The organism is Rhizobium sp. 768_B6_N1_8 (assembly GCF_051811225.1).
Classification (GTDB): Bacteria; Pseudomonadota; Alphaproteobacteria; order Rhizobiales; family Rhizobiaceae; genus Rhizobium.
This window is the reverse complement of the sequence record NZ_JBPWPV010000003.1, coordinates 1-115,343: the sequence shown is the minus strand read 5'-3', so window position 1 is coordinate 115,343 and position 115,343 is coordinate 1. Positions and strand designations below refer to the sequence as shown.

The window sequence follows — 115,343 nt, the reverse complement described above, 5'->3', positions numbered from 1 at the left end:
TGGTTTCCGCATATGCGAGCCTTAAAGAAAGACCGTCTAGACCGCGAAAACTACCTAGCCTCGGAGAATACAAGACGGTCCTATTGATTCCACTCCGGCCTTCCGTGCGAGACACAGCTAGCGCGCTAACGTCAATCAATCAGCTTGTGGTACGCGAGTGCGATGCCAAAGTGTGGTCTAAGGATCAAGGCTAAGCGAGAATGGGAGCTTATGCCTCCGCTGTAGTTCGATTTCAGATCAATGCCAGATGACAATTTGGTGATGACTGGCTCTCCGATATCCGCCCCATAAACCAAGGGCAGACCGCTTGCGAGGTCTGCCCTTTAGAAGGTCTTCTACAATGACAAATTCGTATCGGTGTAGTCGACTGGACTGCAATGCCAACCTTCACTTCGAGCGCCCCAATAGGCACCATGCAGCGTCGCGGTTACAGTGCCGACGTTTCCATTTCCGACTTGCCTGCCGTCGATAGAAGTAACCGGGAGAACACCACCCGCCGTCGTCGTAAGAAGAACCTCCTGGACAGAGTTCATCTCCCCTGCTGGGATAGCTCGTTGTTCAACGGGAATGCCATTCTTCTGTGCGAGTTCAATGATCGTTCGTCGTGTCATCCCGTCGAGCATACCCGTCGCAGGAGTGACGAGCGTACCATTGCTGACAGCGAAAATATTAAAACCTGGGCCTTCCGTAATGTTTCCGTCAAGATCAATGAGCACCACAGTGTCGGTATCATGCTCATAGGCATCGAAGAGTCCCATCTGGAAATCAAGCCAATGATAATGTTTGACCATAGGATCAACAGATTGGCTGGGAACCCGAACGCGTTCGCTAATATGCAGTCGCATCCCTTTTTGCTGAACTTCGGGGCTAGCAATCCAGACGTAAGGAATGCAGAACGCCTGAAACCGGTTACCTGCTAGCCGAATATCCCGGCTACCGATCGGAGGCTTGCCGCGGGTCATGATGATTTGAACGTAGGCATTTTCAAAGCCGCAGACTGCCACGAGCTTATGCGCAATACGACGGATCTCGTCGGTCGAAACCGGGGCCGAAGTCATCCGGAGCCGCTCGGTGGAGCGAGCGAAGCGAGCTAGGTGATCTTCCAGACGAAAAAAATTCCCGTTCCACGTCGAAATCGTTTCCTGACAGGCATCTGACCTGAGAAAACCCCAGTCTAACAGTGGTACGGAAGCGGTCTCAATTGGCACAATCTGACCGTTGATATACGCAGATCCTTTTGCGAAAGCCTCATCAACGGGCTCGTGGCACTGAGTATTTACTGCAGGCCAAGTGAGTTGACTCAATGATGTGTCGCTCATTTTCATTTCCTAAGGTTGGGAGCCTCCACATCAGCTCCAGATCTCCGGTCGGCAAAAGCCCTATTTAGGGCAGGGTGGTTGCTCGACATGCGCCACAAGACTATCTGTGCGGTCGTTGGAATCAAGAAAAATTTTCGATATCGAAAATTTGAGTGAGTTTGATGGCAAGGCTGCGAGTTGGAACACATAGGGCTCCCGAAGGGAGCAGCGGTTTCCCTTTGTTACGTCGATAGGCGGGCTCCATGGCCGCTGCTCGCAAAAAGCGGGGATGGACGTTACATGATCTCGCAGACGCCTCGGGAGTTGCCGTTGGCACGTTGTCAAAGGTCGAAAACGGCAAGGGTGGTGCGTCATTTGATACTGTTGCAAGGGTTTCGATAGCTCTGGAAGCTGGCTTCTACGATCTGCTTGCCCCCAATAGCCCTAAATTTCCCGGCGGCCGCAGGTCGATCGCCTGGGCGGGTGAAGGCAAGAAGTTCGGCCTTCAAGCTACGATTATGAGATTACTCGCAATGACTTAGTCAAAGCCACGGTTCCGCTGACCATGGACATAAAGGCGAGGCAGGTGTTGCCTCGCAATAATTGGGCATCACCTCCCGGTGAGGAATTCATCTATGTATTATCCAGCACTGTGGAGATGCACACGGAGTTCTACGGGCCGGTTTTGAAACCAGTGACGGTGCTTACATCGACTTGATGATAGCACATGCGTTCGTGACGGCCGGAGAAGGAGCAGCAAAAATGCTATCTCTCTGCCTTTCAAGTTCGCTTAAGAAGCTTTCCAACGGGCAAAAGGAATCAACGCCTACTGGCGCACCGAGAATTTTCCACGACAACAACTATTGACACAAATCGAAAAACCAGCTTCCTAACGCTGTAGTGCAGGTTGCGCAGAGTGGCTGTATCGCGCGGACGGCCGAACAGAAAATCAAGGAACGATGAGATGGAGTGTCAGTAAATTTGTCAAACACTCGCGTTTCCACGCGCGTTGACTGAGTTTCGAAGAAACAATCTCGGTGCAGTCACGATTAACCTCAACACGGCTTGCGGGCTTGACCGCCTCCCGAACAGCATTGGCGAGTGGTCGCACCTATGAGGCGGCATACGAGCCGGTCACGGACAGTACAGTATGGATCTTTCATCGGCGAACTAGCCGGTGAAATGAATCGGGCTTTTGGAGTGTGATAATGATTTTGGGTGCAATCGCAGATGATCTGACCGGCGCTACCGATCTAGCGCTAATGCTGTCCAGGGGCGGCATGCGAACCGTGCAGCTGAACGGTCTTCCATCCGGCTCAATTAACATCGCTAACGCTGACGCCGTCATCGTCGCGCTCAAATCGCGGACCATCCCAGCGGAAGAGGCGGTGCGTCTTTCAGTCGAAGCTGCTAAGTGGCTGTTAGAGCAAGGTGCAGATCGCCTATTCTTCAAGTATTGCTCTACTTTCGATTCCACGGACAGGGGGAACATCGGTCAGGTGATTGATGCGTTGATGGACCTTTTGGAGCTGGACAGTACGATTGCCTGTCCCGCCTTTCCAAAGAATGGTCGAACGGTTTATCAAGGTCATCTGTTTGTCGAGCAGCAACTCCTGTCTGACAGTCCGATGAAGGACCATCCACTAACACCGATGCGCGATTCCAATTTGGTGCGGGTGCTTCAGGCACAAAGTCGACGCAAGGTGCAGCTTCTTCCCCACAAGATTGTTGCTACCGGAGCGTCCGATATTAGAAGCATGCTAGTGTCGGCAAAAGACGGTGCCGTCTTCATCGCTGATGCCATCTCCGACGATGATCTCATCAACCTTGGCAGTGCGCTCGGCGATTCTAGGCTGGTCACTGGTGGTTCTGGAATTGCTCTCGGCCTCCCGGATGTGTACCGAAAGCTCGGGTTGCTTAGTCGATTGGTCCCTGGCGACGAGTTTTCAGCTCCACAAGGTAAGGCGGTCATACTTGCTGGTTCTTGCTCTGCAGCCACGCGCCGCCAGGTTTTGGCTGCGATAAATGCGGGTATGCCTACGTTCAAACTTGACCCCATCGCGATCGATGAGGGTCAGATCACGCCTCAAGAGGTCGCCGCTTGGGTTCAGGCGCAGAATGTCGCCGTCACTGTCGTCTATTCGAGCAGTGACCCAGCAGAGGTGGAAGTCGCACAACAAAAACTTGGAGTCGCCCGAGTTGGACACGTAGTGGAGCGAATGCTGGGCGCTATCGCGCAGATATTGCGCGAGGGTGAGTATCGGCGCTTCATTGTGGCTGGCGGCGAAACTTCCGGGGCGGTGATCAAGGCCCTCCAAATTGATGCAGTGTCGATTGGTCCAGAGATAGATCCGGGTGTGCCGTGGACGCGCAGCATTGACGACGAAAGGCCTGTCGTGCTCGCCCTAAAATCGGGAAATTTCGGTTCAGATGACTTCTTCGTAAAAGCATGGGAGCTGCTTAGATGACCGCAACTCTTTCCGAAGAAACCAAAGTCAGAGACCAGGTCGTAGCCGTCGGCAAGTCGTTGTTCGATCGGTCGTTGACGCCCGGTTCCTCGGGCAACATCAGCGTGCGACTTTCGTCCGGCAGTATGATTATGACGCCGACTAACGCTTCCCTTGGTGACCTTGATCCAGAGAGGCTCTCTTTAGTCTCGGAGGCGGGTGAACACCTATCTGGCGACAAGCCCACCAAGGAAGGCTTCCTTCATCGCTGCATGTATTGCCACAAGGAGCGCGGTGCGGTTGTGCATCTCCACTCTACACACTGTGTTGCCGTTAGCATCATGGAGGACATTGACCCAGAGGATGTGCTTCCCCCCCTAACTGCCTACTATGTGATGAGGGTCGGCAAACTACCATTGGTACCCTATTTTCCTCCGGGTGATCCCGCGCTTGCGAAGGCTGTCGGCGATTTAGCGTCGAAGAGCCATGCGGTTCTTCTTGCGAACCATGGTCCGGTTGTCGCTGGAAGGACATTGTTTGACGCCCAATATGCAGCCGAAGAACTGGAAGAAACTGCTCGCTTATTTCTTCTCACTGACGGGAGACGGCGACGACCTCTGACTAACGAACAACGCCTTGCTCTGCTCAAGAAGAACTGACGACCGAGGAAAACCAGATGCCAAAATTCGCAGCCAATCTCACTATGATGTATCGTGAGTATGATTTTCTCGACCGCTTTACCGCTGCGGCAACTGCCGGTTTCGAAGCGGTCGAATATCTCTTCCCCTATGACTACGACGCGTTTCAGATCGCAGACATTTTGGACAGTGAGAACCTGCGTCAAGCGTTGTTCAACATGCCTCCGGGAGATTGGGCGAGAGGCGAGCGAGGACTAGCTGCGCTCCCGGAACGACGAGATGAGTTCAAGTCCGCCGTGCAAAGATCTATCGAATATGCCAGGGTTATAAAAGCTCCAAAGCTCCATATGATGGCCGGCATTGCTGATCGTTCAGATACAACCTCTAAATCCTGCTATCTCTACTCTCTGGCATATGCGGCCGATCTTGCGGGACAAGAAGATATCGAGGTGGTTATCGAACCAATCAACAGTCGGGATATGCCAGGCTATTTCCTCAACAACTTCGACTTCGCAGCTGACGTGATCGACGAGGTAGGCAGAAAAAATGTCAGGCTTCAATTCGATATCTATCATCGTCAAGTCATGCGTGGTGACGTGCTAACGGCGCTAAGGGATATGCTGCCCATCATCGGCCATATGCAAATCGCTTCCGTTCCTACTCGCGCCGAGCCAGGAACCGGCGAACTTGACGACTTCAGGATTTTTTCCGTCATTGATGAGTTAGAATATACTGGCTTTGTCGGTTGTGAGTATAACCCAACCGGAGATACAAACGCTAGTCTAACCTGGCTCTCGCGAGCTTTGACTTCCCAAGTGCGCTCGTCCACGGAGATCCGCATGCGCAAAAGCGACGTCGCGGTTCTCCACATTGAAACGCCCACTCGTGGTGCGTGCGATCCACAACACCAACGGCAAAGCTAACTGGTTTGCTATCGCGAACGGCTAGGCGGCCTGCCCCGCGGCGTTTGGAGCCTGTGGCGCGTTCTATTCCGATAGAGTGCCTTTGCCGAACGTCTTCTTTCGCTTTAGCGTTGCGCTAATGGATTGGAACGAAAGCGGCAACTTGATATCGTCGCCTGCAACGCACAAAAAAGCTTATCGAGATCCTACGGGTCTCGGTTACTGCTACCAGCGCTAATGTCGCTGAGAGCCTCTGCATTTTGAGGAGAATATGAGAATCATTGTTCTTGGCGCGGGCATCATCGGGCTGACGTCAGCGTACCAGCTTGCGAAAACCGGCCACGAAGTCATTGTCGTGGATCGTCAGCCGGGCCCTGCGCTGGAGACCAGCTTTGCGAATGCCGGTGAAGTCTCATTCGGATATTGCTCCCCTTGGGCGGCGCCCGGCATTCCCATGAAAGCAATGAAGTGGCTATTCATGCAGCATGCGCCTCTGATCTTGCGCCCGAAGATCGACTTTGCAATGATCTCCTGGATGGCGAAGATGCTGTCCAACTGCACAGCGAAGCGCTATGCGATCAACAAGAGCCGTATGCTGCGGCTCGCTGAGTATAGCCGTCTATTGCTTTCTACTATGCGCGACGAGACTGGTATCGCCTATGATGAGCGCATGCAGGGCACGCTCCAGCTATTCCGAACCCAAGCGCAGCTCGATGCTTCCGCGAAAGACGTCAAAGCTCTTGCGAGCGACGGGATCCCATATGAGGTACTCGATACTGAGGGCTGTATTCGGGTGGAGCCAGGCCTGAAGCATGCGCGCGAGAAGATCGTCGGCGGCCTTCTTACTCCGAAGGATGAGACTGGCGACTGCTTCAAGTTCTCAAACGCGTTGGCAGCAAAAATCGCCGCGCTCGGCGTGCAATTCCAGTATGGTAGCATCATCCGCGGAATCGACGTGGATGGCGGGCGTTTCTGCGGGGTAATTACTGCGCACGGAAGAATAGAGGCCGACGCAGTCGTCGTCGCACTCGGTAGTTTCTCTCCGCTCCTGGTGCGGCCACTTGGTATCAATCTGCCAGTCTATCCCGTGAAGGGCTATTCGCTTACCATCCCGATCACTGATGCTGGGCGGGCACCGGAATCGACCGTTATGGACGAGACATACAAAATCGCAATCACCCGTCTCGGCGACCGCATCCGCGTCGGCGGAATGGCGGAGATTTCTGGCTATACAAACGATCTCGGAGAACCGCGTCGGCTGACGCTCGAACATTCCGTCACCGACCTTTTCCCCGGGGGAGACATCTCGAAGGCGAGCTTTTGGTCGGGGCTTCGGCCGATGACCCCGGACGGTACACCGGTCATAGGTCCCACGAAGATTGCCGGGCTCTATCTGAATACTGGTCACGGCACCCTTGGCTGGACAATGAGTGCCGGTTCTGCCCGGGTCATTGCTGACATTGTCTCCGGCCGAGTCCCAGATATTGACGCGAGCGATCTGTCAATTGCCCGATACACCTGAGCAGACAAGCTACGGCTAAGATGTGACCTGCATCCTCATCGTTGTCTCTAGTGCATCGACGGCATTATGGCCCCCCAGAGCGACGCAAGGCTCATAGCGCCGTCGTCATGGTGATGCAGGTCTCTTTCGAAAGAGAGTGCCGATCAATGATAAGCGGGAATGAACGAGCTCCAATACTTCTCATGGACGGCTATTGAGCTGGCACCTGTTGTCATTCTCCATTCGGAGGCACGCAAGCAAGATTAATGGAACAAACGATGATTGAATCTCATATCGCAGCGAACCAAGCCATCCTCCTTAATGCTCTCGGCAATGAGAAAAGACTGCAGATCATGTCGGCCCTCGTAAAAGGCGAAGTAACGGTGGGACACCTCGCGGATCTCGTTGGCATGAGCCAATCGGCGACATCCCAACATCTTTCGAAATTGCGGCAGCTCAACTTCGTCGTTACCCGACGTGAATCCCAGACGATCTGGTACACGACAAAGGACCCGGCCGTGATCCGGATCATCGCCGTCCTTAAGGAAATTGTTGCCCGATGATCGATCGTCGCTAGAGCAAATGGTCATTTTCGCGGTGGCTTCTATGTCGGCTCCGGCAAGCGAAATTTGGATCATTCGCCCCGGCGAGTGGGAAAGGATTGCGGTCGGTAAGTCTGACGCCGACTCCAAGTTCGGTCATTGGGAAGGCGACCTCTTGATCTTCGAGCGCGAACTCGGTCATGCCAATGTCACCTCACTGGTGGAACGCAAGAGCCGCTACACGGTGATGATCAAGAACCAAAGCCGGCACTCCCGTCCGATCGTGGACAAGATCATCAAAACATTCTCTCCGTTGCCTGCCTTCGCACGCCAGAGCTTTACATTCGCATTTATGTCGGTTCGAGACGATGTAATGGCTGATAGTGACGGCCATTGGAGCAGGCAGGAAATAGATGCGGGGTCTTTCAAGGATGCTCGCCTTGGCCGACGCTGTACAGAACTTTTACGACAGCTTGGAGAGCGTATGGGCGGCTCCATTCCTTTCGCCTGCCAGGACTGGGCCAACACAAAAGCCGCTTATCGGTTTTTCTCCAACCCGAATGTTGACGAAGGCGATATCCTCAGCGGCCATTTCGCTGCGACCGCTCAACGCTACGATGCTTCTAATGGTCCGATCTTGGTGCTGCAGGACACGACCGAGTTTACCTACCAGCGCGGCAATCCGCATGCCGTTGGCTTTACCAAGAGCGTGACAGTGGCCGTGACAAACAGGAGCGACTGCGCCACCATACGGTCTGCGGGATATTGATGCATTCGAGCCTTGCGGTGACCTTGGATGGACTGCCCTTAGGGTTGGCGGCCGTCAAGTTCTGGAGCCGCGACAAGTTCAAGGGTACGGCTCAGCTCAAACGCAAGATCAATCCGACACGTGTTCCGATCGAAACCAAGGAAAGGATCCGTTGGCTTGAAAATCTGCGCCAATCCGTCGGGCTTCTTGGTCAGCCAGACCGATGCATTTATGTAGGCGATCGTGAAAGTGATATCTACGAGCTCTACTGCCTGACTAAGGAGCTTGGCACGCATTTCGTCGTGCGCACCATCGTCGACCGGCTGGCTGGCAACGGGGATCATACGATATCCGCTGAAATGCGCGATGTTGAAACCGTCGGCCGGCATCTCATCGAAGTTCGCGCCGACACCGATGAGGTTACAAAAGTCCACTTGGATATCCGATTCAAACGGACCCGGGTGCTGCCGCCCATCGGCAAGAAGAAGCGATATCCGGCTTTGGACCCTTCCGTCATTCACGCGGTGGAGCCCAACCCTCCGGCCGGCCGCAAGCGCATCGAGTGGAAGCTACTGACCGATCTTGAGGTGCACAGCTGCGAAGAGGCAGTCGAAAAAATCAAATGGTACGCGATGCGCTGGAAGATTGAGGTCTTCCATAAAATCCTCAAGTCCGGTTGCCGGGCTGAAGACGCAAGATTGCGAACGGCCGATCGACTGGCAAATCTCGTCGCCGTGTTCTGCATTATGAGCTGGAGAGTGCTCTGGTTGACAATGCTCGCGCGCACTGCGCCCCAAACCCCGCCAACCACGGCTCTCACCGAACAGGAGATTGAAATCCTCGATCAAATGATCAGTAACGCAGGCAACCGACAGGCGACGCCAGTCTATCTCACCAAACTCGCTCGTTTGGGTGGTTACCTTGCAAGAACATCAGATCCGCCACCGGGGAATACGGTCGTCTGGCGCGGCCTGAGCCGGCTGACAGACATTCGCCTAGGAACCAAAATGGTATCGGCACTCAGATGTGGGTAATTGCAAGCCGGCGAAGGCCGCGGCCTCATGCGTCGCCTGCAGCAGGCCACGTCGAGAAACAGTACTCAACCGTTGCGCTTGCTGTCTCTTCCTAGTTGATACAAATAGCTCCGTACACTCTCTCCAAGGGATAAAACGATATTCGAGATATCCGTCATGTAGATCAGCGTGCTCATCATGGCTCTCCACCTTCGATGTATCTGCAAGCAGGTTGAAAGGATCGCGATGTCGAAGCAATGGACAGAAACACGGAAGTTTTGGATTATTTTGGTGATCGGTTGGCTATTCCCTGCAGAAGCTGGTGCTCTTGAATGGCTTTCGGACGCTGCGAAGTAGTTGCTGCATTCGTGGCCCCGATAATTGCGAAGAGGCGTCCGTCGCGACGCCTCGCATTTTCGACTGGCAACACTCCCATCGAGGTTTGCCGCTTTGCCTTCGGCAGAAAGGCAGTCTCAATAAGTACGTGCTTCAGTGGGTCAGTGGAAATTTTTACATCAGCAAATCTGCCAGGAAAGTCCGCGCAGCACCTCACATATTCGGATAGACTGGCCCCTCGCCACCCTGCGGCGGCACCCAGTTGATGTTCTGGTTGGGATCCTTGATGTCGCAGGTCTTGCAGTGGACGCAGTTCTGGGCGTTGATGACGAAGGTCTCTTCGCCGTCCTTCTCCACCCATTCATAGACGCCGGCCGGACAGTAGCGGGTCGACGGGCCGGCATAGATATCGTGCTCGGACGACTTCTGCAGGGCCATGTCCTTCACCTGGAGATGGACCGGCTGGTCCTCTTCATGGTTGGTGTTCGATAGGAAGACGGAGGACAGGCGGTCGAAGGTCAGCACACCATCCGGCTTCGGATAGTCGATCTTCTTGTGCTGTGAAGCCGGCTCCAGCGAGGCTGCGTCGGTCTTGCCGTGACCAAGCGTGCCGAAGAAGGAGAAGCCGAAGAGCTGGTTGGTCCACATGTCGAGACCGCCAAGGGCGACGCCCAAGGCCGTGCCGAATTTCGACCAGAGCGGCTTGACGTTCCTGACCCGCTTCAGGTCCCTGCCGATATCGCTCTTGCGCCAGTCGGTCTCGATCTCGGCTACTTCGTCATTGGCGCGGCCGGCAGCAATCGCCTCGGCGAGGCGGTCGGCGGCCATCATGCCCGAGAGCACGGCATTGTGGCTGCCCTTGATGCGCGGCACGTTGACGAAGCCCGCCGAACAGCCGATCAGCGCGCCGCCCGGGAAGGAGAGCTTCGGCACCGACTGATAGCCGCCCTCGGTGATGGCACGCGCGCCATAGGAGAGGCGCTTGCCGCCCTCGAAAGTGCCGCGGATTGCCGGATGCGTCTTGAAGCGCTGGAATTCCTCGAAGGGATAGAGATAGGGGTTCTTGTAGTTCAGGTGGATGACGAAACCGACGGCGACGAGATTGTCTTCCAGGTGATAGAGGAAGGAACCGCCGCCGGTGGACATGCCGAGCGGCCAGCCGAAAGAGTGCTGCACCAGGCCGCGGCGGTGGTTTTCCGGCTTGACCTCCCAGAGTTCCTTGATGCCGATGCCGAATTTCTGGGGCTGGCGGCCGCTCGAGAGATCGAACTTGGCAATCAGCTGCTTGGCGAGCGAACCGCGCACGCCCTCTCCAACAAGCACATATTTGCCCATGAGAGCCATGCCACGCGCATAGTTCGGGCCGGGCTCGCCGTTCTTCTCGATACCCATGTCGCCGGTCGCGACACCGATGACGGAGCCCTCATCATTGTAGAGCACTTCGGTCGCGGCAAAGCCTGGATAGATCTCGACGCCGAGTTCTTCGGCCTTGGTCGCCAGCCAGCGACAGACATTTCCGAGCGAGACGATGTAGTTGCCGTGATTGCTCATCAGCGGCGGCATCATGATGTTCGGCAGGCGGATGGAGCCGGCGGGGCCGAGCAGCAGGAAGTGATCGGCATTGACCTCGGTCTTGAAGGGGTGGTCGGCCTCCGTGCGCCAGCCGGGAAGCAGGCGATCGATGCCGATGGGGTCGACAACGGCGCCGGAGAGGATATGGGCGCCGACTTCGGAACCCTTCTCCAATACCACGACCGACAGTTCCGGATTGACCTGTTTCAGGCGGATGGCGGCTGAAAGGCCGGCCGGTCCACCGCCGACGATTACCACGTCGAATTCCATGCTTTCGCGCACTGCTTTACTCAACGTTCATTATGGAGCACAGGTGATACCGGTTTAAGCCGGGCAAGCCGCTTCAGTCATAGTGATCATTTAACCACTCTATAGATCGGGCCGCGCTCTATGACTGGATCGAGAATTCCATTTGAGAGTTCGTCTGCGGCATCAAATAAACCTGGTGGATTGCGATGAGGAACCGGATAATTCAGTTCTGCCTTCATTTCATCGGAATAGATGTACGCACCGACGATCAAGGTGGAGAGAATATAAAATCGATCTCCGTCCTCGTCCGCCAGCCTTCTCAGCCTGGCCCACATCTCTGTCGCAGGCGTGAAGCCCAACACCTCTAGAAGAGCTGTCAGCATTTCGAAGTGTTTGTCGAGTATCGCAGCGGCCTTCGTCACGAGTTCGTTGAATTCGGCAACGGAACTGCCAGAGCGAAAATCACCTTCTTGTGGAATTAAGGTATCCGCGATGATGCGCAACGTCTGCAGTTCCCGTTGCGTGAACGCTCGTGGCGGAGCGGAGGCGGGCCTGGAAACAGACAGGCGCCTGTCGCTGTTCAACTTACTGCTGTTCGTCATTGTGAAGCACCACCTTTGAGGTTGCGAACGAGTTCTTTGGCATTCCGGAGTGCAAGCGCGGCTATTGTACTGGTTGGGTTCGCGGCTCCGCCGGTGACAAAAATGCTCCCGTCGGAAATGACCAAGTTCGGAACGTCGTGGCTGCGACCGTATTCGTCTACAACAGACGATTTTGGGTCTTTTCCCATTCTGGCTGTTCCAAGCAGGTGCCCCGGCTCGCCTTGGAGATCGGCGATCTCGATTGTCTTCTTCGCGCCAGCTGCCGCATGGATTTCACTGAGCCTTTTAACCGTGAAGTCCCTGATCTTCAGGGTATTCTCACTGTAGCGATAACTGATCTTCGGTGCCGGGATGCCATCGCCATCTGCCAAAATAGGATCAAGCGTCACGCTGTTCGTTTCTTCGGGCAGGTCGTCAATGTTGGCTGCCCAGAATATCGCGTTGCGTGCATCCCTGATGACGCGATGGAAACTCATGCCCCAGAGCTCATCAAACGCTAACAACCTGTGTGGGTCTACGCCGTTGAATAGTAGGCCCGGCGTGGGACAGGCGTGCAATTTCGAACCGCGAACAAACCCCCGCGAGAGATCGGTTTCGTAAAACTGCATCGAACTTGCCGCAGATCCGGCCGGACCGCGCCAGGACTCCAGTTCATCGTCATAATAGCCGATGACCGCGCAATTGGGGTGCAGCATCAGGTTCTTACCCACTAAACCAGAGGAATTGGCCAGCCCCAAGGGATGTCTGTCGCTTGGCGAAAGCAGAAGAAGCCGGGGGGTGCCAATACCATTCGCGCAAACAACGACTGTTTTCGCTGATGTGTGATAGCTAGTGCCATTCGAGAGCCAGCTTGCACCCGTGGCCCGGCCGTTCTCGTCCGTCGTTATTTTCGACACCCTTGCGCCGGTAATCAATTTCGCTCCGGCTTTAATCGCCGCCGGCCAATAGGCTATGTCAAAAGAAGCTTTGGCTCCCTCTGGACAGCCCTGCGTACATGTGGCCCATCGTGCGCATGCTGCAAGGGACCCTATCTTCTGGCTTGGTATCGCATTTGAATGGGGCCACCAGTGCCAGCCAAGAGCGTTCATCGATTGCGCGGCCTTCATGCCATGTTTGCCAAGGGGCATCGGCGGCATTTTTGGAGCATAACCCTCGGGATAGGCAGGATCTCCCTCAAGCCCGGAAACTCCGATGAAGTCGTCGACTTCATCATAGAAGGGGGCCAATTCGGCGTAGCTGATAGGCCAATCGTCAGCCACGCCATCTGTTGTGCGTACACGGAAGTCGGAAGGTGCTAGGCGAGACCACAAAGCGCTGAAGTGGATGGTCGATCCTCCAACCGCGCTGTACATCGAAGGCGCCAAGTCTGTGTCGGAAATATCCAAGGGATAATCTGCGGGATTGCGCCGACGATTGGGTTCTGCTTGCCAATGCCCCCGGGCCACGAGCTCCCACATATCGAAGTTCGCGGCATAATCGGAAGGGAGCGCGTAGTCGCCCTGTTCCAAACATACGACACGGAGTCCTGCAAGCGCGAGGGTGTGAGCGGTTATGGCCCCCGATGGTCCTGAGCCGATAATTACGGCATCGTAGATATCTTCTTGCCCTGTCATTTCATTCATATCCGTCATCCATCCCTCTGTATATCGCTATCGTTTCCCGCCGCTTCGATAAGGATCTGAATCCCAATTCCCGGCGCGTAAAAATTCGGCTATCGCGTTAGATGGCCTTTTGTAGCTCAGGCAGCACCTCGAAGAGATCTGCCACGAGGCCATAGTCGGCGACCTGGAAGATCGGCGCTTCCTGGTCCTTGTTGATGGCGACGATGACCTTCGAGTCTTTCATGCCGGCGAGATGCTGGATCGCACCCGAAATGCCGCAGGCGATGTAGAGCTGCGGAGCGACGACCTTGCCGGTCTGTCCGACCTGCCAGTCGTTCGGAGCGTAACCTGCATCGACGGCCGCGCGCGAGGCACCGACGGCAGCACCGAGCTTATCGGCGACCGGCAGGATGACTTCCTTAAACTTTTCGGCTGAACCGAGCGCACGGCCACCGGAGATGATGATCTTGGCGGATGTCAGTTCCGGACGGTCGGAGGTCGACAGCGCATCCTTGACGAAGGTCGACAGACCCGGATCGGACACGGCGGGGATCGCCTCGACCGAAGCCGAACCGCCTTCTGCGGCAGAACCGAAGGATGCAGTGCGCACTGTGATCACCTTCTTGGCGTCGGTCGACTGCACCGTCTGAATGGCGTTGCCGGCATAGATCGGGCGCTTGAAGGTGTCGGCCGAGACGACTTCGATGATTTCCGAGATCTGGGCGACGTCGAGAAGGGCTGCGACGCGCGGCAGGACGTTCTTGCCGACCGAGGTGGCGGCCGAGATGATGGTGTCGTAGCTCGCTGCCAGCGAGACAATCAGGTCGGCCAGCGGCTCTGCCAGATTGTTGGCGAGCTCGTCGCTTTCGGCGAGCAGCACCTTGGAGACGCCGGAAAGCTTGGCAGCCGCGTCGGCGGCTGCCTTTGCGCCCTTACCGGCGACGAGGATGTGAACATCTCCGCCGATCTGAGACGCAGCCGTCAGGGCCTTGGCAGTCTGGTCGGAAAGGCTCGCGTTGTCGTGGTCAGCCAGAAGAAGAATGGCCATTATCGTGTTCTCCCTTTCCAGATCTCAGAGTACGCCGGCTTCGTTCTTGAGCTTGTCGATAAGCTCGGCGACCGATTTCACCTTCACGCCTGCCTTGCGGCCGGATGGTTCTTCCGTCTTCAGCACCTTGAGGCGCGGCGCGGTGGAAACGCCGAAATCAGCCGGGCTCTTCTTGTCGAGCGGCTTCTTTTTCGCCTTCATGATGTTCGGTAGCGTAGCATAGCGCGGCTCGTTCAAGCGCAGGTCGGTCGTCACGACGGCCGGAAGCTTGACCTTGATGGTCTGCAGGCCGCCATCGATCTCACGGGTGACCGTCGCCGTTGCAGATTCTCCGGCGCCGGCGATCTCGACCTTGGAGGCGAAGGTCGCCTGGGCGGAGCCGAGAAGGGCTGCAAGCATCTGGCCGGTCTGGTTGGAATCATCGTCGATTGCCTGCTTGCCGACAATGATGAGGCCTGGCTTTTCAGCGTCTGCAACACCCTTGAGGATCTTTGCGACTGCGAGCGGCTCGACAGCGTCATCGGTTTCAACGAGGATGGCGCGGTCGGCGCCCATGGCGAGCGCGGTTCGCAAAGTTTCCTCGGCCTTGGCCGGGCCGATCGAGACGACGACCACTTCCTCGGCCTTGCCGGCTTCCTTCAGGCGAAGGGCCTCCTCAACCGAAATCTCGTCGAACGGGTTCATCGACATCTTGACGTTGGCAAGGTCGACGCCCGATCCATCCGGCTTGACACGGATCTTCACGTTGTAATCGACAACGCGCTTGACTGGGACGAGAATTTTCATGCGCTCTTACCTACACCTATGTATTCAAACCTGCCGATTGGACGCGGTCCAAGCCGAACTAACGCGCACTTTCAAACGACGACGGAGCTGAAGTGCCGTACAATCGCCTCTTGGATACTCAAAGCGGCCAACCAAGATGTTTTCGGGTTGTCCGGTAAAGGTTGGTTCTGTAGCTCGATTGAAAAACTGCCAAAGGCTCCCGTCGCCTCCACGCGATGTCCGTTCGTCGCTGTCCCGGGGTCTGCCAAAAGTGCTACGCTGGTTGCGTCAAACCCGACACCTGCGAGCGCCACCGCGGCGGTTACATTTGCGTTTTTTGGATAAAGCTGCGCGGCTTGTCGTGCGTTGCCTTCGAAGATGACCGTCGGCTCAAGAAGCGACGCCAAGTCCATCCTATCCGCAGCCGGAGTGCCCGCCCAAGCGATTGGTGGCTTGATGCCAGTATAGGCTACTTTACTCAAGCCTGCGCTTCTTGCCGATCTCAAAACATCAAGTCCTCCAATAGCGCCTGACACGACCGTTAGACGGCAGCGTCCGACTTTTGCGGCAACCTCAAGATCATCGAATAACGATTTGTCAGCCAAGCTCCCGGTTGAGACAATGATTGTGTCGATCCCGTTCCGCAGCAAAGTCGGAACAAAATCGCGCACAGCATCGTGGCTTGCGCACTCAACGACCAGTGAAGGACGCCAGGCGACAAGATCCGCAACATCGTGAAATAGCTCTAAACCAGCAATTTCACTCGCCGGCGGCGCGAACTCAGCTGGTACGAGTACCGCTGCCACGGCCACACCGGCTTCGGACCGAAGAAGCGAAGCCTGCAAGCTGCGGGCCATCGCACCATATCCAATCAACGCAATGCGCTTGCTCTCGTCTGCCAAAGCAAACTCCCTTCCTTTGATTTAGCTGATTGTATGAGCAAGAATCGGCTGACGGGCACCCAACTTCACGTAGGTCTGCTTGGTATCCAGATACTCATTAAGTGCATCCAAACCGTTTTCACGACCAAAGCCACTTTTCTTGACACCACCTTGGGGAAGCTGCGGCGCCGCCTCCAGAAACGTGTTCGCAAATACGGTTCCAGACTTCAACTGGCGGGCAACCGTAAAGATTTTGTCGATGTCTTTGCTCCACACCCCGTTTGCAAGACCGAAATCGGTACTATTAGCCAAATGTATTGCTTCTTCCTGTGTTTTGAATTTTGTCACACAAAGAACAGGCCCGAATATTTCCTCCCGGAAAACGCGCATGCTAGAGGTAACTTCAGTAAGGATCGTCGGACCCACGAAAAAGCCATTATCGTAAGCTTGGCCCTGGAGACGCTCTCCGCCACACGTGAGGATGGCACCTTCTTTCTGTCCGTCGGCGACGTACCCGAGGACCTTGTTCATGTGCCCCTCATGGATCAGCGCACTCATGTCCGCATTTTTGTCCATGGGGTGGCCAACAACGATCCGCTTTGCGCGTTCGGCAAGTTTTGACACAAATGCGTCGGCAACACTCTCTTCGATCAGCAGGCGCGATCCGGCCGCGCAAACTTCGCCCTGATTGAAAACGAACCCAAAGAGAACGCCATCCAATGCGGCATCAAGGTCCGCGTCGGCAAAAACGATGTTGGCGCCTTTACCTCCGAGTTCCAATGCTACGCGCTTAACGGCCTCCCCACATTTTCCAGCGATGTGCCGACCAACACCAGTGGAGCCCGTGAAGGATATCAGTGATACATCGGGGTGACTGGTCAGAGCCTCGCCCACGGCAGTCCCTGTGCCAGTCACGACATTAATAACACCTTGAGGAAAGCCCGCTTTGCTCGCCAACCTCGCAATCTCAAGGGCGGTACTGGACGTTAGCTCGGAGGGTTTGATCACCACCGTGCATCCAGCCGCGAGCGCATACGGGAGCTTCTGAAAAAGGCAGATCAAAGGGAAATTCCACGGCACGATCATGCCGACGACCCCACATGGTTCTTTCGTTACAAGCCCCAGCGACAGAGGCCCGAGCTGTGTATGGGTTTCTCCTCTTTCGGTCACCGCAAGTGATGCTGCAAAGCGCGTCATTTCGACAACCATTGCAAGCTCGTATATAGACATCTTCGTCGCTTTGGCGGATTCCTCCGCTTCAAGTCGAACAAGATAGTCCGCGTTGTTTGCAATCAAGTCAGCAAATCTATTAAGCAGCCCAGCGCGGGCCGAGCCGCTCAGATCCCGCCAATTTTCCTGGTTAAATGCCTTTAACGCCGCCGCTACAGCAGCATCGACGTCTTCCGACGTACCTGCTGAAAAGCGCGCGAGTAACGTGCCGTCGGCGGGTGAGTGGCGGTCGATCAACGTGACCGAAGGATCACACAAGACCCCGTCGATAAAATGGCCGTAAATACGGTGCGAGAGAGCGGGGTGCGCTTGCAACAAGTGAGCCTCCATCAACAAAAATTTTACTAGGGGTCAAAATGCCGGTACGTGTGTCGACGACGCCGCTCTCTTTAGCGGGGACGTCGAAACGGTCTCAATTTGCAACGACACGCACACTCTCCGGGGGCGCGTACACCCCAACGACATCACCTACTTGGCTGGCGCATCGATCGGTAACCGCAATCAGCCGCGTGTCCCCGATTGCGAGATAGACATTGGTGGTCTGGCCCAATGGTTCGACGAAGTCGACAACTGCACGCGCCGATCCAGGCGAACCAGGTTGGACGAGCTTCAGGTGTTCAGGCCGAATACCGAGTGTAAATTGGTGTGCTGGATCCAGTCTCGCGGCAATCAACTCGCGCTCGGTAATTGGAAGCGTATCAACGAACTCCTGGATCTGACAGGTCGGCTGACCCGCCGTCTTCATGACAGCCGGGAACAGGTTCATGGGCGGTGATCCCATGAAATCAGCGACAAAGCGCGTCAGGGGCCGGTCATAGATTTCCATGGGCGACCCGATCTGAACCATGTCGCCCCGACGCATGACGGCAATTCGGTCTGCCATAGACATAGCCTCGATCTGGTCGTGCGTGACATAAATCGTGGTGATTCCCAGTTCGGACACGAGCTTTTTGATTTCGGTCCTCATGACGGCACGAAGCTTCGCATCAAGGTTCGAAAGCGGTTCGTCCATCAGGAAGACTTTAGGGTTTCGTACTAAGGCGCGCGCTAGCGAAACTCGCTGCCGCTGACCGCCGGACAGTTGAAACGGCTTACGGCCAAGATAGTCCGCGATACCGAGCTTGCCGGCTGTTTCCTCAACCTTCCTCTTGCGATCCGACTGAGGCACCTTTCTGATCTTGAGCGGAAAGGCAATGTTTTCAAAGACTGTCATGTTGGGATAGAGCCCATAGTCTTGGAACGCCATGGCGATATCGCGATGGCGCGGCTCTGCGAAGGTCACGTCCCTGCCGTTGATGTGCACGGATCCCGAGGTTGGTAATTCGAGCCCTGCGACCATACGGAGTGTTGTCGTCTTTCCGCAGCCAGATTCCCCCAGCATGACGAAAAACTCGCCTTCGGCTATGTCAACCGACACACCGTTAACAACAGTTATCTCGCCAAAACGCTTTTGCACGTTTCTGATTTGAATGCCCACGATAGCCTCCTTAGCCTTTTACTGCGCCCAATGTCAGGCCGCGAACAAGATAGCGTTGCATAAGTAGAACGAGGATGACGACAGGCAGCGACATGACGACACCTGCGGCTGAAGCCAGACCCCAGGCAATTGACTTTGCGCTCAGAGTATTTGCAGCGATCACCGGTAGCGTTTTCGCAGCGTTCGACGTCAACATGGAAGCCAGGAGAAATTCGTTCCAGGCAAACATGAACACGATGACCATTGTTGCTGCCAGGCCGGGCAACAAGAGCGGGAGCGTCACCCGCCAAAAAGTTTCAAGCCGTGAACATCCGTCAATCAGTGCGGCTTCCTCAATCGACTGCGGGATATCCTGAATAAAGACGCGCATTACCCAGACAACAAATGGTAGACCGGAAAGAGCGTACGCCGCGGTCAGCAACCAGTAGGTATCGAAGATACCCAGCCACCTCGCGAGGATAAACATTGGAACGACACTGACGATCGGTGGCAGCATACGGATTGATAAAATCTCGAAGGCAATCATCTGCTTGCCTTTTATATCGAACCGAGCCAGCGCGTAGGCGCCCAAAGTTCCGCAAACCATCGCCAGGCTCGTGGACAATCCGACGATGACGACACTGTTGATAAACATCTTGGCGATGCCAATGTCCGTGATGAGCTTGGCGTAGTTTTGCAAGCTCGGGGTGAAAACCCATACAGGTGGGAAGGCTGTAATTGCCTGGTCGCTCTTCAAAGATGCTGTGACCATCCAAAATATTGGAAAGGCGAAAAACGCTGTCGCAAACAGTGCAAAAAAGTACGCCAGCAAGATTTGAGAATATCGGCGAATAGCGGGCCTTTTCATAGACATGCTGGGCTCCTATCGGCTTTCTTTTTCAGAAATAATTCGCGTAAAGCCAGAGAGCTTGGTGAATATCAAAATTATAGCCGTCACGATTAGTAGGGTAATCCACGACAATGCCGATCCGTAGCCGAGATCAAAAAAGCGGAAATTTATCCTCTGCAGGTAGACGCTGACGAGATCAGTGGAAAAATCTGGCCCACCTCGCGTCATGATGAACGCCGTGTCATAGGTTCGGAAGGCATCTACGATGCGCAGTAGCGTGGCGATAACGATGACCGGCCGAAGTAGCGGCAAAGTGACGGAGAAAAACACACGTATCGGCCCGGCCCCGTCAATGGCAGCGGCTTCGAATGGGCTGCGTGGGAGCGATGAAATGCCCGCGAAGACAATAAGAAACATGAAGGGAGTCCACTGCCAAATGTCGACAAGTACAATCGATAGCAGCGCGGTGCTTGCCGATGATGTCCAGAGCTGGGGTTGAAAGCCTAACACGGTCAGGAGGTAATTGAGGACGCCGAGGTCGGGCATCATCATGACCCGCCACACGATGCCAACAGCGATCGGCGTAATCAACATTGGCACCAGGATGATCGTCCGCAGCAGGAAAAATCCAGGGTACCGCAAATTGAACAGAAGCGACAAAAGTACTGCAAGAACCAATGACGACGTCACACTTAAGGTTACAAAAACACAGGTGAGGCCAATGGCATGCCAAAATTGTGGATCCAAAAGCGCGTTGGCATAGTTTTTCAAACCGATGAATTGAGAGGCTCCGCCATGCGTCGGGTTGTAGTTCGTCAACGATATGTAAAGAGAATAGATCATCGGAAAAAAGCCGACGAGGTTCATAAGGACAAACGCCGGGGTGAGGAGAAGCGCGCCTGTCCGGCGCTCTCCCGCCCGTTCCGCTTTATGGGTGCCGGTGACAACTGGCGTAGAGATTGAACGCGTCATAGCCATAGTAATTTCCCATTGCATGATAGGAACGGCCGCCGGCCGTTCCTTCACGTCAGTTCAAGCTGCCTTAACGAATGATGGCTTTGACGCGCGTTTCGGCGTCTTTCATCGCTAGGTCAGGCGATTTTCTGCCGAGAACGGCGGCCAGAATTTCCTCATACAGGACCCGTTGCACTTCCACCGAGTTCGGAACGCGGTAAGGGGGTAGTGCGATCGTGGTGGTTCCGCGCTTCTTGAAATCCTGATAGACGGCCAGCGAGGGGATTCTTGCTTGCACCGCCGGATCTTCTAGCTGCGATTTGAACACCAGATTCATTTCGCCGTTATCGAGAAACAGCTTGTACCCCTCTCCCTTAAGCATCCAATCGAGGAATTTATAGCTTTCGATCGACTTTTGTGAAAAAGCGCTGATGCCGATTGAAAAGCCACCGGTCATTTGCTGCTGATATTTTTCGCTTGGAACGGCTGCATAGCCGAACTTGCCCTTCAGTGGTCCATTCTCCAGGCCCGAAAACACATCCGACCAACTGATAAACATCGCGGCTTTTCCTTGGGAGAAAAGGGACAGACCGTCTGGATAGTCGAGACCTTCAGCCCCCTTGGGTGCAAAAGGAAGCACCTCCTTGATCCGTTCAATCGCCTTCACACCCTGTCCTTCAGTGTTGAAGGCAGGCTGATTTGCGCTATCCAGCACGCCATCGTCGGTGGGCCCCAACTTTGTCATGCTCATCAACCGGGTCGCCCAGTCGCCTGACATGTGAGCATCCTGACCACCTAGTAGCAGGATGTTGCCAGCCACCTCATTTGTATGAAGCGCTTCGGCACACTTCCGGTAATCGTCCCAGTTCGTGGGCACCGAAAGACCCTTTGCTTCGAACAGATCCTTTCGGTAAACAAAAATAGGAGTGGCGAGCGTCAGCGGTATTCCGTAATGCTTCCCGTCGCGCTGCACAAATTTCAGGGATTCCGGAATCACGTTCTGATATTGCAAAGGCTGCAGCGATGCATCCTCAGCCTGGATATCCTCTACGGCCTTCACCCATTGATTGCCTAAAACCTGATTGATGAACAATGCGTCCAAGGTCAAAAGGTCATAAGTGGAAGATCCTTGAGACATTTCTACAAGGAGCTTTTCGTAATGCTCATTTTGCGGAACGGGGTCAGCGCTGATTTCGGCAGCGGTATAGGATTTTGAAATTTGGTTACCCAGCGTTTCGCCGAATAGGAGGTTCATATTCAGAATGTTAAGACTTTCACCGGCGGCAAGTGCACGCGTTGAACGAAGGTTGTAGGCAGCAAGCAACGCCGCTGCTGCTTTCAATGCCGTTCTGCGGCTCATTTCACGATGATTTTTTACTATGGTCATGTAGGCCTCCACCATTGTTCCCGTATGGTTTACGACTTGGCAACGTTGCGTTGTCAGCTAAGAGGGTCCGTCTTCCGCGGCTTCCACTTGAACTTCGGAGCCGCTGATACGGCGTTTCCCGTGCTCCTGTTATGGCGAACCTGAAAGGTCGCCGAAGCTTGGAGTCCAGTAACCATGTGGCGGCTTCAGGGACAATGGTAAAGTACCCCAAAATATTGGACAAATTGCTCAATTCCACGATGACTGCCCTGCATGTTCGGCATCTTATAGCCGGCCGAGGTCTGTAGGTACCGCATCAAGTCGAGGCGGTAACGACGAGCGCGACCCGTGTAACCCAGCCGAGACTAGCACCGGACGGTCCCCTACACGCAGGAGCCGTCGCTCCTCGGTTTCGCAGGTTCAGATCTTCTTTGTCCGCAGCTCACGAAGACGGACTGGGAGCTACGCCCCAAGCTGTTCCCCGCAGCGGGGTCCTATCTCACTATGGCCGAGAATTCTTGATGCTCTACACACCGAGCCAATTTGACTGGTAATGAAATAAGGACTTCGTTCGTGGGTTGATCAGGATCAATCCCGGACTGCCTGCGTGGCCGCATTATACCTTAGCACCGATGATGAAGCAGAGCTCTCAAGCCGACGGCCAACGCCCATGCTCGAGTGTCAATGATCCTAGACGATCGCACCTGCCGACAGCAAGATTTATGAAACGGGGCAGCGTGGCAATTCCCGCGACTTTGGCGCTGTCGCCTGGAGGGATTGTAGGAACTTGCTGACGTGGAACCTTGCTTCTAACCGTCGCGTCAAGCCGATCCATCGCACTCACGTCTACGATGTCTGATCCCAAGCTCACTCAGCTCGGTCGGATTTGGATTGGACATAGTACTTTTCCTTCCGAGCGTCCTTCGTGGCAGCGCCAGCAGATGGCACAACAGTCTGCCCGGCTGCGGTCAATTGTTCGTACATACTTCGCAATGCGCGCCGTGTCACGGCCATGTCGCTCTCGCTGAGGCCAGCCAGCATAAATGTATCGAGTTCGATCGCCTCCGGAATCAAGGCGTCCACCAACCCCTTGCCTTCAGATTGCAACGATACAACGATCTCTCTCTTGCTCTTTGTCGAGCGGACTTTCCGGATAAGTTTGCGTTCATGCATCCCCTCGGTGAGCCGCGACAGCGTTGAAGCATCGATTGATGTCAGCGAGGAGAGATCAACCAGTTTTGACTCTCCCAAATCATGAAGCACAACGAGAACGCGCCACATCGGTATCGTTAACGAGTGGATCTGCAGCTTCAAAACGAACCGCTCGTTTATTGCAGAGGCAACCCGGTTCGTGAGAAAAGAGAGACGGTCCTCGAGCTTGTAGTTTTCTTCACCCATGCGTCTCTTCATTTTTGTCGAAGTTCATCGTGCAGCGAGGTCGAATACCACAAACCTGTTTGGAATCCGATCCGAAAAAAGATCGAGATAACCGAGATTGAGGCGCGCCTCGGTCAAAAGTGGATAATTATGATTTCGGAGCAGCGGCCTACTGGCCGCCGCCCGCTACAGTAAAAGGGTCAGCTGCGTTCCTCGCGCAGGAGGCCCAACTTTTCATGCACCGGCCGATCGGAAAATGAGAAGAGAATGGAATCCGAACTGGAGCTTTCAAATCGATGGCGCAACCAACCGGGAACAGCAAACACGTCGTTCGGGCCCAATACGACTGGCGCCGATCCCTCCACAATCACGGTCGGCTCCCCTTCGATGACCACGAATACAGCGCTTTCGGTCGACCGGTAGAATGTCGAGTTAAAACCTTTAGGGAGCAGTCGGATCGTCGTGCCAAGCGTTGGGATTGCCCAATCCCCGTTCACAGGGTTCACATAACGCATGCAAATGCCGAGGTGCTTGTCGATGTCAGTGGACCGCTGTAAAACGTCAAGCGCCTCACGGGTTCTGGCGTAGGGATAGTTAAACACCGGCGACGTGCCGGACATGCTGGGCATGACCACCGGAAGCAGGCCGCTTCCGAAGCGAGCGAGAGAGTCGCCCTCCGGTTTGCTCAACACCTGCCGGTTGGCTTGATGTTCTTCGCGAAACCCTGCCTTTAGAAAATTGACCAATGGCACGTCGAGCCCGTCCAACCATATGACCGGCTCGTCGCCGTCATGCCCGTGATCATGCCAAGTCCAGTAAGGCGTGAGGACCAGGTCTCCACGATGCATCGTTGTCTTCTCACCCGATACTGCAGTAAAGCCGCCCACGCCTTCGAGCATGAACCTCAACGCCGATTGAGTATGCCGGTGAGCTGGGGCGACCTCACCCGGCATGATCAACTGCAGTCCAGCGTAAAGCGTATCGGTGATCTGAGATTTCCCCTCAAGCCCTGGGTTCTCCAGAACCAGAACACGACGTTCCGCCTCCTCTGCGGTAATCGCGCGACCTGCGGTCAATAACTGAGGGCGAACCAAATTCCATGCCCAGTGATAGGGGACCGCGTTCGGGCGAGGGTCGGTTGGGACAAGCCCCTTCAGGCGTTCCCATAGAGGCGCCAGCTGAAGAGCGCTGAGCTCAGCGTAGTAGGCCGATCGCTCGATAGTGTTTGGCGTGTTGGATTCCGTAGTCATCTAACAGTTCTCCTTGCACTGGATGGTGATCATCGTTGACAGACAAGGCATAGCGATATACTGCATATGCAATAAATGCAAATGCAGCAATTTAGCCGGAGGGAGATGCCATGAAGATTTGCAGGTTCAATCACAACCGGATCGGCGTGGTAGAGGGGGATGCGGTCATAGACATCACTTCGGCCTTTGACCTGAATCCAGCATGGCCCTTGCCACCCGGCGACTGGCTTGCCCGGCAGCTGCTGGATCTCCCCAAGACGCGCGCGGCTGTTTCCAAAAGTTCGTCGCGACTGGCGCTACACGAAGTCTCCTTGGCAACGCCCATCGCAAATCCCGGCAAGATAATTGGCGCGCCAATCAATTATCGCGCTCACATTGATGAAGCGAATGCCGACAGTGAGATCAACAACGGCACGACCTATACAAATATCGACGAGTTCGGCCTGTTCTTGAAGGCGGGAAGTTCGTTGATAGGACCTTCCGAAACTGTCATGCCCCGCTTCAGCGAGCGCCGGACAGATCACGAAGTAGAACTCGCGGTCATTATCGGCAAAGAGGCTAGCTTTGTGAAAAAGGATCGGGCTTTCGAGCATATCCTAGGCTTCACAATCGGTCTGGACATGACCGTTAGAGGAAAGGAATTTCCATCGTTTCGAAAGTCCCCAGACACCTACAGCGTCCTCGGGCCATGGCTTGTGACCCTCGACGAAATCCCCTCTCCCGATGCTCTGGAGCTTCGTCTCAGCGTGAACGGAATTGAGAAGCAGAAAGCGAACACGTCGCAACTCATCTTTGGCGTGGCGCGCCTCATCGAGTATGCCTCGAGCTTCTACACCCTCTTTCCAGGAGACATCATAATGACTGGAACCCCTCAGGGAGTGGGACCTGTTCAGCCGGGCGATACTATCGACGTGCAGATAGAAGCCATCGGGGAATTCTCGATTTCAGTAGGGCGTGCCGCCTCCTGACGATGACGCTGAATGGCACCAATTGACGAGCTCGTTCCAACACACAAACAAGGTAATTATATCAGATGACCAAAGTTCTCGTTCTCTACCATTCTGCTTATGGCCATATTGAAACGATGGCCAAGGCGGTTGCAGATGGCGCGCGTTCCACTGGCGCCGAAGTTGTTATCAAGCGGGTCCCCGAGTTGGTGCCCGACGAGGTTGCCAGAGCTTCGTTCTTTAAGACGGACCAGGAAGCTCCAATCGCCGACCCGAACGAACTGGATCAATATGACGCGATCATCGTGGGCGCAGGAACGCGATTTGGCACCGTGGCATCGCAGATGCGCAATTTCTGGGATCAAACAGGGGGACTTTGGGCCGCTTCGAAGCTCGCCGGTAAAATAGGCGCGGTGTTTACAGCCTCCGCGACGCAGCATGGCGGTCAGGAATCAACCATCCTGGGCTTCCTCCCGACCCTGCTTCATCACGGAATGATCGTGGCCGGTCTTCCCTATTCCTTCCAGGGACAGCTCGGGTTGGAAGAGGTTAAAGGTGGAACGCCGTATGGTGCGACAACAATCACCGGGGCTGACGGTTCGCGTCAGCCTTCATCCGTAGAACTGGAGGGTGCGCGTTATCAGGGCGCTCACGTCGCCAAGATCGCGGGCAAGCAGGTCGCCTAACCATCAGCAAGCCTTCGGAAAAGCGGGAGTTTAAAGCGCGGCCTTCCTTTGCGCGCGTGGCTTCATTAAGCCACGAGTGTTGAGCGACAATCGGGATGAGATCACGTCTCATGTTGGTTGTCGCCATACGCACGGCATCGTAACTATAGCTCGCTTGCGACCACGCTGCACAAGCGGCCAACCGACGGTGCACCACCGGGACGGCGGCGGCCCGCTTCGACGTCACGCGCTTTTCGAAGCACTGTCGGCGCACATGGTCCAAAGCGGCTTTTCGGCTGGCTGGCACTCTTGGCCAAAGCGTTTCAGGATCCGGATGCGTCAGCGGTTGTCTCATACTCTGGCTTCAATGGGTAACACATCGCCAACATCGTCACCGGCAGCTTCAGCGCCTAACCCCGATAGAGGTCGCAGTAGCGACTGTAACGATATCCCTCTGGATGAAGACCGATGTATTCGTCCCACAGGATCTGCAGCGTCATATGCTTGCGCTTCAGCTCGCGATGGACCTGCGGCCAATCCGGTTCCGGAGCGCGACGGTGCCCAATCTTCGTCCCGGCCGCCTGTAAAGCGCCGCCTCCAGGACGGCATCGTTGACGTCGTCACCCAGAGGCCACGATAGCCCCGCGGCCGCCGCACGCCGTAGCGTCTCGCGCACCGTCGAGGGCGCAGTCCCAACCCGCACCGCAATCGACTTGTGCCCAAGTCCTTGCTCAAAGCGATATCTCAGTATCTCGCGGACACGCCGCATCTCCAATCTCTCCGCTGGCATCCCGTTCCTTCCTCGCCACCGCAAAGGAAGAAACCTCACACCTGCAGACCACCCTTGCCAGATGCCTCAAAGGGGGCGGCATCATCTCGGAACAAGGGGCGACTATTTCTCGGAACTGGGGGGCGACATCATCTCGGAATCAGGGGGCGGATTGCCTCGGAATTTGCAGTTCGACGACGACCAGCACCGCGATCTCGGCCAGCCATCGCGACAGTTTCGACACGCCGGTCTACCGGTCACGAGCCAAGCAACCCCCGATTGACAGCAAACGGGATGAAGCGTCTGCGTTCAGTTCCGAATGAGGGCCATAATGAACTCGCAATCGCTTGCCGGCTTCATTTACAAGTCCGTCGCCAGAGGCATGAGTTTGCGAGCAGATGCTCTTTGTGGGCGGAACGTCGTCGCTGATCTAACCGTTCGAGTGGTCGGCTTATTGTGTGAGCCTTGCCCTTCCGTCTCGCGCCTGGCGCTCGAGCACGGCGTGAACACCGAACTCGTGCAGATCGGCGTTTTACGATCGCCTATCGTCCCGTGAACACAGGAGGACGTTTTTCGGTAAAAGCAAGCATGCCTTCCTTTGCGTCTTCAGTCATTGCAAGGCAAGTAACGCTAAAGCGTTCGAACGCTAAGCCATTTTCTAACGTGGCACCGACAGCATTGCGCACGCAAGCTTTCGCGGACCTTACTGCGGCCGGGGCCCGCTCCGCTATTGTGCGGGCGATCTCGATAGTGCGTGTCACGGTAGCAGGTGGATCACAAACCTCGACGGCGAACCCGAACTGAAGCGCTCGCTCCGCACCGATGGCTTCTCCAGTCATCAGCATATAGTTCGCCAGGTTCGGCGAAAGTTTGCGCGGCAATCGCTGCGTTCCACCGTCGCCTGGGACGCCGCCCAGACGGATCTCCGGTTGGCCAAACTGGGCATTCGAGCCTGCGACGACGAAATCGCATACCAGGGCGAGTTCACAGCCTGCCCCGAAGGCGAGGCCGTTGACGGCACCAATCAACGGCTTTTCAAAGGACTCGATCGCCGCCCAAGCGGCGACACGGGATGGGCTGTTTGACACTTCAACAGGACCTAAGGCCACCATTTCCTTGATGTCCGCCCCGGCTGCGAAAAACGCCTCCGTCCCCGCGAGAATTACGCAACGCACGCCATTGTCTTCATCAAGCTCGCTAAGCAAGCGTCCCAGCTCAATGATCATCGAGCTGTGCAACGCATTTTTTTTATCCGGGCGGTCGAAGCGAATAAGGGCAACGCCATCTGCCGGTCGTTCCAGGACGACTTTGTCGGCGTAATTCTCGGTCGGGTTCATGTTATCTCCAGTTGCTACGCATGCAGCCACCTGCTGCCCCAAGGGTCGCGTCTTTTCGTGCCAATCAAGCAATGAGCGCCGTGCCGCGAGGCTAGAGGCGGTTGTCCTTCAAAATTGAACGAGCGCAAATGTAACCCCATGTCATATATGGCCCGATTGTTGTACCAACCTGGCTTGGCGTACGTGCTCCCGTGGGGCTGGCCATGACATTGCCGGCGCAATAAAGGCCGGGAATTATGCTGCCGTCCGCCCGAAGCGCCTGACCATACTCATTGGTTCTCACTCCGCCTTTGGTTCCGAGAAGGGACGGACGGAACCGATAGGCGACATACGGCGGCTTTTTGATCTCCGCCATAAGACCAACGCTCGATGCTACGCTCTTTTCATAGAAGCAGGAGGATCCTCGCTGATAGTCCTCGTCGATCCCGGTTCGAGCGAAGGCGTTGAAGCGTTCGACTGTCTTGCGCAGAGCGCCGGATGGAAGGCCCGTCTTTGCCGCCAGCTCTTCCAGGGAATCTGCTTTGAGTAACCAGCCGGGTTGGTACCGACGGTACCACCAGATCAGTGGAGTACGTTTGATCATCGGCCAATGGCTGATCACCCAAGCGGGTTGATGAATGAGACCTCCGTCGTCATCCCGATCCATGATGCGATCGTAAACCCAAAACTCATACTCGCTGGCGAACCGGTTACCAGACTTGTCGACAATGATCGCGTCCGGCTCAGCATGGATCCTGAGCGGCAAGCCGTGCAGTTTGCCCTCGTATTTTGTGGGCGGCTGGATGACGATATTACCCTGGTCCATATGTGCGAAGGTGGCGCCAATAGCCTGTGCCATCTTGTGGCCGTCACCCTCATTGCTGCTCGGAGAGCTCTTGAAGTCGATCTCGCTTGGAAAATACGTGGCCAGCATTTTGCTATCCCACTCGAAGCCCCCCGTAGCAAGAACGACACCGCTCCGCGCTTTGTAGGTGTGGCGCCGTCCATCGCGCTCCACCTCTACCCCTTTGACCACACCCGCGGCATCGACCTTCAAGGCGATCGCCCTTGTTGATAGTTCAAACATGCACCCGGCGTCGATACAGCCCTTCAGAAGACCGGTGATAAGGCCGTTGCCCTGTGCCATTGAATCCGTGAGCCAGCGCCGGATTAGAGTAGGAAGGAATTTCAATGTACCCCTTATCGGCTGACGATCAAGCTTAGCAGCGACCGTTTCATGATACGTCAGCCTTTGCGGTATCGTCGAACGCCTGACCTTTTTACGCAAAGGCCCGAGAATCTTCTTGCTCAGTGGCTCGACGGAGAGAATTCGGGTTGACTTTGCGCCCACGCATTCTTGGAACGGATCTGGAACCGGCGTGAGGCGAAAACGAAGGGGGCTAAGTGCCTCCACCAACTTGAGCATTTCTGGCCCGTTCCTAAGCTGGCTCTTCCATAGCTCGTCTTCTGTCTCCTGCCACCCTATTGGAGACGCTGCTCGCATATAGGCTAACGCCTCTTCGAATGAATCTTCAACGCCAGCTGCCTGCGCATAGTGATTGCCAGGCAGCCAGGTCATTCCGCCTGACATGGCGCTGGTTCCACCCAATTTGTCGGTTTTCTCGATGACCCGAACGGACTTGCCAGCCGATGCGGCTGTTAGCGCTGCCGTGAGCGCCGCAGCTCCCGATCCAACGACAATGATGTCTGTTGTGCCCTCCATCTGCCCCGGAGGAGTCGTCCTGACTGATCTACTGAACATCGTGTGCTCTAACTTTCGGCATAGCGGCGGCAAGCGACAACCCAAGTTATCGCCCTCCACGAAATAGGCGCTAAAGGGCGTCTGTGGACTGAAGGAAGGAGCCAATCAGTTCACGATAGCGGGCAGCGCGAGTATTGGGAAAGAAATGCCCTCCGTCGATTATTTCAATCTGAGAACCTCTCACCAGACTGGCAATTTCCCTGGATTGATATTCCGCTGCCAACATGTCATCGGAAGCTCCCACAACCAGGCTTGGCAAACCTTCAATTGCCCGAAGCTCATCGCGGCGATCGAAGTTGAAGGGTGCTTTCATCCGTGCCGCGAGTACATCGTCGGCCATGGTCTGGCGGATCGTCTTGATTCGGCTCATAAGGTCATAGCTCGGATCGAGCACGTTCCCACCTGGCATTGCGAGGATGGCCGAAAGCTGACCGCAGGTTTCCGTCCCCGCCGTATCAAGGACGCGCTGGCGTAGATTGTTGATGAATTCCATATAGCGATCAAATGCGCAAAACGTCCCGCTGAACACTGCTGCCTCGACCCTTTGCCGATGGTCGAGAACCAAGCACTGGGTAATGACGCCTCCCATGGAATGACCGATCACGGTAGCCTTTGTCACTTGAGCATCGTCAAGGATGCCGACCGCATCGGACACAATTTCACGCAGGGTGTGAACTCCCTCCACATCGCGGTTGGCGCCACACCCTCTTTGATCGAAGCTTATGACGGTGTATTTTTCCGCGAGATAGGAACGATGAGCATCCCAGAAGTTTGCATGCCCACCAAGCCCGGTCACAAGGAGAACAGTGCGCGCACCGCTCCCCTGAATGTTGTAGTGTAAGGTCATTGAGTTGACGCCTTTTCATCTATGTCAAGTTTGCTGAGCCGTATTCGGTCGTCTAACGAGCAATGACGTCGCTATCGAAAAGCTTGGCAATTTGGTCTTGGGAGAAGCCGTACTCGGTCAGGATTTCCTCGGAGTGTTGACCCAGCAATGGAGGGGCTTTGAGTGCAATGTTGGGAAAGGCCGAAGACTTTATCGCATTCCCGACGGTACGGAAATTTCCGTGTTTTGGGTGGTTGATCTCGACGATAATCTTGTTCTCGTCGATCTGCGGGTGCTGCAGGACCTCTCCCAAGGGGAGTACCGGGCAACACAAGATGTCTGCCTTGTCCAGCCGCCTCACACATTCTTCCGTGGTGAACTTGCTAAAGCCGGCACTCATCCGCCGGCGATATTCACCGCGTTTGGACATTTGCTGGGAAAGCGTAGAAAACTCGGGATCCTTGGTAAGATCGGGGATCTCAAGCGCGTTACAGATATCGGACACTGGATTTGGCCTCAAAACCGCAATTACAGCGACGCTGCCATCTGAAGTCGTGAAGATGTCCATTGGGTCTTGCTCAAGAGGATTGAAGTCGTGACCGGTCCGAAGCTTTTGCGTGACTTCCTGTTGCTGCATCACCAAAAAAACGTCGAGAAGATTGATCTCAAGCTTCTGTCCCTGACCGGTGCGCTCGCGGTGGTAAAGCGCCATGAGCACCCCTTGAGCCAAGATCATGCCCGCCGAAAAATCCGCTGTCGAGATCGGGAACAATTGGGGTTTACCATCCGGATCCTTATTCCCAAAGGCAACGCCCGCCATCGCCTGTGCCACGAAGTCCATGCCGGCTTTGTGCGCGAGTGGACCCGTCACCCCAAAGCCCGATCCCTCGACATAAATGACCTTTTCGTTTATGGCTTTGATATCTTCGTAGCCGAGGCCGAGACGCTCGACCACGCCCGGCCGGAAGTTGTGCACAAACACGTCGGCGTTCTTGGCAATTTTCTGGACAATATCACGGCCTTCCTGGGATTTGATATCCAACGCCAGACTCCGCTTGTTACGGTTCATGGCCATGAAGTTCGCGCTTTCGTCGCCTTTGTTAGGGCGGTGGCGGTCAATCGCCCGACTGATGTCTCCGATGCCGGGCTTTTCGATCTTGATGATATCCGCGCCATAGTCACCCAGAACCTGAGTACCGCACGGGCCGAACATGATCTGCGACAGATCACAGATCCGAATTCCTTCCAGTGGAAGTGTCATTGAAGCTCCCTCTTAGACGTTTGTTAGACGCCTACAGTACGTTGATCCGAAATGCCGGGAATGATGAAACCGTATTTATCCACGAGGAGCCTTTCCGTCGTCGGATTGCGTGGAATTGACGCCGGACGGGGTTCGCCGGGAAGTTTCCTAACGCCCGTCTCACGTAAGGCGCCTTCCACGCTAGGTGGAAGGAATACGCCGCCGTATTTGAGAGGCTCAGTTCCGTTATTGATGAAATGATGCATTAGCGTCGGCGGAAGGACGATGACGTCGCCTTCTGCAATCGGAAACTGCTCATCACCCAGAACCACGATACCTTTTCCGTGGGTAACGATAACTATCTCTTCGGACGCCACGTGGCCGTGATGGCGCACGTTGGCCCCCGGTTCAAGCAGCTGTGACGCTGCACAGAAGTAGGTTACCGGCAAAACAGGCGCTGCGATCATGATGCTCACGTAGCCCAGGCTAGGCGCAGCCTGCCAGTACTCCTCGCCTTCATCATCTTGGACGATAATGAAATGGCCGTTATCACGCTCTACGAGATTGTTCCCCGCACGAACTCCAACCGAGGCGCCACCATCGGCAGGGGTACCGCCGCCGAGTGGAAACAGATCGAAGCGCGAGTCAGGTGCCGGCGGAAAAGAGATAACCGACAGGCGAAGAGGCTCGTCACCATCCTGCGCGACTTCAACGCCAACACCCCGCCCCCAGAACATGAAGGTTCCCTTGGACACCGGATGCTTTTGTCCGTCTACGATGACATGACCTCGACCTCCGAAGCACAGAACCATCCGCTCGTTAAGTTCATAGGCATGTGGGCGAAGGTAAGCTCCTTTGGGAAGGTCGATGCCCACGACGGCAAAGTGCGAGAATTGATGGCTCACGGGCGACACTTTGACCAGGGCGATCCCGCCGCCTTCTGAACCAAGGCTTACGGGTGATCCCTCATCCGCTCGGACCACAACTGCCTCGAGTGGAATTTCAGTCGATGTCTTCTTTGTTAGCATGTGCATAATACTGCGTCCCTCGCATTGATATTATCTGCACCGGCCGACGTACGATGGCTGCCACCGCACGATCCATTTCCGGCGCCTCGCCCAAGCGAAATTTCGTGGGATAATTGCCAGTTCCCGACCGCGGCACATCTAAAAACGAGAGCGGCCGGACTACAAAATCCGTCAAGTCTGATTTCAAAAAACCATTTTCTCACAAAGGGAACAATGGTAAAAACTGACAAATAGCTGGACGTTTTGCTCAACACTTCGTCCCGCGGTGAAGGGATACTGGATGCCGAACGCGAGTCGAATAAACGTCGCCCAACCCACTTATGGCGGCGCTGCCACGCCTGCTTATTCACTCTATGGCGAAGGCCCGGAACTGGGGCAGTCAATCTACTCGAATGCGGAGTCGATCTTCGTCAGAAGTAAAAATCTGACCAACAATATCGAAATGCATCTGCATCGCGACCTTTACCAGTTCGTGTATATTTCAATAGGAAAATCTACCCTTGTAACACCTGCGGGTAGGAAAGACTTTGGGGATCGGACACTGTTGTTGGTCCCTCCGAATTTCGAGCATGGCTTCAATTCATATCCCGAGATCGAAACCCGCGGCCACGTCATCACGATCAGCGATTTTTTCTTTGGGCGCATGGCACAAAGGGGGCTGCTCGTCGCCGACGTGCTCGATAATATCATGATCTTCGAAGGCATAGATCCAATCAAGAACGCCCCGCTGATCGAGTCAATTGAGAAAGTCATTCAAGAACATCATGAATTCCGCTACCCCCATGTCTTGGCAAGGGAAGCTTCCGTGCAGGCGTTCATCGTTGAATTTCTTCGCCTTCTGCATGAACGGAACGCCTTCAAAGAAGGACTGGATGCTGGAAAATACAGAGATCTGTCCGACGGAGGTAGGATCAAGCAGCTTTCATGGCTGATTGATAAATATTACAAATCCCACAAAAACGTCAATTTTTACGCCAAGCAGCTCGGCGTTTCCGCTTCCAACCTTAACAAATTGGCGGTCATAGCAACGGGCGGAAGCGTTCATGCCAACCTCAGGGCTCGCATAATGGAAGAGGCCAGGGCTTACCTTGCAAACACAGGCTTGAGCGTTAAAGAAATTGCATACCGGCTGGGTTACGAAGACGCTGCCTACTTCACTCGCTTTTTCACCAAAAATGCTGAGATGTCACCAATCGAGTTTCGCCGTATTGCAACCCAAGCACCGGGATAGTTGTAAGGCCCCCTTGATTTTTTTGGAGGCGGCTTGGGCGGGGCTGTAAGGGCGAACGAAATTCTATTCGAATCTCGTCACATGGAATGCGTAAGGCTCCATGCCTGGCGTTTTAGAGCGGCTTGCGCGCGCTTCCTTGATGGCCCTTTCAGCAATTTTCGTAGCCCTGTCGGTAATGACTGCGACAAAATGCATGCGCGCGGGCAAAATGTCCATTGTTCTCCTCTCTTGATGCCTTAGGCTCCCTGTATATGGAGCAAGCGAATCTGGGCAGCCCTGCCAGCTCAAGTGTGCCCGTTCACGGGGGATTCTCATAACAGCGTCTGCCTGCAAGGCGCTCGGATCAGCGCATCGGATTACTCAACAAAAGCGATGCCCTGGACGCAAGAAACAGCGGATTGAAACACCAAAACCGAGATTAGAACAATGACATTTTTTTCCGGCGTGATCCCTTACCTAGTAAGTCCAGTAAACTCCAACGGGGGTATCAAGGAGCGAGTATTGGGTGATCTCTGCTCTGACCTTATACGAAAAGGTGTGAGCGGCTTAACACCGCTTGGAAGCAGTGGAGAATACGCCTATTTATCCGAGACGCAAAAGATGCGCATCGTTGAGGTAGTGGTTGAGGCCGCGAGTCATCGGGTGCCGGTACTGCCGGGCGTCGCAAGCGTTTCCACTCAATCGGCAATTGATCAAGCCAAAGCTTATCGCAGCGTAGGAGTAGACGGAATTGTTGTAGTGCTCGATTCATATTTCCCTCTAAGGGAACATGAAGCGAGAAAGTATTTTTTGGACGTAGCAGATAGCGTTGATCTCCCTATGATTGTTTATACAAATCCGAATTTCCAACGCACGGATTTGTCAATCGAGACAATCTGCGCGATTGCAAAGCACCCAAACATCGTTGGTCTGAAGGACGCTTCGACGAACACCGGTCGATTGCTATCCATCCTCAACCGATGCGATAGCGATTTTGCTATTTACTCGGCTTCGTCCCATATCGCGACTACAGTGCTCATGATGGGAGGCAGAGGTTGGTTCGCTGGGCCGGCTTGTGTACTGCCCAAGCAAAGCATCGAGTTGTACGATGCTTGTATGCGCGGAGATTGGAACGACGCGATGACAATGCAAAAGCGCCTCTGGCCTTTCAACGAAGTTTTCGCACAATATCGGTTGGCAAGCTGCTTGAAGGCAGCGCTCAGCGCACAGCGCTACGACGTCGGAGATCCGATACCGCCGCAGGCACCCCTAGACGCTTCCGCAGTCAAAGTAGTTCTAGATGCGCTGACCAAGGTCCAGGGTTTTTGACTACAGGTGACCGTCATCGCGAAGGCATTCAAGATGCTCGGTCATTGACGAGGGATACAACCGATTTTGGGATGGAGATGTGTCCCGGCGATCAAGCAAGCTCCTTTGCGCGCGACGACGTTGAACTCTATCGCGACGGTCTTATACGACTAGCCCTTGTCTCCCAAGAACGCCGTTAGCAAGAGAATGGGCAGGCTCATGAAGCGTTGTTGATTACATTCTTTCTCCGTGGGCCGATATCAAGGAACGCAAACCACGACTGCTTGTGCCCGTTGAACAGCTGCAGGTACTCGTGCAACTATTTCGATTTGCCGTAAAAAACGATCTTACTTGGAGAAGCTCGAAGCAGTCATGGCACATAGCTTAAACGAAATGGCCTCCGGCAAACCCGTGCGTTCGCAACGCTAAGCTTACGGGACGGTCGACGCCGTCGAGGTGGTGCCGAATTGCTAATATGGAATTGTCTCACCCAGGTAGTTGCAGAAGGTGAAGGAAGAATCTGCGGGTGAACCGATCAACGCACTCAACCCTCCCGCGGAGACCTCGACCTCAATATCGGCCTCTTCTCCACCCATATCTGTCTTCACCCAACCTGGATGAGCAACGGTAACTTTCACGCTCGGGTTTTGAACGGACAGGCTGCGCGCGGCCGAGGTCAATGCTGCTTTGCTCGCCCGGTAGAGCCAATGATCGCCAACCAAGTTTAGCTCGACCGATCCCATGACCGACCCCAAAAACATGAGATGCTTGAGTGAATATTGATGCGCACTAGCCAGCTCCTGCCCCAAGGCAACAGGCGAAACACTATTAGTTAGAAACAAATCAACAATCGCCTTCTTATTGAGCGTCTCGTCGACATCTTTAGGCATCACACCGGCGGATACAACGACAATTTCCACGCCAGCTAAGTGGGCGCTCGATACGAGTGATTGGCGCGACTGAGGATCATTGAGCTCGAGCGGAAGCCACAAGGCATCGCTGCTACGTTGGGAACCATCGCGGCTAGTTGCTATGACGTTGTAACCCTGCGTCGCGAGTGCGTGAACCAGCGCTAAGCCAATACCTCTGGACGCCCCGACAACCAAAACTGTCGAAGATGATAGACTATTCATGAATTATTTTCCGGGCTATGCAGGCTCTGGCGACATCGTCAGAGCCTGCCGGTTCAGTTTTCTAACGATAGGCTGCAGCGCCTTTTTCTGTGACCCAACCAGCGGCAATATCTTTTGCCAGTGCTTGGCGGTCGCGCTTGCGCGCATCACCGTAGCCCCCCCCACCTGGGGCGACGACGATAACTTGGTCCCCTTCATAAACTACCGCATTCGAAAATTTCGATGCTGAGACCTTACCGCTGTCTTCTTGAAAATCCTTCCAGGCCTCCGAGCCCTTGCGGCGAATATGCAGACTACCGCAACCTCCGGACTGGCCCTTGAAGAGACCCCACGGCGCAAGCTCCTGTCGATCGGACATGAAGGACAGCTTGAGTTCATCAGCAAGGCACGTCATCTTCTTGCGTAAGGCAAGTCCGCCGCGAAACTCGCCGGGACCACCCGTGTCCGGAACAAACTCATGCGCATCAATGCGCCAGGGAAAACGGGTTTCAAATACCTCAACGGGATTAAGGCGCGAGTTGCCGTTAATGGCGTTGCAAGCACTATTCCCGTCCGCATGGCTACGCCCTCCCCAGCCGGGTGTCGATAAATCATAGCAGACGACGTACTCATCCGTCCGGGAGTTTTGCCCCCCAAACAGGAAGTTTGAATGCGTGCCGCCATCCGTTGCAAACGCCCGTTCCGGAACAGCTACTGCCAAAGCACCAATAACAGTGTAGCAGATCCGGATATGCGTCTCGGTGTTACCTCCGACTTCAGGTGCCGGGTAGTTGGCATTGACCACGAGGCCAGGAGGAGCGACGACCCGTATAGGTCTGAAGCAGCCCGAATTTTTCGGGATGCTTGGATCCGTTAGGTGTAAGATCGCGTTATAGGACGCCGATAGCGCAACAGACAGCACGCCGTTGATTGGCCCTTTCGCCTGCTTGTCAGATCGACGAAAGTCCACCACGATTTCATCATCCTGGACGAAGACATCGACCGCGATTTTGTAACGACGCTTCTCGATCCCGTCGTCTTCCATATAGTCTTCGAAGCTGTAGACGCCATTGGGAAACTCACGTAGTTCAGCGCGCATCCGGGCCTCCGAATAGTCTAGAAGACTGTCGGTCAGTTCGGTAAATCGTTCGAGGCCAAACTCTTCGACCAGGCCCCTCAGACGCTGTTCACCAAGTTCGACGGCGCTGATCATCGCCCGGAAATCGCCGAAATTCTGGCGCGGAGTCCGGTAGTTCGCGAGCATCAGGCGCCACACATCCTCTACGTCCTTGCCCTTGCGCCGAATTTTGATCGGCGGTACCCGTAAACCCTCGTGGAAAATCTCTGTAGCTTCGCCGGCAAACGCACCGGGAACCATGCCTCCCACTTCCGCAACGTGACCGATCGCGACGGAGTAACCGACAAAGACCTTGTCGACAAAAACCGGCTGGATGAAGGTGTGCTCGGGGGTGTGCATGCCGCCGCGGTAGGGGTCGTTATGCACGATCACGTCGCCTTCCTCGAGGGTCTCGACCGGAATTTCCTGCGTTATCGTTTGAATAACGAGAGGTAGTCCACCGATCATGGAGGGCTGAAAGTCGCCGGTTCCAATCAGGTTACCCTTGGCATCAGCAAGACCGCAGGTGAAGTCGAGGCCTTCGTTGAAAATCGTCGAATACGACGTCATCATCAACGTAATGCCCATTTCCTTCGCGATCTGGACGAGACGCCCGTCCAGAATACTCATTTGAACCATATGCTTGGCAGCGATTTTTTCCATTTACTTCCCCCCGGTTTCTGCCAGGCGCCTTTGGGACGCGACTTCCGATTCCCGCTTCATGTCCCAATCGACGCACCAGTCGGAGCAATACTGCTTGTTCGCGCCGTCGGTGGTAATACGGATAGGGGAGCGATAGAGCAGAACACCGCAGTTATCGCATTTGGTGTATTCTTCGAGATAATAACCGTTGTCGGAGAATTTCATCGCGCTTGCCTTTCTGAAACATGGAGATTGCCGTAGTCGTCTACGTGCATTTCTTGATCTGGATGGAGCACAACAACGGAGACGGCTTCTTCAATGACAGCCGGTCCCTGAATAGCGTCGCCGGCGAAAAGTTCTTCCCGTCGGTAGACTGGCGTATCGTGACGTCCCTCGTCATAACCAACCGAACGCATCGATACCGGCTTTGGGGCACTGGTGCTTTGAGCGAGCTTCGGCACCTGCGGTTTCCCGAGCGTCTCATATGCGGTTACATTGAAGTTGACGATCTCTATGAACTCACCGGGAATATTAAAACCAAAGCGGTCTTCGTGGGCTTTGTCAAAACTTGTCCAAAGCTCCTTTGCTGTCGCCTCGTCGAACGATGTAAAGCGCAGCGGAAGAGAGAGCTCATAGTTCTGGCCGTGATACCGCATTTCCACACGACGTTCGATGTCGATGCTGCCTGTAAAGCCTTGAGCGTGCATTTGCGCGAGGCAATCGTCCTCAAGCTCCTTGAGCAGTTGGGTTGCACGGGCGAAATCCATGCGGTTTGATGTCATTTGGACCGTACGTTGCCGATCCACGCGCGCGTCCGTTGCAGTGAACCCGAATGCAGAGAACTGGCCGGGATGGACCGGAATAATCGCCCTGGACATCGACAGATCTTTCAACAAGTCACAGGCATGGACCGGACCTGCCCCACCGAAGAACATCAGTGAGAACTTATCGGGAGATTCACCCTTCTCGATCAAGACGCTTCGAACGGCGCCAACCATATTGTTGTTAACGATCTTGATCACCGCCAAAGCCGCCTCATCGACGGTCATGCGTAGTTTCTCCGCAAGCCGGGCAATACCTGCGCGTGCACCTTCCATGTCAAGATTGACCGTGCCGCCGAGGAAATTGTCCGGGTTGATACGGCCAAGCACAAGGTTGGCATCGGTGACAGTCGGCTCAGTGCCACCACGGCCGTAGCATATGGGACCAGGACGCGAGCGCGCACTCTCTGGCCCTACACGCAGGAGACCACCTTTGTCGATCCAAGCGATCGAGCCGCCACCTGCACCGATCGTGCGGACATCAAGCATCGGCACCTGGATTGGAATGCCCCATTCGACTTCGAAATCTGTTGTGATGGAAGCAGATCCGTTCACAATCAGTGAGCAATCGGTAGATGTGCCGCCCATATCAATAGTAACGAAGTTCTTCTCACCAATGAGGCTGCCGATGAACTGGGCGGCAACGACACCTCCCGTCGGCCCGGACAAAGTCATCTGCACTGGCGCGTCACAAGCTCCTTTTACAGTCGTCTGCCCCCCATTTGATTTGGTGACAACAACGCGCGCGGCGCCAACGGCATCCGAAATACGGCTTTCAAGCTCACCTAGCTGCTCAGTCACGATTGGCTTCACGTACGCATCTGCAATCGTTGTCGACGCACGCTCGTACTCCTTCCATTTGGGGAGCACGTCATAAGAAATCGAGATGGGGAGATGAGGGAAACGCGACGCGAGATAGTCGCGCGCGGCGATTTCATGCTCCGGATTTATGTATGAAAAAAGAAAGCAAAGGGAGATCGCTTTAATTTCCGGTTTTGCTGCAATCGCATCGGCGACTTTAGCGACGCTGGCCATGTCGAGAGGGGTAATGACATTACCGTCACAATCAATGCGCTCAAGCACTTCGAATGCATTCGACCGCTCGATCAGTGGCTGTGGTTTGACCCAGCGCGAATTGAAGTGGAAGCGGCGATTGCCGCGTTGGATGAAGGGCACATCGCGAAACCCTTGGGTGGTTACGAAGGCAACTTTCGCTCCATTTCGCTCAAGAATTGCGTTGGTCGCGATAGTGGTTCCAAGCCGGATCCCGGAGATCTCTTCACCTGCTGGAAACTGCTTTAGGCCGTTGAGAATCCCGTCAGACGGGTCACCAGGCGTAGAAAAGTCTTTCCATACCGTTACTTCACGACTTTGCTCGTTGTAGGCTACGAAGTCAGTGAAGGTACCACCGACGTCAATTCCAAGGATATATGTCATTGCTCTTCCCACTTTCTAGGTCTTGGCGATGCTCTCTCGAGCCTGCGCGCTGGTGCGTTTGGATCAGTCCTCATTCGGAGTGTTGATCCCAGCCATGAGATGAAGAAGTTCGCCCTCGCTGGTGTCGCTTGCCTTGACTGTGGCCACGATCCTCCCGCGCCGAAGCACAAGAATCCGGTCGGCCGTGGTCAACACATCGCTCAGACGGTGACTGATCAGGAGAACAGCAACACCTTGCTTGGGTAAGCGCCGGATAAGGTCAAGGACCGGCTGGCCCGCCGAAACTGAAAGTGCGGCGGTCGGCTCGTCCATGATCACAAGCTTGGGGTCGTAAGCGACGGACCGAGCTATCGCGACCATCTGTCGTTGCCCGCCTGAGAGCGCAGTGACAGGCTCCCTCAGGTTCGGCAACTTGACGTCGAGCATCGTCAGTAGGCTTTCCGCCTTTCGATGCATTTCGTCGTGCGCCAGGCGCCGAAAGCCCAAGGGCGATCGCTGGACGATTTCCCTGCCAAGGAAAATATTGGCACAGATATCAAGATTGTCGCAAAGGGCGAGATCCTGGTAAACCATCTCGACACCGTGATCGCGCGCCCAAGTCGTTGAAGAGCTCTGTACCTGGGAACCCCCAATCCGGATTTCGCCGGACGATGGTGCGACGTCACCCGCAATCATCTTCGTCAATGTTGACTTGCCCGCGCCGTTGTCACCGACAAGTCCGATGATTTCGCCTGGCATGATGTCGAAACTGACCCCACGGGTGGCTTCGACTGCGTCGTAATTTTTGCGCAGGTCTCTTACCGAAACTGCGGGATTATTTGCTGTCTGGATCATCTCACTTCGCCTTTTGTTGTGCGGCATGGTCGGCGGTGACCGCGACGATGAGCAATGCGCCGGTGATGATCATCTGGTAGAAGGTATCAACGCCCGCCAGGCTAAGCCCATTTGTGATGCTTGCCATCAGAAGGGCCCCCAGAACTGCGCCAACGACGCGACCTTCACCGCCGAACAAGCTCGTGCCTCCGATGATCGCCGCACTGATGGCGCTCATGTTCACGAAGAGTCCGACGCCGGGAGGGCCGGCATCCAGTCTGGACGTTTGGACGATAGCCGCCAGCGCAGACAGTGCGCCCATCAGGCCAAACAGCGCCAAAATCATGGTATTCACTTTGATACCGGCGCGCTTTGCCGACACCGGGTTTCCGCCAATGGCATACACATATCGGCCAAAGCGAGTGTTCTTCGCGGCATATTCCATAGAGAAGACGATGATCAGCAGTAGTGCCAATGGATAGGGAATTCCTTGGGTCCAAGCAAATACCCAGATGGACATGCCGGCCGCTAAAAGCGTCAAGCCGAGAACCGCGGTGCTAACTGGGCGCAAAGTGCGCTTCTGCGGCCCGAGGAAACCTGTGTATGTCCGCAGCCAGGTGAACACATAAAGCGCGCTAAGTGTCAAGATGGCGGTCAGACTGATCCAGCTGGGAAATTCCCCATTGCCGATTTGATAAAAAGTGTCGCCGGCGCCTGACAAGGTTTCTGCCCCTGAGACAACGTAGGCCAATCCCCTTAGCCAGGAGAATCCGGCCAACGTGATAATGAACGACGGAATGCCGAGTTTTACGCGCAAGGAACCCTGAAGTAAGCCAATGGCGATACCCGCAACGATAACCAGCAAGATGGTTGTGATCGCATCTAATCCATGTTTCTGCATCAACTGCATGGACAAGACACCACATAGAGCGAGCAATGATCCGACGGACAGATCAATCTCGCGCGCAACGAGAAGCCATGTCAGTCCTGCGGCCATCAAAGCGGTGATCGTAGCCTGGACGGCTAGATTAGAAAGGTTACGCGGGCTTATGAAGACACCGGTCCACGCGTGGAAGCCAATCCAAATTGCCACGGTGGCAGCGACAAGGACGATAAGCCGCCACTCGGCGCGCTCGGCCTCTCTGGATTGCTTTTGTACTTCGGGTAGAGCTGACGAAGGCTCTGCCACGCCTGCTGTAGAATTTGTTCCCATTTTATTCTATCTCCGGTCAAAACGGGCAAACAGCCGCCGTCGCCGCGAACGCAAGCTATGCGGCAGCACGATTGATTGCGATTTCCAGTCGGAAGGTCGAAACGGCTTCTGCCGCGTTCCCTTTATTTTTTTGTAACGTTAAAGTAAATGACAATGCAGCAGCTTGTCAATACACAGCCGGGCAATTCGCATTAGGTATATTGTTTATGAATCAGTTACTTAGGTAAATCGCCCGGTTTTTTCTAACGGCCCGATTTATAGCGGATCAAAAAAACTTTAACGTTACAAGTGCGGGTCTTTGACCGATCCTCTCCCACAAAAAAGCCACCCGTTTTTCAACGGGTGGCTTTTTTGGGGAGGCAATTTTCGTTAAAGAAGGGTCTCTGCGCCTTTGGGCCATTTTTCCTTTGGAACGCCTTCCAAGACGGCCTTGGCGTCGACATAGACCGGGCTGTACTTTTTCAAGTATTCGACCATATTTTCGCGGGTGATGTCGCGGTCTTCGACCGGCATATAAGGGATAGTGACCCCATTGCCGGCGTCGTAGGTTTGCGTAATACCCAGATCTTGCCCCTTGGCTAGTTTGACGGCAAGTTCGCCGGCGATCGTTCCCATCTGGTCGAAAAGAGTAAAGCTTGATAGCGCCATGTTACCCAACAGAATGTGTCGGCAACCCTCGACCGTGGCATCTTGGCCAGTCACAAAGACCTTCCCCGCTAATCCCGCCTTCTGCAGCGCACCAATAACACCTCCAGCCATGCCGTCATTGTTGCAAAGGAACCCTGCGACATCGTTATTCGTCGACGTCAGAGAATCTTCCGCCTGACGGCGCGCGGCATCTGGATCCCACCCATCGTGGAAAAGGTGGCTAACAATCTTCAATTCACCCTTGTCGATCAGGGGCTGCAGGATATCGTAGTATCCCTTGGTGATTTCCTCTGCCACCGTGTTGCCAGCCTGGCCGGACACAATAATCCAATTGCCCTTGAGCACACCGGCCGCCAACGCGGCGTTAGCAGCTTTTTGACCCACTCCACGGTTATTTCTCGCGACATAGACATCGACATCCTTTGATGGAATCGCGGTGTTGTAAGCGATCACAGGTACGCCAGCGCGCTTTGCCTTGCGCGCCATGTTGACGCCCGCTTCAGCCACAACAGCAACAATCGCAAGGGCGTCTACGCCCACGGTTAAAAGGTTCTCAACATCGGATAGCTGCTGTTCGACTTTAAAATCCGCTTGGTTGGTGATCGGTTTGAAGCCACCGGCCGACACCGCTTTTTCAAAGCTCGGGCGATCGAGATTCTTCCACCGCGGAACCGTATATGTCTCCATGGCAAAACCGATGTTCCCGCTTCCCTTGGCGAAAACTACGCCGGCGCCACCAAATGCAGTTACAGCAGCAATGCCCGCAGTAACGCCCATAAACCCACGCCTAGTGGTCTTCAGTTCGTTTTTCATGCTCGTTCCCCTTTCTTAAGTTATCTTTAACGTTAAAATTAAGATCGACCGACGCAATCTGTCAAGGGGCACGGGCTGCATCTGTCAAAGAAATTTATTATTCTTCCGTTTCAATTAGATAACATCATTCCTCAGATCAAACTCAGCTGGCAAGACGGTTGCATGGACCGAAGCAGACTATTTAACGTTACAATCTGTTCGCGCGTTAATTCGAGCACGGTTCCTAGGTGCTAGGTGCTGCATTGCAGCGCGGCCAGATTTTTGTGTAAAGATAAATGTAGAAATTCATTCAGGATGCAGCAGTGCCCCGTCGCAAAAAGCAAGAAGTAACGCTGAAGGATGTCGCGGCAGCGGCCGGTGTTTCCGTGATGAGCGTCTCAAACGTCGTAAACGAGCGCTGGGATCTTGTAAGCGATCGGACGCGTGCAGTGATAGAAAAGGAGATCAAACGCCTCCAATATCAGCCCCAAATGGCAGGCCGCTCCCTGAGAACCGGAAAAACCAACACACTTGGCCTGGTGGTTCTTCAAGGAGAAGACGGCGTGCGTCCTAACCGGCGAGCGCAAGCAATCATCGCCGGATTTTTAGAATCGACCGCAGGGCACGGATATACCGTAAGCCATATCTTCAGGCGGCACACCACAATTGAGACGGCTATCGCATCCCTATCCCAGCGGGTCGATGGCATCGCTATGCTGATCGACCAGAGTATCGAAGTGCGCAAGAAGGATGTGGCGATACTTTCATCCTTTGGCATTCCCATCGTTGAATTGGAAGGGTTAAGACTCGTCGAGTTGGAGGATGCGTGCTCGGTTTATGAAAGAGCAGATATGCAGATAAATGCACTGGCAACATCGCTCTCAAAATCATTGCCAGGCAATGTATACTTTCTGAATGGCAAAGAGCACAACGAGCACGCCGTGCGCCGTTATAGGTTGCTGAAAGCTAACCCGAGTTTACGCCACTTCCATTTTCATAATACGCAGCTCAGATCCTATCTTGATGTTGATTTGGATAAAACGGCAGCGATTTTCGTCTCGAACGAAACAGATTACTGCGACCTGGTCATCGCGTTCGCGTCAAGCGCACAAAGCCGACTGATATCAAAGATAATATGTCTCGATACCGATGTAAATTCGGCTGGAATTGATCGCCAATCAACTATTCCCGGCTTTCAAACTGTGGCATTTCGCGTTGGAAACGTTGGAGGGAACGCCCTTATCGCCCGGCTACCATCGACGACATTCACCTATCGCCAAATCGGTGTCGATTGCGGGGTCATCTTGCCTGTGCCTAACAAACCAGAAAAATAAACTATACCAAATTATTCCCCACCTAACCAAAACCGGCTCCACGGAGAGAGGTGGCTCGTTTGTCTGAACTGTTTCGGGCTTTTTGCTAAGTGGATTTCCGCCTCGATTCTGCAGCCACCATCATTGGTGCCAGCGCGTTAACGTAGGCCTGATCCGGCGTCTGGCTGCCCAGGAATGAATGCGGGCGTCGGCTGTTGCGAAACGTCACGTATCGGCCGAGGCCAGAGCGTGCCTCGATCATGGTTTTGTTGGCGTGGAGGTAGATCTCCTCCAATTTGATCGATCGCCTGAGCGCAGGCCACGACGCGTTCTTAAATGCATCCATCGTTCGCGGGCATCCATTTGCCCCATAAAAAACTGTGTGTGGACATCTCTCGGACGAACGTGATTTTTCTTTGGTCAGAGAATGCGGTTAAATTCCGTCGTGTGTCCGGCCAGTTTAAGTGCAATCGCTCTAGATGCTGGCCATCGTTGGTCGTGAGGGGTTTCGGTCAAGAACGCGTGACCGTCTGGGCTCCATCTCTCCTCGCAAGCGCCAATATCGCCGGATGTCTCAACGGATTGAATGACCATTTCTGGACCGCTTGCATGCATGGTGAGCATGCAAATGCTAAACCGAGTCTTCAGCTTCATTCCCATTGTCTCGCTGACATGGACGCCATCCTGATCCTTGAACACTTCCTTCTTGTTGCTCGGACCGGCGTACAATTCCCTCTTTTGAATAACCCAGCGCAACGTTTGCCTGTCGCCGATTTTTATCACAGTGTCAGGTGCGCCGAAGGTAGCTATGGCGTGCGCGCTCGTCATGCCAACAAAACGCGCAGCAACGTCCTTTCCTGTCGACGTTGTCGAACACCCCGCCAATCCAGCCATCATCAATGCGAAGGTTAGGTTTAAGGGATTAGCCACGGCCGTACGTCCGTGCGGAATAGTGGGTGATTACCTTTTCAATCGCCGACGCGATTTGCAAGAGATGGCGCTCCTCCAAGCGATCGGTCCACCACATGCAGATCGTTTCCTTGCAGGCAAGCTCGGCCTCGGGGCAGAGACTGCTGTCGTAATCGATCTTGCGCACTCCTTCGAGCGTGAATGGCCAGCCGGAGTCGCCGAAGGTCTTGTGCTCGCGGATGACGGGGTAGCGGTAGAGCGGGATCTGGCCGGGATAGCCGATGAAACCGTCGATACCTTCGGCCGCGAGCGCCTTCATCACCTCGGTGACGGGGGCGGAGAGCTTTGTCGGATCGAGACGGAACGAGTAGAAGAAATAGACGCCGACGGTGCCTTCGAGCGGCAGAACCGGCCGCACATCGATGCCGGCCAGAAGCTCGGTAAGCCGGTCGGCGGAGGAAACGCGCGCCCCGACGAACTGTTCGAGCTTCTTCAGCTGTTCCAGGCCGACCGCCGCCTGCAATTCGGTCATGTGATAGTTCGGTGCCAGGAAAAGGTGATCGCGCCCGCCGCGCTCGCGCGGCCAGCCCTTGTCGGAGCAATGGCGAAGGCCGCGGCCAAACTTGCCGTCCTCATTGGTGATGACCATGCCGCCATCGCCCGTCGTCATGTGCTTGGACTGCTGGAAAGAAAAGCAGGCGACATCGCCGAACGTGCCGCAGAGCTTGCCCTTGTAATAGGCGAGATGGGCCTGGGCGCAGTCCTCGATGACGACGAGCTTGTGCTTTTTGGCAATCGCCATGATCGCCTCCATATCGGCCGGATGGCCGTAGACATGGGTGACCATGATCGCGCGGGTGCGCGGCGTGATGTTGGCCTCGATCGACGCCGGATCGATATTCTGCGTGACCGGATCCACATCGGCAAAAACGGGGATCGCCAGCTGCGCGATGACAGGGATAGCCGTTCCCACGTCCGTTACCGGCGAAAGGATGATCTCGTCGCCGGGCTCCGGATTGAGATAGATGACGGCAGTGTGCAGCGCCGCCGTGCCGTTGGCGACGGCGACGGCGTGCTTGACGCCATACTTGGCTGCGAAGGCCTGCTCGAACTCCGCTGTCTTCGGCCCCGTCAGGAACGAGAGGCGTCCCGACTTGATAACCTCTGTCAGCGCTTCGATCTCCTCCTGGCCAAAGGTGCGGCCCGAGGTGTCGCGGAAGCTCGGCAGCGTGCCGTCGATCGCGCGCGGTCCGCCATTGATTGCCAGATCCTGCATGTCATCTCTCCGAAAATAAGAATTGAGGCCGCGCGAAGCGGCCGAGGTGGTCAGAGACCGAGAAAATTGGCCATCAGCTGAAGCTGGTGGTCGAGCATGTGGCGGCCCAAATGTATACGGCATCCGGTCTCGCGGGCAGCCTGCAGCAACGGCGTGATCTCCGGCTCCATAATGACTTCGGCAACCGTCATGCCCTGTTCGAGCAGCGATGCGTCGAGTGGTAGCGGATCCGTAGCATTCATGCCGAGCGTAGTGCCATTGATGACGAGGTCGTGGCCGCGCGGATCGGCGGTGCCGATCGCCACATCGAGTGCCGGATAGGCACCCTTAAGTTTTGCGGCAAGAGTCTCGATCTTTTCCACCGTGCGGTTGGCGAGCGTCAATCTCGTGATGCCTGCTTCTGCGAGGGCGAAAGCGATCGCGTTGGCGGCTCCCCCTGCTCCGACCAGATAGACGCTGCGGCCGCTCACCGCGATATCCTGATCGCCGAGGCCCTCGACGAAACCTATGCCGTCAAGCTGGTCGCCGATCAGGCGGCCATCAGGCTTGCGGCGCAGCACATTGGCAGCGCCGACGGCAAGCGCCTGCGGGCTCACCTCGTCGCAGAGCCGGATGATCGCCTGCTTGTGCGGAACGGTAACGATGGCGCCGTCGAAGCTTTTCAGAACACGCAGGCTGGCAACGAAGCTTTCGAGATCGGCGGGCGCCACATTCAGCGGCACCATCACGGCATCCCTGCCGCGCATCATGGCAATCCGGTTGATGCCGGGAGGGGCTTTCACATGTTCAGTCGGATGCGCGAGAATCCCGAGGACCCGGGTGCGCCCGGTAATTTCAAGGATCTTGGGGTCTTCAATGATTGACATAATGTTGAGTCCTCACTTGCCCCAGGAGAGCGCCAGCGGATTGACGCCCTGCGCAAGCTCCAACAGCCCCGCGCGTGTCGCCGGATGCAGCGGCTCAAGCGGATGGCGGACATGATCGGACTTGATGACGCCGCCTTCCATCATGACCGTCTTGGCGGCCCTGAGCCCGCATTGCCGGTTCTCGTAATTGATCAGTGGCAAGATATGCTCGTAGGCCTTTGCCGCCTGCTGGCGATCGCCCGCCTTGTGATGCTCGATGACCGGGCGGATCAGATCCGGCAGCATGGCACTCGACATGACGCCGGTGGCGCCGGCATCGAGATCGGCCATCAGCGTGATCGCCTCTTCGCCATCGAACGGGCCTTCGATCGCCTCGCCGCCAAGGTCAATGAGCTTGCGCAACTTGGCTGCGGTGCCTGCAACCTCAATTTTGAAATAGCGGACCAGCGGCAGATCGCGGGCGATGCGCACCATGAAATCGGCCGAAAGCGTGACGCCGCTCAGCGGAGCATCCTGGATCATGATCGGGATGCCGGCAGCCTCGGCGACGCGGGCGAAGTGCTCCCGGATCGAAGTCTCCTCGAGCTTGATGCCCGCGCCGTGATAGGGCGGCATCAGCATGATCAGTCTGGCGCCGTGCTCGGAGGCGTGGCGGGCACGGGCTGCGGCGATCTGCGTGCTGAAGTGGCTGCAGGTGACCATGACGGGAACGCGGCCGGCGACATGGGCAAGGCTCAGCTCGGTCAGTTGGCGGCGCTCCTCGTCCGACAGCAGGAACTGTTCGGAGTAGTTGGCCAGAATACAGATACCGTCGACGGCCTGGTCGATCATGCAGTCGAGCACGCGGCGCTGGCCGTCGAAATCGATATCTCCCGTTTCGGTGAAAGGCGTCGGTGCCACCGGGAAAAGCCCGGAATAGGGTCGATCACTCGCCATATTGTAAAATGCCCCGCAAAATTTCGTGTAACGCAAGTCTTCACTTGACTTCTGAAGGCGTATCACGAATGATTTTTGCACGCAATGGTCATTTTTAGGAGATGTCGATGCCCGCGCATCAATCCGGTCCCTCAGTCATCCGCCTGCACGAGACGGACAATGTGGTCGTGTCCACGCGCCCGATCGCCGAGGGTGAGAATGTCGGGGAGGTGGTGACGCTGAGCGATGTTCCGAGCGGCCACAAGATCGCCGTGCGGCCGATTGCCGAGGGCGACATGGTGCTGAAATACGGGCAGGTGATCGGCCGGGCGAGCCGCGAAATCGCGGCCGGCGAGCATGTGCACCTGCAGAACCTCGCCATGCTCGACAGCGCCGTCTCGCATGAATTCGCCGTCGAGGGCGGCCCGACGCCGCTGCTCCCCGAAGGCGAGCGGCGGACCTTCAAGGGCTATCTCCGTCCGTCGGGCCTTGTCGGCACGCGCAACTATGTCGGCATCATCACCTCTGTGAACTGTTCGGCAACGGTCGCCAAGGCGGTCGCCGACTATTTCAAGACCAACGGCTTCGGCAATTACGCCAATGTCGATGGCGTGGTGGCGTTGACGCATGGCACGGGCTGCGCGATCCCCACCAATACCGAGGGCTATACCTATCTGCGCCGCACGCTGAACGGCTATGCGCGCAATCCGAATTTCGCGGCGATCCTGATGATCGGGCTCGGCTGCGAGACCAACCAGATCAGCCATCTCGTCAAGGCTTTCGAGCTCGAGGAAGGCCCACTTCTGCGCACCATGACCATCCAGAGGATGGGCGGCACGCGCAAGACGATCGAGGAAGCCGTCTCGATCATCCAGGAACTGCTGCCGGAGATCGATGCCGTCAAGCGCACCGAACAACCGCTCTCCGGACTGAAGGTGGCGCTGCAATGCGGCGGCTCCGACGGCTATTCCGGCATTACCGCCAACCCCGCACTCGGTTATGCGGCCGATCTCGTGGTCAAGAACGGCGGCACGGCGGTGCTGAGCGAGACCCCTGAAATCTATGGAGCGGAACATCTACTGACCCGGCGTGCGGCCACACCCGCCATCGCCGAGAAGCTGATGGCGCGTATCGACTGGTGGCGGGACTATACCGCCAAGAACGGCGCCGAGCTCAACAACAATCCCTCGCATGGCAACAAGGAAGGCGGCCTCACTACCATCCTTGAGAAATCCCTGGGGGCGGTCGCCAAGGGCGGGTCCATGCCGCTAATGGAAGTCTATGAATATGCCGAGCCGATCGACGCTTCCGGCTTCGTCTTCATGGATACGCCCGGCTATGATCCTGTCGCGGTGACTGGCCAGGTCGCCGGCGGCTGCAACCTGATCGTCTTTACGACCGGCCGCGGCTCCGTCTCCGGCTTCAAGCCCGCCCCCTGCATCAAGGTTGCCACCAACAGCGAGATGTACGAGCACATGAGCGAGGACATGGACATCAATTGCGGCGGCATCATCGACGGCAGTGACAGCATCCAGGCGGCGGGCGAGCGCATTTTCGAGCACATCATCGCCATCGCATCCGGCGAGCGCACACTCAGCGAAGGCTACAATTATGGTGACTTCGAATTCGTGCCTTGGCAAATAGGCGCGGTGACCTGAGACCGGAAAAGGATTTTATGGCGCACCGTACCCTCGCCTACGAAGCCATCGCCAATGCGCTGCGCAAAGCCGTGACGTCGAAGACCATTCCGGAGGGCACCGTGCTTCTGGAAGGGCCGATCGCGACCCTCTTCGATTCCAGCCGCTCGCCGGTCAAGCAGGCGCTGGCGACGCTTGAGACCGAGGGGCTGGTGCGGCGCTTCGACGGGCGCGGCGTGCTGGCCGGACGAGAAGGCGAGCCGCTCCGCCTGAAGATCTCGCCCGACATGCTGGACCTTGAGTTGGAGGCAAGCGCCAGCCCGAAGACGTTTGCCTGGCAGAGCTTCTATTACGACTTCGAAAATACGGTGATCTTGCGCGCCGTCTTCGGCAGCTTCCGCATCAACGAACTGGCGCTGGCGCGTCATTATAATGTCGGGCGCACTGTCGCCGGCGATATTCTCAACCACGCAGCCAAGAACGGCATCGTCGTGCGCGACGACAAATCGCGCTGGTGGATCAACCCGCTCGACGAGGACCGTTTCCGCGATCTCTACGAGGTGCGCCTGTTGCTGGAGCCGGCGGCGCTGAAAACCGCCATGCAGAATATCCCTGCAACGACACTTGCCGCCATGCGGCAGCGGCTCACCACCGTGTCGGGTAAGTTTCCCGATATAGCCAGTGCCGAACTCGATGCGCTGGAAGAAGACCTGCACGTCGCGACGCTGAAATTCAGCGCCAATGGAGAGATACTGGAAGCACTGAAACGCACGCGCTGCGTGCTCGTCGCCGGCAAGCATATCCAGCGCGCCGTGCGCGGCACGCTGCCGATCGACGCCTTCATGGACGAACATCTCGACATCATGGACGCGATCGCCGCGCACGACTATCCGCTCGCACGGAAGGCGCTGACCGACCATCTCGAAGCCTCCGGCAACAAGGCGAGCGAACGCCTGCAGGCCTATCTCGCCATCTCAAATGTCACTCCGATATCCTATGTGCTCGATTGACCGAAGAGAGCTAATTGCTTCTCCCCTTGGCCTGCTGCTCGGAGATGATCTGCTCCTTGATCACTTCCCGCAGTGTCTGGGCGAGGTTCGGCGTTGCGCTGGAGCAGCAGACCATCATGGAACTACTCGGCGGCTGCAGAGACATATATCCGTGCTTCATGGTGCTATCGAGATAAACGCTGTCGCCCTCTTCCAAATCGGTCGGCTCATAATACTCGCTGAAGAGCCTGATCTTGCCGCTGAGGACGAGAATGAACTCCTCGCCGACATGCGAGGTCAGCGGTCCCATCTGCTCCGGCGTCAGCGCCCGCACCTCGATATGAATCGGGATGATGCGCTTGTGGGCGACGTCGGAAGAGAGGTAACTGTAGCGGTAGTACTGCCGTTCGAGCTGCTGGCCGACGAGATTGCGGTTGATGCTGCGGCGCGCCACGACGAGCGGCGGCGTCGGCTCGTTGGGCGACGAGTTCAATAGGTCGCCGATTTCGACGCCGAGCCCATGCGAGAGCTTGAGGATCGTATCGAAGTTCGGCGAGATGTGACCATTCTCAACCTTCGAGAGGGTGGAGGTCGCAATTCCCGTCATCGAGCTGACTTCCGCAAGCGTCCATCCGTGATAGGAGCGCCGGTCCTTCAGCAGCTTTCCGAGGTTTTTTACCTTTTCATTCATATCGTGCCGTGTTTTCCAATCTGGTCGGTGCATTTTGTCGAAGTCATGATTTCCGCTCGATGCTCTCGCGCAGAGACATGGCAGCCAGGGCCGCGAACAAAAGCGTCACACAAAGCACTACTGAAACAAGTGCATTTATTTCCGGGGTGAAGCCCGTTCGCATCATTGCCCACAATCGCATCGGGAGCGTTGTTTCACCTCCGACGAGAAAAAACGTTACCAATGTTTCGTCGAATGAGAGGGCAAATGCAAGTAGCGAACTGGTAAGCAAGGCCGAGCGCAGTTGGGGGAACACGACATGTACAAAGGTTTCCCAGCTGTTTGCCCCGAGATCGAGGGAGGCTTCGATCTGCGAATTTTCAAGCGCGTCGAGCCTGATCGTGACCATCCGGTAGATGACCGCCAGAATCAGAACAACGTGACCTGCCGTTACCGTGATCAGGCTCCGCTCGATGCCGACCTGGCGAAAGGCGATCAGCAGCGAGATGCCGGTGATGATCGCGGGCAGCACGAAGGGCAGGAAGATCACGAACTCGACGTAGGAGCGGCCCGCACGCGCGCCCGTCTTCATGTAATAGGCAAGGCCGACGGAAATTGTGCTCGCGATCACCACTGCGCAAACGCCGACGATTAGGGAATTCGAGAGCGCGTCGATGAGCTGGCTGTTGCTGGCAAACTTGCCGTACCATTGCAGCGAAAGATCCGACCAGTCGAGCTTCCGGTCCTTCACGCCGACGAAAGAGAGGAGGATCACGATGGCAGCCGGCGCGTAAAGAACGGCGAAAGTGATGGTGCCGATGATCCAGAGGAGGGTGACCGTGATGCGTTCTGGCAAGCTCATCTGACCCTCGCTGTGCGTGAGATAAGGGAAGCAAGCGCAATCAGCGCCACGACGGCGAGCAGCAACATGACGGCAAGTGCGGCACCGAACGGCCAGTTGAAGGCCATGCCGAACTGGCTCCAGACGGCCCGACCGAAGGTGAAGCCTTCGCTGCCGCCCACCATTTGAGGTGTCAGATAATCGCCGAGCGCAATCACCATGACGAAGAGCGCTGCCGCGATCGAGCCGGGAAGGCTGAGCGGCAGGACGACCGTCATGAAGATCTGGCCGGGCTTGGCGCCGAGATCGGCCGCCGCTGATATCAGCGATTGCGGAATACGCTCCAGCGCCAGAAAGATCGGCAGGATCCCGAAGGGGAGGTAGATCACCGCCATCGTCAGCATCACGGCTGTCTGGTTGAAGATGAAGAGCCTGCTCGGCACTTCGATGATGCCGAGCGACAACAGCATCGTATTCAGAAAGCCGTTGAAGCCGAGGATGCTTCGCATGGCATAGATCTTCACGACATAGTTCATGACCAGCGGCAAAGCACTTAGCAGAAGCAGCAGATAACGCGCCGAACCTTCCAGCCTCCAGATGAGGTAGGAAAGGATATACCCGAAGAAGAGGGATATCAGCGCCACCGTGAAGGCTAGCTTCAATGTGCCGAAGAAGACGTAAAGATAGCTGCTGCTTGTGAAGAAAGCGGCGTAATTGGCGAATGTCAGGCCGCCGGTAGGCTTGCCGTTGTCCTGCCCGAGAAAGCTTGAGGCGAGGAACGAGACGAGCGGCAGCAGGATCATCACCGTCGGCAAGCCATAGACGAGAAGCCTGGCGACGAGCTTGCCGAGACCACGCCTGGGCCTTGCGGCGGCTTCAGCGATCCCAATGCCGGTGGGCGTCGTGGCGATACTCATGGCGTCACCCTTTCGGAAGGAAGCTGACATCGGTTTCCGACCAGCGGAGCATGACGTCACTGCCCGCCACGAGGTTCTGCGTCGATAGCGCGGTCGGAATCCTGATTTTCACCCGATGTTCGTCAGACGCCCCGACGGAGAGCGTAAGCTGCGTGGTCGCGCCGAGGAAGGTTACGGAATCCAGCCGCGCCTTGGCGATCCGTTCGTCGGCGCTCAGGTCGCTGCCATCGTGGAGGCGAAAACTTTCAGGGCGGATCGCGAACAGCAACGCTCCCTGATGGTCGGCCGGAGCCCAATGCTTGCCGAGCGGACTTTCGATAACGGCCAGAGGAGGAGAGCCACTGGCACTAGCGGGCAAAATGTTGTTCTCGCCGAAGAACTTGGCGACGAATTCGCTCTTCGGCTTGTAGTAGATCTCCTGCGGCGTACCAACCTGCACGAGATTACCGTGATCCATAACCGCAATGCGGTCAGACATGGAAATCGCCTCTTCCTGGTCATGGGTGATGAAGACGAAGGTCGTGCGGATGCGCCTCTGCAGGTCCTTGAGAAACTCCTGCATCGAACGGCGAAGCTCGGCATCGAGTGCCGCAAGCGGTTCATCGAGCAGGATCACCTGCGGTTCGCAGACGATGGCACGCGCGAGCGCCACACGCTGGCGCTGGCCGCCCGACAGCTCGGCCGGATAGCGACCTGCCTTGTCGGCGAGATTGACGGTCTCCAGCACCGCCTCGACGCGCCGCTTGATCTCGGCTTGCGGCGTTTTGCGGATGCGCAGGCCGTAGCCAACATTGCGCGCCACTGTCATATGCGGAAACAGCGCATAATCCTGGAAGACCGTGTTGAACGGCCGCTTGTAGATCGGCACGTGGACGATATCCGTGCCGCGTAGTAAGATCCTGCCGGACGAGGGGGGTGTGAAACCACCGATCATCCGCAGGATGGTCGTCTTGCCAGAGCCTGAGGGCCCGAGAATGGTGAGGAACTCACCATCCCGGATATCGAGATCGACTGGCTTGAGCACTTCAACAGTCTTATAGGACTTCGTAACGCCGACGAGCTGTATGACATTTGGTGTCCCGACCATCAGACCCGCGGTAACTGAATTTTGCGCTGTCATACTTACTGTACCGGGGTCGCCTTAATCGTGTTCCAGAGCTCAATGCGCTTTGCGAAGTCTTCCGGTGCTTGCAGGAAGACCAGCTTGTCGGCATAGGTGAGACCCGCATCGATATTGACGGCCTGGTTGGTAGTGTTGCCATAGCCGGTCTTGGTGCTGATATAGGTGCCGACGGCAGGGTCAAGCATCGCATCGATCCAGGCATGCGCAAGATCGACGTCGCGAGCCTTGGAGCTGATCGCCCAGCAGTCGATCCAGCCGATGGCGCCTTCCTTGGGAATAACGAGGCCGACATTGACGCCCTGCTTCTTCAGCATCGGCGCCTGGGGCTCGCCCATCGACATCATCAGGTCGATGCCGCCCTGAGCGAAGATGCTGACACCATCGTCGAAGCCGGCGTAGTAGCTGGCGATGTTGGCCTTCTGCTTGAGCAGCTTCTGCTTGACCTGCTCGAACTGTTCGTCGGTAAGGTTGAAGGGATCGCGAATGCCGAGCGTCAGCGCTGCGGTCACGATCGCATTATTGGCGTCGTCCATCACGATGATGCGGCCCTTGTATTTCTCGTCCCACAGCACTTCCCAGCTGGTTGGCGGGGTCTGGAACGTATCGGCATTGTAGATCAGCGGGATAGAGCCCCACGCGAACGGTGCCGCGTAGGTCTTGCCCTCGATAACGATGGCAGAAACGTTCTTGAAGGCGCCGGCAAGGTTCTTGGAGTTGGGCAGCTTTGACTCATCGAGCGGCTGGATGAGCTTTTCCTGCGTCAGGCGCTTATAAGAGGAGGTCTCAATCGCGATTACATCGAAATCCGCCCCTCCAGACGCCGTCATTTTCGCGAAGATTTCATCAACGCTGCCGGTGTAGCTAACGCTGACGCTGGCGCCGGTCTTTTTCTCGAAAGCCTTGACCCATTGGTCGTCGGCATAACCTTCCCAGGTCAGCATGCGCAACTCCTTGCCGGCGGCAAAGGAGGGCCGGACAATTGCCGGGGCTGCGAGCGCGCCGACTGCGAGAGAGGTGGTGGTGGTCAGAAATTCACGTCTTTTCATGTACGTTCCCCTTAGAACGAAGTTGTTTTGATTGAATAATCGACCGGTGTCTGATGCCATCCGGCTTTATGCTGTTCCCAGTAGGACGACTTGAGCCTGAGGCTGACCCCGCCCGGTCTGCCGTTGCCCATGATGTGGTCGCCGATCCTCGATACGGGCATCACGCCGCCCGCAGTCGTCGTGCAGAACATTTCGTCCGCCGATGCCAGATCTTCCCTGGTCAAAGGTGCGATGCGGGCTGGAATGCCGAGCATTTCGCATAGTTCCAGCACAGAACGGCGGGTAATGCCTTCGAGCACTCCGCGATCCGGCGTCAGCACCTTGCCGTCCTTGACGACGAAAACGTTGAAGCCCGGCCCCTCGGTCACGAACCCCTCGGCATCGAGGAGCACCGCCGTGTCCGCGCCGGCGTCATGGGCTTCGAAGAGACCGCGGGTTAGATCGCCCCAATGGTAGTTCTTGATGGTCGGATCGATCGATGCGGGCGCGATGCGCGGCACAGAAGCAATATGCAGATGGGCTCCCCTTTCCTGCACATCGAGCGGGATCACGTCGATCCACGGGATCGCGTAGACGATCAGCTTGTTGTCGCAATCCTGCGGGCGACGGGATCCGAAAATCCGCGGCTTGCCGCGTGTGCAGATCATTGCGACATAGGAGTTGCGCAGGCCCGACAACGCGACGCACTGCATGGCAATCTCGCCGATTTCGGCCATAGAATAAGACGGCGAAAGTCGCAGTCCCTGCAGCGAACGCTCGAAGCGGTCGAGATGGTCCTGCAGACGAAAGAACGCGCCGTCGCGGACATGGACGACGTCATAGGTCACGTCGGAGCGGGTAAAGCCCCAGTCGAGAACTGAAATCGCAGCTTCACCCGCCGGGACGAATTTCCCGTCAGAAAATGCAGCACCTTTTGAGAAGTCGGCAGTCATGGCTGAGGTCTTCTATGCTCGAAACCGATATCTAGAAGCTGACAAAATTTTTGTACATGTGCAAGCTAATTTTCTCGGAAGAAATTTATTGACAGAAAGGAAAGACAATGAAAATTAAAAAGCAGGCTGATTTCCGGCGCTTTTCGGGATGGAATTTTCATGAAAGAAAAATTTGAGAAACGCCGCCTTGGCACCACGAAGCTGCAGGTGACCACGCTCGGTCTCGGCACGACGGCAATCGGGGGCCTCTATTCCGCGACTAGCGAAAAGTCCGCTGAACAGACAATGGAAACGGCTTGGCAACTCGGCGTTCGCTTTTTCGACAGCGCGCCGCAATATGGAAATGGTATGGCCGAACAGCGCCTAGGCGCGTTTCTCAAAACCAAGTCACGCAACGACTATGTGCTCTGCACGAAGGTCGGCCGCCTGCTCCGCCTGCCCGAGAAACCGGAGGGCGAAGACGCTTATTACAAGGGCACGCCGCCGGAGCGCCCAGTTTTCGATTTCAGCTATGACGGCGTGATGATCTCTATCGAAGAGAGCTTGAAGCGCCTCGGCGCCGAGCGCATTGACGTGCTTCATATTCACGATCCGGATAATCACTACGCCCAGGCTATCGACGGCGCCTACAAGGCGCTCGACAGATTGCGCAGCGAGGGCACGATCGGCGCGGTTGGCGCCGGCATGAATCAGAGCGAAATGCTCGCCGAATTCGCCCGCAACGGCAATTTTGACTGCTTCCTGCTTGCTGGCCGCTACACGCTGCTGGAACAGGGAGCACTTGCCGATTTCCTGCCGCTTTGTGTCGAGAAGAACATCTCCGTCGTTATCGGCGGCGTCTATAACAGCGGATTGCTGGCTGATCCAAAAGCGGGCGCGAAGTTCAACTATCAGGACGCGAACCAATCGCTGATTGACAGAGCGCTGCGGCTAGAGGCGGTCTGCTTGAGCCACGGTGTACCGCTGAAGGTGGCGGCGATCCAGTTTCCGCTCGCCCATCCGGCCGTTGCAAGCATCCTGACAGGCGCCCGCAGCCCCACGGAGATGGAGGAGAACGCAACCCATTTCCGTCAGCCGATACCAGCTGCGCTCTGGCAGGACTTGAAGGCTGAGTGCCTTATCGCCGCCGAAGCGCCGACAGCGTGAGCCGATGATGCCGAACCGAGTTATAGACGCTCACCAGCATTTCTGGAATCTCGCGACGGGAACCTATCCATGGATGGCAGGCGATGAGTTGAAGCCGCTGCGTCGCGACTACGGCCCCGCCGAGCTGATGCCGCTGATGGCCGCGTCGGGCGTCGATGCAACCATTCTCGTGCAATGCCGCCACGATCTCGAAGAGACGCGCGATTTCCTGTCGATAGCCGACAAGTACAGCTTTGTAGCAGGTGTCGTTGGCTGGGTTGATCTGCAGGCCGAGGATATCGCTGAACAGCTAACGGCATGCGGGTTGCTTCCGGGCGGACAGCGTCTCGTCGGTATCCGTCATAATGTCCATGACGAACCGGATGCGGACTGGCTTCGCCGCCCTGCCGTTCATCGAGGCATTGCCGCAGTCTTCGAGGCAGGGCTCGCCTTCGATCTCCTGGTGCGCACGCGCGAGCTGCCCGCTGCAATAGATCTCGTGGGTCATTTTCCGAACGGACGTTTCGTGCTCGACCACATGGCCAAGCCGCCTATCGCGTCAGGCTTTTCGACCTCCTGGCATGCCGCCTTTAAGGAGTTGTCTGAACATGGCAACGTCTGGTGCAAGGTTTCCGGCCTCGTGACAGAGGCCGACTGCCATCGCGCGGCGCCCGTAGATTTTGACCCCTATATAAAGATCGCCCTCGAATGCTTCGGCCCCGAGCGAGTGATCTTCGGCTCCGACTGGCCGGTTTCCACGCTGGCCGCCTCCTATGCCGAGGTCAAGGCCATTGCCTCCCGGCTGACATCGACGGGGCCTGGCGTCGCCGATCGCTTCTTCGAGCGCAACGCAATCGACGCTTATCAACTTTCAATGGACGGAACGAAATGACCATCGATTTCAGAAACGGCACATGGCTGAACGCTCCTGCAAGCGCAGAGGCCCTTGACACTAGCCTGACCATGACAACAGACCAGAAGACTGATTTCTGGCGCGAGACCTATTACGGTTTCACTCGCGACAGCGGCCATTTCCTGGGCTTCCCTTCGGCGGACGCTTTCACGGCAAAGATCCGCATCCAGGGCGAGTTCCGGACGCTTTACGACCAGGCTGGCCTGATGGTCCGGATCGACGAAAAGCGCTGGGTCAAGACCGGCGTCGAATTCACCGATGGCGAGCTGTTCCTTAGCACGGTCATTACCGACGGCAAGTCGGACTGGTCGGTGTCGCAGCCCTTCAAAGAGCTTGAGGACTTCTACATTCGTATCACGCTTGCCAAGGGCGCGATGCGCGTCCAGGCGTCGCGCGATGGCAGCTTCTGGCCGCTGCTTCGCCTCGCTCCCTTCCCCATCGCGGATACCTACCAAGTCGGCCCAACCGCCTGCACGCCAGAGCGTAGCGGCCTAAACATCCGCTTTTCGGAATTTGAGATCGGCCCGGCCATCACCAAAGACCTTCACGACCTGACCTGAGGATTGACCATGCTCATTGGTATCGACCCCATCCTGAATGCAGATATACTCCACGCGCTTCGCGCGATGGGTCACGGCGACGAGATAGTGATTGCTGACGGAAGCTTTCCCGCCCAGACCCTTGCCAAGCGCCTAATTTGCATGGAGGCCGCCGACCTTCCTCGCATGCTCAAAGCCGTGCTTTCTGTCATGCCGGTCGACGAATCCGAACCTGACCCAGTTGTCGGAATGGAGGTGATCGGCGAGCCCGGTGCTATCGTCCCGGCCCATGAGGCAATCCAGAATGCGCTCGACACCCTTCCGGACGCGGCCATCAAGCTTACACGCGTTGAGCGCTTTGCCTTCTATGAGCGGGCGAAAGAAGCCTTCGCCATTATTGCCACCGGTGAGACGCTGTTTTACGGCAACGTAATCATCCGAAAAGGGACTGTGAATCTGGCAGGTAACTGATCATTGATGATCAGCAGCACTAAGCTTTTCCAGCAGGTAATTTATTGATGATCAAAAAACTCACAGGCCTCCAACCAGGACTATTAAGCGCAACTCGGATTGTAATGGGACTTATAGTCTTCTCCTTCGGGACCGCAAAAATATTTCATTTTCATGCTGGCGAGTTCATGCCTGCTTTCGGTTCACCGGAATGGGTTGCGGGCCTAATCGAACTTACCGTTGGGCTTTGCTTCCTGATCGGGGTCTTCACCCGACTATCCGCCTTCATTCTTTCCGGCCTCATGGCGGCCGCATACTTCACCGCGCACCTTCCTGTCAGTTTTTTCCCCACGGAAAACGGCGGTTACACCGCCGCCAGTTGGAGTTTTGTTTTTCTTTACTTTGCTACTTCGGGCGGCGGCCCAGCAAGTCTCGACGCTATGCTGTCTAAACGCGCGAACGGCTAACTGAGCCAAGCCAGTTGGGCGTCAGCCGGACACCTGTGCGCAAAGCATTGATCCGTCTTGCCAGGACTTATCGACATCTTGCCGCAACGTGGGAGTTTTGTGGCGCCAATCAGTATCGGCGATATCGAGGAAGCCCAGTTCGTCCGGGAGCGATTGGAGGTTGCGATAGTCAAGCGCTCGGGAGAAGATCCGGTTCCTTGTTCTCGATCCCACGGACGAACCCACAGTGTTGGGCCAAAAGGGTCTTCAGATGAGCTTGATCGGGAAGGCTGAGATAACGACCCGATCCTTGAAATCTATGCTCCTGCGTTTGCTGTTTCGGTTTCTCAATGATTATGTCAGTTGACAACTCAACTAGCTTAAGCTTTATTGGCGATGAGTTGCGAACACAACTCGTGCGACCTGAGGAGTGCTCGCATAGACATGGATTTGGGAGGATCACATGCAAATCTTCACGCGTGCAGCCTTGGCGGCTGCTAGTGCCGCGGTTTGTTCCAGCGTTAGTTCGGTCGACACAGTCGGGGTTGGCGCCATTGCGTAATTCTCAGGCCACGTCGCCATGTACGGCAACCAGTACGGGGAAGCCGTCGAGACCTATCTCGCAAGGCATGGAAAGCAGGCTGGCGAGCACAAGACCGAGTCACCTACAAGGACGTCGGCGGCCCCAATCTTGGCCTTGAGAACCAGCAACTGCTGATCCGGGAAGAGACCGACCATCTGGGTTAGGCCAGGTACGCCAAATACGCGACATTTTTCCGTCACTCGCGGTGGAGGAAAATATCCCCTCAGTCCTACACGGAATCACGTCGCTCGTTGAAGCCTTTCCGAAACTGAAAGATCGCCGAAAGATTGGGGCACTCAGCTTTCAAGGAGCGAGCAGCAGATGCTGGCATTGCGCGGACGCTGATGATGGCACCGGAAGTCGTGCTTCTCGACGAGTCACTCGAGGCGCTTGGGATCATCCGCGATCGATCGATGCAAGTTTCCAAGCGCTGGCGGCGGATGGAAGACGAACAGTGGTGTCGAGCAACACGCCGCGGCGGCGTTGTGATCGCAAGCCTCGCCGTCGTCATCACAGCGACGGGGAGCCGACGCGCTCAAAAGACGATCGAAACTACTGGGACGCCACATCGGCGTCGCTTACGCCTGACCTGCGGAGGAGGTAAACTCATGAACATGATTGAAGGCCATATGACGTTCGAGCCATCCTCTGGCATCCCGGTATGGGACGTGGATCCATACGCTGAAGATGTGCTCCTCGATCCCGCAGCCTACTTTGCGGAGTTGCGTGCGCGGGGACCGCTCGTTTACATCTCGAAGTGGTCGGTCCTCGCAACGGGGCGTTACGAGGAGACGCGCGAGATCTTCTCCGATCACACACGTTTTGTCTCGTCCCGCGGCGTCGGTCTTAACGACTTCAAGTGCGGCAAGCCCTGGCGACCACCATCGATCATATTGGAAGTCGATCCGCCGGATCATACGAAGACCCGCAAAGTCATGGCACGTGCGTTGTCGCCAAAGGCAATCGCCGGATTGAAGGATGAGTTTCGTCAGAATGCCGAGATGATCATCGACGGTTTGATCGAGCGCGATAGCTTCGAAGCCGTCGCCGATTTGGCCGAAGCCTTCCCCGTCGCGGTATTCCCGAAAGCTGTCGGCATGCTGGACAGTGATCGGCGTAAGCTCGTCGATTACGGGGCCATGGTATTCAACGCGCTGGGTCCCGATAACAAGTTCAGGCGCAACGCGATGGCAATGGCTCCGGACATCGTGCCGTGGATTACGGCCGCCTGCGCTCGCGACCGTCTGACCGCGGATGGCCTTGGCGCTCTGATTTATGGCGCTGCGGACGATGGCGAGGTTACCGAAGACGAAGCGGCCATGCTTGTCCGCTCCTTCCTTTCCGCCGGCGTCGATACGACCGTCACGGGGATCGGCAGTGCTTTATGGTGTCTGGCATCCAATCCTGAGGAATACGAAAAACTGAAGGCGGATCCTTCTCTGGCGCGTCCTTGTTTTGAAGAAGTCCTGCGCTTCACCTCGCCGGTGCATACGTTCGCACGCACTGCCAATCAGGATACTGAAGTTGCGGGGCTTCCCGTTGGCGAAGGAACCAAGGTTCTCTGCGTCCTGGCATCGGCGAATATGGACCCACTGAAATGGGGCGATCCGGACATCTTTCGAATCGATCGGAAACCCGTTGGCCACATGGCGTTCGGCGCAGGGATCCACGGCTGCGTTGGTCAGAACCTCGCGCGCCTTGAGCTGGAGACTGTGCTCACCGTTCTCTCCGAGAAGGTCCAAGGGGTTGAGTTCGCGGGCGAGGCAGTATGGCGCCCAAACAATGCCATCCACGCTCTCGACCGAATGCCGCTACGCTTCATTGCCAGGTAGGAATGCCATGACCAAGATTAACTTCATTTCGCATGACGGCAAGGAAACTGCCGTGGAGGCCGCCGACGGGGACAACGTCATGCGGGCGGCACTTGCCAATGATGTCGACGGCATCGTCGGCGAATGTGGCGGCTCAATGATGTGCGCCACCTGCCACTGTTATGTTGACGAGGTTTGGACGGACGCGGTGGGTGATCGCACGGATGGAGAAGCGGATATGCTGGAGAGCGCCGCCTGCTCGGTGAGGGCGACGAGCCGCCTTTCCTGCCAGATCCGCATACGGCCGGAACTGGACGGTCTCGTTATCCGCCTGCCGGAAAGTCAATCATGAGCGACGGCGTCGTCATCATCGGAGCCGGCCAGGGTGGCTTCCAGTTGGCGGCCAGCTTGCGGCAGGAAGGATATCACTTGCCGATCACCATGATCGGCGACGAAGTCGGCCTGCCCTACCAGCGCCCACCTCTTTCAAAAGCGTACCTGAAAAACGGGCGCGCTGAGGCGATACAACTTCGCCCGGCGAGCTTCTACGAGCGGAGCAGGATCGACCTGGTATCGCCAGAACGGGTCATCGGCATCGACAGAGCTTCCCGGACCGTTGAGACGTCGACGGGTAGGAATGTGCCCTATGAACACCTCGTCTTTGCCACCGGCGCGCGCAACGTCGTACCTCCCATACCTGGACTGGAAGCCTCCAACGTCTACAGCCTGAGGACGACCGCGGATGCAGACAGGCTCCGCGACACTCTATGCGCGGCGCGGACGGTGATTGTCATCGGCGGTGGCTTCATCGGCCTCGAATTTGCGGCTGTCGCCGTCTCTGCCGGTCATCGCGTGACGGTCGTTGAGGCGGCATCACGCCCCATGGCGCGCGTGGTTTCCCAGGCAATTTCTGAAACCTTCCGCACCTTTCATAAACGCTTAGGCACTGAACTGATTATGGATGCGTCGGTGGTTGAGTTAGAAACAGACCAAGGTGGTTTGGCATGTGGTGTCCGGCTGTCCGACGGGCGCCGCATCGAAGGCGACATGATCCTTCTCGCCGCGGGGGTTCGTCCCAACGCGGAGCTCGCTGAAGCGGCAGGTCTTCCGGTCAAAAACGGGATCTTGGTCGACGACACACTGACGACGGCTGACCGGTCCATCTCGGCTCTGGGCGACTGCGCCGCCTTTCCTTGCCCGACTGGAGGCGACATCATCAGGTTGGAATCAGTGCAGGCAGCGACGGATCACGCCCGCACCATCGCCAGGCGGATTACCGGAAAAAGAGTTCCATACGATGCAGTGCCGTGGTTCTGGAGCGACCAAGGTACCCTAAAGTTGCAAATTGCCGGTCTCGGCCAGGCAGCGGACCAAGACGTCCCACTGGTACGTCCGCGCGAACGACAACTTGTTTTTCGGTTCAAGATGGGCAAATTAGTGTGCCTTGAGACAATCAATGCCGCGGGCGAACATATGGCCGCAAGACAGCTTCTTCGACATCCGAATGGTGTGTCGCTGGACGCGCTCGCAGCTCGGGACTTCGACATTGTCGGCCTAGCAAAGGCGCTGAAAGAAACTGCCTGATGGATCGAAATGAGATACGCGAGAAGCTTCAAGGTGCCGAACCCGATGCGATTTGCCCTGAGGCCCGGATCTCCCACCCGACAACGCTACGAGACGGGGTCGAGATTCTCGACATCACCAACTACATCCCGTTCTTTCTCTCGAGCATCAACAATGCGCTCTCGCGTGGTGCGTCGGCTATATATCGTGAACGATTTGGCATTGGCATTACGGAGTGGCGGACGATCGCGATGCTTGCCATAGAACCCGAAATCACGGCCGCAAGGATCTGTGAGGTCGTGAATCTGGACAAAGCTGCAGCCAGTCGTGCTTTGGCGACGCTCGATGAAATGGGCTTGCTCGGTTCGGTCACGTCGGAAAAGGACCCTCGTAAGCGGATCTGGTGGCTTAACGATAAAGGCTACGAACTCCACGCAACGGTCATCCGCATTGCCCTGGCGCGTGAAGACGCGCTGATAAAAGGCGTTGACCCGCAAGACCTCGAAGCAGCTATTCGCGCAATGCGGATCATGATGAGGAACGTGAGAACGATTTAGAAGCGAGTGAGACACCTGCTTTTGGTCTTAAGCAGATACGAACGCGTGGTTAGCATGCCGTGGGGACCGCAAACGAGTGGCACTCGAAGCGGTCCGACAAGTGGGGCGGACAATTCTGGAATTGGTTTCGATGATCCCAGCATTGCATCGAAGCCCATCCCCGAACCAGGAAGCGCATCCCTTTTCACGACAAAGAGAAGGGGCGACGGGTTTCCCTGCCCCGCGACCCTTTCCAATTTGATGTAGGCCGGAGTTGTTCTGCGCACCAGCAGACTTGTCAGGCGATGGAAGGAAAATCTCGTCTTTTGTCCGGCTTCGGGCCAGCACCCCGTCAAGAAACGAATGCGAGGAGGTCGGTAAGCGACTTCTTCGCGTCGCCATAGAACATCCTCGAATTCTCCTTGTAGAAGAGCGGGTTCTCAATTCCCGAGTAACCGGTTCCTTGGCCACGCTTGGATACGAATACCTGCTTCGCCTTCCAGACCTCCAATACCGGCATGCCCGCTATCGGGGAGTTTGGATCCTCCTGTGCGGCCGGATTGACGATGTCGTTCGATCCGATGACGATAACTACGTCAACGTTCGGGAAGTCGTCATTGATCTCGTCCATTTCCAAAACGATGTCGTAGGGAACCTTTGCTTCGGCCAACAGAACATTCATGTGTCCCGGCAACCGTCCCGCCACCGGATGGATGGCAAACCGCACTGTTTTGCCTGCCGCGCGCAGGCGACGAGTAAGCTCCGAAACAGTGGCTTGTGCCTGAGCGACCGCCATTCCGTAGCCCGGCACGATAACGACATTGTCGGCATCGTTTAGCGCGGCCCCGACCCCTTCAGCGTCAATGGCAATCTGTTCACCAATGATCTCCATGGCCGGCCCAACGCTGGCTCCGAAGCCGCCTAGAATAACGGAGATGAAAGAGCGGTTCATCGCCTTGCACATGATGTATGACAGGATCGCGCCCGAAGAGCCTACGAGTGCACCTGTTACGATCAGAAGATCATTTCCGAGGGTGAACCCGATCGCTGCCGCCGCCCAGCCGGAATAGCTATTCAGCATCGAAACCACGACGGGCATATCTGCACCACCGATTCCCATGATGAGGTGGTAACCGATGAAGAACGCGGCGAAAGTCATCAAGACCAACGTCCATGCCTCGGCACCATTGACGTACGCCAACAGTAGGATGATTGAGAGGATAGCTGCGCCCAAGTTGAGGAAGTGTCCCCCCGGGAGCTTTTTAGCCCTTCCGTCCACCTTGCCGGCCAACTTGCCGAATGCCACGACCGAACCGGTGAACGTTACAGCGCCGATGAAGACGCCGAGGAACACCTCGACCTTCATGATTGAGAGTTCAACTGACGTCTTATGAGCCAGGATATCCGCAAACCCACTTAGTGTTGCGCGAGCCGTTTCGTCCATAGCGGCAACAATCGCCACTTCGACATGGGCGTTGAAGCCGATGAGCACTGCAGCAAGCCCCACGAAGGAGTGAAGCGCGGCCACAAGCTGCGGCATCTCCGTCATTTGCACGCGGCTAGCCACGTAGTGGCCGAGCACGGCTCCCCCGACGATCATAAGGAGGATAACGAACCAATTGCCGACACCTGGTCCCAATACTGTCGCGACCACTGCGAGCGTCATGCCGACGATGCCATACCAAATCGCGCGCTTTGCGCTTTCTTGCCCGGAGAGACCACCGAGCGACAAAATGAAAAGTACTGCCGCCGAAATGTATGCGGCGGTAACGATACCGATCGTCATGATGTGCCCTCCCGATCAAGACTTCTGGAACATTGCAAGCATGCGTCGCGTGACGAGGAAGCCGCCGACGATGTTCACAGTCGCCACCAGCACGGACAGTGCAGCGAGCGACATCACGAGTTGACTTGGTGATCCGGTCTGGAGAATAGCGCCGAGAATGATGATCCCGGAGATCGCATTCGTCACCGCCATTAGCGGCGTATGCAATGAATGCGAAACATTCCAGATGACTTGGAATCCGATAAAGCACGCCAGCACGAAGACCAGGAAATGGCTCATGAAGCTGACCGGCGCATATGCGCCGACCGCGAAGATAAGCGCCGTTCCGATTGTCAGGAGAAGGACAACGCTCTGGGTCTGCTTCTTAAAGGCAGCCAATTCCTTGTTCCGCTTTTCTTCAGGTGTAAGCTCCTTCACCTTCTCTTTAGGCCTTTGAGCTGCGATTGCCCGCACCTTGGGCGCCGGCGGTGGGTAAGTGATCGCACCTTCGAAGGCCACGGTCGAGCCACGAATAACATCGTCATCCATGTCGTGGACGAGCCTGCCGTCCTTGCCGGGTGTTAAGTCCGCCAGCATGTGGCGGATGTTCGTCGAATAGAGCGTGGAGGCTTGTGCGGCCATACGGCTTGGGAAGTCTGTGTAGCCAATGACAATGACATCATTGTCCGAGACAACACGTTGGTCGGCGACGGTAAGATCACAGTTGCCACCACGTTCGGCCGCAAGATCGATCACCACAGAGCCCGGCTTCATCTTCGCCACCATATCGGCGAGCCAAAGCTTGGGAGCATCACGACCGGGGATGAGCGCAGTGGTGATTACGATATCGATCTCAGGTGCGAGTTCGCGAAATCTCTCCAGTTGCTTTTCGCGAAACTCTGGTGACGAGGGTGCGGCGTAGCCGCCCGTGGCAGCGCCGTCCTGCTGATCGGCTCCGAAGTCCAGGTAGACGAACTCGGCACCCATCGACTCAATTTGCTCCGCGACCTCTGGGCGCACGTCGAACGCGTAGGTTATCGCGCCGAGGGAGGTGGCTGTCCCGATCGCGGCGAGGCCCGCGACGCCTGCTCCGATGATCAGCACCTTCGCCGGCGGCACTTTACCCGCCGCTGTCACCTGCCCTGTAAAGAAGCGACCAAAGTTGTTTCCTGCTTCGATTACTGCACGATAACCGGCGATATTGGCCATCGACGACAAAGCGTCCATTTTCTGAGCACGCGAAATGCGCGGTATCATGTCCATGGCGATGACATTGGCCCCACAGTCCTTCACCTGTTGCACTAGTTCAGGGTTTTGACCGGGATAGATGAAAGAGATGAGGGTCTGCCCTGGCCTCAGGAGACCGACCTCCGACGGCAGTGGAGAGCGAACTTTCGCAACCACGTCAGCTGTGGCGTACAACTCCTCTGCCCCACCCGCGATTGTCACGCCGGCAGCGCGGTAAGCGTCGTCGGTGAAACCTGCCGCTGTCCCAGCCCCAGTTTCAAGGATGCATTCGTAACCCAGTTTCTGCAGTTGCTGCGCACTTTCGGGCGTCATCGAGACGCGCGCTTCCCCGAGGGTCAACTCCCTTGGAGACCCAATCTTCAGACCCATCAATTTTTCCGGTTGTCCGGCCCCTGTCCTCGTGTCCCACGCCCCTTCAGGAAGGTCCTGTTCCAGAACGCACGCTCGCCAACGAACAAGAAAGTTGATTTTTGTCTAGTGCAAGAAGGAGCAAACACGATGGTTTTTGGCGTTCGTGAGATTCGCTAATCGATTTTATTTCCCAGAATACCTGCGAAGCGCGAGGCCGTGGTGCGCTCCCAGGAATTGATGCTCCTGGACGATACCAATCCGCATAGCTAATTCTTAACCGGTTGGTGGACTAAATACGATCCGCCCGCCGATTTTCATCCCACAGAGCGTCGCCCGAATGAGTACCGCTGCGTTCGTCCAGGATCATTTCAATCTGCTCGCGCAATTCGGAACAAAACCTTGGACCAATCACCAGCGGAGCAGGTCGCGAAGAAAAGATTGAAAGACGCATATGAAGAAGCGACAAAGATCTGGGCTGAACGTCTGAAAGCGAGACGCTTTCCGAAAGGACGAACAGAGGGAGCCCGACACGTTAATTATCAGGGGAATGCAATTCACCTACTACACGTTGCGGCTAATCGGAGAGCATGAGGAATTGTGTGGCAGTGCCTGATCTGGCTTGAATGGGCTATGGGGGTGGCGATGATTTTCGCGGAGGCCCATGGTTTTGAAACCAACAACCAAGAGACGTCGGTCGGCGGCGGCGACGAAAAGTCCATCCACGCCGGATGGGTCTCCCACGATCCTGCAATTCCGGATCTTTCTGAAAGACGTGAGCCCCATGCTCTGGCGGCGGGTTCAGGTGCCCTCGACCATGACGCTACGCGAGTTTCACGGTGTGCTCCAGGTCGTGATGGGCTGGGAGAGCATTCACCTTTATCAGTTTGTCATTCGTACGGTGCGTTACGGCTCTTGGGAAACGGCCGCTAACTCTCCGAAGGTTGCGCTTGACGATCTGAAACTGCACAAGGGTAGCCGCTTTCTGTATGAGTACGACCTCAACATCCCATGGGAGCACGAAATCCGACTGGAAGAGCGCGGGAACGTCAAGCCGGAAACTCGCTATCCGAATTGCCCCGGAGGGGACGGCAATTGCCCGCAGGAGGATTGCGGTGGCCCGAAGGGCTGGATGTGGCGACAGGACAACGCCTTCGGGTACGAAATGGTCGAAGATCTGGCCACGACGGTGGCGCTTTTCCAGGAAATCAGCGACACGAACTCCTTTGCAATGATGGATGATCCGGATCGTTGGGAAGAGTTCCGTGAAACGCTTGAACGGATCGACCAGCGCGTCTCTTGGCAAGGCCAGCCATTCAAACGCCGGAACGTGAATGAGCGCCTGCGGCAGGGCGACCATCTTGTACTCATGCATCAGCAGATGTGATCTGCCTTATGCTGCGATTTTCCGAGAAAAGATCGGCAGCCAGAAGCGCCGCGTTGTCACCAGCCTGCGCACGGGCGTGAACCGCCTTGCTTTGCGGGTAATCGATCCCCTCCCTGATCAGGATGGTTGCGATAGCACTTGCTGCGCGGTCAATCGAAGTCACGACGGTTTACCAAAGAATTTTCGGATTGCTAACTCATGCGGAATACCACCGTCCCCGACAATACTGGAGAACGGCAAAGCGTGTTGCGGGCGTAACCGGTTTTCCACTCCGGTCATTATGGAAAACTCGTCACGGGAAAATGATATGCGGGCACGGCTGGTACTGGAAATGGTGGGGGACGACGGCACACCGATTGCGACCGAAACGGTCGCCGACCTGGTGAAGGATGCAAAAGGTGTAGAAGATCTTGGCCTCTCATTATCGGAGGGCATGTCGTTTTGCATTTAACCGTAAGATTCCGCTTCTAGCAGTTTCAACAAGATAGCCTGGCACTTAATTTGAGACTTGGCACTTAATTTGAGATTCCCTCTTGGATTTTGGCACTTAATGTGAGATTCAATCGTCGACGCAATCGACGGTGTTTTCTGCATGACTGATCCATTCCCTGAGGAGGTTGACGAAGCGCTTTGGAATGAGGCGTATCGACGAGCCGAGGCCATCCGAGGATTTCTGATACGTCGGTCTGGCAAGGTAGCAGCCGGGGATATGGCGCTGCTGGCTGCCGAACTAGAAGTCAGTCGGGCAACTGCTTTCCGTCTTATCAAGCTATTTCGAGCTGGAGGAACGGTGATGTCGCTGGTGGAACGCAAACCCGGCCGGCCTGACGGCCGCAGGATGCTCGACGACAAGCGAGAGGAAATCATCCGCACCAGCATCAACCGATACTACTTGAATAAGAACCGCCCGGGCGTTTCTCAATTAGTTCGAGATGTACAGACAAGCTGCGTCTCGGCCGGGCTCAAGCCGCCACATCGCCGGACGATCGAAACTCGTCTTGAGGACATCAACCTGCAGAAGCGCGCCAAACGACGAGGCGAAATCGAAATCGTGAAGCGGACAACGGCTGTTCCAGGAGTGCTCGCCGCCTCGCGTCCGCTCCAGATTGTCCAAGTCGATCATACCAAAGCAGATATATTTGTCGTCGACGAGGAAACGCGTCTGCCGATTGGGAGGCCTTGGCTAACTCTGGCGATGGACGTCTGCAGTCGGATGGTGACAGGGTTTTACCTCACGATGGAAGCCCCCTCCCGTCTCTCGACCAGTTTGTGCTTACTACACTCCGTATTTGACAAATCGCCTTGGTTGCGGGAGCGCGAGATCGTCGAACCGTGGCCGGTTGCCGGCCTGCCGGAGACATTGCATGTCGATAACGGCAGCGACTTCAGGAGTCGAGCTTTCAAGAGAGGGTGTGAGGATGCCGGCATCGCGATCAATTGGCGACCGCCGGGTGAACCGCGCTTCGGCGGCCATATCGAACGGTTGATCGGCACCCAGATGGGAAAACTCCACTTGCTACCCGGCACGACCTTCAGCAATGCGCAGGAGCTTGGCGAATACGATTCGAAGCGGCATTCGGCACTGACTTTGCGCGAACTTGAGCGATACATCGCCCTCGACATTGTTGGTACCTACCATCAGTCAATCCACGGCACTTTGGGTCGCCCGCCAATCGCGGTCTGGCGCGAGCACGAGGGTGAAATTCCACTCCGATTGCCGCAGGACCGCATGCGTTTTTGGCTGACGTTCCTGCCCGAGCAGGAGCGCACACTGCAACCAACTGGGATCCATCTCTTTGGACTGCGCTATTGGTCGGCAGCCCTGAGTGCCGACGTCGGGAGTGCAAATCGCCGGCTGCTGGTCAAATACGATCCAAGGGATATGTCTCGTGTCTTCGTGCGGCGACCATCAGGCAACTTCGTGGAAGCTCGCTACGCCGATCTTACGTTGGCGTCGGTAACGCTGCACGAAGCATTGGCTGCAAGGCGTACGCTGTTGGCGAAAGGGCGACGAGAGGTCAACACCCGCACCATCGTTGGCACAGCCATTGAACAGCGCAAACTTGTGGATGCAGCGGTGAAGGCGACATCGACCGCACGACGAGGCCGCCCTGCCAGCACAAAAACGAAAGTGGATGACAGCGGGTGGGGCTCGCTTCGGGGGATCGACTCCAGCAAACCTGTGGCTTTCGACGAGGACATAGAGTGAGCTGGCATGAACACAGAAATCTCGCACCTGACTGTAACCGCCGCGGCACTGTTAGGTGAAGCGGATAAACAGCGCATCCGCGCGATAAGATCACGTCGCTGGCTGGTCTATCCGCGTGCCAAGCAAGTACTCGATCGCCTCAACTTCTTGGTGGATCATCCACGCGGAACACGAATGCCTTCGATCGCCATTTACGGTGACAGCGGAATGGGCAAAACAATGATCATGAAGCGTTTCCGTGATCAGCATCCGCCAAGCTTCAATTCGCTTACCGGCAGGCTGAAGACGCCGGTTCTCGCAATGGAGATGACCAGTCGACCAGGCGAAAGACGGTTCTATTCCGAACTTCTGACCCTCCTCGGCGCACCACAGCGACCTCGCGCCGATATCGCACAAATGGAGCAAGCTGCGTTGCGCATCATGGAAGCGATCGGCGTGCAAGTGCTGGTGATCGACGAGGTGCACAACATTCTCGCAGGAACATATCGCGAGCAACGCATCGTCCTCAATACATTGCGCTTTCTGAGCAACCGCCTTCAGATCTCGCTTGTTTGCTTCGGGGTCAATGATGCCCGTGAGGCCATTGGCGGCGATGTACAATTGGCGCGCCGCTTCGAACAGTTCACGCTGAGCCGCTGGGCCGCAAATGAGCAATTCGAAATGTTGGTCGCCCTGATCCTGCGCAACACGCCACTGCGCCATCCATCGGTGTTAACTGCAAAATCATTGCGGCGGATACTGCAGATCACCGAGGGCATCACCGCCAACATCTTCCACATAATCAACTCACTGGCTATCGAGGCAATCGAAAGCGGAGGAGAGCGGATTACCGATGATGCCATTGAGAAATGGGAGCCGGAATTTGACGCCGAAGCAGCGTTCGCATGAGATGGGAATATCCGCACGGCAATTGCCGGTAAGGCTGGCTCCCTACCCCGATGAACTTCTGTCGTCGTGGATCATTCGGCACGCCGCATTCTACGAAATCCCTCCCCTGGCCATGCTTCGGCATTGCCTTCCCGAGGTGCTATCATTGCGTGCGGCCGATTTAGATCTCAACGAAGGTCAGGTCGTCCGCATAGCTTGTATGTTCTCGATCGAGCCAACTACGGTTCGCCGTATGACCTTCTCGAATATTCCGCAATCGTCACGGCGGCTAATTGCCGGCGAGCCTCGGCAATTATGCTGCGGCTGTCGTCCGAATATCGATGGGTCGCGCGTCATTCTTCGAAGCCAGTTTCTCGGCTGGCGGATCACCTGCCCGCTTTGTGGGGGCCTCCTTCAGACCATTGGCGCGCGTGACCGCCCCGCTCCCTTCAGTCGCTACCACCATGCTGCGCTGACAGGAGAGCGGATACTCGACAACGAGGCCGAGCACGGCATCAAGAACTGGGTGTCGCCAAGTGAGATCGCCCGCCTCCTGCTGATGCGGCGCGTTCCAAAACCTCTCCCCGATCACTACGAACCGTCAGGCTGTAGAGTACTCGGCGTCATCATTCCTGATCTCGATGACGTCCTCAAGATGGAAACTGGCGAACTTCCGACCCCTGCAAGTCCGATCTTGCCACTGCACTTGCGGCCGGCTCTTTTAGCTGGTGTGGCTATCGTCCAGCGCGCCGGGCCGGAGATGCTTTACATGCTGCGTAGCCACATGATGGGTGAGAACAAAGCCCGCTTCGGCAACGCTATCGAAGAGATTGTGGACTGCGCGAGTCAGTCGCAGACGTCTTCGCAGTTACACTTAATTTGAGATTCTCGGTCCGCGGAATCTCAAATAAACTGCAAATTACAAAAAAACGGCCGCATTCTCACGGTTAAGTGCCAAACGACAGCCGGAAACCGAAACCAACAACAGGCAGATGACGATCAGAACCACCGTAATCGCGACGATGGCAGCGATCCGCCATGGACCAGGGGTCCGAGCTTTTTGTGTGAGAAAACCTGTCCCCATACCTGTCTCCGGCTGCGCTGCTCGGTGAGTAACCTACACGTTTTCGCCGCCTCCCAGAATTGGGGTTGCTAATTTTTCGTTTTGCAACTGGTGGGGATAACGAACCGCAGTGACGAAGTCGGCCCTTTTGACGAACCTCAGGCGAGGGTTGCCTCCGTCGGGTCGCTTTGGGAGTGCGTGAGATCATCGTCGTTTGTCGGGTGGGTCACGAATGCATCCTTCAGCGCCTCCATGACAGCACGCACGGCCGGCACACCCCGGATACCGGCATGGACGACCAGCCACACTTCTCTGACGAGCGGAACGTCGTGCGCGACAGGCTGCAGGGTATCGAGGCCGGTGACCGCGAATTCCGGTAGCATGGCGACACCACCGCCGAGCCTTGCCGCCTGAGCCTGAAACTCCAGCACGGTGGAGCGCAGTGCGATCGGTCGGCCGGCGGCGATCTCGATCAGCCTTTGCTGTTGCGGCGAGGCGTTCATGCCCTCGTCATATCCGATGAAGGTCCAATCTGGCGGGGGAACAGTGTCGAGATAGGATTTCGCGGCGTAGAGACGGAAGCGCATCTCGCCAAGCCGCGCGATGACGTAGTCGCCGTCTTCGGGTCGCGAAAGGCGTATGGCGATATCTGCCTCTCGTCGGTTCAAAGACGCGAACCGCTTTTCGCCCACCAGCGTGATCTCGATGCCGGGATGATCCCGACGGATCGCAACGAGCGGCTTTGCCAGGAGCACGCTTGTGAGAGCCGGCGGCGCGCTGATGCGCACGCTGCCGCGCATGTCGGTTCCGCTGCTTCGACCAAGCTGCTCGATCGCCGCGGTCTGCCGTGCGACGAGCGTGGCGTGTCTTGCCACCTGTTCACCATCGATCGTCAGCGAAATGCGCCGGCCGCGTCGGTCGACGAGCTTGCGGCCGAGCGTCACTTCCAGCGAGGCAACGCGCCGGCTGACCGTCGCGTGCTCGACGCCGATCTGTCGAGCCGCGCCGAGCAAGGTTCCGGCTTGGGCGAGCGCCAGGAAATGCCTGAGGTCTTCCCAGTCGATCTGTGTGAATTCCTTCCCATCCATTGGGAAATAATAGGGAATTTTCACACATCTGGCCATCGCCTATTTTATGGCTGTAGTGGAGGATTGAGAGATGAGCGACCAGATCGTCATGCTGAATGCCCCGGGCGTCGTTAGCCAGTTCGAGCTTCGCGAATATCCGCCTCAATCGCCTGGTGCGGGCGAGATCCGGATCCGACATGAAGCAATCGGCACCAATTTTCTGGATACCTATCACCGCAAGGGTCTCTATCCCCTACCCTATCCCGCCGTCCTTGGCGTCGAGGGCGCGGGCGCGGTGGAAGCAGTCGGGACCGGCGTGGACCGCTTCAAGCCCGGTGATCGCGTTGCCTATGCCGGCCCCCCGGTCGGTGCCTACTCCTCCACCCGCATAATTCTCGCCGAAAGAGTGATAGGTCTTCCCGATTCGGTCCCGGCGAAAGTCGCGGCGAGCTCTCTTCTCAAGGGCATGACAGCCCAACTGCTTCTGACGAAGGTCAGCGCCGTCGGGGCTGGCAGCACGGTCCTGATCCATGCAGCGGCCGGCGGGCTCGGCAGCGTTCTCGTGCGCCTCTCCAAATCGCTTGGCGCTACGGTCATCGGCACGGTCAGCTCCAAAGAAAAGGCGGCGCTCGCAGCCGCCCACGGTGCCGATCACTTGATCATCGGACGAGACGCGGATGTCGTCGCTGAGGTAAAGCGGCTAACCGGCGGCCAAGGCGTCGATGTCGCTTGTGACGGGATTGGCGGCGACATGCTACTAAAGAGCATCCGATCGGTTCGCGCATTCGGAACCGCGATCACGATCGGACAGGCCGCCGGGCCCATCCCGCCTGTCGCGATCGAGGAACTCCGGCCCGGGAAGTCGCTCTCGCATCCGAGCATCATGGCCTGGTGCGCCGATCTGGGGCGCTACCGCGAGGTGGCAATGGCGGCAATCGCGGCAATGGAACGAGGTATCGTCTGCGAAATCTCCGGGGAATATCCGTTGGCGGATGTCGCTGCGGCGCATGAGGCGATGGAGACGGGGCGATCGGCCGGGAGTATCTTGCTGATGCCGTGAATGCCAACGGCCCCATCGCACGCGCTTAAGAACCATTCGGGGGACAGCAACACACGATCAAGCGGCTGTTATGATGCCTGCCCTGCCGCCATGCAAAGCGAGACAACGATCGAGCCATGCGACGACGGGATCGTCGGCCGCGAGCATCGACAATCCGGAGGTCATCCTCAGCCATTGCAGTGCGCCGAACAGAATGTAATCGGCGAAAAGCGGTTCCGCACCACCCACAAAGAGCTGAAGCTTTAAGAGATACCGTAACGGCTCAAGTTTTGCAGCGAACGCTGCTTCCTCATCGTCGCGATTTTTGACCACGTCTTCAAGCCGCTGACCAAACCGCTTTTCGCGACTTTCCCGGAAGTAGGCTTTGTCGCCGTCATCGAGGCCGCCATGAATATCGAGAAGCGCCATCCGCAGAATGGCCGGGTGCACGACCATCTGCGAGTATCCCTCGACCAAGCGCGACAATGCCTTGCCGCCCTCTCCGCGAAACAAAGAAGGCCGATCCGGATAGGCATCCTCGAGGTAGAGCGCAATATCGAAGCTGTCCGACACGAGATGTCCGTTGTCATCCAGCACGGGTACCGTCGATGCAAAACCATCGCCAATCTCGCGGATTTGCGCATAAGTTGTCGGAATCTCCTCGAACGTCAGGCCCTTGTGTGCCAGCGCCATGACTGCTTTCCAGCAGTGCGGCGAGAACAGATGCCGTGGATCAGCGCCGCAGAGCGAATAGAGCTTGAGCATTATGGCGAGCCTTTCGATATTGGGCTGTCTGTATCCGAGGCGCAAAGACAGCCGGGATCAAATCGCAAAAACTGATGGTCGCCATCAGATTTCCGAAGATCCCCGGTTCTCCCTGTTTCATCATCAGCGGCCTGTCCGCCTCGGTCACGATCGCAACCGCAACGACGTTAGCCTTTCCTTGAATGTTGATGTCCGCAGAACCTTGAGTAGGCATCAGCCGGCGGCTATGGATTGGAAATATTGCTTGATAGACGGCCGGGGACGGTCAGATTTTTCGAGGTCATCGATGGCGAAGCCCGCCGAAGTCACACAGCTGAAGAAGCGAGCACTTATGGCGACTGCCGGCGGAAACGCGACGGCGTCAGGTGTAAGCTTCCAGGCCTCGGTCGCAGCCTATTTCGCCTCGCAGGGCTTGGCAGGGATTGCGCTGGACGCTCGACTGGGCCTTGGTAGCGCGAGGGTGACCGGCTTACGGTTTGAGACGGAGGCGCCGGTCGATGACGTCCTGGTGAACTTGGATACGGATGGAAGGGTCTTTATTCAGGGCAAAAATAGCCTGACAAGTTCCACATCACTTTCCAGTGAACTCGGAAAGACCTGCGATGAATTAGCCCGTTTGTGGGAAGCCACCTTCGCCGGGAAAGGAACCCGAGGTTGGGACAGGCCTCTCGTCTCGGGCGTCGACTGTATGGTCATTGCCGTTGGTCCCACAACATCCGGAACAATCAAACATCATCTCGCACGAGCTCTCGACATCGCAAGAAACGGGTCAACGGAAACTCTGTCGCAAGAGCAGACGAAAGCGCTCGACGGGTTTCGCAAGTTGACAGCAAAAGCGTTTGCGGCCCGCGGCGGCGCACTTGCTGACGTCGACCCGGACGTGATCTTGAAGTTTGTCTACATACTCGATTTCGATTTCGCCGGACCTCACCGTACGGCGGCAGAAACGGTCCTTGGCAACGCCTTGAACGATCGTCACTCGGCACCTGCTGCCCTCGCTGTCCTTGAGAGGGAATGCGAGCGGCGGATGGCTGCGCGCAATGGCATCAGCCTTGCTGGATTGCGTTCAGAACTTGGACGGAGTGGCGTACCGATCAGCGCTCCGGCGAACTATCTTGCCGACATCGCATCCCTCAAGGATCGAACGGCGCGCGTCGGACGATCATTGCAAGACTTCGAACGCACACATGTCTCGGGGACCGACATCACCATTTCCCGCCAGTGCACGGCAAATTGTGTCGAAGCTGCAAAGCAGGGGTCGCTTGTCGTCATCGGCGATCCGGGAGCCGGCAAAAGCGCCGTCGTCAACGAGGCGGCACGTCAGCTTGGTGCTGAAGGCAGCGATGTCGTCCTTCTCGCGATTGATCGGTTGCAGGTAGAGTCCGTCGAGGGGCTGTCGGCGGCGCTTGGAATCTCCCATCCGCTCGCCAAGGTGCTCGCGAACTGGCCGGGTAATGGCCCGGGGTATCTGGTTTTGGACGCCTTGGATGCCTGCCGTTTCGGCAGAAGCGAGGCGCTCTTTCGAACTGTCATGCAAGAGGTGCTCGAACTCGATCAAGGGAGATGGCGTATTGTTGCGTCCATCCGGACATTCGATCTCATGATCGGACAGGAGTTTGCTCGACTGTTCCGGGGCGTGCCCGCCAGTACAGAATTTACCGACCTCAGGTTCCAGGGTGTGCGGCACATCAAGGTACCGGAATGGTCCGATGCTGAATTCGAGGAATTACTGACGAAGATACCGGCACTGCGTATTGCCATCGACAACGGCGGACAAAAGCTGTTGGAGCTCGCCAAGGTACCCTTCAACACGCGCCTGCTGGCCGATCTCCTGACGGATGGAGTCGAACCGGAGCAGCTTCAAAGCCTGCGATCGCAGGTTCAACTGCTGGAGATGTACTGGAACGAGCGGGTCAGGCCGCTCGGACCATTGGCCGAACAGTGTCTTGGCACTACCGTCAAAGCGATGATCGACCAGGGCCGGATGGAGGCGACCCGGATGGCAGCCGGCGCCGGCACCGGCAACGCCCTCGATGAACTGCTTCAGCGCGGCGTTCTGATCTCAGTGAATGGGGACCGCGAAGTGGCCTTTCGCCACCACATCCTGTTCGACTACACCGCGAGCCGAACAATCATCGAGCTCAACGATTCAAGAGCAACCGACAAGCTTCTGAAACAAACCGGCGCAAGCTTGCTGTTGGCCCCGGCGCTCTCCTTCGCGCTCCAACATCTGTGGGAGACATCAGGTCCCGGACGGGATCGTTTCTGGCAGTCAGTTGTTGAACTGGCGGGCGACAGCTCTGCCGATCCGATTGCCAGAAGTGTTGCGGCTCGGGTCGGTTGCGATCTCCCGTCGGAGGATGGCGACATAGCCAGCTTTCTTCGATTGATGTCCCACCGCGAGCACCGCGAAAAAGCGTTCACCGCATTCCGACACCTTGTCGGATCGCTCGCCGTGAGACTGGAGGATGATGAGGGCGTGCCGCCCGCGCCCTGGTGCCTCCTGGCGGAGAGCGGAGCAGCGTTTGTCACAACGATCGCCTGGCCGTTGCGCACCTTGATCAATGCACTGGTCAACCGCGTCAAGGATCCGGGATTGCGCAGTCGCGTCGGTGTTGCGGCGCGCGCAGTTATGGATCATGCTTTTGATGCCGCCGGTGGCGAGATGCTGATGGCGATTGCCATCGAATTTGTCGCAAAGACCTTCGGTACCAACGCCGCAGCCTCACGGAAATTGGTTGAACGGCTTCTTGAACCCGGCCGCATGAAAGAACATGCGGCAAGCGACATGCATTGGCTGGCCAACCATGTCGGTGACATCGCGGAGCATGACCCTGCTCTCGTTGTCCAGATCTACGATCGTGTTTTCGACCACACGGTTGAGGAGGATGGTCCGACCCAACTCGGTCAAAGCAAGATCCTGGCCCTCACCAGCAATCGCCGCCAAGATTTCAAGATGTCCCAATGGGCGTTGAAGGAGGCGTATGCGGCCTTCGCCGAGAGCCACTATTTGGAAGCCACGGAGATCGCGATCAAGATAGCGCGCAGCTACATCCGAAACGAGCACAGTCTGAGCATTCCTGTCGAGACGACCGTCCTGTCTGTCGGCCAGCAGGTCGGCCACGTCGTCGAGGATTACAGCTATATCTGGGCGTCCGAGCATCGAGCCGCCTATTCTGACGATGCAGTGCAGATCATCGACAGCTTCGTTGAGATGTTGGAGAAGCTTTCGGATATCGACGCGATTGCCGTAGCAGACCGGTTGATCGCCGAAAACCGGTACGCCTGGCTCTGGAACAGGTTGCTGCGAGCTGCAGCTTCTCGCGGTGGAGCATTGGCCACGAAACTTTGGTTCTGGGCGATCGAACTCGTGCTTTTGCGCTCCGCCAACACGATGGAGCCGGCGCTCGACCTTATTGTCTCTCAGTACAGCCAGCGTTCGCCGTCGGAGCGACGGCAGGTCGAAGAGACCATTTTGGCGGCAGTCTTTCCGACGTCTGCCCGGCCCGCCGAGGCTGCGCAAGATTTTCGGCGCGAGGTATTCGGCGCCATCGGCAGAGATGCGCTTGAAACTCAGGACGCAAAGGACATTGTTGACGACGCCAGCGCAAGTGGAATGGTCGTCAACGATCATGGCCGCCGCCATCGCAACTACGGCTTTATGGAGCACGAGGAATATAGCTGGCTCTCCGACAAGGGTGTTGATGTTGAGGCAGAGCCCAACAGGTCCATCCTCACCGCGATCACCTTATGCCAGGACGCCGTCTCGAAAGAGGCCAATCAGAAGGCGGGGCTCGCAGCGATACAGGACGTGACCGCGGAATTGGCGAAGGCAGGCACTGCGGCCCACGCCTTGGTCAGAGTGTATGGCTGGGAGAGGGTTACCTGGGGGATTGAAAGGCTGACCGCGGATTTTGCCATGGTCAATGCACTGACAGAATCCCAACGCGAAGGAATTGAGACGCTGTTGGCCTTGATTGGAAGCCAACTCGCGGAACTATCGGCCATGGATAAAGGTCTCGCAAATAGCGCTTGGGCGAACACGGCCGCGACGACCATGAACATCGTTCGCGATGCGCCGGAGGCAACGGCCCGACTGAGCGGCAAGATTCGGTCTTACGCAACCGACGCCGCGGCCAATGTTCGAAACGAGATTGCGATGCGGCTTTCCTTTCTATGGAACACCGACAAGGCCCTGATGTGGGATCTGGTGGCAAATTTTGCAAAGAGCGAGACAAACGCGCGGGTCATGGTTCAGCTTGTGAACTTTCTCATCCGCCTGTCCAACCAGGAGCCCGACCGTGTCGTTGCCCTCACACAGACCATTCTGACGAGGACGGACGTCGAGAAGGGTGATGGTCGCGACACTTTCCGTGAAGGGATTGGAACTCTCGTGTTTCATCTGTGGACGCGCCACGGTCAACCAACAGCGCGGGAAATTATTGACCTGTGGCTTGGCGATCGCGGAGCGCACGCGCCTGAATTGCGGCACGGCGCGTTTTCGATCCGGGACGGCCTCACTCTCGGTTATGACAGTACGAACGGGTCGGATCATGAGACACGCGCCAGGTGCCAAAAGCTCGCTTTCGATGTTATCGACCGCGCAGCTCGCGGCATCGAAGGCTATTTCGCCCTCGGTAACGGTGAACGAACGGAAGAGCGCAATGCTGCGGCATCCGAAGATGCGGCCCTGCTGGATCAAATGTCGGACCAATTTTTTTATGCGGTTGGAGCAATACAAATCCAGAAGGGCGAGGAGCCCCGCGCGTTGAGAGAAATCTCCGATCGCAAGCAGTTCCTTAGAGAAAACCGGGCAACATTTCGAATGGTTGGTGACGTCGGAACTCCCAGCAGCATCTACCATTTGCTTCAGCTCCTGGACTTTTTGTCGTCAGCCGACCCGGCTGAGGTCTTCGACCTGGCTTCCCACGCGCTCCTTCATGCCGGAAAATTGCACGGCTACCAGTCCGAATCGCTAGGGGCCGCCCAATTCGTGACGATGATCGGTCGCACCATTGCAGACCACCGCGAACTTTTTGATGATCCCGTCCGGCGGATGGCTCTGGTCGAAGTACTCGAGGCATTCGTGGACGTTGGGTGGCCTGCGGCCCGGCGCCTGCTTTACCGTTTGCCGGAAGCGTTGCGCTAGTTCCGGACGAGTTTAGAGATCGTAGCCGCCTGCATCCTCACTGAGTTGGCTCAGCCGATCGAGGGCCGACGTGCGTTTTGCGTCGCGCGCGGCCTTGTAGGCGGCGACATCCGTGGCCCGCAGGCGGCGATGGCTGCCAACCTTTTCGGCTGCAAGTTCGCCGGCATCGACCAGTCGAACCAGATACTGCCGTGAGACGTTGAGGATATCTGCAGCCATCTGGGTGGACATGGTCTCCTCATCAGGCAAGACGGTGACCGCCCTGCCCTCCGCCAGAAGCTCAGCGGCGCGAAACATGATGTCCGCCAGCGCGCTCGGCAATTCCAGCCGTTCGCCGTGATCACCAATGACCTGCAGTGATCCTCTGGACTGCGAACGGGACACAAGGAGAGACGCAACCCTTGCCGCAGCCGAGCGATCTGTTGCCGGGACGGTCTTGAGAGTGTCGAAAGGCTTTTTGCCTGTGGTGCGATGTGATACTGCCATGACCACAATATGGCTCTCAAACGCTATAAACGCAACCCCGCTCCGCAGGTACGCTTTCAGATCTCATGCTCATCGCCGTTCTAGATGCCGACGTCCTGTTTCCGATGTTGTTGCGCGACACCCTGCTGCGCGCCGGTGCCGCGGACTGTTTCAGGCTGCATTGGTCTTCCCGCATCCTCGACGAGGTGATCCGCAATTTGGTGAGTGACTACGGTATGGATCCTGAGAGAGCTGCTCTCCTGCGCACCGTCATGGAAGAGGCGTTTCCCGAGGCAATGGTGAAAGGCTGGAAGGCACTTGAGCCTCAGATGCGAAACCATCCCAAGGACCGCCACGTCGCTGCCGCGGCCGCTGTGGCTGGCGCCGGCATCATCGTCACGTCCAATATCCGGGATTTCGCCGATCTGCCTGACGGCATCGCTGCAATGACGCCAGACGATTTCCTCTGCGCGTTGCTCGAGGCGAAAGAAGATGGCCTGCTTGATGCGCTTACAGCCCAGGCCGCCGCATATCGCCGGCCAGAGACAACGCTTTCCGAACTTATCGAGAAATTAGCAGGAATTGCGCCGACGTTTTCGGCACGAGCCATGACCGTTTTAAACCAGAAGTCATATTGATGAGCGACCTGACGATAGCAGAAGAATCTGCCGAGCCCGTCGAAGCGACATTCAGGCCCGACGATCTGATCGGGCCTTTCCTGCCAGTCACGCGTCACGATATCGATTGGTTCAACAATTTCGTCGCGGAAGAGGTCGATTCCGGGTACACGTCGAGCATCTGCTGCTGCGACGCCTGCTATGACGATTTCAAGCGATTTTGGCCTGGAGTCGCGTTTCGGGACATGGAATTTGAGATGCACTCGATGGGTCTGTCCGGGTTCATCGATTATTCGCGCCTCGTGGAGATCTACTCGCCTGCCGAACTCTCGACACTCCGCCATTTTGTCGAGTGTCCCCGATGCTTTGCAAACATTGCCGGCAATATATGGCTCTATGACCATCGCTTCAGTGGCGCCGACGATCTGGAGGAGGCGATCGAGGAACTGACCGCCCTTGGAAGGCAGACCCCTTTCCTCCTTCTCGAGCACCAGCTGGCGCAGCGCCTGCTCGATGCAATCCGCCTCCATGCGTCGACGGTAACGGCAATGAGGGTTCCCGGCCTGTTCTACAGGGCGAGATCCGCCGAGAGCATGGTCGAGCACGCCCAGTCCCCCGACGAGCCGCAGTCCTATGGATCTGCGCCTCGGGAATATGTCACAGAAGGGCGGTTCAACCATTCGGCATCGCCCATGCTCTATCTGGCGAATTCGGCGGAGACGGCCTTGAGGGAAATCGGCGAACCGGAGAAGGATTTCAATATCGCCGCCTTGGCGATCGATCAGCCGTTGAGGATCTTCGATCTCGTGGACATTGACGAGGATCTCCCCGCCTACGAGCTGTTTACCGCCATTGCCAACTCTGCCTTGCTTGCGGCACCACGCACAGGCAAAGGATGGCTCAAGCAGGAATACGTGTTTTCACGCTTCGTCGCAGACTGTGCGCGCTCTGTGGGCTTCGACGCCATTCGTTATGGATCGACGAAGGATCCCGAGGGCTGGAACTATGTGCTTCTCGAGCCTGCCGACGGCGCGCTTCGTCTTGTCGGCTGGCATACGCTGCGGCTCGATCTCTTGATTGGTCGGCCTCCTGCGTTGGCGAGGCTATAAGGTCTCGGAATGTCCTGAGAAAGGCAGGAGGCGGGCAAAATCTTCCTGAGGATGGAAGCCGCTGATGAGTTCTCCCGATATCAACCAGCTCGGCGTCGCCCTCACACCAAGGCGCTCTCCCAGTTGCTCGTCCTCGACGACCCAACCATACGCTTCACCCGTCGTGAGGCTCGCGCGAATTGGCCCGGCATCGCCTGCTATTTCCTGGGCGCATTCGAGAACGACGCCCATGTCGCCAATGTCCAGACCATCGGCAAAATGGGCCTTGAACAATCGCGCCTGAACCGCCTCGAATGAGGCGGTTCGATTGCGCCGGACCCATTCGGCAACCGCAAGCGCAATGCGCGAATTGGGCAGGCTCGGCGGCCACTTCAGGGGGAGCCCGAGGCCCGCTGCATCGCGCTCGATCTATTCGTGCATGCGGCCGGATCGTGCACCGATGCGGATCCCTTCCGGCGGAAGATCGCGATGGGCCTGGAAAGCCAGCTCCACGACCGTCAGCCCTTCGGCTTGCAAAAAGCGCGTCCGGGCCTGGCCGAGATATCAGAAGGGGCAGGTCAGGTCGTACCATCCGAGAGCGATCAAGCCTCCGGCAGCGACCTCGGCGAGCGCCGACGCGGAGGCCGAGTGGACGGGATCACGAGATGTCGGGTTGTCGTTCATAAGCTGCCCCAAAAACCACGGTATCAACCTTGAACTGGCCGGGTGACCTCGAACAGGAACCACAAACGCCGCTCCGCCTCGTCGATCCAGTTCTCGATCAGGCTCGTCGTCGCCACGTCGGAATGCGCGGACGTCAGTTCGTGCGTTTGACGCAGCGCGTGGACCAGTTGACCGTTATCTTCCCTAAGCTCGGCCAGCATATCATCGGGTGTGACGTAATCGGCATCGTTGTCGCGGATGCGCTGGAGGCGATCAATATGGCCAATCGAGCGAAGGGTTAGCCCACCGATCTTTCTGGACCGTTCGGCAATGGTCCGTGGATTCGAACAGCTGGTCGGCCTGCTCGTCAAGCAGCAGGTGATAGTCGCGAAATCGGGGCCTGGACATGTGCCAGTGAAAGTTCGTGGTCTTCAGGTAGAGCGCGAAGACGTCAGCAAGGAGCAGCGTCAACGCGCCGGCGATCTCCTCGACAACACGAACGGGCAGTCCGCTCGGAGTGGCAAGCGGTGCGCGTCGAATATTTTCAGCGTTCTGGCGGTTCATTTATGCCTCATTCTCGATGCTTTAGGCTGACGGGGAAAATGTCGTTGACGCAATCTGCCCGGACGACTGGCTAATCGTTTCAGGCGCTTGATTCACAGATGCAACGCGTGATCGGATCGCGCCATGGCATGATCGGTCTGATCTTGATAGCCCCCGCGCATTCGACCTGCCATCGGCAAATTTGCACGATCATCACTGCAAAAAATCAGTTTGAATTCAATGGTCGCCGAGCGGCATGGTTTAGCTCTCAACCAGTTGCACATGTGAGGCTCCATGTCGTTCTCAATATCAGTAAACGGGCGCACACACGAGGTCGACGTCGATGCCGACACCCCCTTGCTGTGGGTTCTCAGGGATGTTCTCGGGATGACCGGCACGAAATTCGGGTGTGGAATGGCGCTTTGCGGTGCCTGTACCATTCATGTCGATGGCGTGCCCACCCGCTCATGCATCACCTCTATTGATAGTCTGGGCGAGAGCAAAATCACTACGATCGAGGAAATTGGTGAGACACCGGCGGGCGCTGCCGCGCAAAAGGCATGGCTCGATCTCGAGGTGGTCCAATGCGGCTACTGCCAGTCCGGCCAAATCATGTCCGCCGCGGCACTCCTCGCGCAGATCCCAAAGCCGTCCGACGAAGATATCAACGCGGCAATGTCCGGCAACGTCTGTCGTTGCGGGACCTATCAGCGCATTCGTGCGGCCATCCATCACGCGGTCGCCTAAGGGAGGTTTCCCCGTGAACACTGTCGCGCTAGCTAGACCGTCGACAACTTCTCAAAGGACGGCAAAATATCGCATTCAATACGTCATTTACAAAAAGGTTTTTTAGAGTTGGGAGCCGCTAATCGAGTACATTAATTCAATCACGCTTGATCCCCTTGGCGAGTCGATATCGACTTACAACGCCCGTCCGCGCGTGTCGACAGCCACAGTTGGCGTCGCGCCCCCTCGATCTCTATTCATTCAGGTTCAACCGCAGAACGACACGTTTAGCGCGGTACGTCGTATATTGCGGGAGCTCCGCCGGGGGCTCCATCGGACATGATCAGAACCTTGTAGTGATCTGATTCCGTCTCGAGAACGGTCAACGACTCCGGTTTGCTATCTGCTGGCCCAGCCTTCACTATATCGACACAGGGCTTGGCGTCGGCATCCGGCTTCCAGAAACAGACGGCCGCCGAACCCGCCGTGTCACGCTGCGGTCCGGACAATATAAGAAAACCGTCCTCGGCCGGCGCAATATCTCGAACGCCCTGCCCTTCTCCCAGCTCAACCGAATATGGCTTTAGCTTGGCCTTCGGATTGTCGAACGCATCAGAGATCGAGATCGCTCCAATTATCGCCTTGCCATCCTGGAGCGGCCCTCGAAAGCCGATGTAGAGCTTGCCCCCTGACACTGCCAGCCCCTCGATATTGATGCCGCCCTTGTCGGGGACGTCGCCTTCATGCTTGGACAGAACGGGATCGGCAAGAATAACCGCCTTCAAATTGGCGGATCGCTTAACCTGTTTGGACGCCTTTTTCTTCGAGCCGAAATCCTCGACGAGGCCGGTCGTTGGGTCCACCTCAACGCGATAGATGAAGTAGCGCGAATCCTGAACGATGCCTTCTTTGTTCCGACCATGCGAGCCGACAAGAAAATAGCTTCCGTTCCCATAGGCTACCGCTTCAGCGTCTGTCTCGTCGAATTCAATGGACTCGTCCGCATCTGCGAACTTCGGGAGCAGGAAGAGCTCTTCACCTGGCACAAGAGTTTGACCCTCGAGCTTGAAGAATCGCGCATACCGCTTTTCGTCCCCGATAAGGAGGCAGGAAGAACCTTTGGACCCCACAACGGCGCAGTCCGCGCCGCTGATGTTTTCAGACTCTTTTTCGTCTTGGAGAGCCGGTTGAACGTTCAAAAGTTGCGTTGGACGGAGCTCCGAGGCGGCAACTGATATCGCCCAACCAAGAACCAGATGCGAGGCCACGAAAGCGAACAATACTCTGCTGGTGAAAATGCCTTGCGCCATGAAGACCCCCCAACCAACTGCATCAGGAAACAACTCGAGAAGTGTTGCACGACCGTAGGATGCAGGCAAGTATCGGCGTCTCGTTCCCCATCTTGATGTTGGGTGGTCGAAACGCATTGTTGCTGATGATGTCATGGCTAACGCTGTCTTAGGGCAGCGGTCTCATCTTGAGGGGGTGACATCCCCTTGTTTCCCCAAATGGATGGCTTTCCCGCGCCACCTTTGGGCTTTCGAGATGGCTTGATCTCAAGAATGAAAAGCTTCGGCTGCCGTGCCATTAAACTCGAGCTGGTTTTCCGCCGAAACAATTCTTGCACTTTGGCTGAATGCAACAAGAGCTTGATACACGATTGCTCTTTTTCGCGGATTTTCAGGGCTGGTCCGGCCGAAAGTGAGATCGAGGTCTCCCCGACGTACGACATCGGATTCTGAGAGTGTAGTCCGGAAATATCGATGCGATAATATCTCGCAATCTTTGGCAGATATACAAAAAGTCGCCGCGAGATAATTCGCGGGCAGTTTTCTTCTCTTTTGTTAAGAAATTAGAAAGTCAAGCCTCTACAGATAGTTGTGTTTTTCAATTGAATGTTCTACACCAAAGCCAGTTGGAAGAGGGCTTTTCCAGAGACTGAACTTGATGCGCAGACCCTGATAAGTGTGCTACTGAACGGGCAAGCGCGTTGTGCATGCGAAATAATGAACTTTGCTTGGATTTTACTTCAAGCGAGACTGATTTTGTTGTTCATTTCACGGTGCAGACGTCGGCTCGCTGCTTCTCATGTAGGAATGCATCATGCATGAACCCGGCTTTGCCTGATCCAGCCTACTCAGCAGCGCTTCCAATACCCGAAAACGTGCCGATCGGCCGCTTTGCGGCCCCAGGAGGACCTTGTGGCAGACGCTCCGAATCTACTGGTCAAAGTTACAGGAGACGGCGGTCAGCTTCGCGAGACCTTGGACAGATCGAAGGGGGTCGCGCCGCTCTCGGTCCAAACTATATTGACGGTAGCCAGCAGCACGGGACTTGACACGGCACTCGCGGCCTCTCCGGCCGAACCGTCAACATGGCTTCGCCTCCAACCGACCGGATCGTCTGCCGGTAACGCCTGGGACCAGGCACATGCCCTGCTGGATGCCGCGCAGCCACTCTCTCTGGCGACCACGCCGGGCGTGCTGGCGATCGAACCAGATGTCGTCCAGCAGTGGCCGGTTGATCGGCAGCCGCCCGGGAGCCCGTTTGCGGCAGCAGCAGACAAGGCGGAGCTCTGCAGCTTCGACGACCAGGATCAGAAGGGAGGCAAGGCCTTCGTCCCGGATACGGTCGCATGGAACTTTGGAGATGACTTCAGTCAGCTCACCGCTGCCCGTCGCGCGGTGGGCGACAAGATGAGCAAAATACTGATCGCCCATCTCGATACCGGCTACGACCCACACCACCTCACCAAGCCGATGAACCTGAAGGTGGAATGGGCGAAGAACTTTGTCTCAGGTGAAGGCAGTCCTGATGACGCGACGGACCACATCCCTCCGGGCGCCGCGGTGACGAACCACGGGCACGGTACCGGAACGGTGAGCCTCCTTGCAGGCAACAAGTTGAACGGCAATTCACCGGGATGGAAGTCGTTCAGCGATTATGTGGGCGGTGCGCCGCAAGCTTCCATCCTGCCTGTCCGGATTGCCGACTGGGTCGTGCGCTTTTCCACGGGAACGATCGTTCAAGGCATCGACTATGCTCGCCAGAAGCAAGCTCACGTGCTTTCGATGAGCATGGGCGGATTTTCGTCCCAGGCGCTCGCCGATGCGGTAAACATGGCTTACGAAGCAGGCTTGGTCCTTGTGACCGCCGCCGGCAACAACTTTGTCAACCTTCCGGTCCCGACGATCGTCTACCCTGCCCGCTTCCGCCGGGTCCTTGCCGCCTGTGGGGTGATGGCCGACGGCCGCGCTTATACAAATCTCGCACTTGGCACCATGCAGGGCAATTACGGCCCCGACAGCAAGATGGATACGGCGCTGGGCGCGTATACACCGAATGTTCCATGGGCGCAGATAAGCTGCGGCAATGTCGTAGACATGGATGGCGCCGGCACGTCGGCGGCGACCCCGCAGATTGCCGCGGCAGCAGCGCTGTGGCTGGCCGAACATTGGGAACAAGTTCAGAACTATTCGGAAAAGTGGATGCGGGTCGAAGCTGTCCGCTACGCTCTGTTCACCGCGGCGAGCAAAACCACTGCGAAAATGAACGCCGCGCAGACCAGAAAGACGATCGGCCGCGGCGTTATGCGAGCAGAGGACGCTCTCAAGATCGCACCGCTGTCGGAAGCCGACCTGAGACAATTGAAACTACCGCCGGCGTCCTCGACCCTCGGATGGTTGGACGGCGTCTTCGGCGGAGGTGTTTCGGTTGCGCCGGACACCATGGCAACGAAGCGTCAACAAATGCTCGCACTTGAGCTCACGCAACTTTGCCAACGGTCCATCGATGTCGACACTGCAATCGATGATCCGGACCTTCCGATCGATCAGATACCGGTCGAGGCCCGCAACCGCTTTCTCGAAGCCGCGCTGGATGCAAACCCATCACAACATCTCCAGGCCTTCCTCCTTCCGCTGCTTGGCCGCAAGCCGTCAATATCAGGGGGCCCGGCGGCGTCACCATCGGCCGCCCCGGTGAAACGGAAGGCCTGGCGTCCGCCGGTTCCCGAAAGGCGCCTGCGCGTCTTTGCACTCGACCCGAGTGTCGCCAAAAGCCTGGCGTCTGTCGCCGTCAACGAGACGACGCTGTCAGTCCCCTGGGACGATGCGCCCGTCACGAAGGAAGGATTACGTCCCGGACCAATCGGCGAGTACATTGAGGTTGTCGATGTGGACCCGGCCTCCAACCGTTTCTACGAACCGGTCGACTTGAATTCGAGAATGTTGCTAGCGCAGGACGGGTGGACACCGTCAGAAGGAAATCCGCAATTTCACCAGCAGATGGTCTACGCCGTCGCGATGACGACGATCCGGCATTTTGAACTTGCCTTGGGTAGGCGCGCCTTGTGGTCTCCGAGATTTATGGCCGTCAAGGACGGCGACGAACATGAAAAACAAAAGTATGAGGTCTCGAAACTCAGGATCTACCCGCACGCCTTCCGAGGACAGAACGCCTATTACAGCCCGGAAAAAAAGGCGCTCCTCTTCGGTTACTTCCTGGCGGATTCAAAGGAGGGCGACTCGACGCCAACCGGATCGATGGTCTTCTCGTGCCTGTCGAGTGACATCATCGCCCACGAGACAACGCACGCGCTGCTCGATGGCTTGCATCGCCGGTTCCAGGAAGCGTCGAACCCGGATGTGCCGGCCTTTCACGAGGCTTTCGCAGATATCGTCGCGCTCTTTCAGCACTTTACCGTCACAGAGCTGGTGCGCTTTGAGATTGCCCGCGCCGAAGGAAAATTCGAGGCGATGAGCCTTCTCAGTGGGCTCGCCAAACAGTTTGGGGAGGGCATCAGCCGGAGCGGACCATTGCGGGACTATGCGACCGCCAAAGGCAAGGAACTGCGTTACGACACCACACTGGAGCCGCACGATCGGGGCTCGATTCTCGTCTATGCTGTCTACGAAGCCTTTTTGAACATAGTCAACCGTCGTGTCAGTGATCTCTTCCGCATCGCTTCAAATGGCACGGGAAAGTTGCCCGAAGGCGCACTTCATCCCGATCTCGTCGATCGCCTGACATCTGAGACCTGCAAGACTGCGCAGCAGGTGCTGCGCATGTGCATCCGGGCACTTGATTACCTGCCACCGGTCGACGTGACGTTTGGCGAATACATGCGTGCATTGATTACCGCCGACGTCGATGTCGTACCGAACGACCACTACGGCTATCGCACCGCGTTCATGGAGGCCTTCCGCAATCGCGGCATTCTCCCGCGTGACGTCAGGACCATATCGCAAGAATCGCTAATGTGGGGCGGCGCGCAGAACAGCCAGCCAGCCTGGCTGCCTCGGCTGATCGATGGTCTTGATCTCACCTGGGACCAGGAAGCTGATCGATCCAGGCTCTACAAGCAGAATAGCGACAACTGCTGGGGCATGTGGAACAAGCTCAGCAAGATCTTCAAAGAGAACCCGGAGGTCATGGCCGAATTCGGCCTTGCCGCGAATGTTCCGCGATATGAAGAAAACGGCGAGAAAATGAGAGAGGCGTTGGGCGCGACGACGTTCGAGGTCCATAGTGTGCGACCGGCAAGACGCATCGGACCGGACGGTACTTTTCGAACCGACGTCATTGCCGTTGTCACCCAGCGCCAGGCAAAGCCATTCGATGGCGTGAACGTTGCCAACGGGTTCTACTGGTTCAGAGGGGGAGCGACAGTCATCATCGAGCAGCGCCCGGGGCAGCAGCGCATCCGATACATCGTGCTGAAGAACAGCTCGAGCACGTCCCGTGACATGAGACAGCAGCAGACCGCCAGGGAAAATATCGGTTCGCCGTTGCGAAGCCTCTATTTTGGCCGGACCAAAGAGGAGCCTTTCGCGATCCTTCATGCTGAACATGAGGTGCTTGATCATGGCTAAGAGCTCAACGCAAGCGAGCGCCGCTGGCACTATTCCGGGCACTTCTCCCTTTATGACCGTCAGGCATTACTGCCAGGGTCTGGGCGACTGCCATCTGATCCGTATCAAGCGCGATGGCCCGCGCGATTTCTTCATGCTCATCGATTGCGGCGTGCACAGCTCTGTCACTGGTGGACCAGGCACGATCAATGACATTGTCACGGACATTCTGAGTGTGACGAAAATCATCGACGTCCTTGTCGTCACCCATGAACATGTGGATCACGTCTCAGGGTTCTTGTCGGCGGCCGGCAAGTTCGCAGAATTCGAAGAGATCGGCGAGGTCTGGATGGGGTGGACCGAGAACCCGGATGATCCACAGGCTAAGCAGCTTGATAAATTCAAAGGTCAGGCGCTTGCGCTGCTCTGCCAAGCGAGCCAGCGGCTTTCTGGCGTCAGCGGTGATAGCCAGTACCTGTCGAACGTCAAGGCTGGCGTTCAGGGGATCCTCGGGTTCAATTTTGGCGTCAAAGGTGAACGCGTCCGTGCAATGCGAAATGCCGCCGGCAAGCTTGGGAAACAGCAGCCACCCCTCTATCTCGAACCAGGGTCGATACGACCGACAATCCCTGGTCTGGACGGCGTTCGAATCTACGTCCTCGGCCCGCCGAGGGATGCAGCGCTGTTGAAGGTAACCGATCGCCAGTCCGAGATGTACTCGCTCGCAAGCATGGCTGCCGCACCAATTGTGGCCGCCCTTACGGGTTCGTTCGCATCGACGGCTGCAGGAGATCAATTTTTCGACGACCCTGCGGCGCCGTTTGATTGCAATATCGGCCTGCCCCTCGACGCTGCCTATGCCGGCAAGGTCCCAGGCGAAGAAGAGCAGGCCGCACTGTCGTTCCTGAGGAACCACTATACCGGCGATCTTCCTGCGCCCTCGCGAACAAGCCGGCAGAGAAAGCCACTCGACGAAAACGTCATCGACCAGTCGTGGCGACGCATCGATCTCGACTGGTTGGCGACGAGTTCAACGCTGGCAATGCAGCTCGATGACCAAACCAACAATACTAGCGTCGTTCTCGCGTTCGAAGACATCAAGACCGGTCGCGTCATGTTCTTTGCGGCCGATGCGCAGATTGGGAGCTGGCTGAGCTGGCAAGACTTGAACTGGAAAATCGGGGACAAGACCGTCACAGCGTCAGATCTGCTTGCTCGAACTGTCTTCTATAAGGTCGGCCACCATGGCAGTCAGAACGCGACTGCGCAGGCGAAGGGGTTGGAGCTGATGACCAGTCCAGATCTCTCCGCGTTCATACCGACAAACCAGACAGATGCGAAGAAGGTCGGTTGGGGCGAAATGCCGTTCCACGGAATCCTGGACGCGTTGGAAAAGAAAACGAGTGGAAGAACTGTGCGTGCCGATGACACCTGGCTGGGCTCAACCGCCCTTCCGTCCGCCCTTGCGCAGCCATCGGGTTCACTGCGGGCCGTCCGATCGGGGTCAAAGCTTTGGGTCGAGTTCGATCTCGCCTGATGTTCAAAACCAACCATGAAGGAAGAATGCATTGAGCCTGCTCCGTCTTGCGAACGTGATCATCGTTGCGGCTATTGTCTCGATCGTGGAAATGACCGACCTGGCCTGGGCGGCGGATAGTGGCCAGCCCATTCTGGGGCTGTCGAGCGAGGTCTACACGGCATCCGCCAAATCGTTGACCATGCTGTTTGTCATCGCGGTCGTTCTGGAGAATGGCTTTGCAGTAATCTTCAATTGGCGCGTCTTTCTCGCCTATTTCGACACGAAAGGGGTCAAGACGATCCTGATGGTCTTGATCTCATGGATTGTCGTCGTCTGGTTTAAGCTGGATGTTTTTGCAAGCCTTCTCGCCGCCTTTACTATACCCGACTCCGGGGCAAACCTGACAACGCAGGCCGCCGCCATGTCCAACTGGATCTCGAAACTCATCACGGCATTTGTCCTTGCGGGCGGCAGCAGCGGAATTCACAATCTGATGTATGCGCTGGGGTTCCGTAGCAGTCGTGATACGGAGGTGACACCGAAGCCCCAGCTGGACGAGGCCTGGGTGTCAATCTCCGTCAAGCGCACGAACATTCAGGGTCCCGTCCAAATCGGCGTGGTTAAAGTCGATACGGTCCCGTCCGGCGAGACCGCGATCCCGCTCTCGGGGACGATCAAATTCAGGCGACCCAATCCGTTGGATCTTTTGATGCGCGCACGTGACCGGTTCCCGGCAAACGGTGGTTACATTGTTGAACCCAACCAGATCTACCTTGTTACCGCGGTCGCCGAAGCTCCGGGTGCAAAAGCAAGCGATACGAAGACGATCGTGAAGATGCCGCCCCGATACTATACGTTCTCGCCAAGAGCTGTTGTCGATCTCAGCCTTGATATCACCGGTCCAAAACCGGCTTCAGCCGGCGCTGTTTCCCTTGAAGCCGTTGTCGCACCTACGTCCAAGCCTGGCAAATGACCCTCTGGCGAAAAACGCCTCACAATCATCTCGATCAACGACATGATGCCGGGCAAGGCTGTCCGTTGTGTGCTGTGCCCGAAGGTACATGAGAGTTAAACCGAGGCACTTAGCCAAACTTTAACGATGGTACGACAAACGGCCTCCACTATGCAATTGCAACGCAGCTTAGATATGGATGCGCTGTATTGATGACACGTCAGGCGACGCATGCAGGCTTAATAATGTTTCCGGCTACGACCACGCGGAAAACCGCGCTATGATTGAAAGCCGAGACTGTAAGGGGGGCCGCGCGTCCGCATTGACGCAGGCCCGGTCCTTGACCTGGTCGATAGGGAGGAGGCAATGACGATCTGGCAGTACAGCGAGGTCTCCAGGGACGAAATGTGGTCCGCTCACGACTGCCTGTTTTGCAAGTCGTCTATGAACAGGGTTTTTTCGGAGCACCACGACAACGATCCAGCAGCCCACGATCGCATGTATGAGGTCCGCATCTCCGATCGCGAAAGTGGTCTAAAGAGCATCGATTCGTGCAAGATCTGTGGCTGGTGGAAGGCGACCAACCAATACGACCGAGAGATCCGGACAACCTTGCCTTACGCTACCAGGCGCGTAGTGGAGGGTGCCGCCGGAAGTCTGAGGGAACTCGACCTCGAGGACCTAACGCTTCCTTTAGACGAGGTTCGTCGATATCTCGTTGCCAAATATGAGTCTCGTTTCAACGTTCATCCCCGTTTGTTAGAAGAAACCGTAGGAGCCGTGTTCCGCAGCCTCGGCTACGATACGGTCGTGACGGCTTATTCCGGAGACGGCGGCATCGATGTCGTGCTCGACAAGGACGGTAGGCAGCTTGGCGTTCAGGTAAAGTGCACGAAGCGCTCGATCAGTGTCGAACAGATTCGCAGCTTCGTCGGAGCGCTCGTCCTGAAAGGCGCCACAGAGGGGATTTTTGTCACGACCTCCAGATTCCAGAGCGGAGGTCAACGGACTGCAGATCTGGCCGAGATCCGTGGCTACAAAGTTGAACTCATGGACGCGCCGAGACTCTACGACGCACTCAAACTCGCCCAGAGGGCATCGCCTCCCGACTTTGTTCGCGAGCAGGCCGCGGATTATTTCCAAAAGATGCAGCTGATTTCCGACGAGCCACCGCAGTATTGGTGAATTCTGTCTGGCTAGACGCCTGGACGCCCCCAGCTGGCTGTGTCGTGGATGAGACCAAGCCCTGCGACTTTGCTCGCACGAAAGCGGCAACGCCTTGAGCGAATGCCGCATCCCTCTCCTGCCGCTATCTCCGGGCTGACCGACCAAGCGCATTCTGCACGTTCTGTGAACAAGCGCACGCATTCAGCGCCCATATGACTACACATTGATCGTCAAAGGCGTTTTTCCAGTACCATAGCAGGTCTCATACCCAAATTTTCGCTTGAGCTGGTCACCATCCCAGTGCTTGTTGACCGGTGAGCGATAGTTGAAAATGAGCGTCGTTCCCTTTTCCGCAGACAACACGATACGAGCGATCGCCTCAGAGTCGGGATGACCATGGCGTGACCCGTCGGTGGAAACAAGCCATCTAGGCGAAGACAGACGGGCGATGAGGGCTGAGGTATTGCTCTTCGCGCTGCCATGATGTGATACTTTGATCGCATCGAAGAAAACGCGTGCGTCACCGCTATAGTGCTTGAGCCCGTCGACAAGATCGTCGGGATGAGCGTCCGCAGCAAAGAGGATGCGCTTCATCGCCTTGCCGTCACTGATCTCCAGAACGAATGCGATGCTCGCCCCGTTTGGCAAAGTTTGATCCTCTAAATCTTCCTCCGCTGCAAGAACGGCCAAGTTGTCGATGGTAGGGACAGTTTTTGGTCTCGCGGCAAGTGTGGGCGGCAAGTTCAAGCCGCGGACGGCGGCAACCCACTGAGGATAGAACTTCGCAAGCTTTTGCTTGGGCGGCCCCAGCAATGTCAGCGACAGTCCATTGCACAGGTCAAACCGCGGAAGCGGCGACCCTTGCTCTATCATGATGGCCGCGCCCGCACTTTTCTGGTTCCAAGGTATTTGATGGGCTTGCACGAGCTGATGAAAATTAAGAGCCTGGGCGACATTCAGCGTACCAACCGGTGTCTTTTTGGGAATGGTGGCAGGTGGCGGCACGAACAAGCCGGCCGCCTTCTTGTGATGATCAAGACCGTTGAACCAGACCTCCCCGATCGTGACCGCCCCAGGCTTGGCGAGAAACGTCAACAGGCCCGCAATGTGGTCGGCATCGACATGCGTTAGCACCATCAGGTCGATTGTCGGTTTGCCGGCTCTGGCAGGCAGGTTTGCGAGAAAGTCGGGCAGCTCGATTTTCCCCGTCTGTGATCTCCCGCCATCGATCAGCAAACGAAAGTCTCGGGCTTCAACAAAAAGGCAGTCGCCATCGCGGGCGGGAAGCATGGTGATCGATGTCGCGCTTGTCATGCCCTTGTCCCCTGAAAAGCAGGATTTAGCACCGGGGCGGCAAACAGCTCCACCACAAGCGGTGCACCCAGGATGAGAAGATTGACGACCAGCAGCGCGATCAGCAGGTTCGTGTTCAGGAACCTGTATTCTATCTGCTGTTCCCTGAGGTTCTTAATGAAGGCCTCAAGCTCATCCATCCGCTGTCGCTGATGACGCGAGCGATCGGTCGATGATTGCTGCCATTGATCGAGGTCGTTTTGTGCTTGTGTGATCTGTTCTTCACGCGCCGCCCGACCTTCCGCTTCTCCAGACAGTTCCGATACGGTCTTTCTGAAGCTATGGGCGGGTACAATGCCAACGAAGATGAAGAGCGTTATCGACACGATCCATAAGATGAGGAACTGCGTTTTCCAGAGTGAGGCATACTCGCTCGCAAATCCGAAGCTCCATGCAATCCACCATCCTGCAAACCAGTAGCACATTATGAGCGGAGCGATGGCTGCAAAGGTCCTGATGTCACCAAGGACCCGAAGCGCGTCGCGGGCCTGTGGCGTAGATACCCCAGCGAGGCGGATACCATGTCGCGTCATGATGCGGTTCAGTTGGCCGAAACCCATTAATTGTCCGAGCAAGGTTCCAATCGGCCAGGCAATCAGGGGAACGCCGATCATGAGAAGCACTGCGAGTAGCTGGTCCGTGCCAACGGCTCCTTGCCAGGTCGCCAATGCGATGACGCCAACGAGCGAAATAATACCAATTGCCGCCGAGATGACTCTGGACCACCATTTAATTGATTGCCTGAAGTCGGCAAGGAAGATCCTGAGAATGCCCGGCTTGTTCGTTGGAAAAATGAAAGCAGCTCCGTCATCGAAATCCCTCAGGGCGTCTTCGAGTTTGTCGCCGAGCGCAACGGCACGCCAGCCGACGATGATGATTGGCAGGCCTGCCAGGAGCGGCATGACATCGACCGGAAAACCCGAAGCATCGGGACCCTGGATATAGCTCATCAACACCATAGTGCCGTACCAGACCAGTGCCCAGATGAAAGCACCGAAGATATAGGTCCACTTCTCTCGCCGAAAGTGATGCAAAAGAGGTTCAAGGCTCGTGGCCGAGCACCTCAGAATGTCAACCATTCGAAACTACCTTCAGGTCCGACTGCTGGAACAACGAGTTGATCCGCGGCAGCTTCTCGATATTGGGCCCTCGTTTGGCGGCAAGGGTGTCAACAAGATTGACTTCGGACTGCTCGGAATACTCACTTGCAAGGATAAGCCATTGCCAGAATTCCGCGATTGTCGGCTTTCTAGTAAGCCGCCCCTCCAATTCAGTCAGACTACTCCAGAAAGCCGCGCCAGCAGTGACCAGTTTACCGTCGTCGGGGCCACCAGGCGCATTCTTGCGGAATGCCCTCAAACGAGCCTCCAAGATCTTGGTTACATCGTCCAGGGAGATCTCGATGTGATGCGTAATGCAGCGGCGCAGAAAGGGGTCGGGCAAACGCCGCTCGGCATTTGATGTTATAACGATGATCGGGCGGACGGCGGGCGGACCAATTGTTTCCTCCGTCTCCAAGATCTTGAAGGTCATCTGGTCGAGCTGCTCGAGCAGATCGTTCGGGAAATCGCGAGGCGCTTTATCGACTTCATCAATCAGAACGACGTGTGGTTGCACCATGTCATTGTTATTGCGCCAGCCGAAAGCCCGTCCGAGTTCCCGAGACTCGACGTATTTCTTTTTGTCGATGACGATCCCTGACGCGATCTGGCTATCGCGGAACCACGAGACCGCATCGAAGTTGTAGCAAAGATCGCCTGCGCGCGAATCAGAGCGGACCTGAAACTTATGGAAATTCGTCTTCAAGAGGCCGAGTTGGTGCGCGATCCAGTATGCGGCTAGTGTCTTTCCGCAGCCCGGCTCTCCTGTCAAAAGCAATGGACGCCCGAGGCTTAGGGCGACATCTACCGCCTTTTCGAGTCCCGGCGACACAACATACGATCCGGCCCTTTGCTCGTTGAGCTCGAAGAACTGGCTCACTCGACGTTGGCGCTCCGCGAGTGTCTCTTTGCTGACTGAGGGGTCGCGAGTGATGAGACTGAAGCCTTCCATGATCTTTCCTCTTTCTAGACTGTCTTGAACCCTGCCAATTGACGCAGACTATCGACCAGGCGGCTGAAGACGCCCTCTGTGTTTTTCAGGATGCATTCTGTTCTGTCGTCCAGTTCCGTGATGTCGACGTCATAAAGCAGTCGATAGCGCGACAGGTGAGCACGGAGTTCTGCGGGTGGGACCGCTCCAAGACGAATGGGCTTTCGATCGGCAGGAAAAACGATTGGTTCTCCCACCTCGGTAACGAAACCAAAGGCCAGCGCGATCCTGGTCGGGCTCTTGATGATCGAAAGCTCACGGCAGATGGATGCCCAGAGACCGATGTAGGTTTGAACTAGCCCTGCATGTTTTGCGGTCAACGGACCGTGGAAGAAGGTCAGCACGCATCTCTGCCCTGGGGAGATTCTTCCGATTGCGCCAATGATCTCCGCTGTCGTCGCGCTTTCGATGACTTGCCCGTTGTCCAGTGCGATCATGATCGCTGCGCGAAGCTGTGGTTTCAGCTGGTCAACTTGTCCCGGGCGGACACCCTGCTGGAGATCGACGTCGATATAGATAGGGCGAAATCCCAAGAAATTGTCCGAAATGACGTCGCGCGTCCGCTCTGCGAACTGTACTGGCATCTCGTCGATCGATCCCGCCCACAAGAGTACGGTCGGCTCTGAGCTGCCAGAATCGTTCGCAAAATCCGCACTCAAGGTCTCCGTAATGTCATCGAGAGCTTCCCGCCGGTCGACCCGGCTCGGAAAGTCCCCCACTGCGTCATTGGCGCCGGCGGTATCTTTCGTTTCCCCGATGGCCGTCCATTCGGCATATTGTTCGGAAATCGCTATGGATGCCCAATGGCCGCTTTTGATCCAGTCAGCGGGGCAGTTAATGAGCGCTTCACGGATGGCGATCGGCGGAGCAAAGCCGTCTAGAATGATCGACTTCAAGGCCTTCTGAGCAAGGGTCTGGCTTGCGTCGATTCTCACGACCGTTCTCATGGCAATGACACAGGACGCATAGCTGGAAAACTCGACAAGCGCACTTTCCTGGCTTGCGGCGGCACCGAGACACGCGTTGAACCAAATCAATGGCGGAGTTCGGGTTGCCTCCAGCGTTGTGCCAATGCCGCCGGCAACAAGATCACTCACGGTTCGCCAACGATCTGCAGATTTCTCCCCGGGGCCGGTTTCAAATTCGAACGTTGTCCCCTGCCCCGGAGAGAAACCGTGTCCGTAAAAATAGATGATTTCAGGATAGAACTTCTCGGTCTTCATGACCCGTTCGTATTCACCAAAGGTTCTGACGCATCGAATGTTTTCGGGGACGCCGGAGGCGTCGTAGTGGGGCTGGAGGATCTCAAGAAGCGATTTTCGGTGCTCGGCGGCGCCAGTCTGATCCCTGACTCTCTTTTGCTTGACCTCAGGCATGACGAGCAGGATGCGGGGAGCGCGGGGCAAGCGGATCTTCTGGGAAGTGGAATTTTGCGGATTCGCATCGACAGTAATCGCGACGGGTCTCGCAAGTCCGAGTGCGAGAAAGCCTTTACCGGGATCGTTGCTGCGAGTGAGCATCGTCCAGGGGATCCTGGTAAGGAAGCTTACAAAATCATCATTGTCTGCTTGCGTGGCCTTGGGATCGAGGACAGGCACTATTCTGAGATGCGTGCCTACAGCGATCTCGCGATCGCCGAAAATACTCTTGCGAAGCGCCGCGCCAATCTTAAGCTGCTCGCTTAACCGCAAATCCCATTCACGCGCGGTTAGAAATCCCGTGTCCAGGTAGCTGTCGAGAAGGCTCTTCACGTCGGGTATCGTGCGATTTGCGATGTCCATATCGGGCTTAAGTGCCGTGGGAAACCATTTGTCGCCGATCCAAATGTCGATTGCGTCTCCGTTCTTGCAGAGTTTGATATCAAAGCGGGTCATGCGGGCGCCGATCCTACGCGGTCATTCTCAAAGGCTGGTTCGGAGGGAACTATTTTGTTCGTTGGGCTGTCGACCTCTTCAACGTCAGGGAGGTCGTAAACGAGTGGACGCACCTCTAGATACGAGCCGTTACGCATGATGATACGCCGCCGTTCCGCATTGATCGCAAGGACTGCTCGCCCGTCACGTGAAGGGTCAAGACTGGAGTCGAGCAATGAGACGGGTTCGAACTGTCCGGTACCATCCGAATCGAGACCGATTATATCGAACTCACCGTCAGCTCCTGTAACGGCAATCGATAACCCGGTGGTGCGGGAGCCGACCACAGCGGCCTTACGATCGGCGAACACGGTCAACCATCTTGGGCGCCAGGCAAGAAGATCAAATGATCGCAGAGGGAGACCTGGTCCAATACCGACACGCCCATCAGACAGGCCTACGACAACGCGCCGATCCCCGCTATCATCGACAAAGTCGCAGAGTGCAGAGACGGGCGCCGGAAAACTGGCGATAGGTTGTTGGTCGGCCGCGGAGGAAGTCAGCGAACGATCGTCACTTGAAAATTCAAAGACGTTGCCTTCGGTATCTCCGCAAAGGATGCTGCCGCGTTGCGAGAAAGCAATCGCTGTCAAAGCCTTGGCCGCCTGGTGGATTTCCGGGCGTTCGTCCGCCGATGTCGCGACGACGGCGATCTGAAGCGATCCCGCTCTTGCGTAGGCGATCCGTTTGCCGTCGGGGCTCAGGGCAACGAGCGGATCATGGCCTAGATCCGTTTCTGTCTTGATCTCCTGGAGCGCCATGTTCGGGATCAAGCCCTGTTCGCTCTCGTTACCCTTGAGCATCGTGAACAAACGTCCTGGACGTGCCGCTAGCACTCCTCCCTCCCCGTTTGAAAACATATAAACCTGCGTAAAATCCGAGGGCAAAATGTTGAAATTTGACAGCGGGGTTAGCTGCGTCATGGCTTGGCGTACACCGCGTACGGCGTCGACGCGACTGAAGGGCTCGGCGCCCCCCTTGTCGATCGTCAAAAACGACTGCCCTTCCGCAAAAAATGTGGCCAGCGGAGCAATCTGGCTGTTTGCCCTGATCCGCACCTCGGAAAGTCCAACTGACCAATTTGCGAACTGAGTTTCGTTGAGCGGAGGTGTGGAAGTTTGATCTGTTGGTAACACGCGAGGCAACTTTGGCGTCGCGCTTCGCAGGACGATGCTTCCGGGCTCTATCGCGGTCCCCGGTTGACGCAATCGGCCAACAAAATCGTCGAAGGCGTCCGCATCTATTATCCCACCGGCTTTGACATCGGCGAGATCTTGAAAGGCGCGGGCCTGCCTGAAGGTGAACAGTTCAGCTTGTGCGCGTGTATAGCGCCAGAGTTCACCTGCAGTGATTGACTGGGGTTCGTTTCCGAAGGCAGCATCGAACACCTCGAGGAATGCGACCTGAAGGTCTCGGGATAATTCGGAGGCTCTGGATAGTAAGTCACGCCGAATCTGCGGTGAAAAATGCAGCCCTTCGCGGCTGATCCAGCTTTCGGGTAGGGCCGACAACAGCGAGAAGGCCAATGCTTCCGAGGGTCCGGACAAGAGTGGGTGAGCCTTGCGGAGCTTTTCGGCAAGCGCAAACGACACCGGCTCGACCATCGCGCAGGCGATCGCCCATTCAATATGTGGCTGCGAAAGATGCCATGAAACCGCCTTCCCGCTTGAGGCAGATTTCGCTGCGCGCGTTGCTCCGCGATCCGGGGCGAAAGACGTCGCAAGGGCCTGGCGAAGAGCATAGCCGGTTGCCGGAAAAGGTCCCATGTCCTTCGTTTCGAACTTCACATGTCTGAAATCCCAAAGACGAGGATCAACGTAGTCGAATGCCAGGACCGGCCCTTGCTCTTGTTGAGCGACCAAGATCGCGATGTCACGGGTCGACAATCGTCGGAGGTTGGCGAAGACGGTTGTCAGCATCCAACCGGTTCGGTCTGCCAGCCCGGTCAAAGTCGCTTCGACCGTATCAGCGGACGTGTTGGCGTAGGAAGACGGCCGCGAAAGCGAGCTGTAAAACGGCAATATCTCGACGCGGAGCCCACGCTTTTCGAGCGCGACCTGAAATTCCGTCGCGAGTGTATTCCAATGACGGCCGTCGGCGGCGCAGTCGACAAGCACGGCGACCGTCGGTAGCTCTTTGCGCTTCTGGAATACAAGACTATCCATCTCACCCCGAACGCGCCGACCCACCGTTGAACGCAAATCGAGATCAGTCCTGACGCGATCAGTTTGGCGATAGCTGATCAGTTCAACGATTTCCGAGGCGAGTGCCGGGTCTAGAAATGGCGGCGGCGGGCCGCCAAGCGATCCTACCCTGAAAACTGATTCATCACCGGTGACTGCGCGACGAGTGATAAAAGGTTCGCGAGGCCCCACGCCAGTATCCGGTTTCTTGATTGTCAGCCGCAATGCGATCAAGACCAGCACGACAGCCGAGGCCGCAAGAAAAGAGACCACTGCGTGACGCACCAAAAGCGCCACCTGAAGCCCCTCCGAATCTGGTCCCTCTTTCAAGAGACCGGTTCCGAGGGGATCATGAAATGCTCCTGCCAGGCCGGTAAGAATTGCGTTGAACTGATCGGAGATCGTGTCGATCAAGCCCGAAAACGCGAGCGACAGCGCACAAAGTGCAAGGACGACACCCAAGCTCCAAAGGATTCGAACGGTAATCTTGGTCGTCAGGACTGTTCCCAGGATCCTTGCAACCGTTTCCCAAATCGTCTCTGGCGGCCGACGGGGTCGCGGCTTGGGAAGAACTATGGGTGGGGATGCCGTCGCCGAGGGACGCTCGCCCTCTTCCGGCCCAGGCGACGCGATGATTTCGGCCAGAAGACGGGAGACGATCAGCCTTTGCTCTCGGCGCTTGGCAAAGATCGGCAAGACGATTTGTTCAAGCTCGCTGTCGGTCCATGTCTCCTGTGTGCGAAGAGCCGCCATCGCCTGTTCGATTTCGACCACGCCAGCGCGAATCCGAAGTTCGCGCAAACGCCAAGTCAAGACTTGGACGACAACATTGGCCGTGCGTGTTTTCATGTCTTATCGCGCCCTCCCGGCCGAGAAGGGGAGTTGACGCGAAAAGCCAGCGTAGCGTGCGCTGATCACTGGTAGACGAATGCCGCTCATCTGACCCCCCAGCGACTATTCTTTGTTTACTTCACCCGACGTGAACATAGCATTAGAAATTTTGGGTTGTCGTCGGAAATTCTACTTTTGGTACACATTTGGTGGTGGAGATGACTGCAAAAAGGCGCATGATATCTTGTCGCGCAGAAGCGCTTCCCGGCGGTGCGGCGATTGACGAAAGAGATACCGCGCGCTTTCTCGATCGGCAAAGCGATCAGGCTTGGGGGAAGCGGTCAACAATGAGGGTGTTCACGACTTCCTTCGCACATCTGCATATGAACTACGTACTCCGGGGGCGCTCGAACGGTGTTGGCGGCCCCATCGCCGCCGGGCCGGCCATCGCCACCGGCGCGGTAATGGCAAGGTCATCTGCATAGTTTTTGGCGAGAGCGAAGACAGCACTCCATTTCAGGTTCCCCGGGTCCCAGTGTTCGTCGGGCTTCGGGCAATCTCCATGCCCGAACCAGCCTGCCTTTTTGCCGTAGAAGCCCGAGGATCGGTGTGGGTTGTCACCGGATTTTCCCCAGTCACCATCCTTCCAGGGATGCTCCAAGGGGATACCGTATTCCTTCCAGCAGACTGCCATGAGCGAAGCGAGCGCATCAAGAGTGTCGTCGTCGGGAAGCCATGGTGTTTCCTTTGAGTATCCGACCATTTCGATTTGGACGATTGCCTTGTTGTTGTGCGCCCTGATGGCGGCTCCGATGGTTCCGACCTGAACAAGTTGCGCGATCCGAACCTTTCCTTGCGTTGCGTCCATCCCGAGGATGAAATGGGGGGCATAGTGGCGCTTGAACACCGCCATGCTCCCTTCCCAACCGCCTTCCGTCGTATGCAAAACGCCGGCCCGAGGTGATTTCGCGTCAAATGCTTGATTGAAGTGCGGAATGCCTCCGACATGTGTAATTGGAAATCGCCCGGCCTGATCGAGCCACGGTTTGACAAAGAAAGCCATCGCGAATCCTCCCGGGGTCAGCCGTGCGTGTGATGGTCGTCAGATGCAAAGCTGAGCTCGATGGTTGGAACGGGTTTGAGGCTAGCCTCTTTCTTTCGAACCTCGGCGACGAAATTCTTCCACCCATCCGGCTTTTCACGAAGGATCCGCGGGCAATTCTTTCCCGACCAGTCATGATGTTGGAAGAGCCCGCCGCTGTCGATGTCGATCCTGAGCCGCTTAGCAAGAACCGCGACTAGCAGAGCAGCTCGGTCGTAGGCGGCCGGAACGTTGAGATCGGAATTCATGCAGATCTCGATGCCAATGCTCGAGGTATTGCCCTGCTTCGTCCCGCTGTGCCAGGCGATCTCGTTTGTCGGGATGCTCTGGTATACGAATTTGTCATCCACCGTGTAATGCCAGGATACTTGGCGTTTCTGCGCATCCGGGCCCTTCATGTATCGTGCATGAGCTGCCGCATTGGCACCTTTGGCGTCATTGTCTGTATTGTGGATCGTGATCGACGATGCGACTAGTCGGTTGCCGGGTCGATTACTGTTACCGACCGGTACGAAGTCCTGAACGATGTTGAGTGCGGCGTATGCTTCATCGACTTGCATTCTCCCCTCCGTTGACAGATACGCGAACCGATCAGGCTGGCGTGTTTTTGAAGAAATCCCAGATTTCCTTCGGCGCCCCATCCCAGCACCAGAAGCTATAGGCTGAGAGTTTCTTCGCCTTTACGAGCGAGATAAACTTAGCAGCCGCCTGGACACAGGTTTGTGTGTCTGGCAGCGGAAGGTCTTCGTTGACGGTGATATTGCCTGTGGGCTTGAACCGGTCAGCAAACGCCGTAGGCGTTTCCAAGAGATCACCATAGTCCTTGGCAGACTTATTGAATCGTCGATCAACAGTCGCGCTCTGGTAATAAACCTGTGGGCAGAGATCCTGTATTTTGTCGAGGAACGGCGCGAAGGGCAGGTCTTTATGGAGGGAAGGCTGATCGTGGCTTGAAAAGCCAAGCCCGAGCCCACGATTGCGAGTCTCGTCCGCGATACGTCCGACATAGGTGTTCGCTTCGCTTAAACCGCCGCGAAACCGTGGGCTCTCATGTGTGCGCTCGACATCCAGGATAACACCATCGAGGTGGGCATCCGCCGCCCATTTGATTACACTGACCGCCTCCGCTTTCGCCGCCTGCCTGTCCTCACAAAACGGTACATGCCATCCCCAGAGCTCAACCCCCGCCGCCTTCAAGGCCGTGCGAACAGTTTGCAGCTCTGGAACCGAAAGGTTCGGATCGATTGTCCGCCCGCGTCCGATGCGGATCCACAGTGCTGCAAGGTTAGAAGTTGTCGCTCTTTGAACAAAAAGGTCACGGCCGTCGCTTTTCAGAACGGCTTTCAAATTTGTAATGAAGATACTTCGCCCGATCATACGCTTCACGAACATAGCCCCTCTATGGCTCGTAAAGTTTCCACGCCGAATAGTATTCTCAATCTTAGGGAAAGCAACCGAGATTCTTCATTCTACTTTATCTCGTGGTCATCGTTTTGATATATTTGGAATAAATCGCGTTTCGACGTGAACCGTTTACTTCAACGCCCCGTTGATCAGATTTGCCAAACTAACTTACTGAGGCCTGACATCAGGCGGGGCTGCGCCGTCGGTGGCCTTGGATACTGCTAGTTCTTTCTGCGGTGGCGGAGAAACTCGCAACTTGCCGCCTATCCATCGAGATCGCGATCGTCGTATCATCAACCGACACTTTGATGAAGCGACGCACATATCCGCGAAGTCCGCAACTATTCTTTGCAGATGCGGGCGTTTCACGCACATTTCTGACAGGATTAACCAAAGCGGACAGGGTCGTGTTGCGGGCGCAGTTAAGCGACCAGTTTGCCGATGTTCACCTTTGTGCTCACCTTGGTTTTCAGTAGGGCAGTCACCATTGGCTTGACGGTGAATTGGTGCAGTGCTGCGCGCTTGGTGAGATCGCGAAGATAAGGTATTGCGATCATCGCGGCGATGATAGGTGCCGGCGCCGCGCTGTTCGGTCAGCTTTTGTCTGGGATGATCGGCATCTACAAGGATGTCTATCTCGACAGCCGCAAGTCGAGAAGGAGCGCCCGGTTCCTAGCCCTTCAACTCGTCCTCATTTTGGATGACTTCTGCAGCATGTGCTACGGCGCGGCGATGAACAACGTGCCAGAGATAAGCCCGTCTGACGGGATGGATTTTCACTTCCGGACCGAAACGCCCGACCTCAAGCTTCCTGAGGAAGCCGAGTGGGAACTTCTTGATACCAAGCTCACCGATGAAGTCTTGTGGTTGGAAAACACGCTTATGAACGTTCGAGGAGCCCACAGCTCGCTCGACGCCTACCTTCCAATCACGATTTCTCATTTGATGAGCTGAAGGTATTGCTGCTAGCCGCTGATTTTACTCAGGCTGCGATTGGCCCTCTTTTGCCAAGTGAAAATTTGGCGGAGTTTCTAGCCGCCACTGCCCTGTGCCATATCCCCGAGACGGTTGATCGCCTCCAACACGAATCCGATTTGAATGACGGCGAGGTAAGCGGACTAAGCGCCTACACAGTGATCCGTTTGCTAGCGGACAACCCAACTGCGCGCGATCTGCCAGTTACGTGGCAATTTTCGGACGTCTTGGAAGGTGGCTGGGTATCGCGTGACGTAATCCTTGCACCCGTCGCGCAGGGGAAAAGGTTCTTGGTTGTGACGGAGGGGTCGTCCGACGTGCAAGTCATCAAGCATGCACTCCATTTACTTCGGCCCGATCTCTCAGACTTCTTTGACTTCGTAGACATGCATGACAATTATCCATTTTCGGGCACTGGAAACTTATACAATTTTGTCCGCGGTCTTATTAGCATTCGAATCCAGAACAATATTCTGGTTTTATTCGACAATGACGCAGAAGGGGTGTTCAATTTTGAACGTTCCTCTCGGCTAAACACTTTGCCGAACATGCGGATCATGAAGCTGCCAGATAGGCCAAGGTTTGTGAAGTTCCGCACGATAGGCCCAACTGGAGAGCAGATAGCCAATATTAATGGGAAGGCGGCAGCGATTGAGCGTTATCTCGACATAAGTCGAGCGCCGGTTGTTCGGTGGACCAGCTACGATCAGCGGCGAGATTGTTATCAAGGACACCTTGTGGAGAAAGAGACGTTTTCCAAGGAGTTTTTGTCCCAAAAGGCGTTAGTTGATGGTTATGATTATTCAGGGCTTCAAAATGTCTTGGACATGCTGCTCCGAGAGTGCATCTCGATCAACGAAGAGAACAGTGCGACGGCCTTGGAAAGTGGAAGCTTCTGAGTGGATGGTATCGACGCGAGTGACGGCAGGCCCCAGACGCTGCCACGGTATGGGCTGATCCCGATTGCGTCGTTAGCTTGTTTATCTTCTATCAAACGGAGGCGTGCCATATAGCGCCCTCAAACTTGAGTCGTTACTAATGAAAATGCTTTTCAAATACTTCCCAGCGGAATCAATCGAACACGTTTTTATTCGCGACGAACATGTGGGCATCAAGTGCTCGTTGCCACAGGATTATAACGACCCTTTCGAGCTATTCCTTGGCGTCGATCTCGATCAAGAGACCGAATTACTGGCGACATATCGTGAGGTGGTCGAGGAAATTCCCGCGCAACTGACGACGTGCTTTTCCAAATCACCGGTGGTCGCACCTATGTGGGCGCACTATGCGAACAACCATAGTGGATATGTCATCGGTTTTGATGTTGTGCAATTTCAAGAGCTGTTTCCCGAAATCCTGATCCACGACATTACATACGCAGATCGGCCGAGTGAGACCCTCGTCGGATTCACTCAGATGGCCGCGCAACGAAAAAAACCTAGGGACGCTGCTCATCTGAGGAATGCCGTGAGATTCCACGGCTATTTCACGAAGTATCTTGAGTGGAGCTATGAGCAAGAGGCCCGTGCCGTGAATTTCGAGGAGTATGTCGAGGATGTGAACGGCTACAAAATCCTCTACGTTCCTAAACAGTGTATCGCGGCTATTATTTCGGGCGCCAAGTCGTCGCTCCAAACAAGACAAGCCCTCACAGAGGCGGCAAGCGAACTTGACGCTCAATTCTACAACGAAAGAATTGGTCGCAGTTTCCCGACCCCATACCTTGTGCCGGATGGAGGAAACCCCAGTGTATTTGCGGGCGGGGAGATTGGCGATGCCGTTGGTATTTGTCGCGAATGTTCAGAGCCGCTGAGAGTGGCCGGCCATCTGTGCCCGTGGTGTTCTATCAATGAATCACATCAGCTGGCAGCAGCTGCAGGTAACCCATTCAGGATTCTTGATAGCTATGGTTTGCTTGATGAATATCTCGAAAAATTTCCGACAAGACCGCACAAGCCTTACGTAGACAGATAGCGCACCAACCGTTTCTTGCTTTCAAGGAAGCGTAAAATCTCATAGGCTGACCACACGTGATTTAGATCAGCCCGGTAAGCGGAGCGCCAAACACTGGGGTCGCCGCGTTCACCGAGGTATTTGCTCCTGAGGGACACCAAGAGCAATGGGCTCACAAAAGTCCCCATGCCCGAAACCTCCCCCTGCCCGTCATCTCTCGAAGGGGCAATTGCGCCGCCAAGTGGCGCGCCCCCTGCGGGGTGAAACCGAGTTCCCGTGCGATCAGGTTCGCAGAAACGATCGGCTTTGCAACGACCAGATCGATCAGCCGCGACAGCTTCGAGTTCATGCTCCTCGCTGAGGCCTGGCGGTCAAGCTGCTGCCGGGCAAGGTGGATGCTCCCTCATCCCTAGTTCCGCGGCTGACGTGAACGCGTCGAGCATCACCATGATCCCATGATCCGCATCATTTGGTTCCCCGCACGCCGCCGTTCCCGCTGCACGCTACGCAGCCCGACATTGAGTGGCGGCAGGTGTGCGGGCGCCGTACCGGCGCGGCGCAGAAGTGAGGCGACCAGTTGACGACCGAGCTCGGTGCGATGCTGAAGTACCTCGATCGCGTTCCACGCATCGAGCAGCAGTGCGGCTCGCAATACCGGTGGAAGACCCTCGGTCTCGATAGACAGCGTGCGCCATTCATCTAGCCTCTCGTATTCGTCCCAGCCGGCCTCGTAGACAAGCGGGTCGCGCTCGGCAGTCGGTCGGGGGATAGTCAATCCGTCGAGAACAGCAGTGCTGCGCGCCAGCACCGCGTCAATCTCGGCGAAACTATCGTCGTCACCTCGATCATCCGGCGCAAGATCGTCGTTGTCTGCGTCGCCCGCGAACGCGAAACCTGGCGTCCGTGGACCGGGATCGTTGCCCACCCCGCCCCTGCCCCGCAGCCGGGCAACGCCGACGGCGCTTAGTGCCCATTCGGGAGGGTGCGCGAAAATCTGCCGGCGGGCGCGCAGAATAGAGTGGGCGATGGTCAGTTCGTGGGTCGGGGTGCGGATGTCGAGGCGGGCGTCGTGCAAGACGATGTCTTCGAGGTGGACGAGTTCGCCGTCAATCCACAGCGAAGCAATGGCGTCGGCAAAATTCAGCCGCACGAGAAAGCCGTCGCGAATTGGCGATCGGTCGATGCGCGCGTCAAGTCGCGCCAGGGCTTCTCCTGCCCGGGCGGTCGTGTTGTTTTGCATTCAATCGCAAGACTCCGCATCCAATAGTTTCAACAAGATAGCGCGGCACTTAAATTGAGATCGGGCAGTTAATTTGAGATTCGCCGGTCCGATTTGGCACTTAGTGTGAGATTCACCGCGTAGAAAAAGATGACCACCGATGGCCAAGCTTAATCGGAAAATGCGAAATATTACAGAACGTTATTTCCGAACCAGAGAGAGCGTCAAGCGCCGAAAATGGAACCGGCGAATCTCAAATTAAGTGCCATGAGCTGCCGAAACGGGCGCATTCTTACAGTTAAATCCCAAACGACAGAGTTGGCGGATGTCCTGAAGCGAGAGCTGATCGATCGACTTACCGCGCATGTCTTATTGCCTTGTTCTTTCAATTCCAACTGCGGGGTCAGATGCACCCGTATCTTTTCATCACTGCTATTCTTTCGAAGCCACGCGGGCGTTTTAGTCGCCTCGAAAGGTGTTGGACCGCAGCATTCGACGCGCAGATGATCGGAAGAAATTGTGCGCTCTAGCCGGGTTCATCGGTCGGCCCAATCCTAGCAGCAGAGGTTTATTTGGCGAGCATTGCGTTTGCCAACATCTCTGCTACCTCTTCTTTACATAAAAGGGACGGGGATTCGATGGCAACGGACGATCTTTTTTTGAGCAAAGGGAAACCTTTACTCATGCGCCGCTCCGTCGTCGCGCCGGATTGGAACGAAGAAAAAGTTCTTACGTCCGATATCTGGATGTACGTGGACCTCTGGCTCCGACGGAACGCCGGGAAAACCGAGGCGGTCTTTTATTGGGATCAAGCTCGCGAATTCTACCGGGCCTCTCTAAACCTGCCCGTCACTGCCTCTCCATTGACTTTGTATTATTGTTTCTTGAACGCCACAAAAGCCCTCCTGTCGGCCAAAAAAATCCGCTTCGAAGACCGGCATGGCTTGACCGGCTCCAGCGAGGCGGGGAAAGCGAGTATTGCTAAGGAGAGGGTCACGCTGAAAGGTGCAGGCGTGCTTCCTTCTCTCATTGCGTACTACGGCGACGCTATGACGAACGACACCTATTCCCTGAAAGATATGCTGTATAATCTCGCGTTTGTTCACCGCGCCTACTGTTTGTCGTACGAGGAGAAGTATCTGTTTTTCTCGCTCGACAATTGCCGCTATGTCAGAGCAACCGATTCCACCGAATCGTGGGTCACAGCGAATTTGGAAGATCATTTTGATGACCTACGAATCCTGGCCACATTGACGCCAGGCTTCGAAAAGGACGCAGGCTTCGCAGATGAGCTTGTCGTCCGAAAAAAGAAACGTTTCCGCTGGAAAAATGGCGCTGCCCAACAGGATAACAATCTGAAACGACTGACAAGCTATCACGGCAGACTACGCCGTGACATTACCTACATCGCAGGCGTTGGGCGTTGGTATCTAAAGCGCAGACTTGCCACGGCCACGATCATCGATCGACACGCCCCCACACTGATCTTTGCATCCATGCATCGGCTGAGTGAATTATCGAGATACGATCCTTTGCGACTTTCGAAATTGCTCGAAAGCCAGCGGAACTGGCTCTTGGCCGAGTTCATTAAGACCGCACCCATCCAGTTTCTCGACGAGATAGCCTGCGAGTTAACTGGCCAAGAAATCTTCGTTCCCGGGATTCATAGCGGCAGCCTTCTGAGTGTTACTTCATAGCGCCGCGCGCAACGGCGAGAGGATTGGATCCAAAATCGGAGGACACTTATCGCATGCTTCGATGGTTCCGCACCCATCCCAGTCTACCCGCGTCGCCTTGCGGAAACAAATACGAGAGAATGGTCTGAATTCGATCCACCTCACGCCGTTCAAGGAAAGAGCAACCCGGCGTCGCGATGGTATTTCCGCGTTTTGCGTTCCGGCGCGATTGACGCTGCAATCATGGTAGGGGCTCGCATTGATGACGACAGGGATATTTTGGTCGCTATCGAACCCCTTGAGCCTCGAATATTTGAAATGGCGCCCGGTATGGGAGAGATTGCCTTCGCAATCGGCTCCGGCGGCCCATTTGTCGTTTAAGTGCCCTAGAAGCTCTGGAAGACGTGCGTTTGACCGGCGGGTGTCGAGAAAACTGGTTAATGGTGTCCGAAATTAATGATCAAAAAGCGCCGGAAGTCATTTGAGCGAGCTCACGGCTTGCTGGAAGAGTTGAGGAGTGTTCGCGCTGCTTTGGGCGACGGAACATTGCCCACACGGGCGACGCTGCAACCGCTCTGGATTTTGCAGCGTTTGTTGGTGAAGGAGATTACGCGCGCTGAACGAAAAGTCCGCCGGATCAAAGCAGTTCTGAGATCAAAGTCGGAGGAGGAGGCTGCGGATAGGGTATCCTCGCTACTGACGCAGATCGAGGGCTATCGCCATCTCACTTACATGTGGCGGTCATTCGGCGACGCGGTCGCCTTCCTGTTCCTGGACAAATTTGCCCTAAAGCAGGTGTTTTACAACACACAGAATAGAAACGCGAAGCAGGACGCCGGCTTTCTCTCGGACAAGTCGGGTTTCGCCGGTGAATGGAAGAGGTCGAACGATGGATCCGTCAAGGTGTACCAGCTTTGCTCTGCGACCTCACGAACACGATCCGGCATGGGGACGTGTGCGTCATGACTGGGCCGGATCCCGTTCTCATTGAGGTTAAGCTTGGCAAATTAGATGGCCGCGGAAGGGAACAGCGCGATTCAATTCGCCAGCTCACGGAATTCTTCGAAACCGATGCAAGCACCGGTCTGCGCGGCCTCGGAGAAATCCGCAGGACGGCCCACCAAACTCCGGAACTAAGCTACGCCAGTGCGATGGAACAGACGATGATCGTCGCGTTGAAAACAGGCGCCGCAGTTAGCTCTCCTGAGAGCGGCCTATGGTATCTTGCGGTAGCCGATGAGCAAGTTGACATAAACGCGTCGATCGAAGGGCTCGGCCTCAGGAGACCGATTGCCTATCCACTTAATGAAGTGAAGTCAGCTCGGTCTTGGGCTCCTTACACACCTTTCATCCTATCATTTAGAGATCAGCGCGCGGTTTTTCGATTCCTCTGGGGCGATGTCCTGACCTTCGTGATCTACGACCTTGAGGAACTGGTGAGCGCTTCGACGCAGCGCGGTCTCGAGATAGACCTTTTTTCGCGCGAGCAGGAAGCGGCATTCGAACTGAGGGAACCTGGCAGCGGACGGAACATCCGTCTTGCATGGCAGATGCTGGATCGACTGGCTCTTGAGTTCACCTCTCCCATGTGGCTGCTATCGGCCGCCATCGAACGACTTGACGCACAGGAGCCGTTATCATCGGCAGGCCCGCTCCGCGAACTCGTTGGAGATCTATCTCAGTGAGTAGTCTCCCTTTGCATCATCATTTTTGTTGCGCGAGCATCCAAGGATAGTGGCTCTGCGCAATACTCTGACGGAACCGGCCTCTAAGTCCTGTCTGGGTGTATCATCTATGCTAGGGCCGCTCTCCTCTGCGACAATGAAGCGATTATGTTGTCCAAACGCCGAAGGAGATCATCATAGGTCAAGATGTCCATCATATTTGCATACTTGCGCTTGATGACCTCGAGATCAAATTTTTGTTGCTCCGAAAAGGCGGGCGCGCCCGAGTGCCGCATGTCGCGCCCCAATAAAAGCAATGCTTTTGGATTTGTAATCCGGATCTGCATAGCGGGTGGAAGCTGCTTTGCATGACGTTTGGTGAGTTCCGCCTCGCCATCGACGCCCCATTTTGAAAGATGGAACAGATACTTCTCCGCCTGCATGATCGCCCCAGATAGTTCCTTTGACGGAATACTGTTGCCCCGATAAAGGCTCTTACTCAGCAATGCGTCATCGAAAGGCTTTTTCACCTCGACAACGTCAAGATTGCCGCCCGCATCAATGAGACAGACATCGATAAAGCGCTTTTTCTTTTGCCCGGGAGCAGAGTAGGCATCAATAATTTGCACATTCTCCAAGACTGCGACGTACTTTGGAAGCAACAAAAGGACCACCTTTAGTATCAGCCTTTGCCAATCCTTCTCGGAGTAACTCGCAGAGCTAGCAAGCCAGCCAGAAATCATTTCCCGTAGAAGCTGATACTTACCTAGCTCGGCTTCGATCAATTC

99 protein-coding genes and 4 pseudogenes are annotated in these 115,343 nt (G+C 56.4%); 45 read left to right on the top strand and 58 right to left on the bottom strand.

Annotated elements, in window-relative coordinates; all coding sequences use genetic code 11:
* Window positions 1-335 precede the first annotated feature (335 nt).
* Window positions 336-1,319 carry an aminotransferase class IV gene (locus AB8B33_RS35130; RefSeq protein WP_439019005.1) on the bottom strand — a complete coding sequence of 328 codons (984 nt, stop codon included), beginning with the start codon at window positions 1,317-1,319 and terminating at the stop codon, window positions 336-338.
* Window positions 1,320-1,561: 242 nt separating this feature from the next.
* On the opposite strand from AB8B33_RS35130, the gene AB8B33_RS35125 reads away from it, so the two are divergent.
* From AB8B33_RS35125 to AB8B33_RS35085, 9 genes and pseudogenes are all read left to right on the top strand, one after another.
* The gene (locus AB8B33_RS35125) at window positions 1,562-1,840 is read left to right on the top strand and encodes a helix-turn-helix domain-containing protein (protein WP_439019004.1); all 279 of its coding nucleotides are present in this window, start codon (window positions 1,562-1,564) and stop codon (window positions 1,838-1,840) included.
* 666 nt (window positions 1,841-2,506) lie between these two features.
* On the top strand, window positions 2,507-3,766 hold the full coding sequence (otnK, locus tag AB8B33_RS35120; protein ID WP_439019003.1) for a 3-oxo-tetronate kinase: 1,260 nt from the start codon (window positions 2,507-2,509) through the stop codon (window positions 3,764-3,766).
* Window positions 3,763-4,404 (top strand): 3-oxo-tetronate 4-phosphate decarboxylase, encoded by a 642-nt coding sequence (gene otnC / locus AB8B33_RS35115; RefSeq protein WP_439019002.1) that lies wholly within the window; start codon window positions 3,763-3,765, stop codon window positions 4,402-4,404. Before otnK ends, otnC begins: the two co-directional genes overlap by 4 nt.
* Window positions 4,405-4,421: 17 nt before the next feature.
* Window positions 4,422-5,306, top strand: coding sequence for a 2-oxo-tetronate isomerase (gene otnI, locus AB8B33_RS35110; protein ID WP_439019001.1), 885 nt, complete (start codon window positions 4,422-4,424; stop codon window positions 5,304-5,306).
* Between the two features lie 250 nt (window positions 5,307-5,556).
* Entirely contained in the window at window positions 5,557-6,807 is a 1,251-nt protein-coding gene (locus tag AB8B33_RS35105; protein WP_439019000.1) for a D-amino acid dehydrogenase, read from the top strand.
* Between the two features lie 245 nt (window positions 6,808-7,052).
* The gene (locus tag AB8B33_RS35100) at window positions 7,053-7,349 is read left to right on the top strand and encodes an ArsR/SmtB family transcription factor (RefSeq protein ID WP_439018999.1); all 297 of its coding nucleotides are present in this window, start codon (window positions 7,053-7,055) and stop codon (window positions 7,347-7,349) included.
* 124 nt (window positions 7,350-7,473) lie between these two features.
* A pseudogene (locus AB8B33_RS35095) lies at window positions 7,474-7,671 on the top strand (IS30 family transposase); the annotation flags it as partial.
* Between the two features lie 9 nt (window positions 7,672-7,680).
* The gene (locus tag AB8B33_RS35090; RefSeq protein ID WP_439019309.1) at window positions 7,681-8,097 is read left to right on the top strand and encodes an IS4/Tn5 family transposase DNA-binding protein; all 417 of its coding nucleotides are present in this window, start codon (window positions 7,681-7,683) and stop codon (window positions 8,095-8,097) included.
* Window positions 8,097-9,110, top strand: coding sequence for an IS4 family transposase (locus AB8B33_RS35085; protein ID WP_439018998.1), 1,014 nt, complete (start codon window positions 8,097-8,099; stop codon window positions 9,108-9,110). The genes AB8B33_RS35090 and AB8B33_RS35085 overlap by 1 nt, the downstream gene beginning before the upstream one ends.
* Window positions 9,111-9,638: 528 nt before the next feature.
* Here the strand turns inward: AB8B33_RS35085 and AB8B33_RS35080 are convergent.
* The 13 genes from AB8B33_RS35080 to gtdA all read right to left on the bottom strand — a co-directional run bounded on the left by AB8B33_RS35080 (window position 9,639) and on the right by gtdA (window position 24,626).
* Window positions 9,639-11,291 carry an electron transfer flavoprotein-ubiquinone oxidoreductase gene (locus AB8B33_RS35080; RefSeq protein ID WP_439018997.1) on the bottom strand — a complete coding sequence of 551 codons (1,653 nt, stop codon included), beginning with the start codon at window positions 11,289-11,291 and terminating at the stop codon, window positions 9,639-9,641.
* Window positions 11,292-11,353: 62 nt separating this feature from the next.
* Complete coding sequence (locus tag AB8B33_RS35075) at window positions 11,354-11,848, bottom strand: hypothetical protein (protein WP_439018996.1); 495 nt, start codon at window positions 11,846-11,848, stop codon at window positions 11,354-11,356.
* Complete coding sequence (locus AB8B33_RS35070; protein ID WP_439018995.1) at window positions 11,845-13,479, bottom strand: GMC family oxidoreductase; 1,635 nt, start codon at window positions 13,477-13,479, stop codon at window positions 11,845-11,847. The genes AB8B33_RS35075 and AB8B33_RS35070 overlap by 4 nt, the downstream gene beginning before the upstream one ends.
* Before the next feature lie 88 nt (window positions 13,480-13,567).
* The gene (locus tag AB8B33_RS35065; RefSeq protein ID WP_439018994.1) at window positions 13,568-14,497 is read right to left on the bottom strand and encodes an electron transfer flavoprotein subunit alpha/FixB family protein; all 930 of its coding nucleotides are present in this window, start codon (window positions 14,495-14,497) and stop codon (window positions 13,568-13,570) included.
* Window positions 14,498-14,521: 24 nt separating this feature from the next.
* Entirely contained in the window at window positions 14,522-15,283 is a 762-nt protein-coding gene (locus tag AB8B33_RS35060) for an electron transfer flavoprotein subunit beta/FixA family protein (RefSeq protein WP_113319688.1), read from the bottom strand.
* Window positions 15,284-15,354: 71 nt separating this feature from the next.
* Complete coding sequence (locus AB8B33_RS35055; RefSeq protein WP_205909784.1) at window positions 15,355-16,164, bottom strand: aspartate dehydrogenase; 810 nt, start codon at window positions 16,162-16,164, stop codon at window positions 15,355-15,357.
* A 21-nt stretch (window positions 16,165-16,185) separates the two neighbouring features.
* Window positions 16,186-17,691 (bottom strand): aldehyde dehydrogenase family protein, encoded by a 1,506-nt coding sequence (locus AB8B33_RS35050; RefSeq protein ID WP_439018993.1) that lies wholly within the window; start codon window positions 17,689-17,691, stop codon window positions 16,186-16,188.
* A gap of 94 nt (window positions 17,692-17,785) precedes the next feature.
* Window positions 17,786-18,850, bottom strand: a complete 1,065-nt coding sequence (locus tag AB8B33_RS35045) for an ABC transporter ATP-binding protein (RefSeq protein ID WP_439018992.1) — start codon at window positions 18,848-18,850, stop codon at window positions 17,786-17,788.
* 10 nt (window positions 18,851-18,860) lie between these two features.
* On the bottom strand, window positions 18,861-19,703 hold the full coding sequence (locus tag AB8B33_RS35040; protein WP_113108617.1) for a carbohydrate ABC transporter permease: 843 nt from the start codon (window positions 19,701-19,703) through the stop codon (window positions 18,861-18,863).
* A 9-nt stretch (window positions 19,704-19,712) separates the two neighbouring features.
* Window positions 19,713-20,657, bottom strand: a complete 945-nt coding sequence (locus tag AB8B33_RS35035) for a carbohydrate ABC transporter permease (RefSeq protein WP_439018991.1) — start codon at window positions 20,655-20,657, stop codon at window positions 19,713-19,715.
* 64 nt (window positions 20,658-20,721) lie between these two features.
* A complete protein-coding gene (locus AB8B33_RS35030) occupies window positions 20,722-22,020 on the bottom strand; it encodes an ABC transporter substrate-binding protein (RefSeq protein WP_439018990.1) in 1,299 nt (432 codons plus the stop codon).
* An 846-nt stretch (window positions 22,021-22,866) separates the two neighbouring features.
* On the bottom strand, window positions 22,867-23,397 hold the full coding sequence (locus AB8B33_RS35025) for a MarR family winged helix-turn-helix transcriptional regulator (protein WP_439018989.1): 531 nt from the start codon (window positions 23,395-23,397) through the stop codon (window positions 22,867-22,869).
* Window positions 23,398-23,576: 179 nt separating this feature from the next.
* Complete coding sequence (gene gtdA / locus AB8B33_RS35020) at window positions 23,577-24,626, bottom strand: gentisate 1,2-dioxygenase (protein ID WP_092575656.1); 1,050 nt, start codon at window positions 24,624-24,626, stop codon at window positions 23,577-23,579.
* Between the two features lie 110 nt (window positions 24,627-24,736).
* Between gtdA and AB8B33_RS35015 the strand changes: the two genes are divergently transcribed.
* Both AB8B33_RS35015 and wrbA read left to right on the top strand, forming a co-directional pair.
* Entirely contained in the window at window positions 24,737-25,594 is an 858-nt protein-coding gene (locus AB8B33_RS35015; protein ID WP_439018988.1) for a fumarylacetoacetate hydrolase family protein, read from the top strand.
* Window positions 25,595-25,659: 65 nt separating this feature from the next.
* Entirely contained in the window at window positions 25,660-26,259 is a 600-nt protein-coding gene (wrbA, locus tag AB8B33_RS35010; RefSeq protein ID WP_439018987.1) for an NAD(P)H:quinone oxidoreductase, read from the top strand.
* 392 nt (window positions 26,260-26,651) lie between these two features.
* On the opposite strand, the pseudogene AB8B33_RS35005 reads toward wrbA, so the two are convergent.
* The 6 genes and pseudogenes from AB8B33_RS35005 to AB8B33_RS34980 form a co-directional block, all read right to left on the bottom strand.
* Window positions 26,652-27,007: pseudogene (locus AB8B33_RS35005) on the bottom strand (sigma factor-like helix-turn-helix DNA-binding protein); the annotation flags it as partial.
* Window positions 27,008-27,549: 542 nt separating this feature from the next.
* The gene (locus tag AB8B33_RS35000; RefSeq protein ID WP_439018986.1) at window positions 27,550-28,344 is read right to left on the bottom strand and encodes an enoyl-CoA hydratase-related protein; all 795 of its coding nucleotides are present in this window, start codon (window positions 28,342-28,344) and stop codon (window positions 27,550-27,552) included.
* A gap of 91 nt (window positions 28,345-28,435) precedes the next feature.
* Window positions 28,436-30,046: an FAD-dependent oxidoreductase gene (locus AB8B33_RS34995; RefSeq protein ID WP_439018985.1), complete on the bottom strand. Its 1,611-nt coding sequence runs from the start codon at window positions 30,044-30,046 to the stop codon at window positions 28,436-28,438.
* A gap of 109 nt (window positions 30,047-30,155) precedes the next feature.
* Window positions 30,156-30,932: an alpha/beta fold hydrolase gene (locus AB8B33_RS34990; protein ID WP_130663755.1), complete on the bottom strand. Its 777-nt coding sequence runs from the start codon at window positions 30,930-30,932 to the stop codon at window positions 30,156-30,158.
* Window positions 30,933-30,984: 52 nt separating this feature from the next.
* Complete coding sequence (locus AB8B33_RS34985; RefSeq protein ID WP_130663756.1) at window positions 30,985-32,172, bottom strand: CaiB/BaiF CoA transferase family protein; 1,188 nt, start codon at window positions 32,170-32,172, stop codon at window positions 30,985-30,987.
* Window positions 32,173-32,195: 23 nt separating this feature from the next.
* Window positions 32,196-33,185, bottom strand: a complete 990-nt coding sequence (locus AB8B33_RS34980; protein ID WP_130663757.1) for a cupin domain-containing protein — start codon at window positions 33,183-33,185, stop codon at window positions 32,196-32,198.
* A 274-nt stretch (window positions 33,186-33,459) separates the two neighbouring features.
* On the opposite strand from AB8B33_RS34980, the gene AB8B33_RS34975 reads away from it, so the two are divergent.
* Both AB8B33_RS34975 and AB8B33_RS34970 read left to right on the top strand, forming a co-directional pair.
* Window positions 33,460-34,410, top strand: coding sequence for a helix-turn-helix domain-containing protein (locus AB8B33_RS34975; protein ID WP_439018984.1), 951 nt, complete (start codon window positions 33,460-33,462; stop codon window positions 34,408-34,410).
* Window positions 34,411-34,836: 426 nt separating this feature from the next.
* Window positions 34,837-35,718 (top strand): dihydrodipicolinate synthase family protein, encoded by an 882-nt coding sequence (locus AB8B33_RS34970; protein ID WP_439018983.1) that lies wholly within the window; start codon window positions 34,837-34,839, stop codon window positions 35,716-35,718.
* Between the two features lie 449 nt (window positions 35,719-36,167).
* On the opposite strand, the gene AB8B33_RS34965 is transcribed toward AB8B33_RS34970, so the two are convergent.
* The 7 genes from AB8B33_RS34965 to AB8B33_RS34935 all read right to left on the bottom strand — a co-directional run bounded on the left by AB8B33_RS34965 (window position 36,168) and on the right by AB8B33_RS34935 (window position 44,313).
* The gene (locus AB8B33_RS34965; protein ID WP_439018982.1) at window positions 36,168-36,830 is read right to left on the bottom strand and encodes an SDR family NAD(P)-dependent oxidoreductase; all 663 of its coding nucleotides are present in this window, start codon (window positions 36,828-36,830) and stop codon (window positions 36,168-36,170) included.
* A gap of 61 nt (window positions 36,831-36,891) precedes the next feature.
* On the bottom strand, window positions 36,892-38,589 hold the full coding sequence (locus AB8B33_RS34960) for a hydantoinase B/oxoprolinase family protein (protein WP_439018981.1): 1,698 nt from the start codon (window positions 38,587-38,589) through the stop codon (window positions 36,892-36,894).
* Complete coding sequence (locus AB8B33_RS34955; protein WP_047558377.1) at window positions 38,590-38,793, bottom strand: hypothetical protein; 204 nt, start codon at window positions 38,791-38,793, stop codon at window positions 38,590-38,592.
* A complete protein-coding gene (locus AB8B33_RS34950; RefSeq protein ID WP_439018980.1) occupies window positions 38,790-40,826 on the bottom strand; it encodes a hydantoinase/oxoprolinase family protein in 2,037 nt (678 codons plus the stop codon). The genes AB8B33_RS34955 and AB8B33_RS34950 overlap by 4 nt, the downstream gene beginning before the upstream one ends.
* Before the next feature lie 63 nt (window positions 40,827-40,889).
* Window positions 40,890-41,660 carry a sugar ABC transporter ATP-binding protein gene (locus AB8B33_RS34945; RefSeq protein WP_047558371.1) on the bottom strand — a complete coding sequence of 257 codons (771 nt, stop codon included), beginning with the start codon at window positions 41,658-41,660 and terminating at the stop codon, window positions 40,890-40,892.
* A gap of 1 nt (window position 41,661) precedes the next feature.
* Complete coding sequence (locus AB8B33_RS34940) at window positions 41,662-42,852, bottom strand: sugar ABC transporter permease (RefSeq protein WP_439018979.1); 1,191 nt, start codon at window positions 42,850-42,852, stop codon at window positions 41,662-41,664.
* A gap of 369 nt (window positions 42,853-43,221) precedes the next feature.
* A complete protein-coding gene (locus AB8B33_RS34935) occupies window positions 43,222-44,313 on the bottom strand; it encodes a sugar ABC transporter substrate-binding protein (RefSeq protein WP_439018978.1) in 1,092 nt (363 codons plus the stop codon).
* Window positions 44,314-44,615: 302 nt separating this feature from the next.
* On the opposite strand from AB8B33_RS34935, the gene AB8B33_RS34930 reads away from it, so the two are divergent.
* Window positions 44,616-45,626, top strand: coding sequence for a LacI family DNA-binding transcriptional regulator (locus AB8B33_RS34930; RefSeq protein ID WP_052212402.1), 1,011 nt, complete (start codon window positions 44,616-44,618; stop codon window positions 45,624-45,626).
* A gap of 85 nt (window positions 45,627-45,711) precedes the next feature.
* Here the strand turns inward: AB8B33_RS34930 and AB8B33_RS34925 are convergent.
* From AB8B33_RS34925 to AB8B33_RS34905, 5 genes and pseudogenes are all read right to left on the bottom strand, one after another.
* Window positions 45,712-45,918, bottom strand: a pseudogene (locus AB8B33_RS34925) (hypothetical protein); the annotation flags it as partial.
* Window positions 45,919-46,025: 107 nt separating this feature from the next.
* Window positions 46,026-46,535, bottom strand: a complete 510-nt coding sequence (locus tag AB8B33_RS34920) for a hypothetical protein (protein ID WP_419424964.1) — start codon at window positions 46,533-46,535, stop codon at window positions 46,026-46,028.
* A complete protein-coding gene (locus tag AB8B33_RS34915) occupies window positions 46,528-47,790 on the bottom strand; it encodes a DegT/DnrJ/EryC1/StrS family aminotransferase (protein WP_439018977.1) in 1,263 nt (420 codons plus the stop codon). The genes AB8B33_RS34920 and AB8B33_RS34915 overlap by 8 nt, the downstream gene beginning before the upstream one ends.
* Window positions 47,791-47,840: 50 nt before the next feature.
* On the bottom strand, window positions 47,841-48,656 hold the full coding sequence (locus AB8B33_RS34910) for a shikimate dehydrogenase family protein (RefSeq protein WP_439018976.1): 816 nt from the start codon (window positions 48,654-48,656) through the stop codon (window positions 47,841-47,843).
* 12 nt (window positions 48,657-48,668) lie between these two features.
* The gene (locus AB8B33_RS34905) at window positions 48,669-49,592 is read right to left on the bottom strand and encodes a dihydrodipicolinate synthase family protein (RefSeq protein WP_439018975.1); all 924 of its coding nucleotides are present in this window, start codon (window positions 49,590-49,592) and stop codon (window positions 48,669-48,671) included.
* Between the two features lie 107 nt (window positions 49,593-49,699).
* On the opposite strand from AB8B33_RS34905, the gene AB8B33_RS34900 reads away from it, so the two are divergent.
* Complete coding sequence (locus tag AB8B33_RS34900) at window positions 49,700-51,229, top strand: UxaA family hydrolase (RefSeq protein ID WP_130663769.1); 1,530 nt, start codon at window positions 49,700-49,702, stop codon at window positions 51,227-51,229.
* Between the two features lie 17 nt (window positions 51,230-51,246).
* Window positions 51,247-52,218, top strand: coding sequence for a GntR family transcriptional regulator (locus AB8B33_RS34895; RefSeq protein ID WP_439018974.1), 972 nt, complete (start codon window positions 51,247-51,249; stop codon window positions 52,216-52,218).
* A gap of 10 nt (window positions 52,219-52,228) precedes the next feature.
* Here the strand turns inward: AB8B33_RS34895 and AB8B33_RS34890 are convergent, their stop codons facing one another.
* The 6 genes from AB8B33_RS34890 to AB8B33_RS34865 are packed head-to-tail and all read right to left on the bottom strand — an operon-like array spanning window position 52,229 to window position 57,726.
* Window positions 52,229-52,888: a helix-turn-helix domain-containing protein gene (locus tag AB8B33_RS34890; protein WP_164021754.1), complete on the bottom strand. Its 660-nt coding sequence runs from the start codon at window positions 52,886-52,888 to the stop codon at window positions 52,229-52,231.
* Between the two features lie 43 nt (window positions 52,889-52,931).
* A complete protein-coding gene (locus AB8B33_RS34885) occupies window positions 52,932-53,729 on the bottom strand; it encodes an ABC transporter permease (RefSeq protein WP_130663772.1) in 798 nt (265 codons plus the stop codon).
* On the bottom strand, window positions 53,726-54,625 hold the full coding sequence (locus AB8B33_RS34880; RefSeq protein WP_419424968.1) for an ABC transporter permease: 900 nt from the start codon (window positions 54,623-54,625) through the stop codon (window positions 53,726-53,728). Before AB8B33_RS34880 ends, AB8B33_RS34885 begins: the two co-directional genes overlap by 4 nt.
* A 4-nt stretch (window positions 54,626-54,629) precedes the next feature.
* The gene (locus AB8B33_RS34875) at window positions 54,630-55,712 is read right to left on the bottom strand and encodes an ABC transporter ATP-binding protein (protein ID WP_439018973.1); all 1,083 of its coding nucleotides are present in this window, start codon (window positions 55,710-55,712) and stop codon (window positions 54,630-54,632) included.
* Between the two features lie 35 nt (window positions 55,713-55,747).
* Window positions 55,748-56,794, bottom strand: a complete 1,047-nt coding sequence (locus AB8B33_RS34870; RefSeq protein ID WP_439018972.1) for an ABC transporter substrate-binding protein — start codon at window positions 56,792-56,794, stop codon at window positions 55,748-55,750.
* 11 nt (window positions 56,795-56,805) lie between these two features.
* Window positions 56,806-57,726: an aminotransferase class IV gene (locus AB8B33_RS34865; RefSeq protein WP_439018971.1), complete on the bottom strand. Its 921-nt coding sequence runs from the start codon at window positions 57,724-57,726 to the stop codon at window positions 56,806-56,808.
* Window positions 57,727-57,885: 159 nt separating this feature from the next.
* On the opposite strand from AB8B33_RS34865, the gene AB8B33_RS34860 reads away from it, so the two are divergent.
* From AB8B33_RS34860 to AB8B33_RS34820, 9 genes are all read left to right on the top strand, one after another.
* Window positions 57,886-58,872 (top strand): aldo/keto reductase, encoded by a 987-nt coding sequence (locus AB8B33_RS34860; RefSeq protein WP_439018970.1) that lies wholly within the window; start codon window positions 57,886-57,888, stop codon window positions 58,870-58,872.
* A 7-nt stretch (window positions 58,873-58,879) separates the two neighbouring features.
* Window positions 58,880-59,743 (top strand): amidohydrolase family protein, encoded by an 864-nt coding sequence (locus tag AB8B33_RS34855; RefSeq protein WP_439018969.1) that lies wholly within the window; start codon window positions 58,880-58,882, stop codon window positions 59,741-59,743.
* Complete coding sequence (locus AB8B33_RS34850; RefSeq protein ID WP_439018968.1) at window positions 59,740-60,324, top strand: DUF1349 domain-containing protein; 585 nt, start codon at window positions 59,740-59,742, stop codon at window positions 60,322-60,324. Before AB8B33_RS34855 ends, AB8B33_RS34850 begins: the two co-directional genes overlap by 4 nt.
* Window positions 60,325-60,333: 9 nt before the next feature.
* Window positions 60,334-60,774: an RbsD/FucU family protein gene (locus tag AB8B33_RS34845; RefSeq protein WP_439018967.1), complete on the top strand. Its 441-nt coding sequence runs from the start codon at window positions 60,334-60,336 to the stop codon at window positions 60,772-60,774.
* A 47-nt stretch (window positions 60,775-60,821) separates the two neighbouring features.
* On the top strand, window positions 60,822-61,220 hold the full coding sequence (locus AB8B33_RS34840) for a DoxX family protein (RefSeq protein WP_439018966.1): 399 nt from the start codon (window positions 60,822-60,824) through the stop codon (window positions 61,218-61,220).
* Between the two features lie 909 nt (window positions 61,221-62,129).
* Window positions 62,130-63,614: a cytochrome P450 gene (locus AB8B33_RS34835; protein ID WP_439018965.1), complete on the top strand. Its 1,485-nt coding sequence runs from the start codon at window positions 62,130-62,132 to the stop codon at window positions 63,612-63,614.
* Between the two features lie 7 nt (window positions 63,615-63,621).
* Window positions 63,622-63,945 carry a 2Fe-2S iron-sulfur cluster-binding protein gene (locus tag AB8B33_RS34830; RefSeq protein ID WP_439018964.1) on the top strand — a complete coding sequence of 108 codons (324 nt, stop codon included), beginning with the start codon at window positions 63,622-63,624 and terminating at the stop codon, window positions 63,943-63,945.
* A complete protein-coding gene (locus tag AB8B33_RS34825) occupies window positions 63,942-65,177 on the top strand; it encodes an NAD(P)/FAD-dependent oxidoreductase (protein WP_439018963.1) in 1,236 nt (411 codons plus the stop codon). The genes AB8B33_RS34830 and AB8B33_RS34825 overlap by 4 nt, the downstream gene beginning before the upstream one ends.
* Complete coding sequence (locus tag AB8B33_RS34820) at window positions 65,177-65,713, top strand: MarR family winged helix-turn-helix transcriptional regulator (protein WP_439018962.1); 537 nt, start codon at window positions 65,177-65,179, stop codon at window positions 65,711-65,713. The genes AB8B33_RS34825 and AB8B33_RS34820 overlap by 1 nt, the downstream gene beginning before the upstream one ends.
* Before the next feature lie 331 nt (window positions 65,714-66,044).
* Here the strand turns inward: AB8B33_RS34820 and AB8B33_RS34815 are convergent, their stop codons facing one another.
* Together AB8B33_RS34815 and AB8B33_RS34810 are read right to left on the bottom strand one after the other, a co-directional pair.
* Window positions 66,045-67,478 (bottom strand): NAD(P)(+) transhydrogenase (Re/Si-specific) subunit beta, encoded by a 1,434-nt coding sequence (locus tag AB8B33_RS34815; RefSeq protein ID WP_439018961.1) that lies wholly within the window; start codon window positions 67,476-67,478, stop codon window positions 66,045-66,047.
* Between the two features lie 15 nt (window positions 67,479-67,493).
* Window positions 67,494-69,068 carry a Re/Si-specific NAD(P)(+) transhydrogenase subunit alpha gene (locus AB8B33_RS34810; RefSeq protein WP_439019308.1) on the bottom strand — a complete coding sequence of 525 codons (1,575 nt, stop codon included), beginning with the start codon at window positions 69,066-69,068 and terminating at the stop codon, window positions 67,494-67,496.
* Between the two features lie 649 nt (window positions 69,069-69,717).
* On the opposite strand from AB8B33_RS34810, the gene AB8B33_RS34805 reads away from it, so the two are divergent.
* A complete protein-coding gene (locus tag AB8B33_RS34805) occupies window positions 69,718-70,440 on the top strand; it encodes a plasmid pRiA4b ORF-3 family protein (protein ID WP_439018960.1) in 723 nt (240 codons plus the stop codon).
* On the opposite strand, the gene AB8B33_RS34800 is transcribed toward AB8B33_RS34805, so the two are convergent.
* On the bottom strand, window positions 70,421-70,603 hold the full coding sequence (locus tag AB8B33_RS34800; protein ID WP_439018959.1) for a hypothetical protein: 183 nt from the start codon (window positions 70,601-70,603) through the stop codon (window positions 70,421-70,423). The two genes, AB8B33_RS34805 and AB8B33_RS34800, sit on opposite strands and share 20 nt — an antisense overlap.
* Before the next feature lie 144 nt (window positions 70,604-70,747).
* On the opposite strand from AB8B33_RS34800, the gene AB8B33_RS34795 reads away from it, so the two are divergent.
* From AB8B33_RS34795 to AB8B33_RS34780, 4 genes are all read left to right on the top strand, one after another.
* The gene (locus tag AB8B33_RS34795) at window positions 70,748-70,891 is read left to right on the top strand and encodes a hypothetical protein (protein ID WP_439019335.1); all 144 of its coding nucleotides are present in this window, start codon (window positions 70,748-70,750) and stop codon (window positions 70,889-70,891) included.
* A gap of 141 nt (window positions 70,892-71,032) precedes the next feature.
* Window positions 71,033-72,649, top strand: coding sequence for a Mu transposase C-terminal domain-containing protein (locus AB8B33_RS34790; protein WP_439018958.1), 1,617 nt, complete (start codon window positions 71,033-71,035; stop codon window positions 72,647-72,649).
* 6 nt (window positions 72,650-72,655) lie between these two features.
* Window positions 72,656-73,537, top strand: a complete 882-nt coding sequence (locus AB8B33_RS34785; protein ID WP_439018957.1) for a TniB family NTP-binding protein — start codon at window positions 72,656-72,658, stop codon at window positions 73,535-73,537.
* Complete coding sequence (locus AB8B33_RS34780; RefSeq protein ID WP_439018956.1) at window positions 73,512-74,399, top strand: TniQ family protein; 888 nt, start codon at window positions 73,512-73,514, stop codon at window positions 74,397-74,399. The genes AB8B33_RS34785 and AB8B33_RS34780 overlap by 26 nt, the downstream gene beginning before the upstream one ends.
* A 338-nt stretch (window positions 74,400-74,737) precedes the next feature.
* Here the strand turns inward: AB8B33_RS34780 and AB8B33_RS34775 are convergent, their stop codons facing one another.
* Window positions 74,738-75,667: a LysR family transcriptional regulator gene (locus tag AB8B33_RS34775; RefSeq protein WP_439019307.1), complete on the bottom strand. Its 930-nt coding sequence runs from the start codon at window positions 75,665-75,667 to the stop codon at window positions 74,738-74,740.
* Window positions 75,668-75,737: 70 nt separating this feature from the next.
* Between AB8B33_RS34775 and AB8B33_RS34770 the strand changes: the two genes are divergently transcribed.
* Complete coding sequence (locus AB8B33_RS34770) at window positions 75,738-76,706, top strand: quinone oxidoreductase family protein (RefSeq protein WP_439018955.1); 969 nt, start codon at window positions 75,738-75,740, stop codon at window positions 76,704-76,706.
* A gap of 57 nt (window positions 76,707-76,763) precedes the next feature.
* Here AB8B33_RS34770 and AB8B33_RS34765 read toward each other — a convergent pair whose 3' ends face one another.
* Window positions 76,764-77,453 (bottom strand): glutathione S-transferase family protein, encoded by a 690-nt coding sequence (locus AB8B33_RS34765; RefSeq protein WP_439019306.1) that lies wholly within the window; start codon window positions 77,451-77,453, stop codon window positions 76,764-76,766.
* On the opposite strand from AB8B33_RS34765, the gene AB8B33_RS34760 reads away from it, so the two are divergent.
* Window positions 77,443-82,599 carry a hypothetical protein gene (locus AB8B33_RS34760; protein WP_439019334.1) on the top strand — a complete coding sequence of 1,719 codons (5,157 nt, stop codon included), beginning with the start codon at window positions 77,443-77,445 and terminating at the stop codon, window positions 82,597-82,599. The two genes, AB8B33_RS34765 and AB8B33_RS34760, sit on opposite strands and share 11 nt — an antisense overlap.
* A 12-nt stretch (window positions 82,600-82,611) precedes the next feature.
* Here AB8B33_RS34760 and AB8B33_RS34755 read toward each other — a convergent pair whose 3' ends face one another.
* Window positions 82,612-83,085 (bottom strand): excisionase family DNA-binding protein, encoded by a 474-nt coding sequence (locus AB8B33_RS34755; protein ID WP_439018954.1) that lies wholly within the window; start codon window positions 83,083-83,085, stop codon window positions 82,612-82,614.
* A 65-nt stretch (window positions 83,086-83,150) separates the two neighbouring features.
* On the opposite strand from AB8B33_RS34755, the gene AB8B33_RS34750 reads away from it, so the two are divergent.
* Together AB8B33_RS34750 and AB8B33_RS34745 are read left to right on the top strand one after the other, a co-directional pair.
* Window positions 83,151-83,702 (top strand): PIN domain-containing protein, encoded by a 552-nt coding sequence (locus AB8B33_RS34750; RefSeq protein WP_439018953.1) that lies wholly within the window; start codon window positions 83,151-83,153, stop codon window positions 83,700-83,702.
* Window positions 83,702-84,790 carry an RES family NAD+ phosphorylase gene (locus AB8B33_RS34745; protein ID WP_439018952.1) on the top strand — a complete coding sequence of 363 codons (1,089 nt, stop codon included), beginning with the start codon at window positions 83,702-83,704 and terminating at the stop codon, window positions 84,788-84,790. The genes AB8B33_RS34750 and AB8B33_RS34745 overlap by 1 nt, the downstream gene beginning before the upstream one ends.
* On the opposite strand, the gene AB8B33_RS34740 is transcribed toward AB8B33_RS34745, so the two are convergent.
* Together AB8B33_RS34740 and AB8B33_RS34735 are read right to left on the bottom strand one after the other, a co-directional pair.
* Entirely contained in the window at window positions 84,785-85,147 is a 363-nt protein-coding gene (locus AB8B33_RS34740) for a DsbA family oxidoreductase (protein ID WP_439019305.1), read from the bottom strand. The genes AB8B33_RS34745 and AB8B33_RS34740 overlap by 6 nt on opposite strands.
* A gap of 329 nt (window positions 85,148-85,476) precedes the next feature.
* Window positions 85,477-85,996 (bottom strand): annotated as a pseudogene (locus AB8B33_RS34735) (Dps family protein).
* Window positions 85,997-86,269: 273 nt separating this feature from the next.
* Here AB8B33_RS34735 and AB8B33_RS34730 point away from each other — a divergent pair.
* On the top strand, window positions 86,270-86,722 hold the full coding sequence (locus tag AB8B33_RS34730; protein ID WP_439018951.1) for a (2Fe-2S)-binding protein: 453 nt from the start codon (window positions 86,270-86,272) through the stop codon (window positions 86,720-86,722).
* A 266-nt stretch (window positions 86,723-86,988) separates the two neighbouring features.
* Here AB8B33_RS34730 and AB8B33_RS34725 read toward each other — a convergent pair whose 3' ends face one another.
* Window positions 86,989-88,011, bottom strand: coding sequence for a DUF3616 domain-containing protein (locus tag AB8B33_RS34725; protein WP_439018950.1), 1,023 nt, complete (start codon window positions 88,009-88,011; stop codon window positions 86,989-86,991).
* 1,170 nt (window positions 88,012-89,181) lie between these two features.
* Here AB8B33_RS34725 and AB8B33_RS34720 point away from each other — a divergent pair.
* The 4 genes from AB8B33_RS34720 (at window position 89,182) to AB8B33_RS34705 (ending at window position 96,209) form a co-directional block, all read left to right on the top strand.
* Entirely contained in the window at window positions 89,182-92,574 is a 3,393-nt protein-coding gene (locus AB8B33_RS34720) for a S8 family serine peptidase (RefSeq protein ID WP_439018949.1), read from the top strand.
* Window positions 92,561-94,090, top strand: a complete 1,530-nt coding sequence (locus tag AB8B33_RS34715) for a hypothetical protein (RefSeq protein WP_439018948.1) — start codon at window positions 92,561-92,563, stop codon at window positions 94,088-94,090. The genes AB8B33_RS34720 and AB8B33_RS34715 overlap by 14 nt, the downstream gene beginning before the upstream one ends.
* A gap of 91 nt (window positions 94,091-94,181) precedes the next feature.
* Entirely contained in the window at window positions 94,182-95,045 is an 864-nt protein-coding gene (locus tag AB8B33_RS34710) for a hypothetical protein (protein ID WP_439018947.1), read from the top strand.
* 345 nt (window positions 95,046-95,390) lie between these two features.
* Window positions 95,391-96,209, top strand: coding sequence for a restriction endonuclease (locus tag AB8B33_RS34705; protein WP_439018946.1), 819 nt, complete (start codon window positions 95,391-95,393; stop codon window positions 96,207-96,209).
* Window positions 96,210-96,407: 198 nt separating this feature from the next.
* Here the strand turns inward: AB8B33_RS34705 and AB8B33_RS34700 are convergent, their stop codons facing one another.
* The 8 genes from AB8B33_RS34700 to AB8B33_RS34665 form a co-directional block, all read right to left on the bottom strand.
* The gene (locus AB8B33_RS34700; protein WP_439018945.1) at window positions 96,408-97,505 is read right to left on the bottom strand and encodes a ComEC/Rec2 family competence protein; all 1,098 of its coding nucleotides are present in this window, start codon (window positions 97,503-97,505) and stop codon (window positions 96,408-96,410) included.
* A complete protein-coding gene (locus tag AB8B33_RS34695; RefSeq protein WP_439018944.1) occupies window positions 97,502-98,623 on the bottom strand; it encodes a hypothetical protein in 1,122 nt (373 codons plus the stop codon). The genes AB8B33_RS34700 and AB8B33_RS34695 overlap by 4 nt, the downstream gene beginning before the upstream one ends.
* Window positions 98,616-99,596, bottom strand: a complete 981-nt coding sequence (locus AB8B33_RS34690) for an AAA family ATPase (RefSeq protein ID WP_439018943.1) — start codon at window positions 99,594-99,596, stop codon at window positions 98,616-98,618. Before AB8B33_RS34690 ends, AB8B33_RS34695 begins: the two co-directional genes overlap by 8 nt.
* A gap of 14 nt (window positions 99,597-99,610) precedes the next feature.
* Complete coding sequence (locus AB8B33_RS34685; protein ID WP_439018942.1) at window positions 99,611-101,509, bottom strand: hypothetical protein; 1,899 nt, start codon at window positions 101,507-101,509, stop codon at window positions 99,611-99,613.
* Complete coding sequence (locus tag AB8B33_RS34680) at window positions 101,506-104,580, bottom strand: hypothetical protein (RefSeq protein WP_439018941.1); 3,075 nt, start codon at window positions 104,578-104,580, stop codon at window positions 101,506-101,508. Before AB8B33_RS34680 ends, AB8B33_RS34685 begins: the two co-directional genes overlap by 4 nt.
* Window positions 104,581-104,950: 370 nt before the next feature.
* Window positions 104,951-105,625 (bottom strand): N-acetylmuramoyl-L-alanine amidase, encoded by a 675-nt coding sequence (locus AB8B33_RS34675; protein ID WP_439018940.1) that lies wholly within the window; start codon window positions 105,623-105,625, stop codon window positions 104,951-104,953.
* A gap of 17 nt (window positions 105,626-105,642) precedes the next feature.
* On the bottom strand, window positions 105,643-106,224 hold the full coding sequence (locus tag AB8B33_RS34670) for a peptidoglycan recognition protein family protein (protein ID WP_439018939.1): 582 nt from the start codon (window positions 106,222-106,224) through the stop codon (window positions 105,643-105,645).
* A gap of 31 nt (window positions 106,225-106,255) precedes the next feature.
* Complete coding sequence (locus AB8B33_RS34665) at window positions 106,256-107,050, bottom strand: hypothetical protein (protein WP_439018938.1); 795 nt, start codon at window positions 107,048-107,050, stop codon at window positions 106,256-106,258.
* Between the two features lie 582 nt (window positions 107,051-107,632).
* Between AB8B33_RS34665 and AB8B33_RS34660 the strand changes: the two genes are divergently transcribed.
* The 3 genes from AB8B33_RS34660 to AB8B33_RS34650 all read left to right on the top strand — a co-directional run bounded on the left by AB8B33_RS34660 (window position 107,633) and on the right by AB8B33_RS34650 (window position 110,017).
* Window positions 107,633-108,022 (top strand): hypothetical protein, encoded by a 390-nt coding sequence (locus tag AB8B33_RS34660; RefSeq protein WP_439018937.1) that lies wholly within the window; start codon window positions 107,633-107,635, stop codon window positions 108,020-108,022.
* Between the two features lie 5 nt (window positions 108,023-108,027).
* Entirely contained in the window at window positions 108,028-108,942 is a 915-nt protein-coding gene (locus tag AB8B33_RS34655) for a HEPN/Toprim-associated domain-containing protein (RefSeq protein WP_439018936.1), read from the top strand.
* A 139-nt stretch (window positions 108,943-109,081) separates the two neighbouring features.
* Complete coding sequence (locus AB8B33_RS34650) at window positions 109,082-110,017, top strand: DUF2971 domain-containing protein (RefSeq protein ID WP_439018935.1); 936 nt, start codon at window positions 109,082-109,084, stop codon at window positions 110,015-110,017.
* Window positions 110,018-110,168: 151 nt separating this feature from the next.
* On the opposite strand, the gene AB8B33_RS34645 is transcribed toward AB8B33_RS34650, so the two are convergent.
* Both AB8B33_RS34645 and AB8B33_RS34640 read right to left on the bottom strand, forming a co-directional pair.
* Window positions 110,169-110,345: a helix-turn-helix domain-containing protein gene (locus AB8B33_RS34645; RefSeq protein ID WP_246648100.1), complete on the bottom strand. Its 177-nt coding sequence runs from the start codon at window positions 110,343-110,345 to the stop codon at window positions 110,169-110,171.
* A 93-nt stretch (window positions 110,346-110,438) separates the two neighbouring features.
* Window positions 110,439-111,236, bottom strand: a complete 798-nt coding sequence (locus AB8B33_RS34640) for an RHE_PE00001 family protein (protein WP_439018934.1) — start codon at window positions 111,234-111,236, stop codon at window positions 110,439-110,441.
* A 617-nt stretch (window positions 111,237-111,853) separates the two neighbouring features.
* Here AB8B33_RS34640 and AB8B33_RS34635 point away from each other — a divergent pair.
* The 3 genes from AB8B33_RS34635 to AB8B33_RS34625 all read left to right on the top strand — a co-directional run bounded on the left by AB8B33_RS34635 (window position 111,854) and on the right by AB8B33_RS34625 (window position 114,576).
* Window positions 111,854-112,912, top strand: coding sequence for a YaaC family protein (locus AB8B33_RS34635; protein WP_439018933.1), 1,059 nt, complete (start codon window positions 111,854-111,856; stop codon window positions 112,910-112,912).
* A gap of 435 nt (window positions 112,913-113,347) precedes the next feature.
* Complete coding sequence (locus AB8B33_RS34630) at window positions 113,348-113,857, top strand: hypothetical protein (RefSeq protein WP_439018932.1); 510 nt, start codon at window positions 113,348-113,350, stop codon at window positions 113,855-113,857.
* Complete coding sequence (locus tag AB8B33_RS34625; protein WP_439018931.1) at window positions 113,854-114,576, top strand: hypothetical protein; 723 nt, start codon at window positions 113,854-113,856, stop codon at window positions 114,574-114,576. The genes AB8B33_RS34630 and AB8B33_RS34625 overlap by 4 nt, the downstream gene beginning before the upstream one ends.
* A 107-nt stretch (window positions 114,577-114,683) precedes the next feature.
* On the opposite strand, the gene AB8B33_RS34620 is transcribed toward AB8B33_RS34625, so the two are convergent.
* Window positions 114,684-115,343: Shedu immune nuclease family protein (locus AB8B33_RS34620; protein WP_439018930.1), on the bottom strand; the 660-nt coding region annotated here is incomplete at its 5' end.

Bases quoted from the DNA above. Each gene is read 5' to 3' on its own strand.
- AB8B33_RS34995 (WP_439018985.1), bottom strand. From the start codon at position 30,046: ATGGAGGGCACAACAGACATCATTGTCGTTGGATCGGGAGCTGCGGCG.
- AB8B33_RS35000 (WP_439018986.1), bottom strand. From the start codon at position 28,344: ATGAACCCGACCGAGAATTACGCCGACAAAGTCGTCCTGGAACGACCG.
- AB8B33_RS34855 (WP_439018969.1), top strand. From the start codon at position 58,880: ATGCCGAACCGAGTTATAGACGCTCACCAGCATTTCTGGAATCTCGCG.
- AB8B33_RS35085 (WP_439018998.1), top strand. From the start codon at position 8,097: ATGCATTCGAGCCTTGCGGTGACCTTGGATGGACTGCCCTTAGGGTTG.
- AB8B33_RS35065 (WP_439018994.1), bottom strand. From the start codon at position 14,497: ATGGCCATTCTTCTTCTGGCTGACCACGACAACGCGAGCCTTTCCGAC.
- AB8B33_RS34885 (WP_130663772.1), bottom strand. From the start codon at position 53,729: ATGAGCTTGCCAGAACGCATCACGGTCACCCTCCTCTGGATCATCGGC.
- AB8B33_RS34650 (WP_439018935.1), top strand. From the start codon at position 109,082: ATGAAAATGCTTTTCAAATACTTCCCAGCGGAATCAATCGAACACGTT.
- AB8B33_RS34895 (WP_439018974.1), top strand. From the start codon at position 51,247: ATGGCGCACCGTACCCTCGCCTACGAAGCCATCGCCAATGCGCTGCGC.
- AB8B33_RS34785 (WP_439018957.1), top strand. From the start codon at position 72,656: ATGAACACAGAAATCTCGCACCTGACTGTAACCGCCGCGGCACTGTTA.
- AB8B33_RS35075 (WP_439018996.1), bottom strand. From the start codon at position 11,848: ATGACGAACAGCAGTAAGTTGAACAGCGACAGGCGCCTGTCTGTTTCC.
- AB8B33_RS34640 (WP_439018934.1), bottom strand. From the start codon at position 111,236: ATGCAAAACAACACGACCGCCCGGGCAGGAGAAGCCCTGGCGCGACTT.
- AB8B33_RS34635 (WP_439018933.1), top strand. From the start codon at position 111,854: ATGGCAACGGACGATCTTTTTTTGAGCAAAGGGAAACCTTTACTCATG.
- AB8B33_RS34880 (WP_419424968.1), bottom strand. From the start codon at position 54,625: ATGAGTATCGCCACGACGCCCACCGGCATTGGGATCGCTGAAGCCGCC.
- AB8B33_RS34755 (WP_439018954.1), bottom strand. From the start codon at position 83,085: ATGGCAGTATCACATCGCACCACAGGCAAAAAGCCTTTCGACACTCTC.
- AB8B33_RS34670 (WP_439018939.1), bottom strand. From the start codon at position 106,224: ATGCAAGTCGATGAAGCATACGCCGCACTCAACATCGTTCAGGACTTC.
- AB8B33_RS34970 (WP_439018983.1), top strand. From the start codon at position 34,837: ATGACATTTTTTTCCGGCGTGATCCCTTACCTAGTAAGTCCAGTAAAC.
- AB8B33_RS34945 (WP_047558371.1), bottom strand. From the start codon at position 41,660: ATGATCCAGACAGCAAATAATCCCGCAGTTTCGGTAAGAGACCTGCGC.
- AB8B33_RS34680 (WP_439018941.1), bottom strand. From the start codon at position 104,580: ATGAAAACACGCACGGCCAATGTTGTCGTCCAAGTCTTGACTTGGCGT.
- AB8B33_RS34890 (WP_164021754.1), bottom strand. From the start codon at position 52,888: ATGAATGAAAAGGTAAAAAACCTCGGAAAGCTGCTGAAGGACCGGCGC.
- AB8B33_RS35130 (WP_439019005.1), bottom strand. From the start codon at position 1,319: ATGAGCGACACATCATTGAGTCAACTCACTTGGCCTGCAGTAAATACT.
- otnI (WP_439019001.1), top strand. From the start codon at position 4,422: ATGCCAAAATTCGCAGCCAATCTCACTATGATGTATCGTGAGTATGAT.
- AB8B33_RS34815 (WP_439018961.1), bottom strand. From the start codon at position 67,478: ATGACGATCGGTATCGTTACCGCCGCATACATTTCGGCGGCAGTACTT.
- AB8B33_RS34685 (WP_439018942.1), bottom strand. From the start codon at position 101,509: ATGACCCGCTTTGATATCAAACTCTGCAAGAACGGAGACGCAATCGAC.
- AB8B33_RS34770 (WP_439018955.1), top strand. From the start codon at position 75,738: ATGAGCGACCAGATCGTCATGCTGAATGCCCCGGGCGTCGTTAGCCAG.
- AB8B33_RS35105 (WP_439019000.1), top strand. From the start codon at position 5,557: ATGAGAATCATTGTTCTTGGCGCGGGCATCATCGGGCTGACGTCAGCG.
- AB8B33_RS34700 (WP_439018945.1), bottom strand. From the start codon at position 97,505: ATGACAAGCGCGACATCGATCACCATGCTTCCCGCCCGCGATGGCGAC.
- AB8B33_RS35040 (WP_113108617.1), bottom strand. From the start codon at position 19,703: ATGTCTATGAAAAGGCCCGCTATTCGCCGATATTCTCAAATCTTGCTG.
- AB8B33_RS34980 (WP_130663757.1), bottom strand. From the start codon at position 33,185: ATGCACATGCTAACAAAGAAGACATCGACTGAAATTCCACTCGAGGCA.
- otnK (WP_439019003.1), top strand. From the start codon at position 2,507: ATGATTTTGGGTGCAATCGCAGATGATCTGACCGGCGCTACCGATCTA.
- AB8B33_RS34675 (WP_439018940.1), bottom strand. From the start codon at position 105,625: ATGGCTTTCTTTGTCAAACCGTGGCTCGATCAGGCCGGGCGATTTCCA.
- AB8B33_RS34860 (WP_439018970.1), top strand. From the start codon at position 57,886: ATGAAAGAAAAATTTGAGAAACGCCGCCTTGGCACCACGAAGCTGCAG.
- AB8B33_RS34825 (WP_439018963.1), top strand. From the start codon at position 63,942: ATGAGCGACGGCGTCGTCATCATCGGAGCCGGCCAGGGTGGCTTCCAG.
- AB8B33_RS34625 (WP_439018931.1), top strand. From the start codon at position 113,854: ATGACTGGGCCGGATCCCGTTCTCATTGAGGTTAAGCTTGGCAAATTA.
- AB8B33_RS35060 (WP_113319688.1), bottom strand. From the start codon at position 15,283: ATGAAAATTCTCGTCCCAGTCAAGCGCGTTGTCGATTACAACGTGAAG.
- gtdA (WP_092575656.1), bottom strand. From the start codon at position 24,626: ATGACTACGGAATCCAACACGCCAAACACTATCGAGCGATCGGCCTAC.
- AB8B33_RS34695 (WP_439018944.1), bottom strand. From the start codon at position 98,623: ATGGTTGACATTCTGAGGTGCTCGGCCACGAGCCTTGAACCTCTTTTG.
- AB8B33_RS34900 (WP_130663769.1), top strand. From the start codon at position 49,700: ATGCCCGCGCATCAATCCGGTCCCTCAGTCATCCGCCTGCACGAGACG.
- AB8B33_RS34875 (WP_439018973.1), bottom strand. From the start codon at position 55,712: ATGGTCGGGACACCAAATGTCATACAGCTCGTCGGCGTTACGAAGTCC.
- AB8B33_RS34985 (WP_130663756.1), bottom strand. From the start codon at position 32,172: ATGACACTTCCACTGGAAGGAATTCGGATCTGTGATCTGTCGCAGATC.
- AB8B33_RS35035 (WP_439018991.1), bottom strand. From the start codon at position 20,657: ATGGCTATGACGCGTTCAATCTCTACGCCAGTTGTCACCGGCACCCAT.
- AB8B33_RS34965 (WP_439018982.1), bottom strand. From the start codon at position 36,830: ATGAATAGTCTATCATCTTCGACAGTTTTGGTTGTCGGGGCGTCCAGA.
- AB8B33_RS34795 (WP_439019335.1), top strand. From the start codon at position 70,748: ATGCGGGCACGGCTGGTACTGGAAATGGTGGGGGACGACGGCACACCG.
- AB8B33_RS34805 (WP_439018960.1), top strand. From the start codon at position 69,718: ATGGTTTTGAAACCAACAACCAAGAGACGTCGGTCGGCGGCGGCGACG.
- AB8B33_RS34725 (WP_439018950.1), bottom strand. From the start codon at position 88,011: ATGGCGCAAGGCATTTTCACCAGCAGAGTATTGTTCGCTTTCGTGGCC.
- AB8B33_RS34935 (WP_439018978.1), bottom strand. From the start codon at position 44,313: ATGAAAAACGAACTGAAGACCACTAGGCGTGGGTTTATGGGCGTTACT.
- AB8B33_RS34710 (WP_439018947.1), top strand. From the start codon at position 94,182: ATGACCGACCTGGCCTGGGCGGCGGATAGTGGCCAGCCCATTCTGGGG.
- AB8B33_RS34955 (WP_047558377.1), bottom strand. From the start codon at position 38,793: ATGAAATTCTCCGACAACGGTTATTATCTCGAAGAATACACCAAATGC.
- AB8B33_RS34750 (WP_439018953.1), top strand. From the start codon at position 83,151: ATGCTCATCGCCGTTCTAGATGCCGACGTCCTGTTTCCGATGTTGTTG.
- AB8B33_RS34745 (WP_439018952.1), top strand. From the start codon at position 83,702: ATGAGCGACCTGACGATAGCAGAAGAATCTGCCGAGCCCGTCGAAGCG.
- AB8B33_RS34830 (WP_439018964.1), top strand. From the start codon at position 63,622: ATGACCAAGATTAACTTCATTTCGCATGACGGCAAGGAAACTGCCGTG.
- AB8B33_RS34630 (WP_439018932.1), top strand. From the start codon at position 113,348: ATGATCAAAAAGCGCCGGAAGTCATTTGAGCGAGCTCACGGCTTGCTG.
- AB8B33_RS34840 (WP_439018966.1), top strand. From the start codon at position 60,822: ATGATCAAAAAACTCACAGGCCTCCAACCAGGACTATTAAGCGCAACT.
- AB8B33_RS34940 (WP_439018979.1), bottom strand. From the start codon at position 42,852: ATGGGAACAAATTCTACAGCAGGCGTGGCAGAGCCTTCGTCAGCTCTA.
- wrbA (WP_439018987.1), top strand. From the start codon at position 25,660: ATGACCAAAGTTCTCGTTCTCTACCATTCTGCTTATGGCCATATTGAA.
- AB8B33_RS34845 (WP_439018967.1), top strand. From the start codon at position 60,334: ATGCTCATTGGTATCGACCCCATCCTGAATGCAGATATACTCCACGCG.
- AB8B33_RS34835 (WP_439018965.1), top strand. From the start codon at position 62,130: ATGGCACCGGAAGTCGTGCTTCTCGACGAGTCACTCGAGGCGCTTGGG.
- AB8B33_RS35030 (WP_439018990.1), bottom strand. From the start codon at position 22,020: ATGACCATAGTAAAAAATCATCGTGAAATGAGCCGCAGAACGGCATTG.
- AB8B33_RS34730 (WP_439018951.1), top strand. From the start codon at position 86,270: ATGTCGTTCTCAATATCAGTAAACGGGCGCACACACGAGGTCGACGTC.
- AB8B33_RS34690 (WP_439018943.1), bottom strand. From the start codon at position 99,596: ATGGAAGGCTTCAGTCTCATCACTCGCGACCCCTCAGTCAGCAAAGAG.
- AB8B33_RS34865 (WP_439018971.1), bottom strand. From the start codon at position 57,726: ATGACTGCCGACTTCTCAAAAGGTGCTGCATTTTCTGACGGGAAATTC.
- AB8B33_RS35090 (WP_439019309.1), top strand. From the start codon at position 7,681: ATGTCGGTTCGAGACGATGTAATGGCTGATAGTGACGGCCATTGGAGC.
- AB8B33_RS34905 (WP_439018975.1), bottom strand. From the start codon at position 49,592: ATGGCGAGTGATCGACCCTATTCCGGGCTTTTCCCGGTGGCACCGACG.
- AB8B33_RS34645 (WP_246648100.1), bottom strand. From the start codon at position 110,345: ATGAACTCGAAGCTGTCGCGGCTGATCGATCTGGTCGTTGCAAAGCCG.
- AB8B33_RS34660 (WP_439018937.1), top strand. From the start codon at position 107,633: ATGATAGGTGCCGGCGCCGCGCTGTTCGGTCAGCTTTTGTCTGGGATG.
- AB8B33_RS35125 (WP_439019004.1), top strand. From the start codon at position 1,562: ATGGCCGCTGCTCGCAAAAAGCGGGGATGGACGTTACATGATCTCGCA.
- AB8B33_RS35015 (WP_439018988.1), top strand. From the start codon at position 24,737: ATGAAGATTTGCAGGTTCAATCACAACCGGATCGGCGTGGTAGAGGGG.
- AB8B33_RS35070 (WP_439018995.1), bottom strand. From the start codon at position 13,479: ATGACGGATATGAATGAAATGACAGGGCAAGAAGATATCTACGATGCC.
- AB8B33_RS34870 (WP_439018972.1), bottom strand. From the start codon at position 56,794: ATGAAAAGACGTGAATTTCTGACCACCACCACCTCTCTCGCAGTCGGC.
- AB8B33_RS34950 (WP_439018980.1), bottom strand. From the start codon at position 40,826: ATGACATATATCCTTGGAATTGACGTCGGTGGTACCTTCACTGACTTC.
- AB8B33_RS34820 (WP_439018962.1), top strand. From the start codon at position 65,177: ATGGATCGAAATGAGATACGCGAGAAGCTTCAAGGTGCCGAACCCGAT.
- AB8B33_RS34960 (WP_439018981.1), bottom strand. From the start codon at position 38,589: ATGGAAAAAATCGCTGCCAAGCATATGGTTCAAATGAGTATTCTGGAC.
- AB8B33_RS34775 (WP_439019307.1), bottom strand. From the start codon at position 75,667: ATGGATGGGAAGGAATTCACACAGATCGACTGGGAAGACCTCAGGCAT.
- otnC (WP_439019002.1), top strand. From the start codon at position 3,763: ATGACCGCAACTCTTTCCGAAGAAACCAAAGTCAGAGACCAGGTCGTA.
- AB8B33_RS34990 (WP_130663755.1), bottom strand. From the start codon at position 30,932: ATGACCTTACACTACAACATTCAGGGGAGCGGTGCGCGCACTGTTCTC.
- AB8B33_RS34910 (WP_439018976.1), bottom strand. From the start codon at position 48,656: ATGTCAATCATTGAAGACCCCAAGATCCTTGAAATTACCGGGCGCACC.
- AB8B33_RS35025 (WP_439018989.1), bottom strand. From the start codon at position 23,397: ATGGGTGAAGAAAACTACAAGCTCGAGGACCGTCTCTCTTTTCTCACG.
- AB8B33_RS34915 (WP_439018977.1), bottom strand. From the start codon at position 47,790: ATGCAGGATCTGGCAATCAATGGCGGACCGCGCGCGATCGACGGCACG.
- AB8B33_RS35100 (WP_439018999.1), top strand. From the start codon at position 7,053: ATGGAACAAACGATGATTGAATCTCATATCGCAGCGAACCAAGCCATC.
- AB8B33_RS34850 (WP_439018968.1), top strand. From the start codon at position 59,740: ATGACCATCGATTTCAGAAACGGCACATGGCTGAACGCTCCTGCAAGC.
- AB8B33_RS34705 (WP_439018946.1), top strand. From the start codon at position 95,391: ATGACGATCTGGCAGTACAGCGAGGTCTCCAGGGACGAAATGTGGTCC.
- AB8B33_RS34975 (WP_439018984.1), top strand. From the start codon at position 33,460: ATGCCGAACGCGAGTCGAATAAACGTCGCCCAACCCACTTATGGCGGC.
- AB8B33_RS34790 (WP_439018958.1), top strand. From the start codon at position 71,033: ATGACTGATCCATTCCCTGAGGAGGTTGACGAAGCGCTTTGGAATGAG.